The 110,436-nt window shown below is 72.9% G+C and carries 105 protein-coding genes and 3 pseudogenes (2 of these 108 only partly in view); 44 read left to right on the forward strand and 64 right to left on the reverse strand.

Annotation, left to right across the window (positions count from 1 at the left end; translation table 11 throughout):
* A protein-coding gene (locus ACGF3H_RS06640) for a class I SAM-dependent methyltransferase (RefSeq protein WP_362496181.1) crosses the window boundary here: on the reverse strand, positions 1-292 show its 5' portion. 314 nt of this gene lie to the left of the window's left edge; only the first 292 of its 606 coding nucleotides appear in the window; it begins with the start codon at positions 290-292; its stop codon lies beyond the left edge, outside the window.
* 169 nt (positions 293-461) lie between these two features.
* Between ACGF3H_RS06640 and ACGF3H_RS06645 the strand changes: the two genes are divergently transcribed.
* A protein-coding gene (locus tag ACGF3H_RS06645; protein WP_393816471.1) for an IS5 family transposase occupies positions 462-1,261 on the forward strand; the annotation gives its coding sequence in 2 pieces (ribosomal slippage) (positions 462-810 and positions 810-1,261; 801 coding nt in all).
* A gap of 16 nt (positions 1,262-1,277) precedes the next feature.
* On the opposite strand, the gene ACGF3H_RS06650 is transcribed toward ACGF3H_RS06645, so the two are convergent.
* The 7 genes from ACGF3H_RS06650 to ACGF3H_RS06680 all read right to left on the reverse strand — a co-directional run bounded on the left by ACGF3H_RS06650 (position 1,278) and on the right by ACGF3H_RS06680 (position 7,005).
* On the reverse strand, positions 1,278-1,814 hold the full coding sequence (locus ACGF3H_RS06650; RefSeq protein ID WP_362496183.1) for an SMI1/KNR4 family protein: 537 nt from the start codon (positions 1,812-1,814) through the stop codon (positions 1,278-1,280).
* Between the two features lie 157 nt (positions 1,815-1,971).
* The gene (locus ACGF3H_RS06655) at positions 1,972-2,301 is read right to left on the reverse strand and encodes a hypothetical protein (RefSeq protein ID WP_362496186.1); all 330 of its coding nucleotides are present in this window, start codon (positions 2,299-2,301) and stop codon (positions 1,972-1,974) included.
* Positions 2,302-2,516: 215 nt separating this feature from the next.
* Positions 2,517-2,894, reverse strand: coding sequence for a hypothetical protein (locus tag ACGF3H_RS06660; protein ID WP_362496188.1), 378 nt, complete (start codon positions 2,892-2,894; stop codon positions 2,517-2,519).
* 563 nt (positions 2,895-3,457) lie between these two features.
* Positions 3,458-3,772, reverse strand: coding sequence for an SMR family transporter (locus ACGF3H_RS06665; RefSeq protein ID WP_362496190.1), 315 nt, complete (start codon positions 3,770-3,772; stop codon positions 3,458-3,460).
* A gap of 69 nt (positions 3,773-3,841) precedes the next feature.
* Positions 3,842-5,056: a Xaa-Pro peptidase family protein gene (locus tag ACGF3H_RS06670; RefSeq protein ID WP_362496193.1), complete on the reverse strand. Its 1,215-nt coding sequence runs from the start codon at positions 5,054-5,056 to the stop codon at positions 3,842-3,844.
* Entirely contained in the window at positions 5,053-6,591 is a 1,539-nt protein-coding gene (locus ACGF3H_RS06675; RefSeq protein ID WP_362496196.1) for an aminotransferase class V-fold PLP-dependent enzyme, read from the reverse strand. The genes ACGF3H_RS06670 and ACGF3H_RS06675 overlap by 4 nt, the downstream gene beginning before the upstream one ends.
* A gap of 96 nt (positions 6,592-6,687) precedes the next feature.
* A complete protein-coding gene (locus ACGF3H_RS06680) occupies positions 6,688-7,005 on the reverse strand; it encodes a hypothetical protein (RefSeq protein WP_362496199.1) in 318 nt (105 codons plus the stop codon).
* 553 nt (positions 7,006-7,558) lie between these two features.
* Between ACGF3H_RS06680 and ACGF3H_RS06685 the strand changes: the two genes are divergently transcribed.
* Positions 7,559-7,927, forward strand: coding sequence for a hypothetical protein (locus tag ACGF3H_RS06685; RefSeq protein ID WP_362496201.1), 369 nt, complete (start codon positions 7,559-7,561; stop codon positions 7,925-7,927).
* A gap of 323 nt (positions 7,928-8,250) precedes the next feature.
* Here ACGF3H_RS06685 and ACGF3H_RS06690 read toward each other — a convergent pair whose 3' ends face one another.
* The 3 genes from ACGF3H_RS06690 to ACGF3H_RS06700 all read right to left on the reverse strand — a co-directional run bounded on the left by ACGF3H_RS06690 (position 8,251) and on the right by ACGF3H_RS06700 (position 10,670).
* Complete coding sequence (locus tag ACGF3H_RS06690) at positions 8,251-9,006, reverse strand: triose-phosphate isomerase family protein (RefSeq protein ID WP_362496204.1); 756 nt, start codon at positions 9,004-9,006, stop codon at positions 8,251-8,253.
* Between the two features lie 7 nt (positions 9,007-9,013).
* Complete coding sequence (gene hxlB, locus ACGF3H_RS06695; protein WP_362496206.1) at positions 9,014-9,631, reverse strand: 6-phospho-3-hexuloisomerase; 618 nt, start codon at positions 9,629-9,631, stop codon at positions 9,014-9,016.
* 67 nt (positions 9,632-9,698) lie between these two features.
* Positions 9,699-10,670 carry a nitroreductase family protein gene (locus ACGF3H_RS06700; RefSeq protein WP_362496208.1) on the reverse strand — a complete coding sequence of 324 codons (972 nt, stop codon included), beginning with the start codon at positions 10,668-10,670 and terminating at the stop codon, positions 9,699-9,701.
* A 128-nt stretch (positions 10,671-10,798) separates the two neighbouring features.
* Between ACGF3H_RS06700 and ACGF3H_RS06705 the strand changes: the two genes are divergently transcribed.
* Positions 10,799-12,082 carry a hypothetical protein gene (locus ACGF3H_RS06705; RefSeq protein ID WP_362496211.1) on the forward strand — a complete coding sequence of 428 codons (1,284 nt, stop codon included), beginning with the start codon at positions 10,799-10,801 and terminating at the stop codon, positions 12,080-12,082.
* A 449-nt stretch (positions 12,083-12,531) separates the two neighbouring features.
* Here the strand turns inward: ACGF3H_RS06705 and ACGF3H_RS06710 are convergent, their stop codons facing one another.
* The gene (locus ACGF3H_RS06710) at positions 12,532-12,846 is read right to left on the reverse strand and encodes a hypothetical protein (RefSeq protein WP_362496213.1); all 315 of its coding nucleotides are present in this window, start codon (positions 12,844-12,846) and stop codon (positions 12,532-12,534) included.
* A 639-nt stretch (positions 12,847-13,485) separates the two neighbouring features.
* On the opposite strand from ACGF3H_RS06710, the gene ACGF3H_RS06715 reads away from it, so the two are divergent.
* Entirely contained in the window at positions 13,486-14,052 is a 567-nt protein-coding gene (locus tag ACGF3H_RS06715) for a hypothetical protein (protein WP_362496216.1), read from the forward strand.
* A gap of 42 nt (positions 14,053-14,094) precedes the next feature.
* On the opposite strand, the gene ACGF3H_RS06720 is transcribed toward ACGF3H_RS06715, so the two are convergent.
* From ACGF3H_RS06720 to ACGF3H_RS06740, 5 genes are all read right to left on the reverse strand, one after another.
* Positions 14,095-15,651 (reverse strand): ricin-type beta-trefoil lectin domain protein, encoded by a 1,557-nt coding sequence (locus tag ACGF3H_RS06720; protein ID WP_362496219.1) that lies wholly within the window; start codon positions 15,649-15,651, stop codon positions 14,095-14,097.
* A 492-nt stretch (positions 15,652-16,143) separates the two neighbouring features.
* Positions 16,144-16,521, reverse strand: a complete 378-nt coding sequence (locus ACGF3H_RS06725; protein WP_362496222.1) for a toxin Doc — start codon at positions 16,519-16,521, stop codon at positions 16,144-16,146.
* Positions 16,522-16,524: 3 nt separating this feature from the next.
* Entirely contained in the window at positions 16,525-16,773 is a 249-nt protein-coding gene (locus ACGF3H_RS06730) for a hypothetical protein (protein WP_362496224.1), read from the reverse strand.
* A 97-nt stretch (positions 16,774-16,870) separates the two neighbouring features.
* On the reverse strand, positions 16,871-19,114 hold the full coding sequence (locus ACGF3H_RS06735; protein WP_362496226.1) for a cellulase: 2,244 nt from the start codon (positions 19,112-19,114) through the stop codon (positions 16,871-16,873).
* Positions 19,115-19,269: 155 nt separating this feature from the next.
* Positions 19,270-22,365, reverse strand: coding sequence for a glycoside hydrolase family 2 TIM barrel-domain containing protein (locus ACGF3H_RS06740; RefSeq protein ID WP_362496229.1), 3,096 nt, complete (start codon positions 22,363-22,365; stop codon positions 19,270-19,272).
* Between the two features lie 255 nt (positions 22,366-22,620).
* On the opposite strand from ACGF3H_RS06740, the gene ACGF3H_RS06745 reads away from it, so the two are divergent.
* Positions 22,621-24,999, forward strand: a complete 2,379-nt coding sequence (locus tag ACGF3H_RS06745; protein ID WP_362496231.1) for a SpoIIE family protein phosphatase — start codon at positions 22,621-22,623, stop codon at positions 24,997-24,999.
* Positions 25,000-25,104: 105 nt separating this feature from the next.
* Positions 25,105-25,788 (forward strand): DUF4232 domain-containing protein, encoded by a 684-nt coding sequence (locus ACGF3H_RS06750; RefSeq protein ID WP_362496233.1) that lies wholly within the window; start codon positions 25,105-25,107, stop codon positions 25,786-25,788.
* 19 nt (positions 25,789-25,807) lie between these two features.
* Here ACGF3H_RS06750 and ACGF3H_RS06755 read toward each other — a convergent pair whose 3' ends face one another.
* Together ACGF3H_RS06755 and ACGF3H_RS06760 are read right to left on the reverse strand one after the other, a co-directional pair.
* The gene (locus ACGF3H_RS06755) at positions 25,808-26,776 is read right to left on the reverse strand and encodes an aldo/keto reductase (protein ID WP_362496235.1); all 969 of its coding nucleotides are present in this window, start codon (positions 26,774-26,776) and stop codon (positions 25,808-25,810) included.
* 72 nt (positions 26,777-26,848) lie between these two features.
* Positions 26,849-27,394: a flavoprotein gene (locus ACGF3H_RS06760; RefSeq protein WP_362496237.1), complete on the reverse strand. Its 546-nt coding sequence runs from the start codon at positions 27,392-27,394 to the stop codon at positions 26,849-26,851.
* 265 nt (positions 27,395-27,659) lie between these two features.
* Here ACGF3H_RS06760 and ACGF3H_RS06765 point away from each other — a divergent pair, with 265 nt between their 5' ends.
* Positions 27,660-28,109: a nitroreductase family deazaflavin-dependent oxidoreductase gene (locus ACGF3H_RS06765; protein ID WP_362496240.1), complete on the forward strand. Its 450-nt coding sequence runs from the start codon at positions 27,660-27,662 to the stop codon at positions 28,107-28,109.
* A 67-nt stretch (positions 28,110-28,176) separates the two neighbouring features.
* On the opposite strand, the gene ACGF3H_RS06770 is transcribed toward ACGF3H_RS06765, so the two are convergent.
* On the reverse strand, positions 28,177-29,094 hold the full coding sequence (locus ACGF3H_RS06770) for a cation diffusion facilitator family transporter (RefSeq protein WP_393816472.1): 918 nt from the start codon (positions 29,092-29,094) through the stop codon (positions 28,177-28,179).
* Positions 29,095-29,333: 239 nt separating this feature from the next.
* On the opposite strand from ACGF3H_RS06770, the gene ACGF3H_RS06775 reads away from it, so the two are divergent.
* Together ACGF3H_RS06775 and ACGF3H_RS06780 are read left to right on the forward strand one after the other, a co-directional pair.
* On the forward strand, positions 29,334-30,359 hold the full coding sequence (locus tag ACGF3H_RS06775; protein WP_362496242.1) for a glutathione S-transferase C-terminal domain-containing protein: 1,026 nt from the start codon (positions 29,334-29,336) through the stop codon (positions 30,357-30,359).
* 60 nt (positions 30,360-30,419) lie between these two features.
* Positions 30,420-30,722, forward strand: a complete 303-nt coding sequence (locus ACGF3H_RS06780; RefSeq protein WP_318215726.1) for a DUF4235 domain-containing protein — start codon at positions 30,420-30,422, stop codon at positions 30,720-30,722.
* Between the two features lie 60 nt (positions 30,723-30,782).
* On the opposite strand, the gene ACGF3H_RS06785 is transcribed toward ACGF3H_RS06780, so the two are convergent.
* Together ACGF3H_RS06785 and ACGF3H_RS06790 are read right to left on the reverse strand one after the other, a co-directional pair.
* A complete protein-coding gene (locus ACGF3H_RS06785) occupies positions 30,783-31,178 on the reverse strand; it encodes a VOC family protein (protein WP_362496245.1) in 396 nt (131 codons plus the stop codon).
* A gap of 167 nt (positions 31,179-31,345) precedes the next feature.
* Entirely contained in the window at positions 31,346-32,314 is a 969-nt protein-coding gene (locus ACGF3H_RS06790; RefSeq protein ID WP_362496248.1) for a helix-turn-helix domain-containing protein, read from the reverse strand.
* A 71-nt stretch (positions 32,315-32,385) separates the two neighbouring features.
* Here ACGF3H_RS06790 and ACGF3H_RS06795 point away from each other — a divergent pair, with 71 nt between their 5' ends.
* On the forward strand, positions 32,386-33,336 hold the full coding sequence (locus ACGF3H_RS06795; RefSeq protein ID WP_362496251.1) for an NADP-dependent oxidoreductase: 951 nt from the start codon (positions 32,386-32,388) through the stop codon (positions 33,334-33,336).
* 124 nt (positions 33,337-33,460) lie between these two features.
* Positions 33,461-33,847 (forward strand): anti-sigma factor antagonist, encoded by a 387-nt coding sequence (locus tag ACGF3H_RS06800; RefSeq protein ID WP_362496253.1) that lies wholly within the window; start codon positions 33,461-33,463, stop codon positions 33,845-33,847.
* On the opposite strand, the gene ACGF3H_RS06805 is transcribed toward ACGF3H_RS06800, so the two are convergent.
* Positions 33,813-34,766, reverse strand: coding sequence for a ribose-phosphate pyrophosphokinase (locus tag ACGF3H_RS06805; protein ID WP_362496256.1), 954 nt, complete (start codon positions 34,764-34,766; stop codon positions 33,813-33,815). The two genes, ACGF3H_RS06800 and ACGF3H_RS06805, sit on opposite strands and share 35 nt — an antisense overlap.
* 190 nt (positions 34,767-34,956) lie before the next feature.
* Here ACGF3H_RS06805 and otr(A) point away from each other — a divergent pair, with 190 nt between their 5' ends.
* The 4 genes from otr(A) (at position 34,957) to ACGF3H_RS06825 (ending at position 39,634) form a co-directional block, all read left to right on the forward strand.
* On the forward strand, positions 34,957-36,840 hold the full coding sequence (otr(A), locus tag ACGF3H_RS06810; RefSeq protein ID WP_362496258.1) for a tetracycline resistance ribosomal protection protein Otr(A): 1,884 nt from the start codon (positions 34,957-34,959) through the stop codon (positions 36,838-36,840).
* Between the two features lie 94 nt (positions 36,841-36,934).
* Complete coding sequence (locus ACGF3H_RS06815; protein WP_362496260.1) at positions 36,935-37,600, forward strand: DUF4230 domain-containing protein; 666 nt, start codon at positions 36,935-36,937, stop codon at positions 37,598-37,600.
* Positions 37,601-37,695: 95 nt separating this feature from the next.
* Positions 37,696-38,235, forward strand: coding sequence for a VanZ family protein (locus ACGF3H_RS06820; protein WP_362496263.1), 540 nt, complete (start codon positions 37,696-37,698; stop codon positions 38,233-38,235).
* A gap of 151 nt (positions 38,236-38,386) precedes the next feature.
* A complete protein-coding gene (locus ACGF3H_RS06825; protein WP_362496265.1) occupies positions 38,387-39,634 on the forward strand; it encodes a ricin-type beta-trefoil lectin domain protein in 1,248 nt (415 codons plus the stop codon).
* A gap of 46 nt (positions 39,635-39,680) precedes the next feature.
* On the opposite strand, the gene ACGF3H_RS06830 is transcribed toward ACGF3H_RS06825, so the two are convergent.
* From ACGF3H_RS06830 to ACGF3H_RS06840, 3 genes are all read right to left on the reverse strand, one after another.
* Positions 39,681-40,784, reverse strand: a complete 1,104-nt coding sequence (locus ACGF3H_RS06830; RefSeq protein WP_362496268.1) for an ABC transporter substrate-binding protein — start codon at positions 40,782-40,784, stop codon at positions 39,681-39,683.
* Between the two features lie 97 nt (positions 40,785-40,881).
* Positions 40,882-41,118, reverse strand: coding sequence for a hypothetical protein (locus ACGF3H_RS06835; protein WP_239769172.1), 237 nt, complete (start codon positions 41,116-41,118; stop codon positions 40,882-40,884).
* 61 nt (positions 41,119-41,179) lie between these two features.
* A complete protein-coding gene (locus ACGF3H_RS06840; protein ID WP_362496271.1) occupies positions 41,180-41,989 on the reverse strand; it encodes an SDR family oxidoreductase in 810 nt (269 codons plus the stop codon).
* Positions 41,990-42,125: 136 nt separating this feature from the next.
* Here ACGF3H_RS06840 and ACGF3H_RS06845 point away from each other — a divergent pair, with 136 nt between their 5' ends.
* The 4 genes from ACGF3H_RS06845 (at position 42,126) to ACGF3H_RS06860 (ending at position 46,524) form a co-directional block, all read left to right on the forward strand.
* A complete protein-coding gene (locus ACGF3H_RS06845) occupies positions 42,126-43,163 on the forward strand; it encodes a PHP domain-containing protein (RefSeq protein WP_362496325.1) in 1,038 nt (345 codons plus the stop codon).
* A 45-nt stretch (positions 43,164-43,208) separates the two neighbouring features.
* Positions 43,209-43,865, forward strand: a complete 657-nt coding sequence (locus ACGF3H_RS06850) for an HAD family hydrolase (protein ID WP_362496274.1) — start codon at positions 43,209-43,211, stop codon at positions 43,863-43,865.
* A 40-nt stretch (positions 43,866-43,905) separates the two neighbouring features.
* On the forward strand, positions 43,906-45,201 hold the full coding sequence (locus ACGF3H_RS06855; RefSeq protein ID WP_362496277.1) for an FUSC family protein: 1,296 nt from the start codon (positions 43,906-43,908) through the stop codon (positions 45,199-45,201).
* A gap of 291 nt (positions 45,202-45,492) precedes the next feature.
* The gene (locus ACGF3H_RS06860; protein ID WP_362496280.1) at positions 45,493-46,524 is read left to right on the forward strand and encodes an SDR family oxidoreductase; all 1,032 of its coding nucleotides are present in this window, start codon (positions 45,493-45,495) and stop codon (positions 46,522-46,524) included.
* A 92-nt stretch (positions 46,525-46,616) separates the two neighbouring features.
* Here the strand turns inward: ACGF3H_RS06860 and ACGF3H_RS06865 are convergent, their stop codons facing one another.
* Together ACGF3H_RS06865 and ACGF3H_RS06870 are read right to left on the reverse strand one after the other, a co-directional pair.
* Positions 46,617-46,901, reverse strand: a complete 285-nt coding sequence (locus ACGF3H_RS06865) for a hypothetical protein (protein WP_362496282.1) — start codon at positions 46,899-46,901, stop codon at positions 46,617-46,619.
* Between the two features lie 73 nt (positions 46,902-46,974).
* Entirely contained in the window at positions 46,975-48,264 is a 1,290-nt protein-coding gene (locus ACGF3H_RS06870) for an ROK family transcriptional regulator (RefSeq protein WP_362496285.1), read from the reverse strand.
* A gap of 223 nt (positions 48,265-48,487) precedes the next feature.
* Here ACGF3H_RS06870 and ACGF3H_RS06875 point away from each other — a divergent pair, with 223 nt between their 5' ends.
* The 3 genes from ACGF3H_RS06875 (at position 48,488) to ACGF3H_RS06885 (ending at position 51,483) form a co-directional block, all read left to right on the forward strand.
* A complete protein-coding gene (locus tag ACGF3H_RS06875; RefSeq protein WP_362496288.1) occupies positions 48,488-48,982 on the forward strand; it encodes an FBP domain-containing protein in 495 nt (164 codons plus the stop codon).
* Positions 48,983-49,104: 122 nt separating this feature from the next.
* A complete protein-coding gene (locus ACGF3H_RS06880; RefSeq protein WP_362496290.1) occupies positions 49,105-50,376 on the forward strand; it encodes an FUSC family protein in 1,272 nt (423 codons plus the stop codon).
* Positions 50,377-50,427: 51 nt separating this feature from the next.
* The gene (locus ACGF3H_RS06885) at positions 50,428-51,483 is read left to right on the forward strand and encodes a hypothetical protein (RefSeq protein ID WP_362496293.1); all 1,056 of its coding nucleotides are present in this window, start codon (positions 50,428-50,430) and stop codon (positions 51,481-51,483) included.
* A gap of 88 nt (positions 51,484-51,571) precedes the next feature.
* Here the strand turns inward: ACGF3H_RS06885 and ACGF3H_RS06890 are convergent, their stop codons facing one another.
* Positions 51,572-52,297 carry a DUF2470 domain-containing protein gene (locus ACGF3H_RS06890; protein ID WP_362496296.1) on the reverse strand — a complete coding sequence of 242 codons (726 nt, stop codon included), beginning with the start codon at positions 52,295-52,297 and terminating at the stop codon, positions 51,572-51,574.
* Between the two features lie 158 nt (positions 52,298-52,455).
* Positions 52,456-53,064 (reverse strand): TetR/AcrR family transcriptional regulator, encoded by a 609-nt coding sequence (locus ACGF3H_RS06895; protein WP_362496299.1) that lies wholly within the window; start codon positions 53,062-53,064, stop codon positions 52,456-52,458.
* Between the two features lie 108 nt (positions 53,065-53,172).
* On the opposite strand from ACGF3H_RS06895, the gene ACGF3H_RS06900 reads away from it, so the two are divergent.
* Positions 53,173-54,717, forward strand: a complete 1,545-nt coding sequence (locus ACGF3H_RS06900; RefSeq protein ID WP_362496301.1) for a cytochrome P450 — start codon at positions 53,173-53,175, stop codon at positions 54,715-54,717.
* Here the strand turns inward: ACGF3H_RS06900 and ACGF3H_RS06905 are convergent.
* The 5 genes from ACGF3H_RS06905 to ACGF3H_RS06925 form a co-directional block, all read right to left on the reverse strand.
* Complete coding sequence (locus ACGF3H_RS06905; protein WP_362496304.1) at positions 54,679-55,509, reverse strand: pentapeptide repeat-containing protein; 831 nt, start codon at positions 55,507-55,509, stop codon at positions 54,679-54,681. The genes ACGF3H_RS06900 and ACGF3H_RS06905 overlap by 39 nt on opposite strands.
* Positions 55,510-55,578: 69 nt before the next feature.
* Positions 55,579-56,472: a sigma-70 family RNA polymerase sigma factor gene (locus ACGF3H_RS06910; protein ID WP_362496307.1), complete on the reverse strand. Its 894-nt coding sequence runs from the start codon at positions 56,470-56,472 to the stop codon at positions 55,579-55,581.
* A gap of 5 nt (positions 56,473-56,477) precedes the next feature.
* On the reverse strand, positions 56,478-57,221 hold the full coding sequence (locus ACGF3H_RS06915) for a PIG-L deacetylase family protein (RefSeq protein ID WP_362496308.1): 744 nt from the start codon (positions 57,219-57,221) through the stop codon (positions 56,478-56,480).
* An 80-nt stretch (positions 57,222-57,301) separates the two neighbouring features.
* Complete coding sequence (locus tag ACGF3H_RS06920; RefSeq protein ID WP_362496311.1) at positions 57,302-58,606, reverse strand: alpha/beta fold hydrolase; 1,305 nt, start codon at positions 58,604-58,606, stop codon at positions 57,302-57,304.
* 115 nt (positions 58,607-58,721) lie between these two features.
* Positions 58,722-59,747 (reverse strand): LacI family DNA-binding transcriptional regulator, encoded by a 1,026-nt coding sequence (locus ACGF3H_RS06925; protein WP_362496314.1) that lies wholly within the window; start codon positions 59,745-59,747, stop codon positions 58,722-58,724.
* Between the two features lie 216 nt (positions 59,748-59,963).
* Between ACGF3H_RS06925 and ACGF3H_RS06930 the strand changes: the two genes are divergently transcribed.
* From ACGF3H_RS06930 to ACGF3H_RS06960, 7 genes are all read left to right on the forward strand, one after another.
* Positions 59,964-60,719, forward strand: coding sequence for a (Fe-S)-binding protein (locus tag ACGF3H_RS06930; protein WP_362496316.1), 756 nt, complete (start codon positions 59,964-59,966; stop codon positions 60,717-60,719).
* Positions 60,716-62,194, forward strand: a complete 1,479-nt coding sequence (locus tag ACGF3H_RS06935; RefSeq protein ID WP_393816462.1) for a lactate utilization protein B — start codon at positions 60,716-60,718, stop codon at positions 62,192-62,194. The genes ACGF3H_RS06930 and ACGF3H_RS06935 overlap by 4 nt, the downstream gene beginning before the upstream one ends.
* On the forward strand, positions 62,191-62,850 hold the full coding sequence (locus ACGF3H_RS06940) for an LUD domain-containing protein (protein WP_362492890.1): 660 nt from the start codon (positions 62,191-62,193) through the stop codon (positions 62,848-62,850). Before ACGF3H_RS06935 ends, ACGF3H_RS06940 begins: the two co-directional genes overlap by 4 nt.
* A 100-nt stretch (positions 62,851-62,950) precedes the next feature.
* Positions 62,951-63,742, forward strand: coding sequence for an ABC transporter ATP-binding protein (locus tag ACGF3H_RS06945; protein WP_362492887.1), 792 nt, complete (start codon positions 62,951-62,953; stop codon positions 63,740-63,742).
* A 3-nt stretch (positions 63,743-63,745) separates the two neighbouring features.
* On the forward strand, positions 63,746-65,056 hold the full coding sequence (locus ACGF3H_RS06950; protein ID WP_362492885.1) for an ABC transporter permease: 1,311 nt from the start codon (positions 63,746-63,748) through the stop codon (positions 65,054-65,056).
* A 124-nt stretch (positions 65,057-65,180) separates the two neighbouring features.
* Complete coding sequence (locus ACGF3H_RS06955; protein ID WP_362492882.1) at positions 65,181-66,038, forward strand: MoxR family ATPase; 858 nt, start codon at positions 65,181-65,183, stop codon at positions 66,036-66,038.
* On the forward strand, positions 66,035-67,390 hold the full coding sequence (locus ACGF3H_RS06960) for a VWA domain-containing protein (RefSeq protein ID WP_362492879.1): 1,356 nt from the start codon (positions 66,035-66,037) through the stop codon (positions 67,388-67,390). Before ACGF3H_RS06955 ends, ACGF3H_RS06960 begins: the two co-directional genes overlap by 4 nt.
* A gap of 22 nt (positions 67,391-67,412) precedes the next feature.
* On the opposite strand, the gene ACGF3H_RS06965 is transcribed toward ACGF3H_RS06960, so the two are convergent.
* The 3 genes from ACGF3H_RS06965 to ACGF3H_RS06975 form a co-directional block, all read right to left on the reverse strand.
* Positions 67,413-67,775 (reverse strand): cupin domain-containing protein, encoded by a 363-nt coding sequence (locus ACGF3H_RS06965; protein ID WP_362492876.1) that lies wholly within the window; start codon positions 67,773-67,775, stop codon positions 67,413-67,415.
* 78 nt (positions 67,776-67,853) lie between these two features.
* Positions 67,854-68,831, reverse strand: coding sequence for a pyridoxal-phosphate dependent enzyme (locus ACGF3H_RS06970; RefSeq protein ID WP_362492873.1), 978 nt, complete (start codon positions 68,829-68,831; stop codon positions 67,854-67,856).
* 245 nt (positions 68,832-69,076) lie between these two features.
* A complete protein-coding gene (locus tag ACGF3H_RS06975) occupies positions 69,077-69,382 on the reverse strand; it encodes a hypothetical protein (RefSeq protein WP_362492870.1) in 306 nt (101 codons plus the stop codon).
* A 329-nt stretch (positions 69,383-69,711) separates the two neighbouring features.
* On the opposite strand from ACGF3H_RS06975, the gene ACGF3H_RS06980 reads away from it, so the two are divergent.
* Positions 69,712-71,373 (forward strand): alkaline phosphatase D family protein, encoded by a 1,662-nt coding sequence (locus ACGF3H_RS06980; RefSeq protein WP_362492867.1) that lies wholly within the window; start codon positions 69,712-69,714, stop codon positions 71,371-71,373.
* A 202-nt stretch (positions 71,374-71,575) separates the two neighbouring features.
* The gene (locus ACGF3H_RS06985) at positions 71,576-72,940 is read left to right on the forward strand and encodes an alpha-lytic protease prodomain-containing protein (protein WP_362492864.1); all 1,365 of its coding nucleotides are present in this window, start codon (positions 71,576-71,578) and stop codon (positions 72,938-72,940) included.
* A gap of 70 nt (positions 72,941-73,010) precedes the next feature.
* Here the strand turns inward: ACGF3H_RS06985 and ACGF3H_RS06990 are convergent, their stop codons facing one another.
* The 6 genes from ACGF3H_RS06990 to ACGF3H_RS07015 all read right to left on the reverse strand — a co-directional run bounded on the left by ACGF3H_RS06990 (position 73,011) and on the right by ACGF3H_RS07015 (position 78,498).
* A complete protein-coding gene (locus ACGF3H_RS06990) occupies positions 73,011-74,087 on the reverse strand; it encodes a serine hydrolase domain-containing protein (protein ID WP_362492862.1) in 1,077 nt (358 codons plus the stop codon).
* Positions 74,084-75,001: a DUF6895 family protein gene (locus tag ACGF3H_RS06995; protein ID WP_362492859.1), complete on the reverse strand. Its 918-nt coding sequence runs from the start codon at positions 74,999-75,001 to the stop codon at positions 74,084-74,086. The genes ACGF3H_RS06990 and ACGF3H_RS06995 overlap by 4 nt, the downstream gene beginning before the upstream one ends.
* Complete coding sequence (locus ACGF3H_RS07000; protein ID WP_362492933.1) at positions 74,998-75,939, reverse strand: DUF6895 family protein; 942 nt, start codon at positions 75,937-75,939, stop codon at positions 74,998-75,000. The genes ACGF3H_RS06995 and ACGF3H_RS07000 overlap by 4 nt, the downstream gene beginning before the upstream one ends.
* A 71-nt stretch (positions 75,940-76,010) precedes the next feature.
* Positions 76,011-76,712: a hypothetical protein gene (locus tag ACGF3H_RS07005; RefSeq protein ID WP_362492857.1), complete on the reverse strand. Its 702-nt coding sequence runs from the start codon at positions 76,710-76,712 to the stop codon at positions 76,011-76,013.
* 21 nt (positions 76,713-76,733) lie between these two features.
* On the reverse strand, positions 76,734-76,916 hold the full coding sequence (locus tag ACGF3H_RS07010; RefSeq protein WP_362492855.1) for a hypothetical protein: 183 nt from the start codon (positions 76,914-76,916) through the stop codon (positions 76,734-76,736).
* A 115-nt stretch (positions 76,917-77,031) separates the two neighbouring features.
* Positions 77,032-78,498, reverse strand: coding sequence for an ornithine decarboxylase (locus tag ACGF3H_RS07015; RefSeq protein ID WP_362492853.1), 1,467 nt, complete (start codon positions 78,496-78,498; stop codon positions 77,032-77,034).
* A gap of 170 nt (positions 78,499-78,668) precedes the next feature.
* On the opposite strand from ACGF3H_RS07015, the gene ACGF3H_RS07020 reads away from it, so the two are divergent.
* Complete coding sequence (locus ACGF3H_RS07020; protein WP_362492850.1) at positions 78,669-79,859, forward strand: amidohydrolase; 1,191 nt, start codon at positions 78,669-78,671, stop codon at positions 79,857-79,859.
* Between the two features lie 51 nt (positions 79,860-79,910).
* On the opposite strand, the gene ACGF3H_RS07025 is transcribed toward ACGF3H_RS07020, so the two are convergent.
* The 3 genes from ACGF3H_RS07025 to ACGF3H_RS07035 all read right to left on the reverse strand — a co-directional run bounded on the left by ACGF3H_RS07025 (position 79,911) and on the right by ACGF3H_RS07035 (position 83,545).
* A complete protein-coding gene (locus tag ACGF3H_RS07025) occupies positions 79,911-81,647 on the reverse strand; it encodes a RecQ family ATP-dependent DNA helicase (protein WP_362492849.1) in 1,737 nt (578 codons plus the stop codon).
* Positions 81,648-81,758: 111 nt separating this feature from the next.
* Complete coding sequence (locus tag ACGF3H_RS07030; RefSeq protein WP_362492846.1) at positions 81,759-82,394, reverse strand: class I SAM-dependent methyltransferase; 636 nt, start codon at positions 82,392-82,394, stop codon at positions 81,759-81,761.
* Positions 82,395-82,546: 152 nt separating this feature from the next.
* The gene (locus ACGF3H_RS07035) at positions 82,547-83,545 is read right to left on the reverse strand and encodes a mechanosensitive ion channel family protein (protein ID WP_362492844.1); all 999 of its coding nucleotides are present in this window, start codon (positions 83,543-83,545) and stop codon (positions 82,547-82,549) included.
* Positions 83,546-83,767: 222 nt separating this feature from the next.
* Here ACGF3H_RS07035 and ACGF3H_RS07040 point away from each other — a divergent pair, with 222 nt between their 5' ends.
* The gene (locus ACGF3H_RS07040; protein ID WP_362492842.1) at positions 83,768-83,989 is read left to right on the forward strand and encodes a hypothetical protein; all 222 of its coding nucleotides are present in this window, start codon (positions 83,768-83,770) and stop codon (positions 83,987-83,989) included.
* Here the strand turns inward: ACGF3H_RS07040 and ACGF3H_RS07045 are convergent.
* The gene (locus ACGF3H_RS07045) at positions 83,966-84,772 is read right to left on the reverse strand and encodes a cytochrome c oxidase assembly protein (protein WP_393816473.1); all 807 of its coding nucleotides are present in this window, start codon (positions 84,770-84,772) and stop codon (positions 83,966-83,968) included. The two genes, ACGF3H_RS07040 and ACGF3H_RS07045, sit on opposite strands and share 24 nt — an antisense overlap.
* Before the next feature lie 56 nt (positions 84,773-84,828).
* Complete coding sequence (locus ACGF3H_RS07050; RefSeq protein WP_362492839.1) at positions 84,829-85,407, reverse strand: DUF2243 domain-containing protein; 579 nt, start codon at positions 85,405-85,407, stop codon at positions 84,829-84,831.
* Between the two features lie 209 nt (positions 85,408-85,616).
* Between ACGF3H_RS07050 and ACGF3H_RS07055 the strand changes: the two genes are divergently transcribed.
* On the forward strand, positions 85,617-86,060 hold the full coding sequence (locus tag ACGF3H_RS07055; protein WP_362492837.1) for a PPOX class F420-dependent oxidoreductase: 444 nt from the start codon (positions 85,617-85,619) through the stop codon (positions 86,058-86,060).
* Positions 86,061-86,217: 157 nt separating this feature from the next.
* Here ACGF3H_RS07055 and ACGF3H_RS07060 read toward each other — a convergent pair whose 3' ends face one another.
* A complete protein-coding gene (locus ACGF3H_RS07060; RefSeq protein WP_362492835.1) occupies positions 86,218-87,369 on the reverse strand; it encodes an SMI1/KNR4 family protein in 1,152 nt (383 codons plus the stop codon).
* 126 nt (positions 87,370-87,495) lie between these two features.
* On the opposite strand from ACGF3H_RS07060, the pseudogene ACGF3H_RS07065 reads away from it, so the two are divergent.
* Positions 87,496-87,714 (forward strand): annotated as a pseudogene (locus ACGF3H_RS07065) (alpha/beta hydrolase); the annotation flags it as partial.
* Between the two features lie 11 nt (positions 87,715-87,725).
* Here the strand turns inward: ACGF3H_RS07065 and ACGF3H_RS07070 are convergent.
* The 3 genes from ACGF3H_RS07070 to ACGF3H_RS07080 form a co-directional block, all read right to left on the reverse strand.
* Positions 87,726-88,283, reverse strand: coding sequence for a hypothetical protein (locus ACGF3H_RS07070; protein ID WP_362492832.1), 558 nt, complete (start codon positions 88,281-88,283; stop codon positions 87,726-87,728).
* A gap of 165 nt (positions 88,284-88,448) precedes the next feature.
* Positions 88,449-90,542, reverse strand: coding sequence for an MMPL family transporter (locus tag ACGF3H_RS07075; RefSeq protein WP_362492927.1), 2,094 nt, complete (start codon positions 90,540-90,542; stop codon positions 88,449-88,451).
* A 191-nt stretch (positions 90,543-90,733) separates the two neighbouring features.
* Positions 90,734-91,243 (reverse strand): MarR family transcriptional regulator, encoded by a 510-nt coding sequence (locus ACGF3H_RS07080; protein ID WP_362492831.1) that lies wholly within the window; start codon positions 91,241-91,243, stop codon positions 90,734-90,736.
* Between the two features lie 103 nt (positions 91,244-91,346).
* Here ACGF3H_RS07080 and ACGF3H_RS07085 point away from each other — a divergent pair, with 103 nt between their 5' ends.
* Together ACGF3H_RS07085 and ACGF3H_RS07090 are read left to right on the forward strand one after the other, a co-directional pair.
* Positions 91,347-92,903 (forward strand): SDR family oxidoreductase, encoded by a 1,557-nt coding sequence (locus tag ACGF3H_RS07085; protein WP_362492828.1) that lies wholly within the window; start codon positions 91,347-91,349, stop codon positions 92,901-92,903.
* Between the two features lie 61 nt (positions 92,904-92,964).
* Entirely contained in the window at positions 92,965-94,341 is a 1,377-nt protein-coding gene (locus ACGF3H_RS07090; protein ID WP_362492825.1) for a deoxyribodipyrimidine photo-lyase, read from the forward strand.
* A 15-nt stretch (positions 94,342-94,356) separates the two neighbouring features.
* On the opposite strand, the gene ACGF3H_RS07095 is transcribed toward ACGF3H_RS07090, so the two are convergent.
* The 6 genes and pseudogenes from ACGF3H_RS07095 to ACGF3H_RS07120 all read right to left on the reverse strand — a co-directional run bounded on the left by ACGF3H_RS07095 (position 94,357) and on the right by ACGF3H_RS07120 (position 99,725).
* On the reverse strand, positions 94,357-94,812 hold the full coding sequence (locus tag ACGF3H_RS07095) for a hypothetical protein (RefSeq protein WP_362492822.1): 456 nt from the start codon (positions 94,810-94,812) through the stop codon (positions 94,357-94,359).
* A gap of 32 nt (positions 94,813-94,844) precedes the next feature.
* Positions 94,845-95,177: a DUF3140 domain-containing protein gene (locus tag ACGF3H_RS07100; protein ID WP_362492820.1), complete on the reverse strand. Its 333-nt coding sequence runs from the start codon at positions 95,175-95,177 to the stop codon at positions 94,845-94,847.
* Between the two features lie 6 nt (positions 95,178-95,183).
* Positions 95,184-95,411: a DUF2945 domain-containing protein gene (locus tag ACGF3H_RS07105; RefSeq protein WP_362492818.1), complete on the reverse strand. Its 228-nt coding sequence runs from the start codon at positions 95,409-95,411 to the stop codon at positions 95,184-95,186.
* Positions 95,412-95,444: 33 nt separating this feature from the next.
* Positions 95,445-96,722 carry an NAD(P)/FAD-dependent oxidoreductase gene (locus ACGF3H_RS07110; protein WP_362492815.1) on the reverse strand — a complete coding sequence of 426 codons (1,278 nt, stop codon included), beginning with the start codon at positions 96,720-96,722 and terminating at the stop codon, positions 95,445-95,447.
* A 92-nt stretch (positions 96,723-96,814) separates the two neighbouring features.
* The gene (locus ACGF3H_RS07115) at positions 96,815-99,205 is read right to left on the reverse strand and encodes an excinuclease ABC subunit UvrA (protein ID WP_362492813.1); all 2,391 of its coding nucleotides are present in this window, start codon (positions 99,203-99,205) and stop codon (positions 96,815-96,817) included.
* A gap of 109 nt (positions 99,206-99,314) precedes the next feature.
* A pseudogene (locus ACGF3H_RS07120) lies at positions 99,315-99,725 on the reverse strand (VOC family protein).
* A 149-nt stretch (positions 99,726-99,874) separates the two neighbouring features.
* On the opposite strand from ACGF3H_RS07120, the gene ACGF3H_RS07125 reads away from it, so the two are divergent.
* The 3 genes from ACGF3H_RS07125 to ACGF3H_RS07135 all read left to right on the forward strand — a co-directional run bounded on the left by ACGF3H_RS07125 (position 99,875) and on the right by ACGF3H_RS07135 (position 101,147).
* Positions 99,875-100,303 (forward strand): helix-turn-helix transcriptional regulator, encoded by a 429-nt coding sequence (locus ACGF3H_RS07125; protein ID WP_362492812.1) that lies wholly within the window; start codon positions 99,875-99,877, stop codon positions 100,301-100,303.
* 10 nt (positions 100,304-100,313) lie between these two features.
* Positions 100,314-100,730, forward strand: a complete 417-nt coding sequence (locus ACGF3H_RS07130) for a VOC family protein (protein ID WP_362492810.1) — start codon at positions 100,314-100,316, stop codon at positions 100,728-100,730.
* Between the two features lie 186 nt (positions 100,731-100,916).
* Complete coding sequence (locus tag ACGF3H_RS07135) at positions 100,917-101,147, forward strand: DUF5133 domain-containing protein (RefSeq protein ID WP_362492807.1); 231 nt, start codon at positions 100,917-100,919, stop codon at positions 101,145-101,147.
* 112 nt (positions 101,148-101,259) lie between these two features.
* Here ACGF3H_RS07135 and ACGF3H_RS07140 read toward each other — a convergent pair whose 3' ends face one another.
* Positions 101,260-102,252 (reverse strand): zinc-binding dehydrogenase, encoded by a 993-nt coding sequence (locus tag ACGF3H_RS07140; protein ID WP_362492924.1) that lies wholly within the window; start codon positions 102,250-102,252, stop codon positions 101,260-101,262.
* A 326-nt stretch (positions 102,253-102,578) separates the two neighbouring features.
* Here ACGF3H_RS07140 and ACGF3H_RS07145 point away from each other — a divergent pair, with 326 nt between their 5' ends.
* Both ACGF3H_RS07145 and ACGF3H_RS07150 read left to right on the forward strand, forming a co-directional pair.
* Complete coding sequence (locus tag ACGF3H_RS07145; RefSeq protein ID WP_362492804.1) at positions 102,579-104,645, forward strand: SpoIIE family protein phosphatase; 2,067 nt, start codon at positions 102,579-102,581, stop codon at positions 104,643-104,645.
* A gap of 198 nt (positions 104,646-104,843) precedes the next feature.
* On the forward strand, positions 104,844-106,130 hold the full coding sequence (locus ACGF3H_RS07150) for a phosphatase PAP2 family protein (protein ID WP_362492921.1): 1,287 nt from the start codon (positions 104,844-104,846) through the stop codon (positions 106,128-106,130).
* A 12-nt stretch (positions 106,131-106,142) separates the two neighbouring features.
* Here ACGF3H_RS07150 and ACGF3H_RS07155 read toward each other — a convergent pair.
* A pseudogene (locus ACGF3H_RS07155) lies at positions 106,143-106,427 on the reverse strand (SDR family oxidoreductase); the annotation flags it as partial.
* 56 nt (positions 106,428-106,483) lie between these two features.
* Here ACGF3H_RS07155 and ACGF3H_RS07160 point away from each other — a divergent pair.
* Positions 106,484-107,035 (forward strand): DUF488 domain-containing protein, encoded by a 552-nt coding sequence (locus ACGF3H_RS07160; protein WP_362492801.1) that lies wholly within the window; start codon positions 106,484-106,486, stop codon positions 107,033-107,035.
* Here ACGF3H_RS07160 and ACGF3H_RS07165 read toward each other — a convergent pair.
* The 3 genes from ACGF3H_RS07165 to ACGF3H_RS07175 form a co-directional block, all read right to left on the reverse strand.
* Positions 107,030-107,410 carry a DUF488 domain-containing protein gene (locus tag ACGF3H_RS07165; RefSeq protein WP_362492798.1) on the reverse strand — a complete coding sequence of 127 codons (381 nt, stop codon included), beginning with the start codon at positions 107,408-107,410 and terminating at the stop codon, positions 107,030-107,032. The genes ACGF3H_RS07160 and ACGF3H_RS07165 overlap by 6 nt on opposite strands.
* 271 nt (positions 107,411-107,681) lie before the next feature.
* Positions 107,682-109,163: a DHA2 family efflux MFS transporter permease subunit gene (locus ACGF3H_RS07170; RefSeq protein ID WP_362492795.1), complete on the reverse strand. Its 1,482-nt coding sequence runs from the start codon at positions 109,161-109,163 to the stop codon at positions 107,682-107,684.
* A gap of 370 nt (positions 109,164-109,533) precedes the next feature.
* A protein-coding gene (locus ACGF3H_RS07175; protein ID WP_362492792.1) for a protein kinase crosses the window boundary here: on the reverse strand, positions 109,534-110,436 show its 3' portion. Its footprint extends 627 nt past the window's final position; the window shows 903 of its 1,530 coding nt (coding positions 628-1,530); its start codon lies beyond the right edge, outside the window; the stop codon is at positions 109,534-109,536.

The raw sequence follows: 110,436 nt of genomic DNA on the forward strand, positions 1-110,436 counted from the left end.
ACTCCGAGAGGTCGGCCTGCAGCCAGGTCAGCCGTGGCGCGTCCCGGCGTGCCACGGCCAGCATGGAGGCGTCGAGGTCCACCCCCACGCCGTCGTATCCGAGGCCGGCGAGCTGGATCAGGACCCGCCCGGTGCCGCAGCCGGCATCCAGCACGCGTGACCCGGGAGGCACGAGCGTGGCGCAGAAGCGCGCCTCGCCGTGCACGTCCTGTCCCTGCTCGGCCAGTTCCGCGAAACGAGCGGCGTACCGCTCGCCCGAGCTGCCACCGGTCAGCTTCTCCCATCGGTTCATGACAGCCAGCCTAGGTTCTCCCGCACCGCCAGGACGGGACCGGCCCTTCAGCCGTCCGGCCGGCCCCGGCCCTGCCTTCGGCCTGCCGGTCCTCCAGGACCGGCAGGCCGAAGAGCACTAAGACATCATCTCATTTGGCCGGGTCGGTAGTCTGTTGGTTGTGGTGGGGATCGTTGAGCGGCTGGTGCCGGATGAGTTGTGGGAGCTGTTTCAGCGGGTGGCGCCGGAGCCGCCGACGCGGCCGCAAGGGGGCGGCCGTCGTCGGCACGGCGACCGGGAGGTCCTGGCAGCGATCGTGTTCGTGGCCACGTCTGGCTGTACCTGGCAGCAGTTGCCGTCCGCGTCCTTCGGGCCGTCTGGAGCGACGGCCCACCGGCGGTTCTCCGAGTGGAGCAAGGCCAGAGTGTGGGCGAAGCTTCACCGCCTGGTCCTCGACGAGCTCGGTTCCCGCGGAGAGTTGGACTGGTCGCGTTGCGCGATCGACTCGGTGAATATGCGGGCTCTCAAAAGGGGGACATGACAGGTCCGAATCCGGTAGACCGGGGCAAGTACGGCTCGAAGATCCACTTGATCACGGAGCGGACCGGTCTGCCCCTGTCCATCGGGATCTCAGGGGCGAACCTGCACGACAGCCAGGCCCTGATCCCCCTGGTCAAGGGCATACCCCCAATCCGCTCCCGTCGCGGCCCTCGGCGACGCAGACCGGGCAAGCTCCACGCCGACAAGGGCTACGACTATGACCACCTGCGCCGATGGCTCCGAGGGCGCGGTATCCGCCACCGCATCGCCCGCAAGGGCATCGAGTCCTCCACCCGGCTGGGGCGCCATCGTTGGACGATCGAGCGGACCATGTCCTGGCTGGCCGGCTGCCGTCGCCTGCACCGACGCTACGAGCGCAAGGCCGAGCACTTCCTCGCCTTCACCAGCATCGCCTGCACCCTCATCTGCTACCGCCGACTCACCAGATGAGGCAGACCAAGCGACTTCAGAGCCTGCGCAAGCCCGCGCCCCACAGAGCGGAATCCTGCATGGCCTCGGCCCGGCTGTCTGCACTCAACACCCTGCACAGGAACTCCGTCATGCCACAGTCGAAACGAGTCCAGGTGTCGTCGCCGTGACTGAAGAGCACCACCGGCCAGTCATCGGGTTCGCCATGGGTGAGCCAGCAGTACAGGTCAGCACTGCCATCCGCTCCCCAGGTCACCAGATCCTCGGCTGCTGCGTCCATGCCGGTGGGTTCGGTGTCCATCCACGTAGCCCGCGTGTCCGCGGTGATGAACCCCATGCCGCCTTTCCGGGCACCCGGCTCGTCACAGTTCTCAGGAGTCACGGTGGAAGGAACCAGCACACCGAGATCCAGACCCGACAGGCCATCACCGTAGTGCGCTAGGAACCCCTTGAAGTCCGAGGGGAACACGAACCCCCAGGCCCTTTGCACAGTCTTCCAGTCGACCAGCACCCCCACTCCGACCGGCGGCGGCATCAAGCGGATCAGACCGGCGAGGCCATCTCGGTCAATCATGTCCCTGCTCCGTCCCACCTCGACAGGTGCGTACTGAACAGAGGCCCGCACCTCTCTGACCCACCGCTTGGTCTGTCCATCCGCTGGGGCGACCTGCATCGATGCCCTTGTGCGTCAACCGTGACCGACACCTTATCCCGACCAAATGAGATGATGTCTAAGGCAGGGTGAAACGGACGGAGCTGAAGGGGAAGGCTGCGGTGTTGCCGGGGTTGACCACGGTACCCAGCAGGGTGCCGTTGAGATCGGTGTAGGTGGTGGCGCGAGCGTTGGTGTTGTTGAACCCGCTCAGGGCGACGCTCGTCACGTAGTAACAGGTGCCTTCGCTGGGGTTGATGATGCGGTTGTTGCCGCCGAGCAGGTCGCTGTATTCGAACTGCCCGGTGATCGGGGTGGTGGCCGAGGCGGGGACGGTGGTCGCCGCGACTAGGGTGACGCCGGCTGCAACCGCGGCGGCGCCGAGAGTGATACCACGCAGGGAACGCATGGGGCTCCTTCGGTGAGGTGGAGGGTACTGGTGAACGCTCGTGCGGGTCGTGCAGCAACACGCACGCACGGCGGACGTCGTGTGGCTGACGTAGCGGCCGGGGATCAGGTACACGTCTGGCTTGTGGTGTCACCGCCTGTCGTCCATCCGCCCGGCGCGCGGTGAGGGCGGATGGACGGCGGACCGTGCCACGGTTTCCTGCTCGGCGGGAGGGCTCAGACCGGGGCGACGACGAGGGTGGCGGCCCCGGATATCTCGGACACTCCGTCACCGAGGAGGCAACCGGTCACGTCCAGCGTCGGGTAGACAACGGTGACGTTGATCGTCCTGCCTGCGAACAGGCCCGAGGTGATGGTTCCGGTGTCGGTCGCGATGGTGGTGCCGGTGGTCCGGCTGACCACCGCCAGCGCCTGAGCGGTGCTGGTACGGCCCCCGTTCCAGTGGATGGTCAATTCCACTTCGAGTGCCGGCGGGGAGAGCAGGCAGCTGAGGGGCGCGGTGAAGGTGACGAAGCTGGAAGCCGAGGTGACGGGAGGACCGTCGGGGTCGATCTGGACGTCCAGGCATGTGCCGTAGTCCTGAGTGGAGGTCACCGTGGTATTGCGAGTGGCCGCGACGAGTCCCGGGGAGTAATGCTGTGTGGCGCTGCCCGTGCAGGTCACCAGCGGCAGAGAGTCCGACTCCGTGGCCTTTGCGGACGTAGCCGTGGAGAGGGGGAGCAACAGTGCTGTCAGCAGGGACAGGGACGCTGCCACACTGGTGGGAAGGGTACGAGGGCCTTGCTTGCGGAGACCGCCGGTACGTTTCATGCGGATCGATACCTTTCGGTGAGTACGTGGACGGCCGATAGGCCGAGGAACGGTGCGGTGCCGGCAGGCCCGTCTCGTGAGCCGAGCTCGGGAACCCGGCGCGAGCTGATTCCGTGCCGTCCGGCTGCCACCAGGCGCTCGCCACGACAGCATCCGTTCGAAGACGGATCCTCCTCCTCGCGTGCGCCCTGCAGTGCATGTCCGACAGACCGGTGCGTGGACACCGCCGTACGACCGTGTACGCGACCGGCCGCCCTCATGGCCGGCAACCCACAGCGGCGGCGCCCGCACATGCGAGAGTGATCCTCGCCGGCCGCTGCGGCAGAGCCGGCCCCTTCGCGGTGGCGTCAGTGCAGGAACCTCAGGCCGACGACACCTGTGACGATCAGACCAAGGCACAGAAGGCGGGCCAAGGTAGCGGGGTCGTGGTCGTGGACCATGCCGTACGCGGCAGTACCGACGGCCCCGATGCCGACCCACACGGCGTAGGAGGTACCGATCGGCACAGTCCGCATCGCATAGGACAGACCGGCCATGCTCAGGATGAGGGCGACGAGGAACAGAACTGCCGGCCACAACCGGGAAAGGTTGCGTGAGGCGTCCAGTGCCGTCGCCCAGACGGTCTCCATGATCCCGGACAACACCAGAATCATCCATGCCATGACGACCTCCTGCACGACACGCTTCGGGTGGACCATGCCCTGACCGCGGAAGGCTCGCGAGGGGCCACATCAGTCGGGCCAGGTCGTGGAAGGCGTGGTGAGCAGCCGCAGCCCCTGCTCTTCGACAGCGAAGTTGTCCTCGATCTTCAGGACGAAGACGCGACCTTCCGACTCGACCGCTGTCTCCGGTTCCAGCGCGATGACGTGGCCGATACGCAGAACGTCGTCGTGATCGGTGAGACTCGCGCTGTGGATCGTGGGCAGTTCGCAACAACGCAGGCCGATACCGTGACCGGTGCCGTACGGGGTGGGCGGCAGCCCCTGCCGGACGAGGCAGTCGTTCATCGCTTCGTGGATCCGGGAGACGCGTACCCCGCAGCGAGCGGCTTCCTGGCCGGCTTCGTAAGCCGTCAGCAGGGACCGCCACGCGCGCCGGACCGCGGGGGCGGGCTCTCCCACCCACCCGGTGCGGGCGGCGTCGGAGGCGTAGCCCCCATGGCCGTGGCATCCCGTGTCGAGGAAGAACGGTTCTCCCTCCTGAAGCACCGCTCCGTCGGCGAACCAGCCCCCCGTCCCCTTGCGGACGTTGCACACCGAGTGAGTGACGAACTCGGCGCCCGAGTCGTGCTGGTGAGCGGCGGCCACCGCCAACAGATGGTGATCGGACATGCCCGGTCGCGCACCGTCCAGCGCTGCCTGCAGGGCCGCGGCGTTGACGCGGCAGGCCGCCTCGACGAGGCCGATCTCCAGCGGGTCCTTGACCGCACGAATGGCGAACAGGTCCGAGGCACATGGGGTGAGCCGCACATGCGGCAGTTCTGCCGCCAGATCGTGCAGGATCCCGGCGTCCAAGGAGTCGTAGGCCACGTGGCGGGCGTGCCTGGCGCGCAGGACCGCTGCCACGGCCCGCACCCACTGCCGCGGGTGGCAGGCGGCGGGAGCCCACGAGGGCAGGGGGAAGATACCGCGCATCTTGTGCGGCAACGCTGGCCCGGGCGCCGCGGCGTCGACATAGGGGACGAAGATGTCCCCTTCACCGAACGCATCCACCACGGTGGCGTACCAGTCGGTGCTCTCGCTGACCAACTGCGCCCGGAAGTCGGTGGCATAGCGGATCTGGTCCGGCCCGGTGAGCAGCAGATGATCCACGTCGCGCTGCGCCATCCAGTGCGCCAGGCGGGCTGTCCGGCCGGCTTGCAACGCATGCCGGTCGACGCGTGGCCATGGTTGCCGCGAAGCACCCGGGACCGGCGCGGAAGCCGTCTCGTGTCCGGGCCCGCTCACCGGGGTGCACCTGGCTCTGCCGCACGAGGTGCCCGCTGCGCGCCTTCGGCCAGCTCTTCCTCCGCCTCGCCCGCGCTCACCACCTTGGCCAGCAGGTCCTCGACATCCTGACGGGTCGCCGAAGGATTGATCAACGTCAGCTTCAGGTGGATGCGCTTGGCGCCGCCCACTGCGCGCTCGGTGCGGCCGATGACGACGCTTCCCTCGGTCAGCAGCCGTCGGCGGAGGGCAGCATTGACCTGGTCGGCCAGTTCCGGGCGGTGCGGGCGGTACCGGAAGACCACCCGGGTGAGGACGGCCGGGTAGTGGGTCTCCAGTTTCGGGTGCGCCTCGACGACCTGCTGGGCCTGCACGGCGAGAGCGTGGCAGTGGTCGACCAACGCGGCCATGCCGTCCTTGCCCAGGGCCCGGAAGGCCGCGGCAGCCTTGAGGGCGTCGGCACGGCGCGTGGTCTCCAGGGTGCGGCCCAACCGATTGGGGAAACCGGCCTCTTCGTCGTCACCGGGATTGAGGTACGCGACTTCGCGCTGCAGTGGTGCGAAGTGATCGGGGTTCCGGAGTAAAAGCACACTGGAGGAAGCCGGCTGCCAGGCCATCTTGTGCAGGTCCATGGTGACCGAGTCCGCGCGGTCGATACCGGCGAAGAGCGGCCTCAGAGTGGGGGAAAAGAGCATCCCGGCCCCATATGCCGCGTCCACGTGAAACCACATGCCACGCTCTTGCGCCAAGTCGGCGAGTTCCGGCAGCGGATCGATGGCGCCGAGGTCGGTCGTCCCTGCGGTGGCCATCAGCAGGAACGGGGCATCCCCCGGCGGCAGGTCCGCAAGCGCGTCCGACACCGCGGACGCTGTCATCCGTCCGTCGGCGCATGCGGGCACCACGACCGCTGCTGCGTCTCCCAGACCCGCGGCGGCGAGAGCGCGAGTGACGCTGATGTGCGCCTCGCTCGAGCAGACCACGCGCAGGCGGCGGGTGCCGGACTGCAGGCCGAGGCGGGTCACATCGGCACCGGTCATTGCCGATCCCGTGGTGTCGCGGGCCACGATGACCGCCAGCAGGTTGGAGAGGGAACCGCCGGGCGTCGTCACCCCCGATGCCCCTTCCGGCAGGCCGGCCAGCCGGCGCAGCTCCTCCAGGACCGCCTTCTCCAGCTCGATGGCGAACGGTCCGCTGTCCCACACGTCGACGGACTGGTTCATCGCGCTGGCCACCAAGTCGGCGGCCGCGGCCACTGTCAACGCCGGACATTGCAGGAAGGCCGCTGTCGCGGGATGCCCCAGGGACACGCTTCCCCAGCTGAACAGGCGTGCCAGCGGCACAAGGGCCTCGGCGTCCCCCGTCCCGTGTTCCGGCAGTACCTCGGGCAGCAGGTGCCGCGTTCGCCGCGCCAGCGCTGCGGGACCGCCGGCGGGCAGCGGCCCCGCTTTGTGCCGTGCGCCCGCTTGCGCAGCCACCAGCGCTTGATCGGCCAGGCCTCTGAGTGCCTGAAGGCCCTCCGGCGTGGCGGCCAGCCTTTCGGGCTCGAGAATCGACACGGATGTTCCCCGTTCGTCGTCTGTACCGGACAGGTTCAGGGCACTACGACGGCCTCACGCGTCGTTGGGGACCGACGCGTGTGGTCGTCATGCGCTTCAGAGGACCCGGTAGGACTTGAAGAGGAAGGTGATGGTGCTGCCCGGGGAGACGGGGTTGGCCAGCAGCGCGCAGCTGGTGTCGGTGTAGAGGACGACGGTGGCGTCGGTCTGGTTGTCGACGCTGGTGCCGACGGTGGAGACGAGCTTGCAGGTGCCTCGTTCGGGGTTGGCGACCTGCTGGCTGCCACCGAGGAGGTCGGTGTAGTAGAAGGTGCCGCTGGCGTTGCCGGAGGTGGCCAGGGCCTGTCCGGTGGTCAGGAGTGCGGCAGCGGTGCCGGCGGCCAGGGCCAGTGCGGTGCGACGTAAGGCAGGCATGATGTTCCTCGTGTGGAAGGGATGATGACGTCCACAACTGTGGTGGACATGGACGGTCGCGGACAGGGAGTGTGTGGCTCTGGAAGGGGCACGGGCAGCACACGGGGTGTGAGCGGGCGCATGGTGGTGACGTCGTATTTGTGACGGCCCGGCGGTGGTCACCTCCGAGCGCTGTTCGGGGTGACGCGGCATCAGGCCGTGGACGCCGGCTCGGCCAACCGTCCCGAAGGCGGCCGGACCGCGTTCCGGCGGACGTCGGTTGGCGACTTCTCACCTTGCCCTGTGTGCGTGGTGCGCCGACGCTGACAGACAACGCGTCTTCCCTTCTCGTCGGGAGAGAACCATGACCGCCTCACCATGCGCCCGGACCACTGGCCTCGGCTCCCGACGAACCCGTCTTCGCCGCCGGCTGGGAACGTGGTCGACACTGTTCTGCCTCGTCGGTGCGGGTGTGGTCATCGGCACGTCTCCCGCGTCCGCGGCCACTCTCGTGACGTGCACGGGTACGCAGAACATCTCGTACAGTCCCGGGCTGACACTGGCACCCCGCACCGTGACCATCACCGGCACGAACAATCTCGGCCCGTGCGTCGCGCCCAACACCTCGATCACGTCGGGGACCATCGAGTTCTCCGCGACGGCAAGCAGCTCTTGCCTTGATCTGCTGGACAGCGGCAGCGCCGTCAACGTCGTCACGTGGTCGGACGGCTCGACGAGCACCCTGCAAGTGACCCGAACCGTCTCCCAGGTGGCCGGACAGCAGGTAGACGCCTTCACGGGGTCGGTGACCTCCGGAACGTTCCAGGGAGCGACGGTCACGTGGACCATAACCAACGTCTCCCTGGACCTCCTGGACTGTGCCACGCCCGCGGGACTGACCTCACAGGTCGGACTGGACGTGTTCACTCTGGCCTCGGTCTGAGCTCGGTGACCAGACGCAGGACCGCTGCCACGGCACCGAGGTGGGCACCGTAGGATGCCCGTCCGGTCGTTGCCGTCACGGTCGGCCCGCAGGACCTGCCGGGTGCATGTCTCGGCGGCGGGGTCCCCGAGATCGCTGCGTACATGCGCGTGGACCGCAAGGTGGTGGAGCCATGCGGTCGAGTCTCCGCAGGTCGCAACAGTGACGGCCGCTCGGACGCCGAACACCCCCTTGCTGAGGGCACACGAGGTCTCCCGCCCGCCCTCCTCATCGGCTCGGTAGCCCCGGTACTCCCCGGCCCATTCAGCGTCCGCACCCAAGTGTCACCCGCCACTTCCCCCTCCTCGGTCCGTTGACAGAAGGAGTTCACCGAGCATCTCGTCGAGCATCGTGGTGTCCTGAGCGGCCCTGCCGATGGCCACTCCGTCCCAGGGCGCCAGGCGGCGCAGGGAGGTGTAGACCCCCGGGACGACGGCACCGCCGTAGATCATGCCGACGGCATCGTGTCCGCTCGCCGCCTGATGCAGGGCGTCCAGCACCGCCGCGGCCTGGTGGGGATCGGCGCCCTGTGTCGAGCCGATGGCCCAGGCCGGCTCGTAGAGGAAGACCGCAGTCGCGTTGTGCGCAAGGGTGTCCAGGACCGCCGACGCCTGCCGCCGCACGTGAGCGACTGTTTCGGCAGGGCCGAGGTGTTCGTCCTCGCCGACGCATATCACCGGGACAAGGCCGGCATGTACCGCGGCCCGTGCCTTACGGCCGACGAGCCGGTCGTCCTCCGCGAACAGGTGACGTCGCTCCGCATGCCCGACCATGACGTGCGTGCACCCGACCTCGGCCAGCAGGCCGGCGGAGACTTCTCCGGTGAACGAACCCTCCTCGCACCAGACGTTCTGCGCACCGACGCTCATGCCGGTGCCTTCGAGGAGCTCGGCTCCCAGAGGCAGGAGCGGGTAGGGCAGACAGGCGCAGAAGAGCAGCCGGGCGAGTGCCTCTGCCCGGGGAAGAAGGGCTTCGTTGATCCATTCCTCGGTCTGCCGCAGCCCGAGGTTCATCTTCGTGCTGGTCAGTGAGACCGGCATGATCCCCCTATTCGAGGTTGGTGTGCCGGGCGAGCATTGCCTGTGGTTCGGTCTCCCACAGTTGCTCGCATGCGAGGATCAGGGAGTCGAAGAACAGCAGGGCTCCCTGTTCGAAGAGGGTGCCGACGAACTGACCGGACCGGCCGGGCTCGTGGTCCTGACTGTATTCGCCGAGGTGCACCAGCAGGTCGGCCCGTTGAGCCAGGCGCGAGTCGGCGTCCGCCGTCACTGCGGCGATCCGGGCGCCCGAGCGGGCGGCGCTTTCGGCCATGACCAGGACGGTGGGGGTCTCACCCGACCCACTGCACGCCAGCAGCACGTCACCCGGGCCGATGGCGGGAGTCGTGGAGTCACCCGCCACATGCACGGACAGTCCCATGTGCATCAATCGCATGGCGAAACCCTCGGCGGCGAGTTTGGAACGGCCGGCTCCCGCCACGAAAATGCTGCTGGCGTCCCGGAGCGCGGCCATCAGGTCGGCGCAGACGTTCTCCTCGACATGGCGGAGCAACGCGTCCAGTTCCCGCAGGACGACGCGTCGGGCGGAGGCGTAGGGGCCGTCGACACCCACAGGTGTGTCGGGCGAAACAACCTGATGCTCCAGGGGCTTGTTCTGGTCGACCACCGTCGTGACTCTCCTGTTCAGCGGACGATGCAGTGCGTGAGGTCTTTGGAAGAGTGCGGTGGCTGCGTCACCAAGCGTCTCGGTGCAGGACCTCACCGATGCCTTTGCGGGGTGCCGGCCTGAAAGAGCTGCCCTTGGGGTGTCCTACTGCCAAAAGGCCGGCCTGGGTGACGCCGTCCGGGAGCCGGAGGACTTCCGCGGCTTCCCTGGCGTGTGCCAGGTGGAGAGCGGTCACCGCGGCGGCCAGACCACGCAGACGCAGTGCGAGCATCAGGCTCCACATGGCGGGCCAGACCGAGCCGTAGTAGACGGAGTGCGCGACATGTCCTACCGGAGGGGGAAGGCCCAGTTCGGCGAACCGCGCCTCGAATTCGTCGGGCGAGGCGCTCAGACAGGGCACGACCAGGACGGGAACACGGTGCAGGTGCTCCGCCAGATGCGCGGACGCCTGCCATACACCCCGCCGCTCCGGCTCCTCGGCCGCCTGCGCCGCCATGGCCTCCAGATAGGGATCAGCCGCCTTTCGGTAGCACTCGGCCAACCTGAGCCTCTGAGCCGGATCCGTCACCACGATCCACTGCCAAGGCTGGTCGTTGGAGCCGTTCGGTGCCTGCAACGCCATGGTCAACGCCTCATGCACCAGACGAACGTCCACAGGCCGCTCCAGATCCAGACGCCTGCGGACGGACCGTGTGGTCGTCAGCAGCTCCTCCCCGGTCAGCGGCCCTGTCGCCGGTGCCGCTCCATGTCCTCGGTCCGCAGGTTCCGTCGTGTCCTGCATGCACGTCACCCCTTCTCGGTACAAGCGACCGATCAGACTCAGGAAGACGTATTCAGTGCGTCCGCTCACTGAGTGTTCCGGTGCCCGGCACCCGCCGGGCACCGCTACTCGGCTTGCCGCACAGGTGTACCCGACACCTCGGCGCCAACGGTGGTGCGTGAACGCGTTGAACGGCGCACATGGTGATTCACCGGGAATGGCGAGAAGGAGCCCTTTCAGCAATATGAAAGTGGGGTAAACAAGGTGACCCATGCTCATGGGCAGTCTCTCGGCGCGGGCCCTCACTCACCCAGGCGTCGCGCCGGAGGTCGACGTCGTCGGAGGAGCCCGTGTCACGCCGTCATGGTCGCAACGCCTTGCTTGCCGGATTACTGACCGAGGCGGAGATGAGCGCGGCGGACCTCGCTCGAGACGTCAACCGCCTGGCAGCAGCCGAAGGCGTTTCCCTGCGGTACGACCGCACCACGGTGGCCCACTGGCTCACGGGTTCCCGGCCCAGAGGCCTGGTTCCGCAACTTGTTGCCGAGGCCCTCACTCGCCGAATCGGCCGTCCCATCGATGCGACGGAGACGGGGCTGATCCAGGACGCCGACGACACCTGCGGCGGCGAAGCAGGTGTGAGCCGAAACCTCATCGTCCTGGCCAGAAAGGACGCTCACCCGGCGGGCCGTGTGCAGTTGCTGCAGTCCGTGTTTCGCCAGAGTGGAGTTCCGGCCGCCGAGGCCGGGCACCCACCTCAGCCCGTCAGGCCGACCCGGCGCCACGGCGGGCTCACCGGCGCCGACGTGGAAAGAGTGCGGTTCATGGTGTCCCAGTTCGCCGCAGGCTGGTTCCGATACGGAGGCGGGCACGCTCGGGCTGCGCTCGCCTCCTATCTCGGAGATGACGTCGGACGGCTGCTGGTGCTAGTGGCACGGCCCGAGGTGCGAGCGGATCTTCTGTCAGCGACAGCACAACTCGCGCACCTGCTGGGCGACATGTCGTCGGACGCCGGCCACCAGGGCCTCTCGCAGCGGTATTACTTCCTTGCCCTTGGCGCTGCTGCTGAAGCGGGAGACCTCCGAACACGGACCATCACGTTGCGGGCGACGAGTGTTCAGGCGGTGCGGATGCACGCCTTCCGGTATGCGGCCGACCTCGCTGACGCCGCGGTCAGGTCTGCGGGTGAGTCAGGCGATGGGGCTCTGCGGGCATTCGTCCTTGCGCAGCGGGCCAACGTCCTGGCCCTTGTGGGCGAACACCGCCGCGCCTACCAGGATCTCGAGGCTGCCGAGAGGTCGCTGGATGAGCCCGCTCTCCGTCAGGACGTGTTTTCCCGTTACCCGAGAGCCGGCTTCGCCTATCGCAAGGGACAGACGCTCCACCGGCTCGGGGACGCACGATCGGCCCTGGAGGCCCTCCGGTACGCGGCGGCCGAACGCCCGGCGCACGAACACCGTCTGAGGGCCCTGAGTCAGGCGCGAGTGGCACTGGTATTACTGGAACAGGGCAAGGTGGAGGAAGCGTGCACGTACGGTCAGCTCTTCGCCGAGGTGTATCCCCTCCTGCGTTCTCACCGGTCCGTGCTCGTAGTGCGCGAGTTGCGAGCACGTCTCTCACAGTTCCGGCGGGTTCCTGAGGCAGCCGCGCTGTTGAGCCGGATCTCGGCGATCACTCTCCCGAAGAGGTGATCACGTTCCGGCACCCCGGGCGAGCGACGGGTGAGAGCGGCGATGTGATCGAAGAAGGGATCGTTCATGGGCTCATCGTTGAGTCGGGCACGGTCGAAGGCGATATCTGGACTGCCGTCCGGGTGAACGGCCTCTTCCGCGGCTGCGCCGAGGTTTCGCGAAGGCCCCGGTCGGCAGTCGGCTGAGCTCCGTCTGTCTCGCCGCAGCGGAAGGGAACTTCGCCCTCACAGAATAGTGACGAGGAAGGGACCGGCTGTGGAGGTGAGTCCCCCGGACGTCGCGCATGCCAGGAGGTCGAGGCTGGTGATGACCACTGTGTTGACGATCGTGTGTCCGGCCAGGTCGCCCTGAGTGATGGGTCCGGTCGCGACGAGTACCGTTGTGCCGTCGGGCCGTAGCGCCAGAGAACTGGTGAAGGTGAACCGGGACGGATGCGTGGTCGGATCAGCTTACAGGATCTCGCCCGTACCGGCGCTGCTGCCGCCGAGGCAGTTGAGCGTACCGCTGCCGTCGAAGGAATAGGTGCCTGCCGAGTGGCGCAGGTCGGTCGAGACACAGGGTCCCAACGTCCCGCTCGATGCCACCTCGACCTTCGGAGCCGGCATGGACAGGGTCAGGCCGGGAGAGTATGAGGTGCTCTGCACGCCCGGGGGGCAGCTCACGACGCTGATGCCGTTCGCATCCGCCGTCGCGGGCGTCGCGGGGAGAAGAGCCAAGGCACCGAGGGCACAAGCGGTCAGGATTGAAGCGAAAGTTCTGCGCATCGGTCCGTCCTTCAGCTACCGGGCCTCAAGAACCCGAGGTGATGTCGGCCGCCTCACGAGGTGTACGGGACGAGCCGCGGCGCGCCGGACGACCTGAACGAGGTGCGGACCGGCGAGGGCACAGCGTGGGCGGCTCGGCGGATTACGTCGGTGGCGCGGATCGTCGTGCAAGCCGTCAAGGCAGGACCGTGGCTGGCCGATGATCTCATGATGGCCTCCGAGGCAGGTGCACGCGTCGCCTGCTTACGAGGCGGCTTCCGGCCTACCACAGGACATCAGACCAGGGCCGCGCCTCCCTTGACCATAGGCAGGAATGACTATCGACCGAGGTTTCCGGGGATCTCGAGGCGGCCGGAAGCAGCAGGCGACGCCCAGGAGGGACCGGCATGCACGTCGTGGCCCCGTAGTGGCGAAACGCTGCCGCCTCGGGCGTCGCAGTACGTGGTCGTGGGGGTGCGCAAGGTGTTCCTCGACGATGCTCGTCGCCCCCCGAAGTGACTATGGTCACTGGGGTGAGGGAGTGGCACGGTGGGGGTGGGCTACTACACGGCAGGTCGTGCTTCGCCTCGCTGAGCTCTGCGTCACCGCCGTGACATCAGCGGGCTCCTGCCTTCTCAGCTTCTACAGCCAGGAGTACCCATGACCTCTCGCCTTGCGTTGTCAGGCTCGGCGCTGGCGCTGTCGCTGCTCGGTCTCTTCGCGCAGCCGGCGGTCGCAGCGTCTGCGCCGCTGCCGACCGTCCAGGAGGCGGCCCGCCAGACGCAAGCCCTCCTGACGTGCCCAGGTTACGAGACCAGCACGTATCAACCCGGTCTGACCCTCCTTCCACGCCAGACCGCCCTGTCCGCTTCGGGAGCGGTCGGCCCCTGCGTCGGACTCCCGCTCGACCACACCTCCGGCACCGTCAGCTTCACCGGCCAGGGCCTCCTGTCCTGTGTCCTGGAGGACGCACAGGGCAGCGGCCGCATCGATTGGACGAACCCCCAGAACAGTTCCAGCGTCTTCGACTTCACCACCGCGCTCAGTGTCCGCCCCGGTGGAGTGTCCGTCATCGTGATGACCGGTGAGGTCGTTTCCGGTGACTTCTCGGGTTCCACGGTTGCGGTCGAGTTCGTTCTCGCTCCCGGTCCCACTCAGCCCCTGGAGTGCCTCACCGAAAAGGGAATAACGACCTCCTCGGGGGCCCTCACCCTCGAGATCCTGTGACGTTCTGGGCAGCGCATCGGCTGGATCCCGAACGGCGGAATCCTACGTCCCGGCGATCGACAGCGCCCCGTCCGCCGCCGGCGCCTTCTCGATCCGCCAGCGCTGCCCGGTGGAGCCGTCGTGCACCTTGACGACGACGTCCGCGTCCGGCGCGCCGGTGGTGGCGGCGAGGGCCAGCTGGTTCTCCCAGCGCGGCAGCAGCGTGCCCTGCGCGGTGCGGTCGTAGCGCACGTCATCGCCCCGCTCGGTGCCCTCGTCGGCGCAGGTACCGAGGATGACGACTCCGGCGTCCGCCCGCGAGTCCAGGCACAGCCCCGGATCGGCGACGCTGCGCAGCAGGCCGTCGTCCTCCAGGCTCCACTGCTGCGTCCACGCCTCGGAGCACGCCGCCAGCCGGGCGCCCGCCCCTGCCTTCGGCTCGCCCCGGACGTCGAGGCAGAGGCCGGCGGCGACGTTGCGCAGCCGGGTGGGGTCCGCGCCGGTGGGCAGCCCGGCGGCGCCGGGCGGCTTCGGACGGGAGGTCGCGGACGCCGTGGCCCGGCCGTCGACGGCACTGGTGGACGCGGTCGGGTCCGCACCGCCGCCGTCGTACGACCACACGTTCACCACGAGGACGATCGCCAGCACCCCCACCGAGGCGGCGCCGGCTCCTCTGAGCAGCGACCGGGCGGAGCGCGGCCGGCCCGGGAGCCGGCGGACGGGCGCGGGGAGCCGGGCCAGCAGTCCGGGGCGGCCGCCGCGGTGCCGGGCGGCTCCCCTGGCCTGCGCGCCCCGGTCCGCGCGGCCCGGACGCGAATCGAGGTAGCGCCGGGCGCCCCAGCCGAGCACCGCTTCCGCGATCAGCGGCCCCACCTCGCGTTCGAAATGGGCGAGCTGTTCGGCCGCGTGCCGGCAGTGACGGCACTCCGCCAGGTGTTTGCGCACGTCCGGCAGCAGCTCCCCGCCGCGGCGGATCGGGACGTCGAGGAGACGATTGTGGAAGCGGCAGTCCTGGGTGGGCGCGAGTTGCCGGTGCGCGTGCAGACAACCCTCACGGAATTGCTCACGCGCCTGTTCGAACGTGGCCGACGCGGTGTCGGTGTCCATGCCGAGAAGACCCGCCGGCACGCCAATGGGTTCGCCCTCGACCTCCGTGTGCCACAGCAAACACCGGGCCGGTCCGGGAAGGGACGCGAATGCACGCGCGGCCAGTGTGCGGTTTTCCGGTATCAGGGACTTCGCCGCCCGCATACCGCGCCCGCCGGCCGGTTTGAGCAGCTGCGGCAGAGCGCCGTTGACCGCGTCGTCGGCCGACCACTGGCGGACGGTGTCGCGCACGGCCACCAGCAGGCGCGGGCGCAGGGCCGTGGCCGGTTCGCCCTGGGCGAGACGGTCCAGCACCCGGTGCTGGGCGGCGGCGGTGACCATGGCGGTGATCTGCCCCGACGCGGCGAGGCAGATGGCCGCGTAGTCGTGAGCGGGTTGCCAGTGCCGGGCCGTCAGCAGCGCGGCGGCCCTGGCGGCCTCGTTCTCCGGGCCGTCCCGAAGCCTGGAGGCCAGCCACTCGTCGGACTCTCCGGAAGACGGGTGGACAGGACGAGGGGGGTGGGGGGTGGGCACTGAGCTGTTTCCTTCCCACGCGCAGGTGACGCAGAAGTTCCGGTCGCCGAAAGGAAATTGGTGTGTACCTTTCGGGCGCGGCGTGGGGCGTCAATTCGCCATGGCGAATCGGACCCGGTTCTCCACGGTGCGTGCGAGACCCGGCCTTCACCCCCCGCACGAGTGCCTCACTCTCGCACGAACCACTCATGGTCAACAAGGCGTCCGGGGAACGTCGGACCTCTGGAAAAGCCGGCCGTAATCCGCGGCAACTGATGCCTCATACACGGGTTTTCGGATTTCCGGGCGCGCCCCGTGTGAATGGCCCGCACCCGCCGGTGCGCCGCGCACGCTCCCGGCGCGCGCCCCGGCGTAGTGAACTGGCGACGGCCCTTCTCGGAAGGTCCCGCGCGGGACGGCGGCCCTCCCGCGCGCAAGGGCCGCCGGCCCCGTTCCTCCCGCCCTCGGCCGGCGGCCCGGAGGGCGGCACCCGGCGGACGGCGCCCGGCGGGCTCAGATCTGCCAGGAGCGCAGACGGTCGGCCGCCCCGTAGACGTCGGCGTCACCGGTGAGCAGGTCGCGGGCGAGGTCGACGAGGGCGCCGTAGGGCGGATCGATGCCGACGCCGCTGGCGAACATGTACGCCACGGCCGTCGCGCAGGCGAAGCGGGCGTTGGCCGACGGCAGGGGCCTCAGCACGGCGAGGCTGTGCAGCAGGGCGGCGGCGCGCCAGGCGGGGTCGGAGTCCACGCCGAGGCGCGGCGGATCGACGCGGTGCCGGGCGACGGCGGCGACCAGGGCGGAGAAGTCGTTGACCGCGGGCTGCTCCGGCAGCACCTCCTCGTGCCGCTGGAGCAGCCAGGGCACGTCGATGTGCAGAACGGGTGCCATGGGTCAGGCGGCCCGCCCCTCGCCCCGGGCGGGCGGTGGTTCGTCGTCGGGAAAGGCGGCCGCGAACTCGTCGGCGTGGGCGGCGAAGAACCGGCGGAACGCCTCCGCGCCCTCCTGCAGCGCCCGGTGCCGGGCTATGTCGGCGGCGGCGGCCTCCCGCACGAGCGCCTTCATCGACGTACCGCGTTCCTTGGCGATCTGCCGCAGGTCCTCGAGCTCGCGGTCGCTGAACTCCACGTTCAGGGCTGGCATGCCTCCCACGGTACCGCGCGGGTACTGGACCGTAAATACCCCCAGGTCAGAGCAGGAGTGCGACGGTACCGCGGGAAGCGAACAGGTGAGCGGGGGGTCAGCCCTGGTCGGCCACGAAGGACGCCATGCGGGCCAGCGCCGCGTTCCAGTTGATGGTGTGCTCGTTGGTGGACCAGGACTGGATGTCGTCGATGTAGCAGAACTGTCCGACGCAGCCCTGGAGTTTGCTCTGTGCGTAGGGGTCCTGGATGTTCGAGTTCGGGCCGCCGGACAGGGTGCCGTCGGGCGGCGCGGGCAGCTTCGGGTCGAGCTGGTGGGCGTACCAGCGGCTGTGCTGGTTGTGCGCGTTGACCTCGCCGTATCCGGTGACGTACGACATGTTCAGCGCGTTGCGGCCGAGGATGTAGTCCATGCTCTGGACGGCGCCGTCACGGTACTTGGAACCGCCGGTGATGTCGTAGGCGGTGGCGAGGACGACGGCGTTGTTCAGGACCTGGTGGCTGGAGCCCCAGTCGTAGACGTTGCCGGCGGGGGCGTAGGGCATGCCGTACGGATGTGCCTTCAGCGTGGCCAGGTAGCCGTCGGCGCCCTCCGCGACGGAGCGTCGGACCTTGTCCCGGCCGGGGAGCCGGCTGGGGACGGTCGCCAGGTCGAGGCGGGCGGGGACCGCGGTGCTCGCCCAGTCGAAGCTGACCGGCCCGAAGATGTCGGCCGTGTGCACCGGGGACTTCAGCACGTACTGCTCGAAGTCACGCTCCCCCGTCGTCAGGTACAGCTCGGCCGCCGCCCAGTAGAAGTCGTCGGCGACCTTGGCGTCGGGGTAGGCGCCGCCGCCGATGCCGTCGTTCTCGTCGGCGAGCAGGTCCGGGTGGGCGAGCGCCGCCTTCCAGGCGGTGCGGGCCGCGTCGAGCGCCTTGGCGGCGAACGCACGGTCGTAGGGGCGGTAGAGGCGGGCGGCCTGGGCGGCCGTCGCCGCCAGGTTGAGGGTCGCCGCGGTGGTCGGCGGGTGCAGCTCCCGCTTCTGCGGGTCGTCGCTCGGCAGCAGCGGCAGCCCGGTCCACTGCTCGTCGTGCACCTTGTGGTGGGCCATCCCGGCCAGCGGCTGCCCGTCCGGCACCTGCATCTTCAGCAGGAAGTCCAGCTCCCAGCGGGCCTCGTCGAGGATGTCCGGCACCCTGTTGCCGCTCTCGGGGATGCGCAGCGATCCGTCGCCGAGCTTCGAGGGCTCCCCGGTGCGGGCGTGCAGCGAGCGCTCGTAGGTGCTCAGCAGCTCCCAGGTGGAGATGCCGCCGTTGACGACGTACTTGCCGTGGTCGCCGGCGTCGTACCAGCCGCCGGAGACGTCCAGGGTGTAGTCGCACACGCCGGGTTGGCAGGGCACCTCGGTGTCGCCCTGGTTCGGCGCCGTGCCGACGTGTCCGGCGGGGCGGCCGTAGCCGGGGCGGAGTTCGTCGCTGATGGCGATGCCGCTGCGCTGCGTGTAGTAGTACTTCGCGGAGTCCAGGCGCAGTCGCTCGTAGGCGGCGGTGCCGATGTCGAAGGGACGGCTGGTCTCGCCGTCGGCGACCAGGGTGTAGCCCTCGCCGCGCTTCTTGTAGCGGCCGAAGTCGATCGAGTGGACGTTCTGCCCGGAGGAGGCGTCGACGCCGCGCGGCACGCTCCAGCCGTCGGCGACGACCCGTCCGGCGTCGCTCTTCAGCTGCCAGCGCAGGCGGGAGGTCGCGTCGGTGACGAGCGTGGCGTTCTTCGGTCCGGACGGCAGGTAGGCGACCTGGTTGACCCGTACCCGCGGGCCGGTGTCCGGCACGTACGGCTCGGGCGCCACGCCGCCCAGCAGCGACACGTCGTCCACGCAGAACCGCCAGGCGTCGGGCGTGCCGCCGAGCTGGAAGCCGACCTGGCCCTGGGTGGTGTCGACGGGCGAGGTGAAGGTGTACGAGTAGGTGTTGCCGGAGACGCTCAGCTGCGGGCTGATCTCGTAGTAGGTGTCGTACGGGGACACCGACAGGCCGACGATCGCCCGGACCACGTGGTCGGCGGGGGTACCGGTGGCGGTGAAGGAGAACTTGTACGACTCCCCCGCCACCAGGGTGACGTCGTTCTGGCCGAGCGCCGCGTCCCAGCGGTTGGCGGTGCCGCCGGGGGCGTCGGCGCACAGCCGCCCGTCGGTCACGGCCGCGGTGACGTTGCTGCTCGTCCACCAGGAGTCGGTGCCGTTGTCGAAGGTGCCGTTCCTGACCTGCTCGGTCTCCTCGGCGCCGGCCGGGGCAGCGGGCAGCGCGGTGACGGCCGCGGCCAGCAGCACCGTCAGGGAGACGAGCGCGGTTCTGCGTCTTTTCACGTCCGGGCTCCTCGGGGGAGGTGGCGCTCGCCAGGCATGGGAGCGCTCCCAAATGCGGTCGCAGGCCATGCTTGTGGCAGACATGACATGCCGTCAACGGTCCGGACGGGACCGGTTTCTCGACCGGTTCCCGTCCGGAGTCGCGGTACGACGGCTCAGGCGGCGGGCGCCTCCAGGCGGCTGACGCGGATCGCTCCTCGCGTTTCACCGGGGTGGCGGCTGGTCAGCGTGAGGCGGACCCGGGAGCCCCGCAGCCGGTCGAAGGTGACGACGGTGGGCGTGTCGGAGGCGGTGGCCCAGTCGGTCCGCGTCCCCCGCGCCGTACGCCAGACGCGGCCGTCCCAGACGGCGACCTCGACGGTTTCAGGCAGGCTGTGGGCGTCGTCCACGGTGAAGGAGACCTCGATCCGGTCGTAGGCGCGGGTCCGCCCGTGGTCGACCGAGATCCAGTCCTCGGCACGGGCCCCGTCGAAGGCGGGCAGCAGGGCCGTGGCCGCCTTGAGGAACCCGTTGGACCAGCCCGTGGCCGGGTCGCCGTCGAGCATGGCGGCGGGCAGGGTGTCGGGCCGCCCGGAGTAGCTCGCGTCCGCGTGCGGGTGGACCACGGGCTCCGGGTGCTCGGGCGCGAACCGGGGAGCCGGTGTGGTGGCGGGGGACGCGGCCCGCCGGGCGCGCAAGGTCGCCGTGTCCGCCCGCAGCCCCTCGGCGCGGGCGGTCACCCGCACCGTCCCCGGCCGGGTGCCGGACCGCACGATGGCGAGGGCCTTGCCGTGGAAGGCGGTGCGGGTGCTCGCCTGGTACCGCTCCGCGCTCTCCTGGCGGCCGTTGTCCACGCCGGCCAGGGAGCCGCCCGCGACCTCGAAGGAGATCAGGTGCTCGGCGCCGGGCACCACGACCCCGCGCCGGTCGACCACCTCGGCGGTCACGAAGACCAGCGAGCGGCCGTCGGCGGCGACGGTCTCCCGGTCCGGGGTCAGGCGCACGGCGTGCGGCGCCCCGGCGGTGCGCAGGACGTCGGTGGCCACGGCCCTGCCGCCGCGCCGCGCGACCGCCTTCAGCTCGCCCGGCGCGAAGGGCACCCGCCAGGTCAGGTGGAGCTTGCCCGCGCTGCCGTTCGGACTGGTGTAACTGCCGGGGTGGGGACCGCCGGTGAACGTCTTGTCGTCGCCGGTGGCCTCGGTGGTCTCCAGATAGGTGCGGCCGTCCACCGTCTTCTTGGTGTCGAAGGAGCGGGCCCCGAGGGACTTCCCGTTCAGGAACAGCTCGACGGTGTCGACGTTCGCGTACGCCCAGACCTCGACGGTGTCGCCCTCGCGGTGGTTCCAGGTGGCCGGCAGGAGGTGGACCATCGGTTCGCCGGTCCACTGGCTGCGGAACAGGTGGTACATGTCCTTCGGGAATCCGGCGGTGTCGACCGCGCCGAAGAAGGACGCCTTCACCGGGAAGACGTCGTAGGGCGTGGGCTCCCCGATGTAGTCGATGCCGGACCACAGGAACTGCCCGGCGAACCACTTGCGGTCCCGGTCCTTCTTGTGGCCGTACTCGCCGCTCATGGTCCAGGAGGCCAGGTTGTTGTCGTACGACGAGGTCGCCCGCCCGCCGGGAGTGTGGTTCTCGCCGGTGTTGAGGTGCTCCGGCTCCTGGTAGGTGCCGCGCGTGGAGGTCTCCGACGACGACTCGGACTCGAAGAGGAACAGGTGCGGGTAGGCCGCGTGCAGGTCGTCCACCGACTTGGCCGTGTTGTAGTTGAGGCCGAGTCCGTCCAGCTTGGCCAGCATCAGGTCGGCCGCCGAGCCCTTGGCGGGCAGCCGGCGGTACTTGTCGGAGCCGATGACGAGCGGCCGGGTGGCGTCGGCGGCCCGGATCGCGGCGATGATCCGGTCGGCCATCGCGAGGCCCGCGGTGGAGGTGGAGTCGGGGATCTCGTTGCCGATGGACCACATGACGACGGCGGGCGAGTTGCGGGCCGCGAGCACCATCTCGGTGGCGTCGCGCTCGCACCACTCGTCGAAGAACCGGCCGTAGTCGTACCGGTTCTTGCCGGTGCGCCAGCAGTCGAAGGCCTCGACCAGCATCACGATGCCCAGCTCCTCGCAGACCTCGATCATCTCGGGCGAGGGCGGGTTGTGGGAGGTGCGGAAGGCGTTGGCGCCCATGGACTTCATGAGGGTCATCTGGCGGCGGACCGCGTCGGCGCTGACGGCCGCGCCGAGCGCGCCGAGGTCGTGGTGCAGGTCGACGCCCTTGATCTTGGCGTGGACCCCGTTGAGGTGGAAGCCCTCCTCGGGGTCGATGCGGAACGTGCGGACACCGAAGGGGGTGCGGTAGGTATCGACGGTGCGTCCGCCGACGCGCAGTTCGGTGCGCAGGGTGTAGCGGTGCGGGTCGGCGAAGTCCCACAACCGGGGGCGGCGGACGGTGAGTTCGTGGATCTCGCTCGTGTCGTCCGCGACGGTGACCGTGGAGGCGGCGCGGGCCACGGTACGCCCCTCGGCGTCCTCGACCGCCGACCTGATCTCGACCTCGCGGACGGTGCCCGAGGCGTTGACGACGGACGTCTCCACCCGGACGAGGGCGCGCTCGCCGCTCACCTCGGGTGTGGTGACGTACGTGCCCCAGCGGCGCACGTGCACCGGTTCGGTGACGACGAGCCGGGCCTCCCGGTAGATGCCGCTGCCCGAGTACCAGCGGCTGCTGGGCAGCTGGTTCTGCACCTTGACCGCGAGGACGTTCGCGGTGCGGCCGTCGGTGTGCACCAGGCCGGTGAGGTCGAGGGCGAATCCGGTGTACCCGTAGGGGTGGCGGCCGGCCTCCTGACCGTTGCAGTAGACGTGGGAGTCCATGTAGACGCCGTCGAACTCGACCGAGATCCGCTTCCCGGCCGTCTCGGGCGGCAGCGTGAAGGCGAGGCGGTACCAGCCGAGGCCGCCCGGCAGGAAGCCGGTGCCGCTGGTGGTGCCGTGCTCGGTCGTGGGCGTCTGCTCGATGCTCCAGTCGTGCGGGACGGCCACCTCCCGCCACGCGGAGTCGTCGTAGTCCGGTTCGGCGGCACGCGCGTACGCCCCGGCCGGGTCGGTGATGCCGCCCAGGTCGGCCAGGGCGAAGCGCCAGCCGTCCCGCAGGGCGACCGTGCGACGGCCCGTGCCCTCTTGCGCCCCTTCCGCGGCCCACGCCGACGGGGCGCCCAGCAGCGCGCCCGCCGCGGGCGCCGCCGCGGAGGCGATCAGGACCGATCTGCGCGTGACCGTCATGCCGGATCTCCCTCACCAGGAATCATAAGTACTCACAACTGATCGTGAACAAACAGATTCTGACGTCGTTCCACATGCGGACGTCAAGGGCACGGAAAGCTCTTTCTGTCCCGGGCGCCCCAGTCGTTCGGTGATCCGCGCGCCGAGGGGCCCTCGCGAGCGCACCGGTTCGGGTCCGCACGGCGCCCCGACGCACTAGGCTGGGGCTCAGGTGACGCGCTGTTCACAGTGGGTGTGCGCAATGGAGTGGCGACGATGAGTCCGGTCAACCCGCACGACGATGCCGCCGCGGCCCGCGTCGTGGTCGACGACTCCGGCACACTGCGGGAGTGGAGCGAGGGCGCGCGCCTGCTGCTGGGCCACCCGGCCGCGGACGTCGTGGGGCGCCCCGCCGCCGATCTGCTGGCCGGCGAGGCCGACGGCCCGGCGTTCCGGCCCGGCGACGAGCGCTGGAACGGGACACTGACGCTGCGGCACCGCGACGGGCACACGGTGTCCGTGTGGGTGCTCGCCCGTCACAGACCGTCCGAGGACGGCGGACCGGGCACGTGGCTCGTCGTGACCCCCCTGGACCGTGGCCCCGAACAGCTGGACGACCCGCTGGTCAGAGCCGCCCTGACCCAGTCGCCCTGCGCCACGATGATCTTCGACGACCAACTCCGCATCCGCGGGGTCAACAACGCCATGGCCCAGCTCTTCGAGCTCCCCCCGGACCGCATCCGCGGCCTGCGGGCCACCGACCTGGGAGGCCGGACGCAGGCGGCGGAGCTGGAGGAGCACATGCGACGCGTGCTCGCCACCGGTCGGGGCCACGACATGCACACGTACCTCAAGGCCCCGGGCGAGAGCCGCGCCCACGCCTGGCTCGCCCGCGTCGCCCCGCTCACCGGCTCCGACGGCGAGGTGCGCGGCGTCTGCGTGAGCGCCCACGACTTCACCGAGCAGCACCTCGCCCGGGAACGGCTTCAGCTGGTCAACGAGGCCAGCGTGCGCATCGGCACCACCCTCGACGTCACCCGCACCGCGCAGGAGCTGGCCGACGTGTGCGTCCCGGCGCTCGCCGACTTCGTCAGCGTCGATCTGCTGGACCCGCAGGAGCACGGTGACGACCCCGTCGCGACGCCGGCGCCGCCGGTCGCCCTGCGCCGGACCGCCCACCAGTCGGTCAACCCGGGATGCCCCGAGGCGGTGGCCGAGCCGGGCCGCCTCGAGGTCTACCCTGCGGCCTCACCACAGGCCCAGAGCCTGGTGGCGGGGCACGCGATCGTCGCCACGGTGTCCTCCGACGACCTCGAACGGTGGCGGCAGTCCGACCCCGTCCGGGTCGAGCGGATGGAGGAGTACGGCATCCACTCCACCATGTCCGTCCCGCTGCAGGCCCGCGGGGCCACCCTGGGCATCGCGGTGTTCACCCGCTTCCGCCGCCCCTACGCGTTCACGCACGACGACGTGCTGCTGGCCGAGGAGGTCAGCGCCCGCGCCGCCGTCTGCATCGACAACGCCCGCCGTTACAGCCGCGAGCGCGAGACGACCCTGATGCTGCAGCGCAGCCTGCTCCCCCGGTGGCTGCCGCCCACCGCCGCGCTGGAGGCGGCCTCCCGCTACCTCCCGGCGGCCCGCTCCGGAGTGGGCGGCGACTGGTTCGACATCATTCCCCTGTCCGGGATGCGGGTCGCGCTGGTCGTCGGGGACGTCGTCGGCCACGGCATCCAGGCCTCGGCGACGATGGGCCGGCTGCGCACCGCCGTGCGCACGCTCGCCGACATCGACCTGACCCCCGAGGAGCTGCTCACCCATCTGGACGACCTGGTCGTCCGGCTCTCGGAGGAGTCCGGCGGCGACGGCACGGGCGAGGTCGGCGCCACCTGTCTGTACGCGGTGTACGACCCGGTGTCCCGGCAGTGCTCCCTGGCCCGGGCCGGTCATCCGCAGCCCGTGCTGATCCCCCCGGACGGCCCGCCCCGGCACCTCGACCTGCCCTCCGGGCCGCCGCTCGGCGTGGGCGGCCTGCCCTTCGAGTCCGCCGAGCTGGAACTGCGCGAGGGCAGCGTGCTCGCGTTCTACACCGACGGACTGGTCGAGAACCGCGACCGCAGCGCCGACGACGGCCAGGTGCTGCTGCGGGACGCCCTGGACGCCTCCGCCGGCTCGCTGGACGCGGCCTGCGACCGCGTGCTGCACGCCCTGCTGCCCACCGGCGGCGCCGCCGACGACGTGGCGCTGCTGCTGGCCCGCACCCGGGGACTGCCCGCCGGCCAGGTCGCCACCTGGGACATCCCCGCCGACCCGTCGCTGGTCGCGCCGATCCGCAAGCAGGTCGTCGAGCAGTTGTCCGCCTGGGCGCTGCTGGAGGCCTCCTTCACCGCCGAGCTGGTGGTGAGCGAGCTGGTCACCAACGCCATCCGGTACGGATCGCCGCCCATCCGGCTGCGGCTGATCCACGACGCGTCCACGCTGATCTGCGAGGTCTCCGACACCAGCCACACCGCGCCGCACCTGCGCCGGGCCAAGACGTGGGACGAGGGCGGCCGCGGTCTGCTGCTGGTGGCCCAGCTCACCCAGCGCTGGGGCAGCCGGCACACCACCGAGGGAAAGACGATCTGGGCGGAGCTGGCCCTGCTCGAGGAGGAGTGACCGCGGTTCCCGCACCCGTGCCGGGGGACACTCGAAGGCAGGGCGTGCCGTCCGGCACCCGTGCCGGGCCGTGCGCGACGAACCTCACGGGAGTGTGGAGAAGCGATGGCCAAGACGTCCCAGCCCGTAGGCCGGACGGCCCTGCTGGCGAGCGCGGTCGCGGTGCTCGGCATGCTGACCGCCTGCGGCACCGACAGTGGAACGGCGGGCACGGCCCGGTCCAGCCACGACGAGCCCTCGGCCGGTGCGAGCAGCGCGCTTCCGGACCGGAGCACGGGTGGCGAACCGACGGCCGGCACCGTGCCCGGCGACACCGCCGGCACCCTGCCCAGCGACACCGCCGGTTCCGCGTCCGCCTCCGCCCGCACCGACGGCCGCTGCCACACCTCCGGCCTGCGCGCCTCGGTCGGCCGCGTCGACCCCGGCGCGGGGCAGCGCAACTTCCCGCTCGTGCTGACCAACACCTCGGAGCGCACCTGCACCCTGTACGGCTATCCGGGCGCCGCCTTCGAGGACGCGTCCGGCAGGCAGCTGGGCCCGGACCCGGAGCGCGCCCCCGCGTCGCCGCGGACGGTCACGCTGGCACCGGGCGGCAGCGCGTGGGCCGGACTGTCGTTCTCCAGCCCGCAGATCAGCGGCGCCCGCACCGCGACCCCGGCGGAGCTGGTCGTCACCCCGCCGGACGAGCGGGACCCGATCGAGGTGACGTGGAAGGACGGTGAGGTCCCGGTGGGCGGCAACGAGTCGTCGGTGTCCGTCACCGCCCTGGCACCCGGCACGGGCCCCTGAGCGCCGGGATGCGCCGCGGTCAGTGACCGGCGATCGGGTGCGGCGCGTACGGCCCCTCCAGCTCGTCGATCTCCTTGTCGGACAGGGTGAGTCCGACCGCCGCCACGGCGTCCTCGAGGTGGCTCGGCCTGGCGGCGCCGATGATCGGCGCGGTCACCGTGTCCTGGTGCAGCAGCCAGGCGAGAGCCACCTGGGCGCGCGGTACGCCGCGGTCCTCCGCGATGCGGGTGACGGCCTCGACGACGGCTCGGTCGCCCTCCTGGTAGAGCGTGCTGCCGAAGGTGTCGGTGGCGCTGCGCCCGGTCTCCGCCCCCCAGTCCCGGGTGAGGCGGCCGCGGGCCAGCGGGCTCCAGGGCAGCACGCCGACGCCCTGGTCGGCGCAGAGCGGCAGCATCTCGCGCTCCTCCTCGCGGTAGAGGAGGTTGTAGTGGTTCTGCATGGAGACGAACTTCGTCCAGCCGTGCCGCTCGGCGGTGTACTGCATCTTGGAGAACTGCCAGGCGTACATCGAACTGGCCCCGATGTAGCGCACCTTGCCGGCCTTCACCAGGTCGTGCAGTGCCTCCATCGTCTCCTCGACGGGGGTGTGCGGGTCGAAGCGGTGGATCTGGTACAGGTCGACGTAGTCGGTGCCGAGGCGGCGCAGGCTGTGGTCGATCTCGGTCATGATCGCCTTGCGGGACAGTCCGGCGCCGTTGGGCCCGGGCCGCATCCGGCCGTGCACCTTGGTCGCGAGCACGATCTCGTCACGGCGGGCGTAGTCCGCGAGCGCCTTGCCGACGATCTCCTCGCTGGTGCCGTCGGAGTAGACGTTGGCGGTGTCGAAGAAGGTGACGCCGGCCTCCAGCGCCTGCCGGATCAGCGGACGCGAGGCATCCTCGCCGAGGGTCCACTCGTGCGTGCCGCGGTCGGGAACGCCGTAGGTCATGCACCCCAGACAGATCCGCGACACGTCCAGGCCCGTCGAACCGAGCTTCACGTACTGCATCGTTGCTGCTCCTGCCTTCCGGATCGGTACCAGGCGAGCGTACGTCCTCGTGCGGGCGGGGGCCGAGCGCGGTCAGCGCTCGTCGAGCAGGTCGAGGGCCCGTTCCCAGCCGAACTCCGGGCGGCCGCCGTCCGTTTCGTCCTGTCCCGCGTACGGGTCGCCGAAGCGCACCCCCATCCCGCGCAGCCGCTCCAGGCTCTCCCGGTAGGCGGGGTGCGAGGCCAGGGCGTCGGCCACGCACGGCAGGACGGCGACGGGTACGCCGAGACCGCTCGCCTCGCACAGGGTGGCCACGGCGAGGGTGTCGGCCAGGCCGGCGGCCCACTTGTTGACCGTGTTGAAGGTGGCGGGCGCCACCACGACGGCGTCGGGCGCCGGGAAGGGCCGCGGGTCGGCCGGTGAACGCCAGGCCGAGCGGATCGGACGGCCGGTCCGTGCCTCGACGTCGGCGGCGTCGAAGAAGCCGCCGCCCATGGCGACGGGCGTCGCGATGACGCCGGTCTCCCAGCCGCGTGCCCGCGCGGCGGTGATCAGCCGGCCGACACCGTCGGCCACTCCGGCGGCGCAGACGACGACGTAGAGGAAGGGCTTCTCGGTGCTGCGGGCCGGTCGGGTCACGCCGGAACCCTACTCAACCGGCCGGCAGGGCCTGCCACGGGGGGAAAATACGGAGACTCCCGGGAGGCGGCCCGGGTGGTTCCGGCGGCCGCCGGGACGGGCGCGCCGCGGCGTCACCGCTCGGCTTCCCGCTCCCCGCCGTGCGCCGCGTGTCGCGCGGCCGTCGGCGGTGCACGGCCTGCATGCGGTATGGATGGAGCGTGCACCGGCCGGTGTCGGACCGCGGTGCCAGTCAGCCGTACGACGCGACGATGGGACGGAAGCCATGCCACTTGAGGGCGAGTACGAACCCAGCCCGACGCGGTGGGTGCGCGAACAGGTGGAGCTGTACGAGAGCTCCGGCGGCACGCAGGGGACGACCCTCCTGGACACGGGCCTGCCCGTGATCGTGCTGACAACGCGGGGCGCCCGCAGCGGCAAGATCCGCAAGACGCCGCTGATGCGCGTCGAGCACGAGGGCCGTTACGCGGCGGTCGCCTCCCTGGGCGGGGCGCCGCAGCACCCGGTCTGGTACCACAACGTCAGGGCCGACCCCCACGTGGAGCTGCAGGACGGCCCGGTGAAACAGGACATGACGGCCCGTGAGGTCACCGGCGCGGAGAAGGCCGAGTGGTGGGACCGTGCCGTCGCGGCGTTCCCGGCGTACGCCGACTACCAGAAGAAGACGGACCGGGAGATCCCGGTCTTCGTGCTGGAACCGGCCGGCGTCGGCTGATACCGGACCGGACGGGGAAAGCCCCGGATCCGCGTGCATGGCCCGGCCGGAGCCGGGCACACGAGGGTCAGGCCCCGCCGCGCTCCCCCGTCGCGGCGGGGCTTTCCGCTGCCTCGCGCGCGGTTCGGTCGGTGACGTCCAGGAAGATCTGCCGGGCCTCGGGCACGGTGTTGGCGATGGACCTCTTGATGCGCACGGACACCTCCTCCACCCGCTCGCTGTCCAGGCCGGGCACCAGGTCGATGCGGGCGGCCACCAGCGTGGAGTCGAGGCCCGTCTTCATGGTGAACAGCGCCTCGACGCTGTCGATCTCCGGCTGGGCCCGCAGCAGCGCCCGGATGCGGCCGCTCGCCTCCGGGTCCGCGGCCTCGCCGATCAGCTGGTCGCGGGCCTCGCGACCGAGCCGGTACGCCACGTACACGAGCAGCGCGCCGATGGCGAGCGAGGCGCAGGCCTCCCACACGACCTGCCCGGTGACCATGTGCAGGACCATGCCGATCATGGCGAGGGTGACGCCGAGCACCGCGGTGCCGTCCTCGGCGACGACCGTGCGCAGGGCCGGGTCGCGCATCCCGGCGGCGACCCCGCCCTGCCCGCGCACCTGGTGCAGCGCCCGCAGCAGCGAGGCGCCCTCGGCGATCAGGGCGACGCCGAGCACGATCAGCCCGGCCACGTAGCCGCTGAGTTCCTCCTCCGCGCCCGTCCGGAGCGCTTCGACGCCCTGGAAGACGGAGAAGCAGCCACCCATGACGAAGATTCCCACGGCCGCCAGCAAGGACCAGAAGAAGCGTTCCTTGCCGTAGCCGAAGGGGTGGCGGCGGTCGGCGGGGCGGCGGCTGCGGCGCAGCGCGGCGAGGAGGAAGACCTCGTTCATGCTGTCGGCCACCGAGTGCGCCGCCTCCGACAGCAGCGCGGGCGATCCAGCGAGGAAGCCGCCGACCGCCTTGGCGACCGCGATCACCAGATTGGCCCCGAGAGCCACCAGTACCGTGATCCGCGTCCGGCTGTCCGCCTTGGGCCCGCCCGTGCTCTCTCCCCCGGTCCCGTCGTCCTCTCCGTGGGTCTGTCCGTCGGCTGTCCTGTGCGAAGTTGTCCGGCTCACGATTCGCCGACTGCCCCTTGCCGGCCGGGCTCACACCCGCCTTGTGGGTGGCCCACCAGTGCCGACGGCCGAAAACGGGGAACGCGTTACCAGGGCCCACCGACGACAGGGAGGTACGTCCCATGACCGGCGACGACGGGACGCCCGGCAACAGCGGCTACGGCAGGAAGGCGTTCAAGCGGTCCAAGAGCCACTTCGCGGACCGGATCACCGCGGACGGCCGTGACGGCTGGCCGGTGGCGGCCGGACGCTACCGGCTGGTGGCCAGCCGCGCCTGTCCGTGGGCGAGCCGGGCCCTGGTGTCCCGGCGGCTGCTCGGCCTGGAGGACGCCCTGTCCCTGGCGATCACCGACCCGGTCCAGGACGACCGCAGCTGGCGGTTCACCCTGGACGCGGACGACCGCGACCCGGTCCTCGGCATCCGCTTCCTCAGCGAGGCCTACGACAAGCGGGAGACGGGCTATCCGGGCGGGGTGAGCGTGCCGGCGGTCGTGGACGTGCCCAGCGGGAAGCTGGTGACCAACGACTACCAGCAGATCACCCTGGACCTGGCGACGGAGTGGTCGTCCCTGCACCGGCCGGGTGCGCCCGACCTGTATCCGCACGCCCTGCGCGACGAGATCGACGAGGTGATGGCCGGCGTCTACCACGACGTCAACAACGGTGTGTACCGGGCGGGCTTCGCCACCGGACAGGAGGAGTACGAGGCCGCCTGCGCGGGCGTGTTCCGCCGGCTGGAGCAGCTGACGCCCCGGCTGGAACGGCAGCGCTACCTGGTCGGGGACACGATCACGGAGGCGGACATCCGGCTGTTCACCACGCTGGTGCGCTTCGACGCCGTCTACCACGGTCACTTCAAGTGCAACCGCTGGAAGCTGGCGGAGAATCCGGTCCTGTGGGCCTACGTCCGCGACCTGTTCCAGACGCCCGGTTTCGGCGACACCGTCGACTTCGACCACATCAAGCGCCACTACTACGAGGTCCACACCGGCATCAATCCGACCGGCATCGTGCCGCTGGGCCCGGACCTGTCCGGCTGGCTCACGCCGCACCACCGGGAGGACCTGGGCGGCCGCCCGTTCGGCGACGGCACGCCCCCCGGGCCGGTACCCGCCGGCGAGGAGGTACCGGCGGCCGGCCGGCCCTGACCCCCACGGGCCGTGCGCGTCACGTCCCGGCATCACAGAGCGAACCCGAAGGAGACCCACGTGGGCAAGAAGAAGAAGCAGAAGCTCCCCCTCGCGTACAAGCCCGTCGGCTTCGTCCTGGGCTGGGCGGGCGGTGCGCTGGCCGGGATGGCCTTCCAGAAGACGTGGAAGCTGATCCGGCACGAGGACGACGCCCCCGACGCCCTGGACCCGGACCGCGGCTGGGGCGAGATCCTCCTCGCGGCGGCGGTCCAGGGCGCCATCTTCGCCGCGGTGCGCAGTGCCGTGGACCGGACGGGCGCGAAGGCGATCGAGCGCTCGACGGGTGTCTGGCCGGTGGCCGACAAGGGCGGACGGGACTGACCGTCCTCACGTCGCCCTCCGGCCGCGCTGACCGCGCCGGCGGCACCCCGGGCCCGGGCCTCAGCCCTGCTTGGGTGCCGTCGGCGGCGTGCTGAGGCGCAGGGTGAAGGAGTGCCCCGCCGGGTCGGAGAAGCCGCGCTCCTCGTGCGGGCCCGCAGCGTCCCTCGCCTCCAGCGGGCGCCCGCCGAGCCCCACGACCCCGCGCTCGGCCTCGTCCAGGTCCTCCACCACGAAGTCCAGGTGGGCCTGGAGGGAGTTCTCGGGACGGGGCCAGCTCGGCGGGGTCGCGTTGACGTCCCGCCGGAACGCCATGCGGAAGCCTCCGGGGCCCTCGATCTCGATGCGGTTGGCGGAGACGTCGGTCTCCTCCGCGCCCAGCAGTGCCTTGTAGAACTCGGCGAGCTTCTCGGGTTCCGCGCAGTCGAGCACCACGACGCCCGCGTTGACCAGTGCCATGTCTCCTCCGAAGGGTCCCGGGCACGGGGCGTCGGACCCCGTGGCCCTCTGCCTTGCGCATATCCCGGCCCGGCGGATTCAGTCGGTCACCGGCCGACGACGTTGCGCGGCGGGCCTCCTGACCGCCCCTCACCGGCCACGGCGGGACCGGTCCGCCGGGCGCCCGCTCAGCGCGCCGTCTGGAACGTCCGGCGGTACACCTGGGGCGAGACGCCGATCCACGCGTGCAGGTGCTGACGCAGCGAGGCGCCGGTGGCGAAGCCGACCTGGCCGGCGATCCGGTCGACCGGAAGGTCGCTGGTCTCCAGCAGATGCCGGGCCCGGGCGATCCGTTGCTGGGTCAGCCAGCGGCCCGGGCTCATGCCCACCTCGTCGTGGAAGCGCCGGGCGAAGGTGCGCAGGCTCATCCGCGCGTGCGCGGCGAGGCGGGCCAGCGTCAGGGACTCGCCCAGGTGGTCCAGGGCCCAGGCCCGGGTCGCCGCCGTGCTCGCGGCGCCCTGCTCGGGCACCGGCTGCTCGATGTACTGCGCCTGCCCACCGTCCCGGAAGGGCGGGACCACACAGCGGCGGGCGACCGTGTTGGCCAGTTCGCTCCCGTGGTCCTCGCGGACGAGATGGAGGCAGACGTCGACGCCGGAGGCCGCTCCCGCCGAGGTGATGATGCGGCCGTCGGCCACGAAGAGGACGTCCGGGTCGAGGGGGATGTGCGGGAACATGCGCCGGAACGCGTCGGCCAGCTGCCAGTGCGTGGTCGCCCGGCGGCCGTCCAGGAGCCCGGCCGCGGCGAGCACGAAGGCACCGGTGCAGATGGAGACGATGCGCGCGTCGGGACGGACGCGCGCGAGGGCGGCGGTGACCTCGGGGGCCGGAACCTCGGTGACCAGGGTGGGCGAGACGGCGGGGACCACCACCGTGTCGGCCGACTCCAGGATCCCGGGTCCGTGGTCGGCGGTGACGGTGAACCCCGCGTTGGTGCGCACCGGCCGGCCGTCGACCGAACAGACCAGCACCTCGTAGCGGCCGTCGGCGGCGCCGAGGATGCGGCTGGGGATGCCCAGCTCGAAGGGATAGGCGCCGTCGAGGGCCAGTACCACGACCCGTTCCGTCCGCCCGGCCGGGCGCTTCACGCGTTCCATGGCACGATTCTATCGGAGCGTGGCAATCATGCCATTTCCCTGGGGGGCGGCGGACGGCAGGCTGGTTCACCATGAGCGATGTGAACACGATGCGAGCCATCAGCCAGGACACCCTCGGCGGTCCCGGGGTACTGCGCGAGGTACGGCTGGACCGTCCCGAACCGCGCCCGAACGAGGTGCTGGTCAGGGTGCGTGCCGCCGGAGTGAACCCGACCGACTGGAAGCACCGGGCGAACGGGGGCTTCCTCGGCGAGCCTCCCTTCGTCCTGGGCTGGGACGTCTCGGGCGTGGTGGAGGCGGTGGGCATCGGCGTCGCCGCGTTCCGCCCGGGCGACGAGGTCTTCGGGATGCTGTCGTACCCCTTCGGCCACGGCTCCCACGCCGAGTACGTCACGGCCCCGGCCCGCACCTTCACCCACAAGCCCGCCGGGATCGACCACGTACAGGCCGGCGCCCTCCCGCTGGTGTCGCTGACGGCGTACCAGGCCCTGGTGGAACGGGCCGGCCTGCGCGAGGGGCAGCGGGTGCTGATCCACGCGGCCGCCGGCGGTGTGGGGCATGTGGCGGTGCAGATCGCCAAGGCCCGGGGCGCCCACGTGATCGGCACGGCGAGCGCGGGCAAGCACGAGTTCCTGCGTTCCCTCGGCGCGGACGAGACGGTGGACTACCGCGAGACGGACATCACCGAAACCGTGAAGGACGTCGACGTCGTGCTGGACACGATCGGCGGCGAGACCTCGCTGCGCTCCCTGCGCGTGCTGCGGCCGGGCGGGATCGTGGTGTCGATCCTGCCGGTCGGTTCGGACGACTTCTTCGAGGAGGCCGAGCGGCTCGGCGTGCGGGCGGTGCGGATGCTGGTGGACGCGGACCGGGCCGACATGCGGGAGATCGCCGGCCTGGTCGAGCCGGGCAGGCTGCGGGCCACGGTCGAGAAGACGTTCCCGCTGGCCGACGCGGCCGAGGCGCACGCGCTCGGTGAGACGGGCCGCACGACGGGGAAGCTGGTCCTCGTGATCGACTGAGGGACCCCCCTGTGAGAGTTCGATGACATATGTCAATCGAACATGCTCAAACTCGCTCGTTCGGGGTAACTTTCGAGTGAGCTTGGGCAGTTGGCCCCCGGAACAGGCTGGAGGCGTAGTCGCCGTGCGACAGGAATCCGCGTCGCTCACCACGCACCTGCGCGTCCGCCGCGACCGGGGGCACACGGTGCTGGAGTTCCTCGGCGAGATCGACATCGCGTCGGCCGCCGGGATCGTCCCGCACCTGGACCGGGAGACGAGCCGGCCCGGCGCCCGGGTCGTGCTCGATCTCGGCGGGGTCGAGTTCTTCGACTGCTCGGGGCTGCGGCTGCTGTACCGGGCACGGCGCCACGTGCTCGACGGGGGCGGCCAGGTGCACCTGGTGTGCACCCACCCGCTGACGCTGCGCATGCTGCGGATCACCGGGCTGGCGCGGTTGCTGCCCCCGCGGCCGTCCCTGGCGGAGGTGCTCGGCGTCAGTCCGCCGCGGGAGCGTCGAACAGAGCGCTGACCGACTCGCCGTTGTGGATGCGGCGCACGGCCTCGGCCAGCGCGGGCGCGATGGACAGGATCCGCAGCTTCTCCGTGCGGTCGCCGGCCGGCACCGGCACGGTGTTGGTGCACACGATCTCCAGCACGTCGGACTGCTCGCTGAGCCGGCCGAGCGCACCGGCCGCGAACAGCCCGTGCGTGCAGGCGAGCCGGATCGTGCGCGGGCCCTGCTCCCGCAGCCGGCCGAGGAGTTCCAGCACGGTGCTGCCGCCCGCGATCTCGTCGTCGAGCACGATGACGTCGCGCCCGGCGACGTCCCCGATCACGGCGCTGATGCTGACCCGGTCGTCGGCGTACCGCTGCTTGGCGCCCGCCGCCACCCGGGCGCCGAGCAGCCGGGCGAACGCGGCGGCCTCCTTGGCGTTGCCGAGGTCCGGCGAGACCACCGTCGTGCGGGACAGGTCGTACCGGCGGAAGTGCGCCGCCAGTTCGCGCAGCGCGTGCAGGTGGTCGACCGGGACCGGAAAGAAGCCGTGCACCTGGGGCGAGTGCAGGGCCATGGCGAGGACCCGGCCGGCGCCCGCCGCCACCAGCAGGTCGGCGACCAGGCGACCGCCGAGCGAGATGCGCGGAGCGTCCTTCTTGTCCGAACGGGCGTAGGAGTAGTGCGGCAGGACGACGGTGATGCGCCCGGCGGACGCCCCGCGGGCCGCGTCGCACATCAGCAGCAGCTCGACCAGGTGCTCCTGCACCGGCTTGACCAGCGGCTGGACCAGGAAGACGTCCCTCTCCCGGCAGTTGGCCCGAAGCTGCACCTCGAGGCAGTCGTTGGCGAACCGGCTGACCCGTACGGGGCTGAGGGGGACGCCCAGCTGGGCACAGACCTCCTCGGCCAGTTCGGGGTGGGCACTACCGCTGAACACGGCGATGTCTCGCACGGACCGCTCCTCGCGTGGGTGTGTCCGGCCGGATCATCAGCTTACGGAAATCCGGTTGCGGCAGGCCCGGGGGAAGGCGTCATGATGACGCCGTCCGTGTTCCCTCAGGTCAGGATGCCTCGCATGCGCCGATTCCTCGACACCACCCAGTGCCCCTTCCGGCCCACGGTTCTCGAGGACTCATCCCCGCATGCACACCCTGAACATCGGAATTCTGGCCCACGTCGACGCCGGTAAGACCAGCCTCACCGAACGGCTCCTGTTCGACCACGGCGCCGTCGACCGGCTCGGCAGCGTCGACGCCGGGGACACCCGTACGGACGACGGCGAGATCGAGCGCCGGCGCGGCATCACCATCCGTTCCGCGGTCGCCGCGTTCACCGTCGGCGACACCCAGGTCAACCTGATCGACACCCCGGGGCACTCCGACTTCACCGCCGAGGTCGAGCGCGCCCTGGAGGTCCTCGACGGCGCGGTGCTGCTGCTGTCCGCCGTGGAGGGCGTCCAGGCGCGGACGCGGGTGCTGATGCGCACCCTGCGGCGGCTGCGGCTGCCCACGCTCGTCTTCGTCAACAAGATCGACCGGGCCGGTGCCCGCGCCGAGGACCTGCTCGCCGACATCCGGCACCGGCTGACGCCGCACGTCGTGCCGCTGACGGAGGTCGCCGCCGGGCTCGGCGGCGCCGGTGCCCGCGTGCGGCCCTGCCGCCTGACGGACCCGCCGGTCCGCGAGCGGACCGCCGAGGCGCTCGCGGAGGTGGACGCGGGCATGCTGGCGGCGGTCGTGGACGGCCCGGAGCCGACCGCCGACGAGGTGCGTGCCGCGCTCGCCGCCCGAACCGCCGACGGCTCGTTCCACCCGCTGTACTTCGGTTCGGCGCTGGGCGGCCAGGGGGTCGGGGAGCTGGTGGAGGGCCTGGTCCGGCTGGTCCCCGCCCGCTCGCCGGCGGCCGGTCCCGTGCCACCGCGCGGCACGGTGTTCGCCGTACGTCCGGGGCCCGGTGGTGAGCGGACGGCGTATCTGCGGCTGTACGACGGTGAGGTTCGCCCGCGTCAGCGGCTGACCTTCCTGCGGCGCGAGTCCGACGGGCGGACCGGTGAGGTCCGGGGCCGGGTCACGCGCCTGGAGGTGATCGGCGGGTCCGGGACGCTGACCGCGGGCAACATCGCCGCCCTGTCGGGACCGGCCGCCCTGCGCGTCGGCGACCGGCTCGGCGGCGTCACCGACCGGGCGCCGCAGTTCGCGCCGCCGACCCTGGAGACCGTCGTGCGGGCCCGGCGTCCCGAGCAGGCGGCGCCGTTGCGGTCGGCGCTGCTCGCCCTCGCCGACCAGGACCCGCTGCTGCACGCCCGTCCGGCCGACTCCGGCGCCACCGCCCTGCTGCTGTACGGGGAGGTGCAGATGGAGGTGCTCGCGGCGACCCTGGCCGGGGACTTCGGCATCGACGCGGAGTTCTCGCCGGGGCGCGTCCGGTTCCTGGAGCGGCCGGCCGGCGCCGGTGAGGCCGTCGACGAGATGCCGTGGCACGACCACACCCGCTACTGGGCCACGATCGGGCTGCGGGTGGAGCCGGGGCCGCGCGGCTCGGGCGGGGTGTTCGCCCACGAGACCGAGCTCGGCGCGCTCCCCCGCGCCTTCCACCAGGCCGTGGAGGAGACGGTCCACGCCACGCTGCTGACCGGCCTGTCCGGCGCGGCGGTGACCGACTACCGGGTGACGCTGATCCGGTCCGGTTTCAGCTCCCCCGTGAGCACGGCCGCCGACTTCCGCGGGCTGACCCCGATCGTGCTGCGCCGTGCCCTGCGGCGGGCGGGGACCCGCCTGTACGAGCCCTGCCACGCGTTCGAGGCGGAGGTGCCGCCGGACGCGCTCGCGTCCGTGACCGCTCATCTCGCGGCACTGGGTGCGGACTTCGGCGGGACCACGGGGGGCGATGCCGCCTGGCTGGTCACCGGGGAACTGCCGGCCCGGCGGGTGCGGGAGGCCGAACTGCGCCTGCCGGGGCTCACCCACGGGGAGGGGGTGTGGTCCTCCCGCCCCTCGCGGGACCGGCCGGTGCGGCCATCGCACTGACCGCCGCCGGCCGCATCCCCGTTCGGTTCACCAACTGCCGTGTCTGGTCCGGGAGATGGCGGGCAAGCGGACACCAGGAAGGAGGGCCGTCACCATGACGACTCCCATCAGGCGCCTCCCGGGGCGGCGGATGCCCGGCTGGGCCAAGGCGCTGAGCGCGGTCGTGCTGGTGCTCGTCGTGCTGTTCGCGGGGCTGCGGCTGAGCGTGCTGCCGGGCCTGAAGGACGTGTTCGGCACCGAGACCCACGACCGGTCGGGGCCCGCGCTGCTGAAGTCCATCCAGGACATCAGCCGCTACGAGGCCGCCTCGGGCTCCTTCCAGGTCGTCGTGGACCTGGAGAAGGACACCAAGTACCTGCCCGACGCGATCCGCGGCAGCCGCACCCTGTACGTCGGGGCCGGCACCGTCGACGCCTACGTCGACCTCGGCAAGGTGGGCGAGGACGACGTGACGGTGAACGAGGACCGCACCTCGGCCACGCTGCGGCTGCCGCACGCCGCGCTGGGCGAACCGGCCCTCGACCCCGACCACTCGTACGCCGTCTCCAAGCAGCGGGGCCTGCTCGACCGGCTCGGCGACCTGTTCTCGGACAACCCGAACGGCGAGCAGGCCGTGCAGAAGCTCGCGGCCCGGCACATCGGCGACGCCGCGAAGGACAGCGAACTGACCGCGCGCGCCGAGGGCAACACCACGGCGATGCTCCAGGGCCTGCTGCACTCCCTCGGCTTCGAACAGGTGCGGGTGACGTACGAACCCTGAGCGACCCCGGCGCCACCGGGGAACGGACCGGCATCCTCGGCGGCTTCGCGGGTAACCGCCCCAGCACGCGGGGACGTTGACGACTGGAGGACCACATGGCTCGTGCCGTCTCACGACCGACTTCCCTGTTGCGCCCCCGTGCCGCCGATGCGCGGGCGGCCGACCGGCGCGAACGGCGCCCGCTCCCGCTCCCGCTGCGCCTGCTGGCGATGGCCGTAGCGTTCGTGTTCATGGTGGCGTTCGCGGTCGTGCTGGCCCGGCTGACCCTGAACCCGTCCCCCGCCTCCGAGGCGCTGACGCACACCAACATGCACCCCGGGCGCTCCCTGCGCGCCTATCTCGACCAGCCCGCGCTGCGCGACGCCGTGAAGCAGATCGGCGGCAATGTGCTGCTGGGCGTCCCCTTCGGCGTCCTGGTCCCGGTGCTCGCCCCGCGCACGCGCGGCGTGCTGCGGGTGCTGCTGCTGACCGCCCTGGTGATGCTGCTGGTGGAGTTCGCGCAGGGCGCCCTGATCACCGGACGGGCCTTCGACATCGACGACGTGATCCTCAACAGCGCGGGCGCGCTGGTCGGTTACCTGCTCCTGGGCCGGCGGACGAGCCGCGCGGTGCACGCGCGCCGGCCTCGCGACTGAGCGGGGCCGGCCTCGGCCGGGAACGAGATCAGATGGTCCGTACCAAAGTATTGACGGGTCCTTATCTCACTCCTTAAATCAAGAGGCGACACCCTTACCCCCCACCTCTGTCGGCGCTCCCGCGACGGGACGCCGCCCGGAAGGGAGAGCCGTGGCCCGCCCACTGACGCTCCGCAGATGCCTCCTCGCCGCCGCCCTGTCCGCCGGACTGGCCGCCTCGCTCGTGACCGGACCCGCCGCGGCCGGACCCGAGCCCGCCGCGGCCGCCGGCACCGCGGCCGCCGCCGTGACGTTCTCCGACACCTTCGACGGCCCGGCCGGTGCGGCCGTCGACTCCTCCAAGTGGCAGATCGAGACCGGCGACAACGTCAACAACCACGAACGCCAGTACTACACGTCCGGCAACAAGAACGCGGCTCTGGACGGCCAGGGCCACCTGGTCATCACGGCCCGCCGCGAGAACCCCGCCAACTACCAGTGCTGGTACGGCACCTGCCAGTACACCTCCGCGCGGCTCAACACCTCCGGGAAGTTCACCGCGCAGTACGGGCACGTCGAGGCACGGATGAAGGTGCCGCGCGGGCAGGGGATGTGGCCGGCGTTCTGGATGCTCGGCACCCCGGTCAACTGGCCGGACTCGGGCGAGATCGACATCATGGAGAACGTCGGCTTCGAGCCCTCCACCGTCCACGGCACCATCCACGGCCCCGGCTACTCCGGCTCGGGCGGCATCGGCGCCGGCTACACCCTGCCGGGCGGCCAGGCCTTCGCGGACGGCTTCCACACCTTCGCCGTCGACTGGGCGCCCGACTCGATCACCTGGTCCGTGGACGGCAACGTCTACCAGAGGCGCACGCCGGCCGATCTCGGTGGCCGGCAGTGGGTGTTCAACAAGCCGTTCTTCCTGATCCTCAACCTGGCGGTCGGCGGCTACTGGCCCGGCGACCCGGACGGCTCCACGGCCTTCCCGCAGACGCTCGTGGTGGACCACGTGTCGGTGACGACCAGCGACTCGGCGAACGGCGGCGCGATCCGCGGCCTGGCCGGCAAGTGCGTGGACGTCGCCGCCGCGAACACCGCCAACGGCACCCCGGTGCAGCTCTACGACTGCAACGGCACGGCCGCCCAGCGGTGGACGGTGGGCTCCGACGGCACGGTCCGGGCGCTCGGCAAGTGCCTGGACGTCAACGGCGGCGGCACCGCGGACGGCACGGTCGTCCAGCTGTGGGACTGCAACGGCAGCGCCGCCCAGCGCTGGGTCGTCACCGCCGCGCACGACATCGTCAATCCGCAGGCCGACAAGTGCCTCGACGCCACCGGCAACAGCTCGGCCAACGGCACCCGGCTGCAGATCTGGACCTGCACGGGCGGCGCCAACCAGAAGTGGACGGTCGGCTGACGCGGCACCGGTGCACCGGGGGTCCGTCCGCGGATCCCCGGTGCTCTCAGCCGGCGTGCAGCACCCGGAAGCGTCCGGGCTCCGCCGGATCGCGGTCGACGACCTGGACGGGCGGCCACGTCCACTGCCAGACACCGGTGCCCGGCGTGCGGGAGAACCGGATCCGCCCGCGGGTGCCCTCGACCGCGACCCTCGGCCAGGCCTCGGCGATCCGCGCCCGGTCCGTGCCGTGGGCACGCAGCACCTCGGCGAGGACCAGGACGGCGTCGTACCCCTCGAGGGCGACGAAGGAGGGCGCCTCGCCCAGCCGCTCGCGCAGGGCCGACTCGACGCGGGCACCGAGCGGGCCGAGCCGCTCGGGCAGGTAGCGCAGGAACGGCACGGCGGCGCCGTCCTCGCCCAGCGACGCCGCCCACCCGGGCAGCTCCGGCTGGCCGGCGGGCGCACCGATCAGGACCCGGGCGAGACGCCGGTCGCGGCGGACGGCCCTGACGATCGGCACCGCCGGCTCCGGGTGGCCGACCAGCAGCAGGAGGACCGTCGCCCCGTGCGCGACGAGTTCGTCGCCCACGGCCGTGGGGTCCGGCGTGTCCGTGTCGAGCTCGACGACCGTGCCGCCGTGCGGGGCGAGGTGGTCCCGCAGGATGCGGGTCCCGGACGCCCAGTAGACGCTCGGCTGGGCCGCGACGGCGATCCGGGTGTGCCCCGTCCTCAGGAGGTGGTCCGCATAGAGCCGCCAGCCGTGGGACTGCGCCGGGGGAAGGCGCGCGACCCAGTCGGTCGGCCGGTCGGTGAGCGCGTCGAGCACCGCCGACGAGCACAGGAACGGCAGGCCGAGGGCGTCCGCCCGGCCGGCCGCGGCGCGGGCGACGACGCTGTGGTACTCACCCGTCAGCGCGGCCACCCCCAGGCCGGCCAGTTCCTCGACGGCCGCCACCGCCCTGTCCGGGTCGGCCGCGGTGTCCCGGACGACCAGTTCGAGCGGCCGTCCGAGGATTCCGCCGCCGTCGTTGACCTCGTGGGCGGCCAGCTCCAGTCCGGCGAGCAGGTGCCGGCCGGCCTCGGTCCAGCCGGGCGGAGTGAGCGGAACGAGGGCCCCGATCCGGACGTTCGTCCCGACCGGCTGTGGCGGGCGCAGCTGGGTGATCATGCCGGACATTGGATCCGCCACCGTCGCGGTCGGGCAACCGATTATCCGTTCGCCGGGCCGTGGAGCCGCGCGGCCCGGCGAGTCCGCGGGGAGGGGACTAGTGCGGCGTCCAGGTGAACTTGTCCCCGCCCACCCAGCGGACGACGTCGGGGTCGTCGAGGTCGTGGACCTTGATCCCGAAGGCGGCGGCGGCCTCCAGGACGTCGATGAGGGTCGTCGCCTCTCCGACCACCTGTCCGTCGATCTCCACGATCCGGAACGGCGGCGTGCCCGGCTGTACCCCGAGCACGAGGATCCGCGGACTGCCGATGTGCGGGCTCGCGATTTCGGTCATGACTCGAGGGTAGGCCGCAAACCCGGGAAGCGGCCTCGCGACCGCCGCCGCGCGGGCCCGTTCAGGGGCGCCGCCAGTCGTCGCCCGTCAGATGCGAGCCGGCCATCGGGCCCATCCGGAGCATGCCGCCGTCCACGCTCCAGGACGCGCCGGTGACGTACGACGCCTCGGGGCCGGCGAGGAAGGCGATGACGGCGGCGACCTCGCGGGCGTCGCCGGGACGGCCGAGCGGGACGCCGGGGCGGCGCTCGGTGTGCGGGTCGGTGTCCTCCTGGCCGGTCATCGGGGTGGCGATCTCACCGGGGGCCACCGCGTTCACGGTGATGCCGTGCTCGGCCAGCTCGATCGCCATGACCTGGGTGAGCAGACCGAGCCCGCCCTTGGCCGCGCAGTACGGCGCGGCGCCCACCCGCGGCTGGTGCTCGTGCACGGACGTCACGTTGACGATCCGGCCGCCGTCGCCCTGGCGGATCATGCGCCGGGCCGCGTTCTGCCCGCACAGGAAGGGCCCGGCCAGGTCGACGTCCAGGACGTGGCGCAGGTCGTCGAGGCCGAGGTCGAGGAAGGGCGTGGCGGTGCCGGTGCCGGCGTTGTTCACCAGGACGTCGATCCGGCCGAGCCGTTCGCACAGCGCGTCCACCGTGTCGGCGGCCCCCGGCAGCCGGGTCAGGTCCACGTGGGCGACCTCGGCCCGGCGGCCGAGGGCCCGGACCTCCTCGGCGGTCCGCTCGGCACCCTTCTCGTCGGCGTGCCAGGTGATGCCGATGTCCATGCCCGCCTCGGCCAGGCGTACGGCGGTGGCGCGGCCGATCCCCGAGTCGGAACCGGTGACGACGGCCACCTTGGTGTCGGTCGGCGTGGGACTGGGCACGACAGGGCCTCCTCGTCGGCGCGTGCGGTGTGTCGGGGCATCGCAGTACCCGGGGGCCGTACGGACAAACCGCGTGGCCGTCGTGCGGTCCCCGGCCCGCTGGGGAACCCTGGAGGTGCCGGAGGAGGAGGTGGCGATGGATCCCGTTCAGGCGCTGGACCGGATCGCCTTCCTGCTGGAGCGGTCGCAGGCGCCGACGTACCGGGTCCGTGCCTTCCGCACCGCGGCCCGGGTGCTGGGCGAGCTGCCCGGCGCCGAGCTGCGCGAGCGGGCGGAGGCCGGTTCGCTGGAGTCCCTCAAGGGGGTCGGCCCGAAGACGGCTCAGGTCGCGCGGGAGGCGCTGGCCGGGCAGGTGCCCGGTTACCTGGAGAAGCTGGAGGGCGAGGCCGGCGTCCCGCTCGCCCACGGGGGCGAGGAGCTGCGGGCCCGGCTGCGCGGTGACTGCCATCTGCACTCCGACTGGTCGGACGGCGGCAGCCCGATCGAGGAGATGGGCCGGGCCGCGGCGGCGCTCGGGCACGAGTGGGCGGTGCTCACCGACCACTCGCCCCGGCTGACGGTGGCCCGCGGCCTGTCCCCGGAGCGGCTGCGCGAACAGCTGGACGTGGTGGCGGAGCTGAACGAGACGTGGGCGCCGTTCCGGCTGCTGACCGGCATCGAGTGCGACATCCTCGAGGACGGCTCGCTGGACCAGGAGCCGGAGCTGCTGGAGCGGCTCGACGTCGTGGTGGTCTCCGTGCACTCCAAGTTGCGGATGGACGCCCGCTCGATGACCCGCCGCATGGTGGCCGCCGTCCGTGACCGCCACGCGGACGTCCTCGGGCACTGCACCGGACGGCTGCTGACCGGGCGGGGCCGGCCGGAGTCGGAGTTCGACGCGGACGCCGTGTTCGCCGCCTGCGCGGAGTCCGGCACCGCCGTGGAGATCAACAGCCGGCCCGAGCGGCTCGATCCGCCGCGGCGGCTGCTGCGCCGGGCGGTGGAGGCGGGCGTGCTGTTCTCGGTCGACACCGACGCGCACGCGCCCGGGCAGCTGGACTGGCAGATCCACGGCTGCGCGCGGGCCGAGGAGTGCGGGGTGCCCGCCGAGCGGGTGGTGACCACCTGGTCGCTCGACGAACTGCTGGCCTGGACCCGGGAGGGGCGGGTACCGGCCGGAGTGGCGGGCGGCTGACGTGGTACCCGCCGGGCGCACACAGCGAGAAGGAAGGAACGGTGCATGGAACGGGCGGCCGTGTTCGACGTCGACGGAACCCTCGTCGACACCAATCATCTGCACGTGGTCACCTGGTGGGAGGCGTTCCGGCAGGCGGGCCACCGGGTGTCGATGCACGCCGTCCACCGGGCCGTGGGTCTGGCCTCCACCGACCTCATCGGCCATCTGCTGGGCGAGGACCGCGACAAGGACCAGGACGCGCAGCTGAGCGCCGCCCACAAGGCTCTGTACGGGCAGTACTTCGACCGGCTGCCGGCGCTGCCGGGGGCGGGGGAACTGCTGCGGCGCCTGGCCGGTGACGGGTGGACGGTCGTCCTCGCCACCTCGGCGGGCGGCGCGGAGCTGGGGGCGCTGCGGCGGGCGATCGACGCGGACGACGCGATCACCGCGACCGCGAGCGCCGACGACGTCGACGCGGGCAAGCCCGCGCCTGAGCCGGTCGAGCACGCCCTGGAGCTCGCCGGGGTGCCGGCCGAGCGGGCGGTGTTCGTCGGCGACACGGTGTGGGACATGCGCGCGGGCAGCGCGGCCGGGGTGCGGTGCGTGGGGGTGCTGTGCGGTGGCCTGCCGCGGGCCGATCTGGAGGAGGCGGGTGCGGGCGCGGTGTACGCGGACCCCGCCGACCTGCTGTCCTCGCTCGCGAACAGCCCGCTGGCATGAGCCGCCCGGTCACGGTGGCGTACGGCATCGCACGGCACGTATGACGGACGTGGGACGCGACACCCGGCGAACGGCCGGGGGCAAGGGTGTGAGCGGCGGGACGGGACGCCGGGGGCGGTGGCGTACCGCCCTCGCGCAGGCGGTCCGCGCGGCGCGGCCGGTGGACCGGGTACGGCGGGAGGCCGCTGCCGTCGGGCAGGCCGTCGTGGCCGCCTGGCGGGGCCCCGGCCGGGAACGGGACCTGGTCGTCCAGTCGCTGAAGGCCGCGGGGGCGGGGCTGCTCGCCTGGGCCGTGGCGGGTGTCTGGCTCGACGATCCGATGGCGCTGATGGCCCCCTGGGTGGCGGTGGTGCTCGTCCAGGCCACCGTCTACAGCTCGGTTCGCCAGGCCGGGCAGCAGTTCGGGGCGATCTGTCTCGGATCGCTGGTGGCCTCCGCGGCCCAGGCGATCACCGACGACAACACGGGTGCGCTGGCGCTCTCCCTGCCCCTGCTGATGCTGCTCGGCAACTGGGCCCGCTTCGGCCGGCAGGGCGTCTACGCGGCCACCACGGCGCTGTTCGTCCTGGCCTCGGGGACACCGGTCTCCGCGTCGGCGGTGGGGCACCGGGTGGGGCAGGCGGCGCTCGGCGCCCTGATCGGCATCGCGGTGAACGCCTTCGTGCTGCCGCCGATCCATCTGCGGGACGTCCGGGAGAACCTCGCGGCGCTGGCCCGGGAGGCGGGCGAGGTCCTGCACAGCATCGCGGGCGATCTGCGGGAGAACGAGTGGGACGCGCAGACGGCGGCCGGCTGGGCCGGCGAGGCCGCGCGGCTGCAGCGGCGTGTGGACGCACTGACGTCGGCCCGGTCCTGGAGTCAGGAGAGCCTGCGGCTGACCTACGGTCCGCTGCGCGCGCTGCACCGGACACCGCCGCCCGCGCCGCCCGAGGACGAGGACCAGCGGTGGACGCGGGTCACCGGCAACATCGTCGCGCTCACCCGGACGCTGTCGGTGGCGGCCGACGAGAACCGCACCCCGGCCACGCCCGAGGGCCCGGTCCTGGGCCTGTACGCGCGCCTGCTGAAGCAGATCGGCGACTTCTGCCACGTCGAGGCCGACCGGCTGCTGGGCGCGGCCGCGGAGCCTCACCCGCGGCAGGCGAAGGACGCCGGTGAGGCCGGGGACGCCACCGAGGAGACGGAGGAGACGATGGACGAGCTGCACCGGCAGTTGCAGCAGGGGCTGCGCGAGCACGCCGGGCAGGGCGCCGCGCACGCCTCGGTGCTGGGGGCGCTGCTGCTCCAGGCGGAGAACCTGTGGGCCGAGATCGTTCCCGAGCCCCGAGAGCAGTGACGCGGATCACCCCAAAACGCGACAGACGGTGGAACACCGGCAGAGTGTCCGCCGTTGAAGAGAGCGTGGGTACGGATGGGACAGTGTCCCCGGGCCTCACCTATCGCCCACAGGGAAGATCGTTCGGCTGAAGCCCTGTGGAGCCCCTCGCCGAGAGGCGACCGCCATCCGTATCCACGACAGACCGCCCCGACCGTGATCCCCCCCGTCCGGTCGGGGCTCTTCTTTGCCCGCGGCGGGTCGGGGTACCCGTGGCCTCCGACCCTGACAGGCGGACGGGAGGAGCGCAAGGTGAGCAGCACAACGGGCAGCAGGATCGTGGTCACGGGCGCCACCGGCAACGTGGGCACCAGCGTGGTGAGACTCCTCTCGGAGGACCCGGAGGTCGGTTCGGTCCTGGGACTGGCCCGGCGGATCCCCGCGTGGTCGCCCCCGAAGACGGAGTGGGCCGCCGTCGACCTGGCCTCCGAGCAGGCCGACGCGGCCGGTCTCTTCGCGGGTGCCGACGCGGTGATCCATCTGGCGTGGGCCTTCCAGCCGACGCACGATCCCGCGACGACGTGGCGCACGAACGTCCTCGGCTCCTTGCGCGTCTTCGAGGCGGTGGCCGCGGCCGGAGTGCCGACGCTGGTGCACGCGTCGTCGGTCGGCGCGTACTCGCCGGGGCCGAAGGAGCGTGCCGTGGACGAGACGTGGCCGACGCACGGCTGGCCGGACGCGGCGTACTGCCGGGAGAAGGCCTACCTCGAGCGGGCCCTGGACATCTTCGAACGTGACCACCCGGGCGTCCGGGTGGTGCGGATGCGGCCCGCCTTCCTGTTCAAGCGGGAGTCGGCGAGCGAGCAGCGCAGGATCTTCGGCGGCAGGTTCCTGCCGGGGCCGCTGGCCCGGCCGGAGCTGCTGCCGTTCCTGCCCGACGTCCCCGGGCTGCGGATGCAGGCGCTGCACACCGACGACGCGGCCGGCGCCTACCGGCTGGCGGTGCGTACGGCGGACGCCCGGGGCCCGTACAACCTGGCGGCCGACCCGCCGGTCGACGCGGCGCTGCTGGGCGAGATGACCGGCGCGCGTCCGGTGCGGCTGCCCCGCACGGCGGCCCGGTCGGCGATCGCGGCCGCGTGGGGGCTGCATCTGCTTCCGGCGTCCCCGCACCTGTTCGACGCGGTGCTGCGGCTGCCGCTCATGGACTGCACGCGGGCGCGCGCGGAGCTCGGCTGGCGCCCGGTGCACACGGCGACGGAGGTGCTGGAGGAGTTCCTGCTGGGCCTGAAGCAGGGCGCGGGCGCGGCGACGGAACCGCTGCGGGGGCGCAAGGTCGGCTGACGGCCGGACGCGGAACGGCCGGCCGGGTCGGTCTCCCTCCCGGCCGGCCGGCCCGCCCCGGGTCCGCGGCGCCCGCGGCCGACGGCGTGGCGTCAGCCGGACGACTCGTCGGGTACGGGGTGCTCGGGGTGCACGTTGCCGGACCGCGGTGCGCCCTGGCGGCCCGTCCCGGCCTCGTCCGTGTCCGGGACGTCGCTGTCCCCGGCGTCCGCCGGCTCGTCGCGCTCGGTGTCCCCGTCGTCCTCGGCGGAACGCCGCTCCGCACGGGAGGGCGCTGCCTCCCAGGGGTCCTCTCCGGGGCCGGCCTGCTGGTCCGGCAGGTCCCGCGGCACGGGGACACCGTTCTCGCCCGGTCCTTCGAGGCGGTGGTCGGTCACGGCACTCTCCCTTCCGCTGGTGTGCCGGGTGGTACGAGCGACGTCGGGTACCTCCGCGGCGGCCGGCGAAACCTCAGTGCGGCGCCCGTTCCTCCAGTGCCGTGCGCCAGGCGGGGAGGGGGTTCTCGGGCGCCGGCTCGGGGCGCCGGCCGCCGCGGGCGAAGAAGTCGGCCAGCGGCAGGATCGCGGCGCCCACGGTGACCGCGTCCGGGCCGAGCCGCCCCAGGTCGACGGTCACCTTCTGGGCGGGGTGTCGCAGCGCGTACGACACCGCGTGACGGCGTACGGCGGGCAGGAAGCGGGTGCCGAGCTGGAGGCCGGCCCAGCCGCCGATGAGGATCCGCTCGGGCTGGAAGAGGTTGATCAGGTCGGACAGGCCGGCGCCCAGGTACTCGGCGGTCTCCTCCAGGACGGCGAGTGCGACCGGGTCGGCGGTGCCGCCGCCGGGCGGGTAGGCGGCGGCCAGCATGGAGGTCAGCGCCGTCTCCTCGTCGGTGCCCTCGGGCACCCGGCCGCCCTCCTCGCGCCAGCGGGCCAGCAGCGACTCGGCCCCCGCGTACGCCTCCAGGCAGCCCAGCGCGCCGCAGCGGCAGCGCCGGCCCCTGACCCGGACGGTCAGGTGTCCCCATTCGACCGCGCGGCCGTGCTCCACCTCGGGGGTGACGAGGCAGGCGCCGACGCCGGAGCCGAAGAGCACGACGATCGCGTTGCGCGCGCCGCGTCCGGCACCGAACCACATCTCGGCCTGGCCGAGGGTCTTGGCGCCGTTGTCGATGAAGTACGGGACGGTGCCGGGCAGCGGGGAGCCGGCGCGGAGCAGGGCCTCCAGCGGCACGGCGTCCCAGCCGATGGTCTGGCCGTGCACGACGGCGCCGCGCTCCGGGGTGTGCTCGACGATGCCGGGGACGCCGATCCCCACGCCGAGCAGCCGCTCGGGCGCGAGGCGGGCGGCGGCCAGCACCTCGGCGATGCCCTCGCGGATGTGGTCGACGATGACCTCGACCTCGTAGCGCTGCTGGGTCAGCGGGCGTTCGGCGCGGGCGAGCTCGGTGAGGGTCAGGTCGAACAGCTCGACGCGCACCCTGGTCTCGCCGACGTCCACGCCGATCATGTGTCCGCTGCCGGGCGCCACGCGCAGCAGGGTGCGGGGCCTGCCGCCGTCGGAGTCGACGCTGCCGGCCTCCTCCACCAGACCGTCGCCGACCAGGTCGGCGACGACGTTGCTGACCGAGCCGGAGCTCAGTCCGGTCGCGGGGCCCAGCTCGAAGCGGCTGAGCGGTCCGTCGAAGTAGAGCCGCTGCAGCACGGCCGTACGGTTGGCCCGCCTGAGGTCGCGCACCGTGCGCCCGTTCCGCCCCGCCATGTGGCTCCTCCCACCGTGCCCGACCAGCAACATACCCCCGTCGGCCCGCCGCCCGCGACTTTCCTCTCCCCTTAATTCAGGCTGTGAACTCTTGCGGGCGGCCCGCACTGCCGCCGCCGTATGCGAAATCCGTTGGCCTGTCCGCCGCCCGGCTATTTACCCTAGGGAAAAACCTAGGCCCCCTAGGTTTCTTCGAACCGACGATCACACCCCGGGGCTTCCCATGAAAACACTCACCGAGCGGGACATACGCGACTCCTTCGTCAACTGCTCGAAGGGCGAGGCGAAGCGTCTGGCCGTCCCCCGCGACCTCGACGAGCGCCCCTGGGAGGATCTCGACTTCCTGGGCTGGCGGGACCCCGGTGCGCCGGACCGCAGCTATCTGGTCACCGAGCACGGAGGGCGCCTCGTCGGTGTCGCGCTGCGCTTCCAGCAGGCCCGGCGCGGCTTCTTCCAGCGCAGCATGTGCGCGCTGTGCCTGACCACCCATCCGCGCGGAGGCGTGTCCCTGATGACCGCGCGCAAGGCCGGCCCGGCCGGCCGCGAGGGCAACTCGGTCGGCCTGTACATGTGCACCGACCTGGCCTGTTCCCTGTATCTGCGCGGCAGGAAGCTGCCGGAGACCGGCGCCCGCTTCGAGGAGAGCCTCACCCTGGACGAACAGATCGCCCGGACCACGGCCAATCTGTCGGCCTTCCTCGACAAGATCACCGACTGATCGGGTACGCCCTCGGCACATCGGGCGGCGCCCGGCGCGTGAGAGGCGTTTTGACCGCCTGCGTCCGGTTACCGTCTGTCCGGATACGTTCGATGCGCCTGGGGAAGGGGAACAGCCCGAGGATGCTGGATGTACGTGAGACGGCGGCGTCCGCCGCGCGCGAGGCGAAGCGCCTGGCGAAGTGGCACCGGGATCCGGTGGTCGTGCAGGCGGTGCGCTCGGCAGCGGCGGCGTCGATCGCCTACGTGATCGCGGTACGGCTGTCCCCCGACAAGTCGGCGGCACCGCTCACCGCGCCCCTGACCGCGCTGCTGGTCGTCCAGGTCACCCTGTACGCCACGCTGAAGATGAGCGTCCGACGGGTGAACGCGGTGGTGGCCGGCGTCCTGGTCGCCATCGTCTTCAGCGCGGTGGTGGGGCTGAGCTGGTGGAGTCTCGCGCTGGTGATCGTGGCGGCGCTGGGCGTCGGTCACCTGGTACGGGCGCACGAGTTCGTGGCCGAGGTGGCGATCAGCGCGATGCTGGTCCTCGGGGTGACCTCGCACGGGAGCCTGGCCTGGGCCCGGGTGGTGGAGACGCTGATCGGGGCGGTCGTCGGACTGGTCTTCAACCTGCTCTTCGCTCCCCCGGTGTGGGTGGAACAGGCCGGGGAGTCGATCGAGGGCCTGGCCCGGCGGGTGCGGCAGCTGATGCTGCGCATGGGCGAGGAGGCGGCGGGCAGCACGCCGTTCCACGAGGCGGCGGCCCGCCTGCACGAGGCCCGCCGCCTCGACCACGACATCGCCGAGGTGGACGAGGACCTCCGGCAGGCCGAGGACAGCCTGCGGCTCAATCCGCGCGTCCGGGAGGGGCTGCTGCACCGGGTGGTGCTGCGCACCGGTCTGGACACCCTGGAGATCTGCACGGTGGTGCTGCGGGTCCTGGCGCGCACCTTCACCGACCTCGCGAAGGAGCGGGAGCCGGATCCCCTCTTCCCGCCGGAGACGGGCGCGACCATCCAGCAGTTGCTGTCCGAGATCGCCGACGCCGTGGTCAGCTTCTCGGTTCTGGTCACCACCAGTGCCAGTGAGAACGCCGAGTCGGCGGAGGAACGGCTGAGCGCCGAGCTCCACCAGGCGGCGGTCACCCGGGACAAGCTCGCCCAGCTGCTGCTGGGCGAGATCCAGCGCGACGCCCGGCAGTGGCAGTTGCAGGGGGCGGTGCTGACCGAGGTCAACCGCATCATCGACGAGATGGACACCGAGCACCGCTCCCGCAGGCTCCTGGAGGAACTGGACCGCCACACCCGCGAACAGCGCGAGCGGCGCCCCCGGCTGACGAGGCTGTGGGACCGCCTGCGCAAGATGACGCGACTGCGCCGGAACCGGGGCGCCGCCGGGCATCGTTCTCAGTGATGGACACGGGCGGCGGTGAACCGCCCGGCGACGGGAAGAGGGGGCGTACGGATGACCGGAACCAGCGTGCGGATCGACGGGAACACGCTGCGGCTGCCGGGCGGTGCGGCGGTGCGCTTCGTCCGCACCCTGCGGCTGCCCGAGACGGGCACGCATCCGCTGCCGCCGGGGCTCGGCGAGTTCCCGGTCCGCCGGGTCGCCGACTACGCCGACTCCGTCCCCGAGGCCTGGCGGGCGCGTGGCGGCGTGATGCTGCCGGTGTACCTGCGCGAGGCCATGTGGCTGAGTTTCGCCGGCACCAGGGAGCCCGCCGCCCTCCAGGTCGGGGTGGGCAAGGTGTGCGCGGTGTCGGGCAGGCCGTGGAGCGACCGGCTGTCCCGCGACCCGCAGAACTACGTGGTGCTGCCCCGGCAGCCCTGGCTGGACGGCATCAACTCCGGGACGGGGACGGTCCGCCAGTTCGTGGCGGTCCCGCTCGGCATGGGCGCGACCGTCGAGGGCCAGGTGACCGGCGAGGAGGTGTGGGGCGGCGTGCAGTTGCAGGCCTTCTCCCTCGGCGACCGGGAGCTGGCCCGCTGGCGCGAGGAGGAGCGCCGCCGTGCCGAGGCTCTGCGCGCCCGGGGGCCCCGGCCGCCCGGCGCCTTCGGGACCGCGATGCCGATGGCGGCGCCGCCCGCCCCCGGCGCGGCCCCGCAGCCCGCGGGCGCGGCCCGCCGGCGGTCGGCCCCCGCCATGGGGCTGGGCGTGGGCGGGTCCATGCGGCAGGAGGTCTACCAGGACGAACGGCCCCTCGCGGACTGGGCCGAGCAGCCGGCTGGCCGGGTGTTCGTGCACCTGGTCACGCCGCCGGAGTGGCGGCGCATCACCGGCGAGGCACCGCCGCCGTCCCCCGTGGACCGGGCGGCCTACACCCGGGCGGGCCTGCCCTGGTACGACTACTACGACGAGGACGCCGACGACCTGGCGCCGACCGAGGCGCTTTCGGACGTCAAGCCGGTCGGGGACTGGATCGGCGACGACCACGAGCCCTGGCAGCCGCCCGCCCCGCAGCAGATCAAGCCCCTCGGGGACGCCCCCGGGGCACCCGTGGAGGACGGCGACTGGTAGACACCGCGGGGCCCGGGCGGGGCTCCGCCCGGCAGAGCGCGTCCTCCCCGTCCCCGGCGAACCGCGGCTCACCGGGGAGCCGTTCGCCTCACCCCTCGCCGTTCGTGCGCTGCCGTTGCAGCGCGCGGGGGCAGGCGGCCGCGTTCGCCTGCGCGAGCAGCACGTGCATGCGTTCCGTGAGCTGCGCGACGTCGTCGGCGGGCGCGTGGAACGCCAGGCGTACGTCGCCGTGGGTGCGGGTGCGCTCGACGCGCAGCGTCAGTCCGTGCCGGTCGACGGCGAGGGGGCGGACCCGGACCGCGCCGTGCAGGCTGCCGGCGTCGACGAGCCGGGTGAGCCGTTCCACCGCGTCGGCGTGGCAGTCGGCGAGGTGGGTCAGCAGCCGGGCCTCGGCGCGGGCCAGCGGGTCGGGCGCGGCGGCGGCGAACTCGTCTAGGCCGACCACGACGGCGCCGGACGGCTGCCGCAGCACGACACGGGTGGGCCGGAACGCCAGGTGGCCGTCGTCCGCGGCGAACCAGCCGGCGAGCCAGAGCCGGGCGCGGATCCGGCCGCGCACCGGGACGGGTGCCACGTCGGCGAACTCCAGCACGGCGGACGGCTCGCCGCGGGGCGCGCAGACCGCCGCCGCGAGCAGGGCGCTGTCCTCGGGCACGCGCAGCAGGACCCGGCCGTCCTCGGCCACGGTGTGCGCGCCGACGAACTCCTCGCGGCCGCCCTCCGCGGTCACCGCGCACGACCATGCGGCGGCGAGCACGGAGCGGGCCTGCTCCGCCGCGGCGGGCGCGGCCGTCCAGGTCTGGTGGTCACCCATCCCAACCTCCGTCATCTTCATTAGGTAAGGCTTGCCTAACCTATCGGAGATCGGGGTGTGCGCCAACCGGGCCGCGTGGTCTTCGCGTGACGTCTCCGCGCACCGGAGGGCGCGCACGGGCATGCCGAGCGCACAGCACGCGACGGAACGCGCGGTCCCTACGGTGCGATCGCGCCGAGCAGGGCCCGCGCGCACAGGTCGCGCACCTGTTCCCGGGCCGGCCGCGGGTCCCGCAGCCATTCGAGGCAGACCGCGGTCGTGAAGGCCAGCCAGCCGCGCACCGCCAGCCGCACGTCGGCGCCCTGCTCGAAGGCCGGGCCGAACTCCGGATCGGCGGCCAGGGCGGCGAGGATCTGCCGCTCCTGCGCGGCCAGCGCCTTGCGGTACACCCGGCGCACGGCCTGGTCCCCCGTCGCGTCGGCCCGGTGGAAGGCGCGGTAGCCGTGCGCGTGCTCCCGGACGTACTCGAGATACGCGTCGAGGCCCGCGGTGAGCTGTTCGCGCACGGGCACGCCGGGCACGGCCGCCGTCATGCGCAGCATGCGCTCGCTCTCCCGCTCGACGACCGCCGCGAAGAAGTCCCTCTTGGCCGGGAAGTAGTGGTACAGCAGTCCGCGCGAGACCCCGGCGATCTCGGCGACCCGCTCGATCCACACGTCGTCGTACGGGCTTTCGGAGAACAGCCGCGCCCCGACCGACAGCAGCTGCTCCCGGCGCTCCTCGGTGCTGAGCCGGCGGCGCGTGCGCTCGCCCTGGTTCGCGGCCATGCCCGCACTTTACTTGACGCCGGTTCAACAACGGGACGACACTGGGGCCGCTATTGAATCGACGTACAACACGCTCGAACACGGCGCCGCGTCAAGGGAGATCGCGTCATGGATCGGACGAGGACGGCAGCGGCCCCGGACGGGCTGCCGAAGGGATTCCGCAGTGCCGAGCTGGGCTGGCCCGAACTGGACCGCATCCCGCACCCGCCGTACCGGCTCCCGCTGCTCGGGGACGTGGTGGGGGCCAGTAGGAGCACGCCGATGCAGGACTCGCTGCGCTACGCACGGCGGCTGGGGCCGATCTTCCGGCGGCGGGCCTTCGGCAAGGAGTTCGTGTTCGTGTGGGGTGCCCGGCTCGCCGCCGACCTGGCGGACGAGTCGCGCTTCGGCAAGCACGTGGGCCTCGGCGTGGCCAACCTGCGTCCGGTCGCCGGGGACGGGCTGTTCACGGCGTACAGCCACGAGCCCAACTGGCAGCTCGCGCACGACGTCCTGGCCCCCGGGTTCAGCCGGGAGGCGATGGCCGGCTACCACGTCATGATGCTGGACGTGGCCGGACGGCTGACGGCCCACTGGGACCGTGCCGAGGCCGCCGGACGCACGGTGGACGTGCCCGGCGACATGACGAAGCTGACGCTGGAGACGATCGCGCGCACCGGGTTCGGGCACGACTTCGGGTCCTTCGAACGCCCCCGGCTCCACCCCTTCGTGACGGCGATGGTGGGCACCCTCGGCTACGCGCAGCGCCTCAACACGGTGCCCGCGCCGCTCGCACCCTGGCTGCTGCGCGGCGCGAGCCGCCGCAACGCCGCCGACATCGCCTACCTGAACCGCACGGTCGACGACCTCGTCCGGGCCCGCCGTGCCGCGGGCGGCGGCGACGGCGACCTGCTCGACCGGATGCTGGAGACGGCCCACCCGGACACCGGTGAGCGCCTGTCGGCGGAGAACGTCCGCCGGCAGGTCATCACGTTCCTGGTGGCCGGCCACGAGACCACCTCGGGCGCGCTCTCCTTCGCCCTGCACCACCTCGCCCGGCACCCCGACGTGGCGGAGCGGGCCCGTGCCGAGGTGGACCGCGTCTGGGGCGGCACCGAGGCGCCCGGCTACGAGCAGGTGGCCAGGCTGCGGTACGTGCGCCGCGTGCTGGACGAGTCGTTGCGGCTGTGGCCGACCGCGCCCGCCTTCGCGCGGGAGGCGCTCCGGGACACGGTGCTGGACGGCACGTATCCCATGCGGCGGGGCGCCTGGGCGCTGGTCCTCACCGGGATGCTCCACCGCGACCCGGACGTGTGGGGGCCGGACGCCGAGCGGTTCGACCCGGACCGCTTCGACGCGAAGGCCGTGCGGTCCCGCGCCCCGCACACGTTCAAGCCCTTCGGGACGGGCGCGCGGGCCTGCATCGGGCGGCAGTTCGCGCTGCACGAGGCCACGCTGGTGCTCGGGTTGCTGCTGCGCCGGTACGAGCTGCGGCCCGAGCCGGACTACCGGCTGCGGGTGACCGAGCGGCTGACACTCATGCCGGAAGGGCTGCGGCTGCGGCTGGACCGGCGGGTGGCGGGGCCGGAGCCCGTCGCCGAGGGGGCGGAGGAGGCCGGTGCGCCGGACGGCGCGTCAGCGGCCCGTTGTCCAGTGCACCGGACGGCTCAGTGACCCCGGCAGCTTCGTGCCCGCGCTGCCGCGGGCCGCGGTGAGCTGCGGCTGGGTGAGGAAGAAGGCGCCGGTGAGGTCCGCGTCCGTCAGGTCGGCGTCGCGCAGGTCGGCACCGATCAGGTCCGCGCCCCGCAGGTCGGCGCCGGTGAGGTCGGCGGCGATGAGGTAGGCGCCGCGCAGATCCGCCCCGCGCAGATCGGCGCCCTTGAGCCGGGCGCCCATCAGGTCGGCGCCCCGGCGGTTCTTCTTCTTGCCGCGCGTCCCGGCGCGCACCAGTTCGCTGGTGCGCAGCAGGAGCACGTTGACCCGCTGCCGGTGCGCCGCCACGTCGAGCGCGGCCAGCTCCCCGGGGGCCGCGGCGGTGAGCCGCTCCGTCTCGGCCAGCAGCCGGCGGACGTCGGCGTGGACGGGCCGGGCGGCCGGCAGGGTCAGCGCCTCGGTCAGGTACCAGAGCAGTTCGTGCAGGTGGCGGACGACCGGGAACACCTCGAACATGCGGCGGGCGCGTTCGGGCGGGCCGGTGCGCCAGTCCTGTCCGCCGAAGGTGACCTGCGAGACCTGCTGCCCGGCGCCGAAGCAGTCGTAGACCGTGCAGCCGGTGAAGCCCTCCGGCCGCAGCCGCGCGTGGATGCCGCACCGGCTGTCCTCGCCCAGGTTGCCGCAAGGGGTGCCGGCGGCCTTGTTCACCGCGAAGTCGGCCGACCGCGTGAACGGCAGCGCCACGCAGCACAGCCCGAAGCACCGTTCGCAGTCGCCGCGCAGTTCCGCCCGGCCGGTCTCTCGTTGTCGCATGGCGTTCAGCTTACGGAACGGGGGCCGGCGCCCCGGCGGGGGCGGGGCGGGCCCGGCCCCCGCCGGGGGTCATCCCTGCTCGTCCGGCACCTCCAGGCGGGCCAGCCGGTCCGGGTCGGCCAGGATGTACAGGCCGGTGATGCGGCCGTCGGCGACGGTGACGGTCAGGACCGACCGGAGGCGGCCGCCGGCCACGCTCGCCAGGCCGAGCGAGTCGTTGACCCGGACCGTCCGGGCCTCCGCGTTGAACTGGGCGAACATGAGGGCCGACTCGGCCACGGCCTCGGCACCCCGGAGCGACTTCGACCCGGCGGTGCCGCGCACCAGGGCGCCCGCGTCGGCCCGCAGGGTGACCTGCGGATGCAGGACGGCGACCAGCGCCTCGAAGTCGCCGCCGCGCGCCGCGGCCCGGAAGGCGTCCAGTGCCTCCCGCTGCCGCCCGAGGTCGGGCTCGGCGGGCGGTCCGGCGTCCCGGACGCGGCGGCGGGCACGGGAGGCCAGCTGCCGGGTGGCGGCCGGGGTGCGTTCCACGACCGGGGCGAGGTCGTCGAAGGGCACGGCGAACATGTCGTGCAGGACGAACGCGAGCCGCTCGTCGGGCTCGAGTCTCTCCAGCACCACGAGCAGGGCCACGCCCACCGAGTCGCTGTGCAGCGCCTCCTGCTCCGGGTCGTCCGTCGTCAGGGAGCCGATCTCCAGGTCGGGGACGAAGGTCTCGTCCATCGGCTGCTCGCGGCGCGCGGTGCGCGAGCGCAGCAGGTCCAGGCATATCCGGCCGGTCACGGTGGTCAGCCAGCCGCCGAGGTTGTCGATGGCGCCCGCGTCGGTGCGGACCAGCCGCAGCCAGGCCTCCTGGACGGCGTCCTCGGCCTCGGCCAGTGAACCGAGCATGCGGTACGCGACCGCCTTGAGCTGTCCCCGGTGCTCCTCGAAGCGCTCCGCCAGCTCGGTGTCGCCGGTCATCCGCGTCACCGTGCGAACAGCTCGAACGCGACCGCGGGCCGGTCCCCGAACCGCCGGCCCGTCTGCTCCGCGGTGCGGGTGAGGAACCCGCGGACGTACGCCTCCGGCTCCTCGTCCGTCAGCACCTCGATGTAGGTGCGGTGTTCGAGCAGCGAGCGGACCGCGCGCTCCAGCCCGGCCGACGCGTCCACGGCGTGCGTCGGCGTGGCGGAACCCGCGACGGCGACCCAACGGACCCCGTCCCACGGGTCGAGCCCCTGCTCGGTCAGCTCCGGGAAGATCCACCGGTTCCCGGCGTCGCCCGCCGCGTCGAGCGTGGCCCGGCCGACGGCGACGTGGTCCGGGGTGTTCCAGGCGACACCGCCCCAGGTGTCCCGGTGGTTGAGGGTGATCACCAGCTCCGGCCGGTGCCGGCGGATCGCGGCGGCGATGTCCCGGCGCAGGGCGAGTCCGTACTCGATGACACCGTCCCGGTGGTCGAGGAACTCCACCTCGCTCACCCCGACCACGGCCGCGCTCGCCCGCTGCTCCCGCTCGCGCAGCGAGGCGCACTCGGCGGGCGCCAGGGTGTCGATGCCCGCCTCGCCCCTGGTCGCCAGCACGTAGGCGACCTCGCGGCCCTCGTCCGTCCAGGCGGCGATCGCCGCCGAGCAGCCGTACTCGAGGTCGTCCGGGTGGGCGACGACGGCGAGGGCGCGCCGCCAGTCGCCGGGCATGGGCTCCAGTTGCGTGATCGTCGGCTCCGTCATGCCCGCACCCTAGCCCGTGGCACCGACGACACACCCGGTGTGCGACGCGCCGCCGCGGACACGCGGTGCGGGCCCGTGGCTCAGGCCTCGTCGCGGGCCAGTGCCAGCAGCCGGTCCAGGACCCGGGGGCCGCCGGCCCGCACGCCGTCGTGCTCGAACTCGTCGGTGACCCAGGTGCGCAGGCCGCGGATGCCCCGGGCGGTGCCGAGCGCGTGGGCGGTGTCCACGTACATGTCGTCGTGGTAGACGGCCGCGGCGGCCGGCACCTCGTTGGCGGCGAGGCGCGCGGGGTCGTACAGGGGCGTCCAGTCGGTGCGGGCGGCGAGCAGTTCGGCGGTCTCGCGCAGCGGGCGCAGCGCCGGGTCGCAGTCGAACATCCACGGGTGGACGGACTCGCCGGTGAACATCAGCGGTTCGTCCCCCGCGAGGGTCTTGGCGGCGTCGAAGCGCGGGAACTCGGCGCGCACCCGCTCGGCGGACCAGTTCGTCGGGCGCGCGTCCTGACCGTAGATCGCCTCGTGGACGAGGGCGTACAGAGGGTGGCCGGCGTACGACAGCAGGCCCTGGACCTCTTCCTGGAAGGCGTCGGACAGCTCCGTGCCGTGCGGGGTGCGCACGAAGGCGTCCTCCAGCAGGAAGTGCAGGCGGTGGCTGCCCTCACTGCCGCCGAGCATGATGCCGAGGGACTGGAAGGCCTCGACGGTGAGGCGGTAGCCGTTCGGCAGGACCACGTCGTGGGTGAGCAGGTGGTCCGCGATGCGGCGGGCCCGCTCGACGTCCTGGGGGTAGCGGTCGTAGTGCGCGGCGACCTTGCGCTCGATGCGGGGGTAGGCGGCGCGGTAGACGTCGTCGGCGTGGGCGTCGAGGGAGGGCAGCCCGCCGGTGATCAGGGCGGTGTGCAGGCCCTCGGGGGCCAGGGAGAGGTAGGCGACGGTGCAGAAGCCGCCGAAGCTCTGGCCGAGGACGGTCCACGGGGCGCCGCCGGTGACCTGGGGGCGGATGGCCTCGCAGTCGCGGACGATGGCGTCGGCGCGGAACCGGGTGAGGTAGTCGGCCTGCTCGGCGGGGTTGCCGCGCAGCGGGAGCGTCTGGCGGTTGGCTGGCGTGGAGGCACCGGTGCCGCGCTGGTCGAGGAGGAGGACGCGGTACTCCTTGAGGGCGCGGCCCAGCCAGGCGGGCCGGCCGATGAAACGGTTCGCTCCGAAGCCGGGGCCGCCCTGGAGGTACACCAGCCACGGCAGGTCGTCGCGGTGCGCCTGGTCGCTCGCGACGGCCTCGCGGGCGTACAGCTCGATCGTCTCCCCCGCGGGGTCGGCGTGGTCGAGGGGCACGGTGAATCGGCGGTCGGTGAGGACGACGCCGGGCTGGCGGTAACTGGCGCTCAACGGGGCTCCCGGGACGGATGGGTCGTACGGCCGGATCTTTCGGCCGTGTCCCAGTTCAGCACATGGTCCTCCGGCCGTCGGCCCCCGGGACCGGGACATCGTGCTGAACGGCCGGTCAGCGGGCGGCCAGGCTCGAGCGGCGCACCACCAGCTCGGGCTGGAGCACGACCCGCCGGTGGGCGTGGGTCCGGTCGGTGCCGTCCAGTTCCGTCTCCTCCAGCAGCAGCTCGGCGGCCATGGCGCCCATGGTGACGGCGGGCTGGCGCACCGAGGTGAGCGGGACCGCCGCGGCGGCGGCGAACTCGATGTCGTCGTAGCCGACGATGGCGAGGTCGTCGGGGACGCCGACCCCGGCGGCGTACATGGCCTGCAGGACGCCGAGGGCGAGCAGGTCGTTGGCGCAGAAGACGGCGGTGGGCCGGTCGGCGAGGCCGAGCAGGCGGGCGCCGGCGTCGCGGCCCGCGGCGACGTCGAGGCGTTCGGTGGGCAGTTCGCGCAGGGTGTCGGGGGCGAGTCCGGCCTCGGTGAGCGCGTTCAGGGCGCCGGTGCGGCGATCGCGGACCTGGTTGAGGCCGGGCGGGCCGCTGACGTAGGCGATGGAACGGTGTCCGGCGTCGACGAGGTGGCGCACCGCCAGCGCGCCGCCCGCGATGTCGTCGACGGAGACCGAGCACTCGGTGGTGCCCTCGGCGACCCGGTCGACCAGCACGAAGGGGATGTTGTGGCGCCGGAAGCCCTCGATGTTGCGGCCGGTGGCGTCCGCCGGGGTCAGGAGCACGCCCCGCACCCGCTGTTCGGCGAAGAGCGAGAGGTACTCCGCCTCCTCGCCGGGACTCTGTGCGCTGTTGCAGACCATCACGCCGAGGCCCGCCTCGCGCGCGGCCCGTTCGGCGCCGCGCGCGACGTCCACGAAGAAGGGGTTGCCCATGTCGAGGACGAGCAGCCCCATGATCCGGCTGCGGCCGGCGCGCAGCTGGCGCGCGGACTCGCTGCGGACGTAGCCGAGCCGGTCGATCGCGGACAGCACCCGGGCGCGGGTCTCGGCCGCGACGCTGTCCGGGCGGTTGATGACGTTGGAGACCGTGCCCACGGATACTCCGGCGGCGCGGGCGACGTCCTTGATACCCACCGAATGGGCCATCGGGCAGGGACCTCCAGGGTCGGTCTGGGAGGGGCGGCGGGAAAGACCTTCACATTACCCGCGCCGCGGCGGAACGGTCTCCGCCCGGCGGGCGGTGGCCGGCGCCGCGCCCACGGCGGTGCGGGCACGGGGTGCGCGCACCCTGCCGCCGGCCCGTGTCCGCCGACTACGCTGCCTTGCGTCCGATGATCACCACGATCGCCCCGAGGAGCCGCGATGCGTGTCGCCCTGTTCCTGACCTGCGTCAACGACACGCTGTATCCGGAGACCGGCCGTGCCGTGGTGGAGCTGCTGACCCGGCTCGGCGTCGAGGTCGACTTCCCGGCGGGTCAGACCTGTTGCGGACAGGCCCACTACAACACGGGGTACCGGCACGAGGCGGAACCCCTGGCCCGGCGCTTCGCCGAGGTCTTCGCGGACCACGAGGCGATCGTGACGCCGTCGGGGTCGTGCGGCGCGATGGTGCGGGAGCTGTATCCCCGCATGGGCGAGCGGGCCCGCGGCGAGGGGCGCGGGGACACGCTCGCCGCCACCCTGGCGCCGGTGGTGCCGAAGACGTACGAGCTGACCGAGTTCCTGGTGGACGTACTGGGGGTGACGGACGTGGGGGCGTACTACCCGCACACGGTGACGTACCACCCGACCTGCCACGGGTTGCGCGGCCTCGGTCTCGGGGACCGGCCGCTGCGGCTGTTGCGGGCCGTGAAGGGGCTGGAGCTGGTGGAGCTGCCGGGCGCCGACGAGTGCTGCGGCTTCGGGGGCACCTTCGCGGTGAAGAACGCCGACGTGTCGACGGCGATGGGCACGGACAAGGTGCGCAACGCCGAGTCGACGGGCGCCCAGGTGCTGTGCGCGGCGGACAACTCCTGTCTGATGCACATCGGCGGGACCATGGCGCGGCTGCGGGTGGGCATGCGCCCGGTGCACATCGCGGAGATCCTGGCGAGCACGGAGGAGGCGACGGCCGTATGAGCGGGACGTTCGTGGGGATGCCGGCCTTTCCCGAGGCGGCGCGTACCGCGGTGCGCGATGCGACGTTGCGTGGCAATCTGCGGCATGCGACGCGCACCATCCGGGACAAGCGGGCGCGGGCGGTGGCGGAGCTGGAGGACTGGGCCGCGCTGCGCGAGGCGGGGAAGCGGATCAAGGACCACACGCTGCGTCATCTCGACCGTTACCTGGTGCGGGTGGAGGAGGCGGTCACGGCGGCGGGCGGCACGGTGCACTGGGCCGCCGACGCGGCCGAGGCCAACGAGATCGTGGCCCGGCTGGTCGAGGAGACCGGTGAGTCGGAGGTCGTCAAGGTCAAGTCCATGGCGACGCAGGAGACCGGCCTCAACGAGGCGCTGGAGGCCCGGGGCATCCGGGCGTACGAGACCGATCTCGCCGAGCTGATCGTGCAGCTGGGCAGGGACCGGCCCTCGCACATCCTGGTGCCGGCGATCCACCGCAACCGCGGCGAGATCCGTGACATCTTCCGCTCGGAGATGGGCGCGTGGGGCCGTCCGGCGCCCGAGGGCCTGACGGACACGCCCGCCGAGCTCGCGGAGGCGGCCCGGCTGCACCTGCGGGAGAAGTTCCTGCGCGCCAGGGTCGGCATCTCCGGCGCCAACTTCATGGTCGCCGAGACCGGCACCCTGGTCGTCGTGGAGTCCGAGGGCAACGGCCGGATGTGCCTGACCCTGCCCGAGACGCTGATCTCCGTGGTCGGCATCGAGAAGATCGTGCCGACCTGGCGGGACCTGGAGGTCTTCCTCCAGCTGCTGCCCCGCTCCTCCACGGCCGAGCGCATGAACCCGTACACGTCGATGTGGACGGGCACCACCGACGGCGACGGGCCCCGCACGTTCCACCTGGTCCTGCTGGACAACGGCCGCACCGACACCCTCGCCGACGAGGTCGGCCGCCAGGCCCTGCGCTGCATCCGCTGCTCGGCCTGCCTGAACGTCTGCCCCGTCTACGAGCGCGCCGGCGGACACGCCTACGGCTCCCCCTACCCCGGCCCCATCGGCGCCATCCTCACCCCCCAGCTGCGGGGCCTCACCACGGAACTCGACGCCTCCCTGCCCTACGCCTCCTCCCTGTGCGGCGCCTGCTACGAGGTGTGCCCCGTCGCCATCGACATCCCCGAAGTCCTGGTCCACCTGCGGGAGCGGGTGGTGCAGGGCGGGCCGGCCGTCCGGCACGGCAACCGGGTGGTGCTCAAGCCCGCGAAGGGGCATGCCGCCGAGCGGGCGGCGATGCGCGCGGCGCAGTGGGCGTTCACGCACCCGGGCGCGCTCCGGGCCGGGCAGCGGCTCGCGTCGCGCACCCGCCGGCTGCATCCGCGCACGCTGCCGGGCCCGGGGCGGGCGTGGAGCGCCGGCCGGGATCTTCCCGCGGTGCCCGCGGAGCCGTTCCGGGACTGGTGGCAGCGCACGCGTGGTGGAAAGGACGGGGCGAAGTGAGCAGCAGGGACCGGGTGCTGGGCCGGGTGCGGCGCGCGCTGGCGGACGTCCCCGGCGACGGAGGGCCGTACGAGGAGACCGTCGCGCGGGACTATCTGCGGGCGCACGGGCGGCGGAGTGTCGCGGAGACGGTGGAGCTGCTCGCGGAGAACCTGGCGGACTACCGGGCGGTCGTGCACCGTTGCGCGGCCGGTGACGTGGCGGCGACGGTGACCGGGCTGCTCGCCGCCCGCGGGGCGAGGACGGTGGTCGTGCCGCCGGGCCTGGACCCGGACTGGCTCGCGGGGTCCGGCGCCGAACAGATCCCGGATCTGCCGGACGGCACGCCTCACGAACTGGACCGCGTCGACAGCGTGGTCACCGGATGCGCCATCGCCGTCGCCGAGACCGGCACCATCGTCCTGGACGGCTCCCCCGACCAGGGACGGCGCCGCATCACCCTCGTCCCCGACCACCACATCTGCGTCGTACGCGTTCCCGACCAGGTGGTGTCCTCCGTGCCCGAGGCGCTCGAACGCCTCGATCCGACCAGGCCGTTGACCTGGATCTCCGGCCCGTCGGCGACCAGCGACATCGAACTCGACCGCGTCGAGGGCGTGCACGGCCCGCGCACCCTGGAGGTCGTCCTGGCAGGCGCATTCCAGGGGTGTCGCTGAGTACACCCTGCGATACGGGTTCTGCGCCCAGTGTGGCCCCGCCCCGCGCTCCGTAGCGTCATGGACGAGGCACCGCACAGGGCGTGCCGCACGGAGGGTGATGAGAATGTTCGGTACCCGCGCACGGGGTGAGCACGACCCCGGACCGTCCCCCGAGGCGCTGCGGCTGGTCAAGGTGACCAAGACCTACGGCACCGCCGGGAACGCCGTCACCGCGCTGGACGGGGTGACGCTGAGCCTGGGGCGCGGCACGTTCACCGCGGTGATGGGTCCCTCGGGCTCGGGCAAGTCCACGCTGCTCCAGTGCGCGGCGGGCCTGGACAGGCCGGACGGCGGCATCGTGTGCGTCGACGGTAGGGAGCTGACGGGCGGCGGTGAGACGGAGCTGACGAAGTTCCGGCGCGGCCGGGTCGGGTTCGTGTTCCAGCAGTACAACCTGCTGGACACGCTGACGGTGGCGCAGAACACCGTGCTGCCGCTGAAGCTGGCCGGGCGGCGCGTCGACCGGCGGCGGGCGCGGGAGATCCTGACCGCGGTCGGTCTCGGAGACCGGCTGGGGCACCGCCCCGACCAGCTCTCCGGCGGTCAGCGGCAGCGGGTGGCGATCGCCCGGGCGCTGGTCACCGAGCCCCGGGTGATCTTCGCGGACGAGCCGACGGGCGCGCTGGACACGCGCAGCGCGCGACAGGTGCTGCTGCTGTTGCAGGAGGCGGTGCGGCTGCACGGGCGGACCGTGGTGATGGTGACGCACGACCCGGTCGCCGCGTCGTACGCGGACTCGGTCGTGTTCCTCGCCGACGGCCGGCTCGCGGGCCGGATGGACGCGCCGACCCCGGACGCGGTGGCGGAGCGGCTGGCGCACCTGGGCGACGACGTGCCGGCGGGGGTGTGAGCGATGTTCACACTGGCTCTGCGGTCGATCCGGCGCCGTCCCGGGCGGTTCCTCGCGACGCTGCTGTCCGCGTTCCTGGGCGCGGCGATCATCATGACGTTCAACTCGATGCACGACACCGCCGGGCAGCCGGGAGTCGACTCCGTCAGCTCGGAGACGCTGGGCACCGCCGCGGGTGTCGTCGGCGGGTACGGGACGCTGCTGGTGTTCTTCGCGGTGGCCTCGACGCTGACGGTCAACGTGCGTCAGCGCACCGCCGAACTGGAGCTGCTGCGCTGCTCGGGGGCGACCCCGGCGCAGCTCACGCGGATGGTCGTCGGTGAGGCGGTGGCCGTGGCGCTGGTGGGCGCGCTGCTGGCGGTCGGCCCGGCGATGCCGGGCGGGCGGGCGCTGCTGGCGATGTTCCAGGACAGCGGCCAGGTGGCGCGGTCGGTCGACCACTCCTTCGGCCCCGTCGCGCTGCTGAGCGGCGTGGCCATCACCCTCCTCGCCTCGGCCGGCGCCGCGTTCCTGGCGGTGCGGCGGGTGACGCGGGGCGGTCGGGAGCGGCCCGGGGTGAAACGGTTCCTGGCCGCCGCCGCGCTGGTCACCGGCGCCCTCGGGGCCTGTGCGACCTTCCTGTTCTCCGCGACCGACGAGGCGCTGATGGCGGCGCCGGCGTACGGGGCGATCCTGCTGTCGGTGGGCTTTGCGCTGCTGTCGCCGCGGCTGCTGAAGGGCGTCCTGGACCGGCTGCCGCTGAGCGGCGCGAGCGGCTGGCTGGCCGTGCGCAACCTGCGGGCGCGTGCCCCGCACCTCGCCGGCATCCTCGTCTCGCTGATCATGTTCACGGCCGTGTCGACGGCGACGGTCACCATGCAGGCCGTGGAGAGCGACGCGGTGAAGGCGTCCGGACTGGTCAAGTCGGTCGACGCCAAGAACCTGGAGACGCTCAACCTCACGGTGGTCGGCATCATCGCGGTCTTCGTCTGCGTGATGCTGGTCAACTCCCTGTACGCGGCCACGACGTACCGCTCCCGCGAGTTCGGGCAGCAGCGGCTGGCGGGGGCGACGCCCGGGCAGGTGCTGGCGACGGTGGGCGCCGAGGGCGTGATCCTCACCGTGACGGGCGTGTTCCTCGGCACGGTGGCCGCGCTGGCCGGGGTGGTCCCCTTCACGGTCGTCCGCACCGACGCGGTGCTGCCGGACCAGTTCCTCGGGGTGTGGCTCACGATGACGGCGGTCTCGGCGGCGGTGACCCTCGGCACCAGCCTGGTGACGGCACGGCGGGTGCTGCGGACACCGGCGACAGGGGCGGTGGCACTGGCCGCGTGAACAGCCGATGGTGCCGGGGACGCCCGTGGAGGGAGCGTCCCCGGCACCGCCTTTCGCGTGACACAGGCGCTGAACAAGCGCTTAGATAGGGGCCGCAGGCACCGTCCCGAGCTGGAGGCCCCCGGTGTTCACTTCCGTCGACGACGTCACCGCCCGTCTCGCCGCGCAGGGCTATCTGGCGTCGCCCGCGGTCGCCACGACCGTGTTCCTCGCCGACCGCCTGGGCAAGCCGCTGCTGGTGGAGGGCCCCGCCGGGGTGGGCAAGACCGAGCTGGCCAAGGCCGTCGCCGCCGTCGCGGACGCCCGGCTGGTGCGGCTGCAGTGCTACGAGGGTGTGGACGAGTCCCGGGCCCTGTACGAGTGGAACCACGCCAAGCAGTTGCTGCGCATCAGCGCCGGCCGCGACGAGACCTGGGACGAGGCCCGGACCGACATCTTCAGCGAGGAGTTCCTGCTCACCCGGCCGCTGCTGACCGCCATCCGCGGCGACGAGCCCAAGGTGCTGCTGATCGACGAGACCGACAAGGCGGACGTCGAGGTGGAGGGCCTGCTCCTGGAGGTGCTCAGCGACTTCCAGGTCACCGTCCCGGAGCTGGGCACCATCACCGCCACCCGCCGGCCCTTCGTCGTGCTCACCTCGAACGCCAGCCGTGAACTGTCCGAGGCACTGCGCCGGCGCTGCCTGTTCCTGCACATCGGTTTCCCCGAGGAGGAACTGGAGCGGCGCATCGTCCGGCTGAAGGTGCCGGGACTCGACGAGGCGCTGGCCGCGTCGCTGGTGCGGGTGGTGGGCGCGCTGCGCGCCATGGACCTGCGGAAGCTGCCCTCCGTCGCCGAGACCATCGACTGGGCCCGCACCCTGCTGGCGCTCGGCACCGGCACCCTCGACGACAGGCTCGTACGGGACACCCTGGGCGTCGTCCTCAAGCACCACGACGACGTGCAGAAGGCGGCGGCCAAGCTCGACCTGGACGCGCTGTGACCACCGGCGCGGGCGTGACCGGGCGGCTTGCCTCCCTGGTCTCCGCGCTGCGCGCGCACGGCATCCGGATCGGCACGGGCGAGAGCGTGGACGCGGCGCGGGCCGTCGAGGCGCTCGGTCTGGCGGACCGGGAGCTGCTGCGGGAGGGCCTGGCGGCGACGCTGCTGCACACCCCGGACCAGCGCCGGGTGTTCGACCCGGTCTTCGACCTGTACTTCCCGCGCCGGGCCGGCGGCCCGGAGTCCGCCCCCGCCGGGCGGGACGGGCTGCGCGACCGGATCGCCGCCGCGCTCGCGTCCGGCGACCGGGCGTTGCTGGAAGGGCTGGCCGCGGAGGCGGTCGAGGGGTTCGGCGGGTACGGCTCCCCCGGCTCGGACGGCTGGTCGTCGCATCAGACGCTCGACCGGCTGCGCCCGCAGACCCTGCTCGCCCGGGTCCGCGACGACGTCCGGGCGGGCGCCGGCGCCACGGGCTTCGCCGACCGGCTGCTGGAGGACGAGATCCGGCGCCGTATCGAGGACTTCCGGCGGATGGTGGCGTCGGAGGCGCGGCGCCGGGTCGCCGAGCGGCGGGGCCGGGACGAGATCGCCCGGCGGGCGGTGGCCACGACTCCCGACCGCGTCGACTTCCTGCTCCTCGGCAAGGACCGGCTGGCCGAGCTGCGCCGGACCGTGCAGCCGCTGGCGCGCAAGCTGGCGACCCGGCTCGCGGCCCGCCGGCGGCGAGCCTCGCGCGGCAGCATCGACCTGCGGCGCACCCTGCGGGGTTCGCTGTCCACCGGCGGGGTGCCGATGCGGCCGGTGCTGCGCAGGCGCCGTCCGGTGCGGCCCGAACTGGTGCTGCTGTGCGACGTGTCGGGCTCGGTGGCGGGGTTCTCGGACTTCACGATGCTGCTGGTGCAGGCGCTCCACGACCAGTTCGGCAAGGTGCGCGTCTTCGCGTTCGTCAACCGGGTCGACGAGGTGACCGGGCTGCTCGTGCACGGCGCCGCCGACCCGGAGGGGCTCGGCGCCCGCATCGGTGAGCGGGCGACGCTCACCGCCTGGCACGGCAGCAGCGACTACGGGGTCGCCCTCGGCGAGTTCGCGGAACGCTACGGCGACGCGGTGGGCCCGCGCACGACCGTGTTCGTGCTGGGCGACGCCCGGACGAACATGGGGGACCCGAATCTCGCCGCCGTGCGGGACATCGCCGGGCGGGCCCGCCGCGTGTACTGGCTCAACCCCGAGCAGCGCTCCCGCTGGGGCACCGGGGACTCCGCGGCCCCGGAGTACGCCGGGCTGGTGGACATGTACGAGTGCCGCAACGCCCGCCAGCTCGGCGCCCTGGTGACCCGGCTGCTGCCGGTGTGACGCGCCGGGTTTCCGTCACGCCCTAGTCGGCCTTGGCGTACTCCTTCGCCATGGCTCCGGCGAAGTCGTACACCACGCACTGCTCGTCGCCCACGACCCAGGCCTCGTGCCCGGGCGTGCAGACGAAGACGTCACCCGGACCCACCTCGGTCTCGGTGCCGTCGTCGTCCATGCGGACGCACAGGCGTCCCTGCACCACGTAGCAGTTGTGGTGGATCATGCAGCTCTCGGTGCCCGCGATCGGCCCCACGGACTCCGACCAGCGCCAGCCCGGTTCGAAGGTGCCCACGGCGAAGTCGAGCCCTTCCATGTGCACGGCTTCGAGGTGACCCCGGGGGAAGTCGCGCCGCTCGTCCGGTTTGTCGAGCGTCTTGGCCTCGAACATGACGCTCCTCCTTTCCCTCGCCCACCACTCCATCGTCCGCCTGTCAAGTCGAGGCCGCCATCCGGGGGACACGCGGTGTCAGCGGGCGGCGCCGCACAGGCGGGCGAAGCGGCCGGCGTCGACGTTGCCGCCCGAGAGGATCGCGCCGACCCGGCGGGGCAGGGGCCCGGCGCGGCCGGTGAGCAGGGCGGCCAGCGGGGTGGCGCCGCTCGGCTCCAGGACGATCTTCAGCCGTTCGAACGCGAACCGCATGGCGTCCCGGATCTCGTCGTCGGAGACCAGCGCGATGCCGTCGACCAGCCGCCGGTTGAGGGAGAACGTCAGCTCGCCCGGGGTCGGCAGGGCCTGGCCGTCGGCGATGGTGTGCGGCACGGGGACGCTGACGCGCCGGCCCGCTGCCAGTGAGCGCCTGGTGTCGTCGCCGGCCTCCGGTTCGACGCCGAGGACCCGGGTGCCGGCGTGCAGGCCCTTGACCGCGGTCGCGCTGCCGGCGATCAGCCCGCCGCCGCCGACCGGGACGATCAGCGCGTCCAGGTCGCCGGTCTCCTCGACCAGTTCGAGGGCGGCGGTGCCCTGTCCGGCGATGACGTGCGGGTGCTCGTAGGGCGGGATCAGGGTGAGGCCGCGCTCGGCGGCGAGGGCCTCGGCGATCGCGGCCCGGTCGCCGGTGTAGCGGTCGTAGGTGACGATCTCGGCGCCGTACCCCCGAGCAGCCTCCCGCTTGGACGGCGGGGCGTCCTCGGGCATGACGATCACGGCGGTCGTGCCGAGTTCCCGGGCCGCGAGCGCGACGGCCTGGGCGTGGTTCCCGGACGAGTAGGCGGCGATGCCCCGGGCCGACTCCGCCGGGGTGAGGCGGGACGCCGCGTTGTAGGCGCCGCGGAACTTGAAGGCGCCCACGCGCTGGAAGTTCTCGCACTTGAGGAAGACCTCGGCGCCGACGAGGGCGTCCAGGGTGCGCGAGCGCAGCACGGGCGTGCGGTGCGCGACGCCGGCCAGGCGGGCGGCGGCGGAGCGGACGTCGTCGAGGGTGACCGGTGGGGTGGTGGTCGTCACGCGTGTCCTCCAACGGGGTCGGTGGCCGGACCGGCCTCGGTGCGGTGATCGGCGGAGCGGCATCCCGGCCTACGTGCAGATCATGCGGCAGACCGGACACGCACTCCAGATGGGTGTGCTGCGCGTCGGGGGCAGGCTCCCGACGGCCGGGGACAGCAAGCAACAGGACGACGCATGACCGGGCCCGACGAGCCGGCCGCGCCGAGCCGTTCCGCGGCCGCGGGGCCGGGTCCGTCGTCCGGTCCCTACGGCCGCGGGTTCGTGCGCCGCCACGCGGGCCGGGCGTCGGCACCGCGCCGGCCGGCCGCGGAGGCGCAGCGGGGGCAGACCCGGCGCACCGCGTCGGCCGCGCCGCCGGACTCGGGCAGCACGTCGGCCCAGCCGACGGCCGGGAAGCGGGACAGTTGCGACCGGTGGAGGGACAGCCCGCACACCGTCTGGTTCATGCCCTGTTCCCACGCGTGCACCTCGCCCGCCGGCAACCAGCGGTTGTCCTCCGCGTCCCACCAGCGCCCCGAGGCCGCCACCTCGTAGCGCCGCCTCCTGGCCATCACCCCGGCCCGCCGCCTTTCGTCCGCCGTGTACGCGCTTTCCCGCGGGGCCCCGGGTGCCCCGGCGCCGGGCCCGCCACACACCCGTACCGCCTCCTGTGTGATCACTCCGCACGCCCTGACCGTTTTGGTCATTTTGTCTGCATAGCATGCGGGGTCCGCGCGTCGCGGGCCGGCGTCAGCGGGCGCCGGGGCCCGGGCGCGGACCGCTCACACCCGGCCTTCCCGGCGAGTACCCGGGCCGGTGTGCGCGGGGCGACCGCCCGGGGTCCACCCGGTTCCCGTGCCGCTCGCCCACGGACCGCCCGCCCCGTACGAGAGGACACCAGATGGCGCCCACGGGCCGTCACAGCGCACTGGCCGAGCACGCCTTCTCCCCGCACGACGCCGTGCTGGGCGCCGCCGTCCGGCACCTCGGCCGCCGGCGCTTCCTCACCGTCACCGCGGCCGCCGCCGCGCTGGCCTTCTCCACCAATCTGCCGGCCCGGGGAGCGGTCGCGGCCCGCGAGCGGACCGCCCGCATCACCAAGGACCCCTTCACCCTCGGTGTCGCCTCCGGTGACCCGCTGCCCGACTCGGTGCTGCTGTGGACGCGGCTGGCGCCCGAGCCGTTCCTCGAGGACGGCGGGATGGGCACGGAGCGGGTCGCGGTCGAGTGGGAGGTGGCCCTCGACGACCACTTCGCGAGCGTCCTGCTGCGGGGCACCGCCGACGCCCACGCGGAGTACGCCCACAGCGTCCACGTCGACGTCACGGGCCTGACACCGGGCACCGAGTACTACTACCGCTTCCGCACCGGAACCTGGATCAGCCCGACGGGCCGCACCCGCACCGCGCCCGCTCCGGGCACCGACGCGGGCGTCCTCCGACTGGCCGCCGTCGCCTGCCAGGCCTACCAGGACGGGTACTACACCGTGCTCCGGCACGTCGCCGAGGACGACGTCGACGTGGTCTTCCACCTCGGCGACTACCTCTACGAGTACGCGGTGAACTCGGCGGGCGGCGAGCGCCGCTACACCGGCATCACGCTGCCCGACGTGTTCAACCGCGAGACCATGACGCTCGCCGACTACCGGCTGCGCTACTCGCTCTACAAGACCGACCAGGACCTGCAGGCCGCGCACCACGCCCATCCCTTCGTCGTCTCCTGGGACGACCACGAGACGGAGAACAACTACGCCGGCAGCATCCCCGAGAACGCCGTGCCGCCGGCCGAGTTCCTGCTGCGCAGGGCCGCCGCCTACCGCGCGTACTGGGAGAACCAGCCGCTGCGCGCCGCACAGCTCCCCCAGGGCCCCGACGCGCTGCTGTACCGCAGGCTGCACTGGGGCACGCTCGCCCAGTTCGACATCCTGGACACCCGTCAGTACCGCTCCGACCAGGCCTACGACGACCGTCCGCACGCACCCGGGCCGGAGTCCGACGACCCGGCGCGCACGATGACCGGTGCCGCGCAGGAGAAGTGGCTGATCGACGGCTGGCGGGATTCGACCGCGCTGTGGAACGTCATGCCGCAGCAGGTCTGCTTCTCCCAGCGCAAGTTCGACGTGACCGCGGACGCCGCGCTCTCCATGGACGCCTGGGACGGATACCGGGCCTCCCGCGACCGGATCGTCGCCGGGGCCAGGTCCGCCGGGGTCGACAACTGGCTGATCCTCACCGGTGACGTGCACGTGGCCTACGCCTTCGACGTCAAGGACGACTTCGACGACCCCGCCTCCGCGACCGTCGGCACGGAGGTCACCTGCACCTCCGTGTCCAGCGGCCGGGACGGCGAGGAACAGCCCGCCAACCGGGACACGTACCTGCGGGCGAACCCGCACATGAAGTTCTACAACGGCAAGCGCGGCTACGTCCGGGTCGAACTCGGCCGTCAGGCCGCGCACCTGGACTTCCGGACGGTCTCCGCCGTCAGCACGCCCGGCGCGCCCGTCACCACGGCCGCGTCCTTCGTCACCGAGACGGGTGCCCCCGGTCTGGAGCCGGCCTGAGCCGGGAGCGGTGTGCCCGTGCGTGTACTGCACTTGCACCCACCGCGTCCCCCATCGCGCGAAAGAGGCCCGCGCGCGGCATCGCCGCGGCGCTTTCCGGCAAGGCCTGTGACCTCTCCCGGTCGCACCACGGCCCACGGTCACCCACAGGGTCGTTCCCGTTCTCCGCTGTCACGTACAGCCCTCGAAGGAGGCACATCGCATGGTCGGCAGACATGCCGCGCGCACCCGCCGCGCCGCCCTGACCGCGCTCGGCGCGCTCGCCCTGACCGCGCTCCCCCCGGCCGCGTCGGCCGCGCCGGGGCCGCTGCCCACCGCCGCCCGGACGCTCGGCGCCGACAAGCCGTCGGCGCAGGTACTGCGCGCGATGGAGCGGGACCTGGGACTGACCCCGGACCAGGCCACGGCCCGGCTGGTCAACGAGGCGGAGGCCGGCACCCGCGCGGGCCGGCTGCGCAACGCGCTGGGCGACCGCTTCGCCGGGGCCTGGGTGAGCGGCGCGACCTCCACCGAGCTGACCGTCGCCACCACGGACGCCGCGGACACCGGCACGATCCAGGCGCAGGGCGCGAGGGCAGCCGTCGTCGAGAAGCCGCTGGCACAGCTCGACGCCGTCAAGGAGAAGCTGGACGCCGCCGCCGCGCGGACCGGGACAGCCCAGACACCGGTCTGGTACGTCGACGTCAGGACGAACCGGGTCGTGGTCCAGGCGACCGGCGAGGCGGCCGCGGCGGCCTTCGTCAGGTCCGCCGGCGTCGAGGCCGCGAACGTGGGCGTCCGGATGTCCGCGAACCGGCCGCGGGTGCTGAAGGACCTCGTCGGCGGCGACGCCTACTACATCGACGCCCAGGCCCGTTGCTCCATCGGATTCTCCGTCACCAAGGGCCAGCAGCAGGGCTTCGCCACGGCCGGTCACTGCGGCAGGCCGGGCGCGAAGACCACCGGGTACGACCAGAGCGCCCAGGGCACCTTCCAGAGCTCCACCTTCCCCGGCAAGGACATGGCCTGGGTGGCGGTCAACGCCGACTGGACCGCCACGCCCGACGTCAAGGCGCAGAACGGGCAGAAGGTGCAGGTCGCCGGTTCGGTGGAGGCGCTCGTCGGGGCGTCGGTGTGCCGTTCCGGGTCCACCACCGGCTGGCACTGCGGCACGGTCCGCCAGCACGACACGAGCGTCAGCTACGCCGAGGGCACCGTCCACGGGCTGACCGAGACCACGGTGTGTGCCGAGCCCGGCGACTCCGGCGGCCCCTACGTGGCGGGTGCGCAGGCGCAGGGCACCACGTCGGGCGGCTCCGGTGACTGCACCAACGGCGGCACCACGTTCTACCAGCCGGTCAACCCGCTGCTCAGCGACTTCGGTCTCACCCTGAAGACCACGGCCGCCCAGGCCCAGACGTCCCCGCCGCAGGACAACGCGGCGGAGGACGCGTGGGCCGCCGGCCGGGTCTACCAGGCCGGTGCCACGGTGTCCTACGGCGGTGTGCGGTACCGGTGTTTGCAGAACCACCAGGCGCAGGGCTCCGGATCGCCGGAGAACACGCCGGCCCTGTGGCAGCGCGTGTGACACCCGGTGGCACGCCCTGACGGACACGCCGTCGGTGCGGGGTGAGCACCCCGCGCCGGCGGCGTGTCCGCTATGTCTCGGCGAGGAACGCGTAGGCGGTGGCGACGAACGGGTCGCGGGCGCGGAAGCGGCGGGTGCACACCGCGGCCAGGGCCGTGCCGGTGTCGGGCCGGAACCCGAGGAACGCCTGCTGACCGGGGGTGGCTCCGCTGTGGAAGTACATCGGCCCGCCGTCGGTGGGGTGGCGGAACCAGGCCATCGTGTGCACGTGCCGGTGGTCCGGTCCCCGCCGGAGCACCGGCACCCGCACCGCGCGCAGGGCGCCGGCCGCCGGTGAGCCGGCCGGGTCGAGGTGGGCCTCGAGGAAGGTGAGCAGGTCGTGCGGCGTCGCGCGGACGGCCCCGGCGGCCTGGAAGCCGCCCGCGTCGAACGGCGGCACCGGGGTGCGTCCGTCCTTGCGGTGCCCGGTGGCGTCGGTCTTGGGGTCCTCCGCTTCGGGCGCCGTGCCGCTCAGGCCGAGCGGGCGCAGGACGTGCTCGGTGAGCAGGTCCTGCCAGGGCGTGCCGGTGGCGGCCGCGACCGCGTGACCGAGGACGGCGACGCCGAAGTTGGAGTAGTGCCAGCGTGTTCCGGGCCGGTGCCTGGGACGGTGGCGCAGGAAGGCATCGGTCACCCGGTCGGCCGGATAGCGGGCGTAGGGGTTGGTGCGCCAGGCCGGCAGGGCGCGCGGGACGAAGTCGCGCGGCAGCCCGGGCAGTCCCGCCGTGTGGGTCATGAGGTGGGCGAGGGTCACGGGGGCGGACCCGAGGGGCCGGCCGGGGCCCAGGCAGGCGATGGCCGCTTCGCCGCCGGTCAGTGCGCCGCGCCGGACGAGCCGGGCCAGCAGGAGACCGGTGAACGTCTTGGTGGCCGAGCCGATCTCGTAGCGCAGGTCCTCGCGGGGGACGTCGGGGGGCGTGCCGGTACCGCCGCTGTGGAGGGTGCGCCGGCCGTGGCGGGACACGGCGAGGACGACGTCGGGTGCGTCGGAGGCGTCGGCGGCGGCGGCCAGGCGCGCGCGCAGGTCGCCCTCCGCGGGCGTGGCGGCCGCCGGCGGCACGTGTTCGTCGTCGGCGGGGTCGCCCGGCCAGGGGCGGGGGGCCGTCATGAGGCGTGCGCCAGTTCGGCGAGGGCCCGGGACGTCGCCAGCAGGGACGCGAAGGCGGCGACGAGCGTGGAGTGGTAGACGATGTCGAACACCTCGTCGGCGTCGCCCTCGGGCATCGTCCGTATCGCGGGCATGGCGCCGTCCGGCTGCTGCGCGGCGGCGAAGCCCTCCCAGGCCGCCCGGTCGAGCGTCGGGCGGGGCAGGCAGGCGTCGACGACGAGGAGTTCGCCGAGCAGGTCCCAGCGCTTCAGGTCCAGCCAGTCGTCGAGCCAGACGGGCAGCCAGGTGTCGAGGTAGCCGGCGATGGCGGGCGGCAGGCCGCCGGGGTTCTCGCCCCAGTCGGTGAGGTGGAAGACGGTGTGGGTGATGTCGTAGGCGGTGTGGCACTCGACCGTCCAGGGTTCGGGGGTGGCGGCCAGCCAGGTGGTGCCGGCGAGTGCGGACTCCGCCGGCCGGGGCGACAGGCCGAAGCGGCGCTGGAAGGCGGACAGGCCCAGCCTGCGAGTGGGGTTCACGGACAGCCTCGCCCAGCTGTCGAGGCGGTGGTTGAGGGCGGTGGCGACTTCTGTCTCCGGCTGGCTGTAGCCCAGCTCCTTGAAGGGGAGGTACACCTCGAACGGGATGGGCGAGAGCGGCTCCATGCGCTGGCCGCGCACCAGCGCGCGACCGCCGTCCAGGATCTCCCGCCAGGCGTGGTCGAGGAGTTGGCGGGCCAGTTGCGTCTGCCGGGTGCCGGCCGCGCCCTCGCGGAACAGCACGGCGCAGATCATGGCGAGTTCCCCGACCGGCTTGAAGCGGTCCAGGAAGCCCACTTCGGGGTCGGCGTCCGGTTCCAGCCGGAATCCGTCGCGATGGGCCCACAGCCACTCCAGGGCGCCGACGCCGACGTTGTGGATCAACCGGGTGTCCGTCATGCCGGCGCTCCTTGTCCGCTGGGTCCGGGTACGGCGCTCTCCTGCCTCGACCTGGTCAAGGTCGCGGCGAACAGCGCCGCCAGGGTCGAGTGGTAACAGTGGGCGAAGTCGTAGGGCTCCTCGGGATCGGGCCCGGCGGCGTCCTGCAGGGCGCCCTCCTCCGGGATCGCGCCGCAGGGGTGCTGGGCCGCCTCCAGGCGCTGCCAGGCGTCCCGCAGCACCTGCGGTGCGGGCGGGTCCGGCACGCATGCCGCCACCGCCAGCAGCTCGCAGCTCAGGTCCCACATCCGGGCTTCCAGGCAGGTGTCGAGCCAGGGCGGCAGCCAGTGCCGCAGATACGCCGTCAGGTCCGGCGGCACCTCTCCGGGGGTGCGTCCCCAGTCGGTGAGGTGGAAGACGACGTGCGTGAGGGTGTAGCCGGCCGCCCGCTCGAAGGTCCAGGGCTCGGGCAGGCCGCCCAGCCAGGTGCGGTCGAGCATCTGCTGCGCGTGGCCGTGCGGAGGGATGCCGCTGTACCGCTCGGCCTCGACGACACCGAGCCGCCGGGTGGGGAGCTGCTCGGTCCACCGCCAGCCGCGCGACCGGGCGACGAGGGCGGCGGACGCCTCGTAACCGGGGTGCCGGTGGCCGGCGGAGGCGAAGGCCGCGTACACCTCCAGGGGGTAGGTGGCGAAGGGTTCCAGCGACTGCATCAGCAGGAACAGCTCGCCGCCCCGGGTGTGCTGCCAGGCGAAGTCCAGCAGGCCGGACGCGCGCGCGTGCAACGGGTCCGACGGCGGGGTGCCCCGGGACACGGCGGAGCAGACCCGGGCCAGTTCGCCGAGCGGTTTCCAGGTGCGGTCCACCTGGCCCTCGGCGGCCAGGGCGTCCTCGCCGAGCGTGAAGCCTTCGCGGTGGGCGTGCACCCAGGCCAGTGTTGCCTCTTCGATCCGGCGCACCCGCCGGACGTCGGGTGCGTCCCATCCGCCGTCGCGCGCCGGGTGCGGGGCGTCGACGGCGTGCGCGGCGCTCACCGCAGGGCTCCGGCCGGTATCAGCCGCGCCGCCTCCAGCTGGAGGGTCACGCGCGGGTCGGCGCCGCCCATGAGCGCCACGAAATCGAGGCCCGTGTCCAGACCGAGGGTGTCGGGTACGCCGTCCAGCAGGGTGAGCCAGCGGCCGGCTCCCGCGGCCTGCTGCCAGTCCCGGCGGCGGACCGCCCGGACGAATCCCCGGGCGACGTCCACGGGGCGGCCCCGGGCCGCGCGGGTGACCGCGCAGTCCACGCCGGGCAGTGCCAGCGGGGCGAGTACGGCGAGCTGATGGGTCAGCCGCTGCCAGTCGGCGTCCTCCAGCCAGCCGGCGTCGGGTTCGGTGCTGCCGTCCGCGACCGGCGCTCCGGTCCGGGGGTCCTCGACGTGCCGCAGGGTCCGGGCCATCGCCCAGTGACTCCACGCGACGGTCGGGGCGGCACCGGGGCGCGGCGGATGGGCCGCCACCGCCTCCCTGAACGCGGCCAGGAGGCCCGGGTCGGGCGGGACACCCAGCAGCACGGTGGGCAACAGGGCGTCGGCGCCCAGGACGCGTATCGCGGCACGCGCGATGCCCGCGTCGTGCGACGTGGCGGTGCCGCCCGCTCGCGCGTGGTCTCCGCTCCGAAGAGCGGAGACCACGTCCGAAGCGAGGTCCAGCACCGTGCCCTGGAGAAGGGCCGATGTGCTCGACTGCTCCATTTCACTGCTCCCGTCGGTCCGTCAGCCCTTCTTCGGGCGCGGGGTCGGAGGTGACAGGAGCGAGAACCCGTGACCGGACGTCACGAGGGCGGCCGCGCACTCGCGGCTGTCCCGGAAGACGCCGTCGGCCTCGGCGGGGTCGAGCACTGCTTCGATGTCGATGTCCTCGGTGACGTCCTGGAGCACCTTGTCGTTGGAAGGCATTTCACCATCTCCTCTGGTAGCCAAAGGCCTTCACACCACAGGTGTCCATGGCGTCACAAAGCATTCCTTCCTTCTCAAAAATCCCAGGAGATACTTTTTTCAACATTTCGGACAGTCAGGACATCGTGCGGACCACGCGCAGCGTCCGCAGCGACGAGTCGGCGGCGTCCGGGACGAGGACGCCGTGCTCGGCACCGCTGCGCAGGTAGTCGAGGACCTCGTCGGTGATGACCTCGCCGGGTGCGATCACGGGCACGCCCGGCGGATAGGGACTGATGGTCTCCGCGCAGATGCGTCCGGCGGCCCGTTCGACCGGCACATGTTCCGCCTCGGCGAAGAACGCGGCACGCGGCAGCATGGCCTGTTCGAGCTCCAGGACCGAGGGTTCGGGCAGGTGGACGGGGGGACGGCGCTCGATCGAGCCCGCCCCCTCGGTGAGCGCGCGCAGGGCGCCCAGCAGGACCTCCTCGGTGTGGTCGTCGTCGGCGTGGGTGACCGAGGCGGTGATCCGGCAGGTGTCGGAGCCGCCGAGGTCCACGTGGCAGTGGTCCCGCACCCATTCGGTCGCCTGCATACCGCTGACGCCCAGCTCCCGCACGTCGATCACGATCTTGAGGGGGTCGTAGGCGGCGGCGAGCCCCGCGTCGACGACCTCCTGCCCCATGGGCCGCAGACCGGGCATGCCGGCGGCCGCGGTCCGGATCCGTTCCGCGCGGCGCAGGGCGGCGTCCAGCAGGTCGTGGCCCTGCTCGACCATCTGGCGGCGCCAGCCGTCGAGCGTGGCGTACACCAGTGACGAGGCGCTCGTCGTGCCCAGCAGGTCCTCACGCTGCGCCAGCACCTCGGGCGAGACCCGGTCGTACTGGAGATGGAAGACGGAACTCTGCTCGATCGCGCCGCCCATCTTGTGGACGCTGGTGACCACCAGGTCGGCCTCGGCGTCCATGCCCCAGGCGGGCAGGGCGGGGTGGAAGGGCAGATGGGCGCCCCAGGCCTCGTCCACGATGAGCGGGACGTCGTACTCGTGGCACACCCGGGCCACGCCGGCGATGTCCGCGCAGGTGCCCCAGTCGGTGGGCGTGATCAGCAACATGCCCTTGGCGTCCGGGTGTTCCTCGAGTTTGCGGCGCACGTCGTCCGGCTCGGGCGGGTGGGCGATATGCCGTTCGGCGTCGAACTTCGGGTGCACCCAGACCGGTTCGACGCCGTTGACGACGACCGCGGCGACCACCGCCTTGTGCGCGTTGCGCGACAGCAGCAGCTTCTCGCCGGGCCCCGCCACGGACAGCATGGCGGTCTTGACCGACAGCGAGCTGCCGCAGGTGGAGAAGAAGGCCCGGTCGGCGCCGACGGCGTCCGCCATCAGCTCCTGCGCCTGGGTGAGCACCCCCTGGGACTGGCGGCGGTCGTCCAGCCCGTTGAGGGAGAGCACGTCCGAGCGGAACACGTCGATGCCGACGATCTCCGCGACCCGCGGATCGACCCCGCGCCCCTGCTTGTGTCCCGGCGGACCGTAGGCGATGTCACCCCGCCGCCGGAAGTCCTCCAGCGCCTCCAGTACGGGCACCCGCGAGTGATCCATCGTTCCTCCACGTCGGTTCCGGGACGCCGTCAGTCCGTGCTCCACGGCCCCGCGGCGCATGGGAACGTATTGCAACCGCCGGGCCGCCGAAACCCGCCGCGTGTCATGGCACCCGGACGGTGGCACCCGCACCTCACGGACAGTCCGCGCACCCGACCGGAGGAGACGGCATGGCCCGCACGCTCGACGACGTCCACCAGGACATCCGCCAGGAGGTGGCCGGCCGGGCCGGGGCGCTGTGGGACGTCGCGCTGCGGCTGCACGCCGACCCCGAGTACGCGTTCGCCGAGCACCGGGCGGCTGCCCTGCTCACCGGAGAACTGGAGGGTGCCGGGTTCTCGGTCGAGCGAGGCGTCGCCGGGATGCCGACCGCGTTCGCCGCCCACTCGGGCGAGGGCCGCCCCGCCGTCGCGCTGCTGCTGGAGTACGACGCGCTGCCAGGCCTCGGCCACGCCTGTGGCCACAACCTCATCGCGGCGGCGGGTCTGGGCGCGGCTCTCGCGCTGCACGCCGTCCTGGGCGGCTCGGCGGGCCGTGTGACGGCCGTGGGCACGCCCGCCGAGGAGGGCGGCGGCGGCAAGGCCGTCGAGGTGGACGCCGGGGTGTTCGACGGGGTGGACGCGGCGCTGATGTTCCATCCGGGGGTGTACGACTGGCGGCGGGCGCCGCTGACCGCGCAGGTGCAGTACCGGGTGGCCTTCCACGGGCGCGCCGCCCATCCGACGGGCAACCCGACCGAGGGCGTCGACGCGCTCGCGGCCCTCGTGGAGCTGTTCAACGTCCTCGGCGTGGTCGGCCGGCGGCTGCCGGAGGCCTCGCACGTGCAGGGCATAGTGACGCACGGAGGCACCGCCACGAACATCGTCCCCGAGTTCGCCGAGGGACTGTTCGGGCTCCGGGCGGCCACCTCACGCGCGCTGGACGAGCTGATCGGGCAGGTGCGCGAGTGCGCGGAGGGTGTCGCCCGGGCGACCGGTACGCGGGCCGAGGTGGAGCGGGCCACGGTCCGCTACGACCACTTCCGGGACAACGGGGTGCTGTCCGACCGGTTCGCCGAGCACGTGTCGGCGGCGGGGATCACGCTGACGCCTCCGGTGCCGGGCGTGTACCTGGGCTCGTCGGACATCGGCAACGTGAGCACCCGGGTGCCCGCCGTCCATCCCTTCGTCGCGATCATGGGCGAGGACGGCTCCGACCACACCCCCGAGTTCGCCGCTGCCGCCGCCTCCGGCCGGGCCCGCGAGGTGCTGGTCGCCGCGACCGGGGCACTGGCGTGCACGGCGGCAGAGGTACTGCTGCGTCCGGACCTGCGGGAGGCGGCCTGGGCGCGGCACCGCGCGGCGGATGCGGCGGAGGGCTGAGCCGCCCGGCTCCCACTCCCCCGTTCCCCCGACCGGCCGCACCGCGGCGTGTCACACCTCGTCGTCCTCCCCCGGGAGCACGGTGAGCAGGTCGTCGCGGTCGGCCAGGGCGTCCAGGGACAGCGTGCGGTAGCCGGCCCGGTCGAACAGGACGGTGATGCGGTCGCCGTCCTCGCTCAGCACCGTGCCCTCGCCCCACTCGCCGTGCCGCACCTGCGCACCGACCGGATAGGCGGACGCCTCGGGGTGGGCGGGTGCCGGCTGCGCCTCGGTCTCCGGCGCCCCGTCCCGCTGCGCGTCGCAGACGTCGCAGGCGCCGCACGGGGGCTCGTACTCCTCGCCGAAGTAGCCGAGCAGGAACCGCCGCCGGCAGCTCGTGCTCTCGGCGTAGGCGCGGGCCATGTCGACACGGGTGCGGTCGGTCCGCCGGTGCGCCTCGGCCGCTTCCCCGGCCAGGCCGGCCGCCTCGCCGGGCGGGGTCCCGGGGTCGGGGCGCACCTCGCCGTCCTCGCCCGTGTCGACGGCGCCGGCCTCCTCCAGCAGGTTGACCGCCGCGGTGACGCGATTGCGGGACAGCCCGGTGTCCCGCCGCAGCCGCTCCAGTCCGGCCGGGTCGTCCCGGTGGTCGTGGACGGCGTCGGCGACGTCGGACAGCGCGCCGCGGCCGGGAGCCCGGGCGGCGAACCACGTCTGCATGCCCATGTCCTCGGGCCGGTAGTGCAGTACGGCGAGGGCGGGTTCGCCGTCCCGGCCGCAGCGGCCGATCTCCTGGTAGTAGGCGTCCGGCGAGCCGGGCAGCGACGCGTGCAGGACGAACCGTACGTCCTCCTTGTCGATGCCCATGCCGAAGGCGGAGGTCGCCACCACGATGTCGGCGTCGCCGGAGAGGAAGGCGTCGTGGATCCGGGCGCGTTCGGTCTTGCGCAGTCCGGCGTGGTAGGCCTCGGCGGCCAGTCCGAGCCGGGCCAGTTCGCCGGCGAAGTACTCGGTGTCCTTGCGGGTCGCCGCGTAGACGATGCCCGGCTTCGGCTCGGCGGCGGCCCGTTCGACGATCGCCAGGCGCCGCTCGTCCTCGTCGAGGAACCGGCGGACCTCCAGCCGGATGTTCGGCCGGTCGAAGCTCGTCACCGTCACCCGCGGCCGGTCCATGCCGAGCCGTTCGACGATCTCCCGGCGCACCGGCGGGGCCGCCGTCGCGGTGAGGGCGAGCACCGGTGGCCGGCCCACCCTGCGCACCGCCTGCTCCAGGCGCAGGTAGTCGGGCCGGAAGTCGTGGCCCCACGACGCGACGCACTGGGCCTCGTCGACCACGAAGAGCGCGGGGCCCGTCCCGGCCAGCCGCTCCACGACCTCGTCCTTGGCCAGCTGTTCCGGCGACAGGTACAGGAACCGGGCCTCGCCCCGCCGCACCGCGTCCCAGGCGGCCTCGGCGCGGGAGGCGGTGAGGTCGGAGTTGACCGCCACCGCGCCCGGGGCGCGGGCGCCGTCGGGCAGGCCGGCGATCTGGTCCCGCTGCAGGGCGAGCAGCGGCGAGACGATGACGACCGGGCCGGACAGGAGCACGCCGGGGACCTGGTAGACGGCGGACTTGCCCGAGCCGGTGGGCATGACGACGAGCGTGTCCCGGCCGGCCAGGACCGCCTCCATGGCGCGGAGCTGCTCGGGCAGGAGGCTGTCCCAGCCGAACACCTCGGCGGCACAGCGGCGCAGCCGCTCGACGGCATCGCGGCGCGGGCGCTCGGTGCCCGCCCCGCCCTCTTCCGTTCCCGACGGCCGTTTCCCGCCCATGACCGCTCCCCTCGCTGCTCGGTGCCCACCGCGCCCGGCCGGTCGCGCCCGGCGCCGCCGAACGGGTACCCGGACGGGCCGCCGGCAGTGCTCAGCGGCCGCTTCCGTCCCTCACCCGCGCCGCAGATGCCACACGTTGTCGTCGCGGTGTCCCTCGGTGCCCTCGGGCGAGACGCTCGGCCGGCGGACGGTCTCCTTGGTCCGGACGGTCCACTCCCCGGCCGGCAGGGCGAGCTCGTCGAGGACTCCGTCCAGGGTGGGGAAGACGGCGTCGAAGGGCGGTTCGGTCTGCCACGAGGGCCAGCCGGCGTGCATGACGACCAGCAGGGTGCCGCCCTTCGCGACGGCGCGCGCCGCTCCGCCGAGGACCGCCCGCTGGTCGAGGGGCACCGGCGACTGCAGGTAGTGGGCGCTCACCAGGTCGAACGAGCCCTCGGGGAACGAGCGCCCCAGCTCGTGGCGCTCCCAGGAGACGCGGTCGCCGACGCCCGCGTCGGCGGCGTGCACGGCGGCGCGTTCGAGTGCCGTGGCGGAGATGTCCACGCCGGTGACGCGCCAGCCGCGGCCGGCCAGCCACACGGCGTCCGCTCCCTCGCCGCATCCCAGGTCGAGTGCGGTACCGGGGGCGAGGTCGCCCGCCTCCCGGACCAGGAGTTCGTTGGGGCGGCCGCTCCAGACGCGGTCGGTGTCGCGGTAGCGGGCCTCCCAGAAGTCGGCGGCCGGGGCGGGTGCGGGCGTGTCGGTCATGCGTGCCTCCTGAGGAACGGACACGGTCGTCTGTCCGGACGGGCCCGCGGGGTGAGCGGCCCGTCCTGCGCCAGGCTGCACCCGCCCCCCGCGCGACGGCGAACGACTTTGCCGGAACGGCAAGTGTGCCGCCGCTCCCCCGGTCCCGCGGATCAGCGCAGGGCCGAGGAGCCGGACTCCGAGGAGTCGCCTCCCCGCACCCACACGTTGCGCGCGAAGGGGATGTCGATGCCCGCCCCGTCGAGCGCGTCCTTGACCCGGCGGCGCAGTTCGCGCGTGACGCCCCACTGCTGGAGCGGCACGGTCCTGACCGCGACCCGCACCACCACCCCGTCCGGGTCGAGGGACTGCACACCCCACACCGACACGTCCTCCAGCAGGAGGTCCGCGAAGTCCGGGTCCTCGCGGAGCGTGCGGCCGGCGTCCTCGAGGACGCGGTAGACCGTGTCGAGGTTCGCGTCGTAGGTCACGGCGACGTCCAGGACGGCACGGGCCCATTCCTGGCTGTCGTTGCGGACCCGCAGGATCTCGCCGTTGCGGATGTGCCACAGACCGCCGTTGAGGTCGCGCACGTGCGTCAGGCGCAGGCCGACCTGCTCCACCTCGCCGACGGCCTCCCCGAGGTCGACCGAGTCGCCGACGCCGTACTGGTCCTCGATCATGATCAGCAGCCCGGACAGGTAGTCGGCGACCAGGCTCTGCGCGCCGAAGCCGATCGCAAGGCCCACCACCCCGGCGCTGGCCAGCAGCGGACCGAGGGCGATGCCCACCTGGTCGAGGACCATGGCGACGCCGACCATGAACAGCACGATGGTCACGGCGCTGCTGAGGACCGAGCCGATGGTGCGGGCCCGCTGCTCGCGCCGTTGCCTCGCCCGTGACCGGTCGCGGTGCAGCACCGCCGGGCCCCGGCCCGACCAGCGCGAACGGCTCCGTTCGTGCTCGCCCGCCGACGGTTCCAGTACGCGCTGCACGACCCGTGTGATGGCCCGCTTCGCCACCGCGCGCACCACCAGCAGGACCACGACGATGAGCGCGATCCGCAGCGGGACTCCGACCAGTGCGGTGGTGTGGTCGCCCACCCAGTCCGACCAGGCGGCCGCCGACTGCGGTCCCGCGGCCGTGCGGGTGGGCATGGTTGCGTGCGTCATCGCCTCAAGTGCTCCGTTCCTCGGCGCTGCGTCCCTGCCGTCGGCCCCGCCTACCCACGGGCGGATCGAACATGACAGGGGGCACCTTCCGGCCCGCTCGCACAGTGCACCCTTTTACGTCATATGTCCGACGGTTGCGTCACCTTCACGGGTGCCGGCCCATCACCGGCACCGCTCCGGGCACCCGGAAGGGAGTCGCTCACAGCGGAGGGGGACGTCGGCGTGGTCATCGTTGCCGTAGTGCTGCTGCCCGGACTCGGGCTGCTGCTGTTCACCATGACGTGGCTGGAGGACCGGATCTTCCGTGACGCGGAACCGGCCCGGCACGCCCGGCGCCGGCGGCACCTGCGGCTCGTTCCCGGCGGCAGGAGCGGAGCGGGGCCGGACCGGGGCCGGGCGCCGGCCGGGCTGCCCTCGGCCTCAGCGGGCCGGGACGCCGCCTGATCCCGGCACCGTCGGCAGGGCTCGCGGGCGCGTCCCGCGCCGCTCGGGCCGCCAGGTGGACACCAGGGCGGCGGCGAGCAGCAGTTCGGCGATGTCACCGCCGTAGTACATGAGTTCCGCCCCCTGCCGGACCTGGTCGGCGGGCGCGTGGAGGTGGACGAAGAACCCGCCGTACATGGCCTGCGCGATCAGGGCGTGGGCGGCGATCGCGACCCCGAGGCACACGAGCCGGGCCGGTACGCCCGGACGCGCGGGTGCCGGGTCGGGGCCCGCGACGGCGTGGGCGAAGAGGCATCCGGACGCCAGGAAGTGGGCGTTCATGAGCCAGTGGCCGGCGGGATGCGGCATGGCCGCGTCGTAGAGCGGGGTGAAGTACAGCACGCCCAGGGTGCCGGTGCTCAGGACGAGCGCCACGGCGGGGTGGGCGACGACGCGGGCGGGCCGGCCGTGCAGCAGCGAGGTCACCCGCCGGGCGTGTGCCGGCGGCAGCGTGCGCAGCGTCAGGGTGACCGGCGCGGCGAGGACGAGGAGCAGGGGCGCGTACATGCCGATGAGCATGTGCTGGGCCATGTGTCCCCGGAAGTCGGTGTGCGCGGCGGGTCCCAGTGGCGGCAGCAGGGCCACCGCGAGCAGCGCGGCCCCGCCGAGGAACGACGCCGACCGGGCCCGGCTCCAGCCCTGCGCGGGGTTGCGGCGCCGGGCCCGGCGCACGGCGAGCAGGTAGGCGGCGGTGACGGCGAGCAGGGCCAGCAGGACGAGCAGGGGCGTCGCGGCGCCCGGCAGGGTGTCACCGCCCGGAGCGTGGTGATGCGGGGCGTGCGGGGCGCCCGTCGGGCCCGTCACACCCGGCCCCCGGTCCGTCCGTCGTTCCGTCCGTCGTTCCGGGGGGCCTCGGGGTCGAAGGGCCGTCCGCTGCGCCGGAGGAGGTCGCCGGCGAGCACCAACAGGGCCCCCAGGACCAGGAACCCGGCGTCCCACCATGCCTGATAGGGGCCGCCGTGGACATGATGAATGCCCAGAATCTGGTGGTCCAGGAGCCCTTCGACCAGGTTGAACAGGCCCCAGCCCACCAGGATCCAGCCCCACAGCACGCGCGAGGCCCACACCGCCCGCCGGTTGTGCGTGACCCGGGAGTACAACAGGGCCAGGCCCAGCAGCACGGAGATCCAGCACACGGTGTGGAAGACGCCGTCCCACACGGTGTTCATCTGCAGGCCGGAGACGGTGTCCGGGTCGTAGTACCGCACGCCGATGCGGTCGTGGTCGGTGCTGGTGAGCATGTGGTGCCACTGCAGGAGCTGGTGGAGCAGGATGCCGTCGACGAAGCCGCCGAGCCCGACCCCGAGGAGGATGCCGGGCAGCCGGATGCTGTTCGGCTCCCTCGTGGCCGCCCGGGGCTCGCCTGTCGTGGTGGCCATCGCCTGTTCTCCGTCCTGTCGGCGGGTACGCGCGGACCTTCCGGACACCGATTCCCGCGCGGCGGTGCCGCGTCACCGACTGGCGGGATCCCGCCGCCGTTTTGCGTCACTCGGGTGACGGGCGCTCACGGCTCCGCCCCCGTCGTAGGGTGAGGGGACGAACGGGTGATCACCGACGGCGGAGCCGGCCGGCCGGATCGAGGAGACGTATGGACACCGGGCAGCAGGACGACGTGGACGCGGAGTTCGTCACCTTCTGGCAGGAGCGCCGGGTGTGCTTCCTGTCGACGCCACGCGCCGACGGCAGTCCGCACCTGGTCCCGGTCGGTGTGACGTACGACCATGCGACGCGCACCGCACGCGTCATCACGAGCCGGGACACCGCCAAGGTGCGCAACGTCCTGCGGGCCGGCGAGGCCGCCGTCGCCGTGAGCCAGGTGGACGGCCGGCGCTGGTCCACGCTGGAGGGCGTGGCGACCGTACGGGACGACGCCGGCGCGGTCCGGGACGCGGAGGCCCGGTACGCGGCCCGGTACCGGCAGCCGAGGGCGAACCCGGCGCGGGTCGTCATCGAGATCGACGTACGGCGCTTCCTCGGCACCGTGCGGCCCCACCGGGACACCCCGGGACCGGACGGCCGTCCGGCCGGGTGAGCCGCACCGGGACCGCGTCGCCGTGGCTCCGGTCCGGCCGCTGCGTGCAGCACGACGGTGAGAAGGGCGCCGCAGGCCTCTTCCAGCCCACCTCGCCCCAGCCGTGTCCGCCGGCTCCGGGGGCACGAGCGCCCGCGCGGAAGGGAGCCCGTTGGGGTCAGCTCTGGTCTCGGGCGTACTGAGCCGCGTACCAACTGGAGTCGATGGCGGGGTTGCGCAGGGTCCCCCAGAAGCGGTCGTCGGGTATCGGCGGCAGGGGCGGGTGGCCGAGATCCGCGTGCAGATCTGCACGCCAGTCGACGGCGAGGCGGCTGCGGAGCCCTGCGATCTCGTACACGGACCGGTAGGGCGAGCCCCAGACCGCGACGGCCATCTTCTCCGCGGCCCACTTGCGGTAGCTGTCCCGGTGCGTGTCCGCCTGCACCATGACCTTGCGCAGGCGCAGGGCCAGCGGGTCGGTCTGTCGTGGCCGTGGTGGGACTTCGCCACGCTCCGACGCGTCCAGGGCCGACTTGGTCTCCGGGTACTTGTCCAGGCCCGTTTCGACGGCCAGTCTGCGCAGCTGCTTGCGCGCGGCCTCGGCCACCTGATCACGCGGCAGGATCGCGACCAGTGCACCGAGTTCCTCGAATCCGTGCAGGTGGCTCGCGTGGAGCAGGTCGGTGGGGCGGCAGGAGAGGTCCAGCTCCGGCAGCTGCTCATCCGGTGCGGGAAGGGGATCGTCGGCACTGCCCCATTCCGGGTGGGCGGAGCCGCCCCACTCCCAGAACAGCCGGCCGTTGAACGTGACAGCGCCCCCGTCCTGCCCGCGCTCGAGCTGGTCGGCCACCTGTGCCAGGTACCGGCCCAGTGAGTCGGCCCGCCCGAAAGCGGTGCCGGTCTCGTCGAAGAACCGTCCGATCGCGCCGAAGGAGTCCTGCTCGGCGCGGCAGTCGATCACGAGCCCGTCGGACGTCACCCCGTAGGAGCCGAACTTCACGTAGCCGTGGTGCCAGTAGTCCTCGGCCTCCTCCTCGTCGAGGTCTTCGGCGACGGCGCGCATGAACCTGGTGTCCCTGAGGATTCCCGTCACGTCGAGCAGCCGGTCGTGCGTGCTGAAGCGAAAAGACTCCGCCCCCTCCGCTGCCCCGTTGTGCCGGAGCAGTGACGCGACCAGGTCGGGAGGAAAGGTGAGGCCCAGTTCCTCCTGCGCTGCGACTATCTCCTGATGCTCCGCGGGCGGCCCGAGCGTGGCAAAGGTGCGTGGGGCGTGCTCGCGCAGCCACTCGTCGATGCGGTTCCACGAGTCCTGGACCAGGTCTTCTGTCATGGGACTGACCCTAAGGACAGGCACTGACAACCTGATCACCGCCCACCGGCCGCGCCCGTCAGACCTCCCACACGGCCTCACCGCCTCGAGCACGCAGGGTGGTTCCGGGTCCACCCCGGTGGGGGTGCTGGACCGCTGGTGGGCCCAACCGGCGGACGCGTTCCCCGCACCTGGCTGCGTTTCGGCAGGGACCGTACGATCGCCACCGCGCTCCAGGACAGAATGATCGCGGAAGCCGACGCGTCCACACCCGGCAACACCTTCCGCGTGCACGATTTCCCCGGGGCGTCACACGTCGGCCCTCTGGACCCCACTCCGGTCGCGGACGTCCTGGACACGCTCGCACGGCAGGAGGGCTAGGTTCCGGGAGCGGTCGCCGGTCCCCTCCCTGTGGGTGCCGCACCCGGGGAGGTTCCGTTGAGCGTACGGAGGCGTCGGCCGGGCAGGGCGAAGCTCAGTCCGTTCTCGTCCAAGGCGTTGAAGACGGTCACCCGGCTGGTGTGGAACACGAAGCTGACGTCGACGGTTGCCTGGGCGGAGTTGTCGCCTGTCCCCTCGAGCAGTTCGACCCCTTGGAGGGGCAGGCCCTGCAGAGCTGCAAGTTCGGGGAAGGGCTCGGCGCGCCACCGCAGGTCGAAGCCGGGCCACCGGGCAGGGAGCCGGGGGTCGATGGTGTTCCAGGTGAGGGACACCTCGTCGAACCTGCGGTGGTTGATCTCGGCCTGCTCGCCGTCGAAGTCGAACACGACGGGGCCGTCACGGAACCATGCGTCGTCCTGACGGTCCCAGAGCATCCAGGCCCTCGTCAGCGTCCGGCCGGCGAGAGCCCGCAGGCGGTGCGCGTGCTCCCGCACGACGTCCGTGCGGTTGTTCCACCACACCGGCCGGTAGCCGGGGATACCGAAATCGAACACTGCGTCATTCTTTCAGAGCCGCCGGACTCGGTCCCGGGCGCTGGGCCGTGGCGAGCGGGGGTGCCCGGCGTGCGCGCATCCGTCGCCTTCAGCCTCCGGGCAGCCGGCTTCCCACACGGACGGGTCCGGGCCGACGCGGCCCGGACCCGTGCGAGCGTCCTCGGGTCACCCCTCCGCGTCGGCGGAGGCACCGCGGGCGGGGCGGCCCGGCCACCACGCGGCGGCGCCGAGGTCGCGGGCGAGGGCCGGGACGAGCAGGGAACGCACCACCAGCGTGTCCAGCAGGACGCCGAAGGCGACGATGAAGGCGATCTGCACCAGGAAGGCCAGCGGGATCACGCCGAGCGCTGCGAAGGTGGCGGCGAGCACGACACCGGCCGAGGTGATCACGCCGCCCGTGGCGGTCAGGCCGCGCAGGATGCCCTGACGCACCCCGTGGTGCAGCGTCTCCTGCCGCACCCGGGACATGAGGAAGATGTTGTAGTCCACCCCGAGGGCGACCAGGAACACGAACCCGTACAGCGGGACGGAGGCGTCCGTGCCGCTGAAGCCGAACACATGGCGGAAGACCAGGGCGGAGACGCCCAGGGTGGCCAGGAAGTTCAGCGCCACGGTCGCCACCAGCAGCACCGGTAGCAGCAGGGAGCGCAGCAGGCCGATCAGGATGACCAGGATGATGGCGAGCACCACGGGCACGATGAGCGTCCGGTCGTGCTCGGCGGTGCGCTGGGTGTCGTACTGCTGGGCGGTGTAGCCGCCGACGAGGGCGTCCGCGCCGGGCACGGCGTGCACCGCGGTCCGCAGGCGTGCCACCGTCTCCTTGGCCGCGTCGCTGTCCGCCGGTGCCCGCAGGGTCGCGTCGATCCGCACCCGTCCGTCGACCACCTTCGGGGCTCCGCCGCCGGGCCGGCCCGACGCGGTGACCGCGGCGGCGGAGGCGACGCCGCGCGTGTCCCTGGCCGCCGCGAGGACCGGGGCGGCCCGGTCCGCGTCGGCGATGATCACGGCGGGGTTGCCGGAGCCGCCCGGGAAGTGCCGGGCCAGGGTCTCCTGGGCGGCGACCGACGGGGCGTCGTTGACGAAGATCTCGTCCAGCGGCACGCCCTTCGAGTCGAGGGTCGGCCAGAAGGCGGCGCAGGCGAGCAGTCCGGCGAGGCACACCGCCCAGATGCGGCGCGGAGCCCGGTCCACCAGCCCCGCGACGCGGTGCCACAGGCGGTGTCCGGCCTCCGGGTCGTCGGCCCGGACGGGCCGCGCGGGCCAGTAGGCGGCGCGGCCGAGCAGGACCAGGACGGCGGGCAGGAAGGTGAGGGTGCTCAGGACGGCGCAGACGATGCCGATGGCGCCGACGGGCCCGAGCGCGCGGTTGTTCGTCAGGTCGCTGAGCAGCAGGGCCAGCAGGCCCAGCGCGACGGTCGCCGCGCTGGCGACGACGGCGCCCCACGAGGCGCGCAGTGCGGCGCGTGCGGCGGCGAAGCGGTCCGGGTGCCGGGACAGTTCCTCGCGGAAGCGGGCGGTGAGCAGGAGCGCGTAGTCGGTCGCGGCGCCGATGACGAGGATGGAGAGGATGCCCTGGACCTGCCCGTCGACGCGTACGACGTCACGGTCGGCGAGCGCGTAGACGATCGCGCAGGCCAGCCCCAGGGCGAAGACGGCGCCGAGGATGATGACGAGGGGCAGCAGGACGCTGCGGTAGACGAGCAGCAGGATGACGAGCACCGTGATCAGGGCGACGCCGAGGAGAAGCCCGTCGATGCCCGAGAAGGCGTCGGAGAGGTCGGCCTGGGAGGCCGCCGGGCCGGCCAGTTGCGCCCGGGTGCCCGGGACCTGCTCCGCGGCCCCGCGGATGTGCCCGAGGACGTCCGGCAGGCGTTCGCCGAGACCGGGTTCGACCTGGACGACGGCCTGCAGGGCCTCGCCGTCGTCCGAGGGCAGCGCGGGCGTCGCGGGGCCGACGGTCCCGGGCGCGCCGTCGAGGCCCGCGACCGAACGGGTGGCCTCCGCGCGGTGCGCGGTGACGTCACCGCCGCCCTCCGCGGTCCACACGACGATCACGGGCAGCGTCTCGTCCTGCTGGAACGCCTTCCGGGCGTCGATGACCCGGGTGGACTCGGCGGTGCGGGGCAGGAAGGCGGCCTGGTCGTTGGTGGCGACCTCGCCCAGTTTCCCGGCGTACGGGCCGAGCGTCCCGCCGACGCCGAGCCAGACCAGGAGGAGGACGACGGGAACGAGCCACCGGGCTCGTGAGGTGCGGGGCATCGGTCTGCGGGTCTCCAGGTCTTCCGTGGTGCGCGGAATGTCGGCCGTGCGGGACGCCGGCAAGGTGACTCGATCATAAACAATCTCAATGATCGAGTTACATCACCGCTGCCGTACCGGTGCACCGACTGGTGCCCGCGACGCGCCGTTCGATGCAGAAGGCCCGCCGCAGCGCGGACCGGGCGCCCGGGTCAGCGGCCGTCGGCGGTGCGTACGAGCCGCAGCTCGTCGTTCATGGCCGCCACGAACCGCACCACGACCGCGAGTTCCTCCGCGTCGAAACGGTCCCGGGTCGCGGCCGCGGCCTGGGCCAGCGGCCGGAAGTACGTCCGGGCCGACTCACGGGCGCCGGGCACGTAGTGCAGATGGACGACCCGGCGGTCGGCGCTCTCCCTGACCCGGCGCACGTGCCCGGCGCGTTCCAGGCGGTCCACGCACGCGGTGACCGCGCCCGAGGTCAGGCCCAGGTGTTCGCGCAGCCGGCCCGGCGTCATCGGCTCCTCGGCGTCCAGGATCGCCGCGAGCGCCTGGACGTCGGTGGCGTGCAGCCCGTGGGCGGCGGCGAAGCCGTGCACGAGACGGTTGATCTCACCGTTCATCCGCCGCAGTCCGGCGGCGAGGACGTGCAGGTCGCCCGCCTCGGCCCCGGCCGTGCTCTCCCGCTCGTGCGCGCGCCGTCCGCGCTGGTTCGCTGTCGCCACGCGATCAGCGTATAGAAGGGTCACATCCGCCCACGGCGCGCCCATGACGGTCCGTTCGGGGAAGGGGTCAGCACGACGGATGTCCCAGGAGAGACGGAATCCCATGAGCGAGGGAAACGAAGGACAGGGCGGCACGGACGGTGACGGAGCGGCGCGGAGCCGCTGCCTGGTCACGGGCGCCACGGGGTACATCGGCGGCCGGCTCGTGCCGGAACTCCTCGCCGCCGGTCACGCGGTGCGGTGTCTGGCCCGTTCCCCGGGCAGACTGCGCGACCACCCCTGGGCGGGGGACGTGGAGGTGGCGCGGGGCGACGTCCTCGACGCGGACTCGGTGGGCCGGGCGCTGGAGGGCGTCGACGTCGCCTACTACCTGGTGCACGCGCTGGGCACCGGCCGGGACTTCGAGGCGACCGACCGGCGGGCGGCCCGCACCTTCGCCGAGCGGGCGAGGGCGGCGGGGGTGCGCCGCATCGTCTACCTCGGCGGCCTCACCCCGCCGGGTGTGCCGGAGGGGGAGCTGTCGCCGCACCTGCGGTCGCGGGCGGAAGTGGGCCGGATCCTCCTGGCCTCCGGTGTGCCCACCACCGTCCTGCGGGCCGCCGTCATCATCGGCTCGGGCTCGGCCTCCTTCGAGATGCTGCGCTACCTCACGGAGCGGCTGCCGGTGATGGTGACGCCCAGCTGGGTCCACACCCGCATCCAGCCGGTCGCCGTCCGGGACGTGCTGCGTGCCCTCGTCGGCAGCGCGCGCATGCCGGACGACGTCAGCCGCGCCTTCGACCTCGGCGGCCCCGACGTCCTCACCTACCGGGACATGATGCTGCGCTACGCCGAGGTGGCCGAGCTGCCGCGGCGGCTGATCCTGCCCGTGCCGATGCTCACGCCGGGCCTGTCCAGTCACTGGGTCGGCCTGGTCACCCCGGTGCCCGCGTCGATCGCGCGCCCGCTCACCGAGTCACTGCGCCACGAGGTCGTGTGCCGGGACGACGACATCGAGCGGTACGTGCCGGCGCCGCCCGGGTACCCCCTCGGATTCGACGACGCGCTCCGGCTGGCGCTGGCCCGGGTACGGGAGGCCCGCGTCACCACCCGCTGGTCGTCCGCGTCCCTCCCCGGTGCGCCCAGCGACCCGCTGCCCACCGACCCCGACTGGGCCGGCGGCAGCCTCTACACGGACGACCGCGCGCTGGGCGTCGACGCCCAGCGCGACGCGCTGTGGCGGGTGATCGAGGGCATCGGCGGCGACAACGGCTGGTACTCCTTCCCGCTCGCCTGGGCGGTGCGGGGGTGGCTGGACCGGCTGGTCGGCGGGGTCGGCCTGCGCCGCGGGCGGCGGGACGCCGCCCGGTTGCGGACGGGCGACTCGCTGGACTTCTGGCGGGTGGAGGAGATCGTCCCCGGCCGGCTGCTGCGGCTGCGCGCCGAGATGCGGCTGCCGGGCCTCGCCTGGCTGGAGATGTACGCCGAGACCGACGGGGCCGGCCGGACGCGGTACCGCCAGCGGGCCCTGTTCCATCCGCACGGGCTGGCCGGCCACGCCTACTGGTGGAGCGTGTGGCCCTTCCACGCCCTGGTCTTCGGCGGCATGGCCCGCAACATCGCCCGGGCCGCCGCCCGCGCGTCACGGCCCGGACCGTCCCGCCGGACGCCGGCCGTCTGAGCCCCTCTCACCGGGGCTCCCCGGGACACCCTCGGACCCCACCCCCCCGCGAAGGAGCACCATGGCCGTTCGGGTCGTCCTGTTCACCGCCGACCTGCGTCTGCACGACCACCCGCCGCTGCGCGCCGCCCTCGACGGGGGCGGTGACGTGGTGCCGCTGTTCGTGCGGGACAGGGCCGTCGACGCCGCCGGGTTCGCGGTGCCCAACCGGCTGGCCTATCTCGCCGACTGCCTGGCGGACCTGGACCGGCGGTTGCGTGAGCGGGGCGGGCGGCTGGTCGTGCGCCACGGCGACGTGGTCGAGGAGGTGTGCGCGGTGGTCCGGGAGACGGGCGCCGACGAGGTGCACATCGCGGCCGACGTGAGCGCCTACGCCCACCGCCGCGAGGAGCGGCTGCGCGACGCCCTCCCGGCCGAGGGGTGCCGCCTCCACGTCCACGACGGCGTGACCACCGTCCTGGCCCCCGGTTCCGTCACCCCCGCCGCCTCCGACCACTTCGCCGTCTTCACGCCGTACCTGCGGCGCTGGTCCGAACAGCGCCTGCGGGAGCCCCTCGCGGCCCCGCGCCGCATCCGCGTCCCGGACGACGTCGTGTCGCGGCCGCTGCCGTCGCGCCCGGATGCCGCGGCGCTGTCGCCCGGGCTGCCCGCGGGCGGGGAGGGCGAGGCACGCAAGCGGCTGACGGCCTGGCTGCGCGGCCCCGTCGCCGGTTACGCCGACCACCAGGACGACCTGGCCGGCGACGCCACCTCCCGCCTCTCCCCCGACCTGCACTTCGGCACGCTCTCCCCGGTGGAGGTCGTCCACCGCGCGCGCCGCGCCGGCGGCCCCGGTGCCGAGGCGTTCGTACGGCAGCTGGCCTGGCGCGACTTCCACCGGCAGGTCCTGGCCGCCCGCCCGCGGGCCGCCGTCCAGGACTACCGCACCCGTGACGACCACTGGCGCACCGGCCCCGAAGCGCGCCGGGACGTGGAGGCGTGGAAGGCGGGGCGCACCGGATATCCGCTCGTCGACGCGGCCATGCGTCAGCTGCGCCACGAGGGCTGGATGCACAACCGCGGCCGTCTGCTGACCGCTTCCTTCCTGGCCAAGACGCTCTACGTGGACTGGCGCGTGGGCGCCCGGCACTTCCTGGACCTGCTCGTGGACGGCGACGTGGCCAACAACCAGCTCAACTGGCAGTGGATGGCGGGCACCGGTACCGACACCCGCCCCCACCGCGTGCTCAGTCCCGTCGCCCAGGCCAGGCGGTTCGACCCCGAGGGGGCGTACGTGCGCCGCTGGGTGCCCGAGCTGGCCGGGATCGACGGGGCGGCCGTGCACGAGCCCTGGAAGCTGCGCGGTCCCGAGCGCGCCGCCTGCGGCACGTACCCCGACCCCGTCGTGGACCTGGCCGAGGGCCTGGCCCGTTTCCGGCGGGCCCGCGGCCGTGACTGAGCAAGTGCCCCGGCGTCAGGCGAAGGGGGCGTTCGGCGAGCGGGTGCCGGGGCTGTCGGGGCGGGCCGTGTGGTCGGCGTGGTTCCGGGTGCGGCGGGCTTCCTTCATCTCCGCCTCGTACAGATGGTCCCGGCCCTCGGCGAGCTGCCCCACGACCTGGTGCTCCAGGTCCTTGAACGCCCGGTAGTACGTCTGGTCGTACGCCTCCACGATCTGGAAGGTCCAGTGGCCGGGGATGACGTTGCGCCCGAGGATCTCCGTCTCGACGCGCTGCGCCCACTCCGGGTGGCCGGCCTCGCGCAGCAGCTCCACGGCGCGGTCGAGTTCCAGGTCGGCGGTGCCGGTGAGCTGGTGGAAGGAGTACAGGTGCCCGCGGGCGCGCTCGATCGTCTCCAGCGCCTTGGACAGGGAACCGAGGGCCTGCACCGTCTTGTCGCCGACGCCCTCGGGACGCCGGTGCATGTCTGTCATGGCGTGTGCCTCCGGTGTGGTGTCACGGCACGTCAGGCCAGCGGGTCGTGTCCCCAGTTCATCAGCGAGTGCCGCCAGCGGGTGTCGCTCACGTCGCCAGAGGGACGCTGCGCCAGGTGCCGGCGCACGTAACCGGCGACCTTGCGCATGTGTGCGTAGTCGTCGTCCGAGAGGTCGCCCTTCTTGGCACGCAGGATCTCCACGATGCGGCGGCCGGAGGCGTGCCCGGTGGACTCTCCCCCGTCCTTGTGCTGCCCGGCGTCGCGGGAGGCGTCCGTGGCGAGCCACTTCTCCAGCTCGGCCGGGGTCATGTTCACCAGCTCCCGGAAGTCGTCCCAGGTCTCTTTCCGCTCCCCGTCGTCCACGTCCGCTCACTTCTTCCTGAGCGCGGACGGCTTGTGCACCGCGGACTTGCCGGACTTGTCGCTGCGGACCTCGTACTGCGGGTCGTCGGGCGAGGCGGCGACGGTGCGGCCGGCCGCCTCGGTCCGTTCGGTGATCTCCTTCTCGACCGTGCCCTCGGTCTCGCTGCCGTGACTGCTCCAGGCGACCTTGTCGCCCTTCTTCGGCTTCTTGTTCCCGCCACGGTTCTTGGCCATGTCGCTGGTTCCTCTCCTGTCGCTGTCTTCCGTTCACCTGGGTGAGCTGTGCGGGGCGCGCGGGCCGGCCCGCAGGTCCTCGAGGACCTCCCGGGCGGCTCGGCTGCCGGAGGCGAGGGCCCCCTGGACCGACCCGGTGGCCCGGTGGTCCCCGCAGACGTAGCGGCCCGGGGCGACGCGTGTGCGGCGGGACAGCGGCCACGGGGGACGCATCGCCGGAAGCGCGTTCTCGACCGTGTACGTGGCGAGGTGCTGCCAGTCGGCGGTGTCCGCCCCGTACAGGTCCGCCGCCCGCCGGCGGACGGCGGCCTCCCCGCCCGGCGGGCCGCCGTCCAGCACGGACGTGGACACCAGTGAGGTGCCCCGCGGCGCGTAGGTGCCGCTGACCTCGGAGAGCACGCACGTGTTGAGGACCGTGAGACTGCTGTCGACCACGAGGGTCGGTTCGGGCAGCGGTGACGTCCCGGCCGCGTGGTAGTACGTGGTGACGGTCCTGCCGGGCGGTACGGGCGTGCCCGGCAGGAGCCGGCTCGCCGTGACGGCGTCGGTGGCCACCACCACCGCCTGCGCGGGGCGTTCGGTGCCGTCCTGCAGCAGGATCCCGGCGCCGGTGAGGGAGCGGACGGGCGAGTCCGTCCGGACGGTGCCCTCGGGCAGGCGCGCGGCGAGCAGGCGCGGCACGCTGCCGATCCCGCCGGCCGGGAGGCAGAGCGTGCCCCGGGCCATGCTGCGCCACACGAGGTGGAAGAAGCGGGCGGACGTCTCCAGGTCCGGCTCCAGGAACACCCCCGCCAGGAAGGGCCGCAGTACGTGGTCCACCGCCTCCCGGGACAGTCCGCTGCGGGCCAGTGCCGCCTCGGTCGTCCGGTCCCGGCCGCGTCTGAGCAGGGCTGCGGGGGCCAGCGCGTCACGGGCGGTGAGACCGGCCAGCGCCGCAAGGTCCCGGGCCGCCAGGGCTCGGCCCGGCAGGAGGGAGCCGGCCTCGCGGGGGCGCCTCGTGGGGTCGGTGAGCCGGAGGGTGCCGGACGGCGTGTGGGCCAGCACCCCGGGGGTGAACGGCCTCAGTCGCAGTTCGCGCAGCGGCAGCAGCCGGCGGACCTGGGGGTAGGCGGTGTTGAAGACCTGGAAGCCCCGGTCCAGGAGGAAGCCGTCGCGGCGGTCGGTGCGGACGCGGCCGCCGACCGCGTCCGATGCCTCGTGCAGCTCGACGTCCACACCGGCGCGACCGAGGTCGAACGCGCAGGCCAGACCCGCGAGCCCGCCACCGGCGACGATGACGCGCGGTACCCGGCGGTGCCGGCCGTTGCCCATGTGCGCTCCTCACGCTCCCCGACCAGCGTGGACCGTGCACCGCCGCGCCACCACTCGGGGAGCCCGGCCGGAAGGGCGTCCGGGCTCCCCGGTCAGGCCCCGACGTAGGCCGCGAGGTGCTCGCCGGTGAGGGTGGAGCGGGCGGCGACGAGGTCGGCGGGAGTGCCCTCGAACACGATCCGGCCTCCGTCGTGGCCGGCCCCCGGGCCGAGGTCGATGATCCAGTCCGCGTGGGCCATGACCGCCTGGTGGTGCTCGACGACGACGACGGACTTGCCGGAGTCGACGAGCCGGTCCAGCAGGCCGAGCAGCTGCTCGACGTCGGCGAGGTGGAGGCCGGTGGTCGGTTCGTCGAGTACGTAGACGCCGCCCTTGTCGGCCATGTGGGTGGCCAGTTTGAGCCGCTGCCGCTCGCCGCCGGACAGCGTGGTCAGCGGCTGGCCGAGCGTGAGGTAGCCGAGACCGACGTCGGCGAGCCGCTCGAGGATCCGGTGGGCGGCGGGCGTGCGTGCCTCCCCGGCGCCGAAGAACTCCTCCGCGTCGGTGACCTGCATGGCCAGCACCTCGCTGATGTCCCGGCCGCCGAGGCGGTACTCCAGCACCGACGCCTGGAACCGCTTGCCCTCGCAGTCCTCGCAGGGGGTGGCCACGCCGGCCATCATCGCCAGGTCGGTATAGACGACGCCGGCGCCGTTGCAGGTGGGGCAGGCGCCCTCGGAGTTGGCGCTGAACAGGGCGGGCTTGACGCCGTTGGCCTTCGCGAACGCCTTGCGGACGGGGTCCAGCAGTCCGGTGTAGGTCGCCGGGTTGCTCCGCCGCGAGCCCTTGATGGGGCTCTGGTCGACCGAGACGACGTCCGCCCCGGCGGGGACCGATCCGTGGATCAGGGAGCTCTTGCCGGAGCCCGCCACGCCGGTGACCACGCAGAGCACGCCGAGCGGGATGTCGACGTCGACGCCCCGCAGGTTGTGCGTGGTGGCGCCGCGGATCTCCAGCTTGCCGGCCGGCTCGCGCACGCTCTCCTTGAGGCCGGCCCGGTCGTCGAGGTGGCGGCCGGTGATCGTGTCGCTGGCGCGCAGACCCTCGACGGTGCCTTCGAAACAGACGGTGCCGCCCGCCGTGCCCGCGCCGGGGCCGAGGTCGACGACGTGGTCGGCGATGGCGATGGTCTCCGGCTTGTGCTCCACGACGAGGACCGTGTTGCCCTTGTCCCGCAGCCGCAGCAGCAGGTCGTTCATCCGCTGGATGTCGTGGGGGTGCAGGCCGATCGTGGGCTCGTCGAAGACGTAGGTGACGTCGGTGAGCGAGGAACCCAGGTGGCGGATCATCTTGACGCGCTGTGCCTCGCCGCCGGACAGGGTGCCGGCCGGCCGGTCGAGGGAGAGGTAGCCCAGCCCGATCTCCACGAACGAGTCGAGGGTGTGCCGCAGGGCGGTGAGCAGGGGTGCCACCGACGGCTCGTCGAGGGAACGGACCCACTCGGCCAGGTCGCGGATCTCCATCGCGCAGGCGTCGGCGATGCTCACCTTCCCGATCCGCGAGTTCCGGGCGCCCTCGCTGAGCCGGGTGCCGTCGCACTCGGGGCAGGTGGTGAAGGTGACGGCCCGCTCCACGAAGGCCCGGATGTGCGGCTGCATGGCCTCCTTGTCCTTGGACAGGAACGTCTTCTGGATCTTGGGGATCAGGCCCTCGTAGGTGAGGTTGACGCCGTTGACCTTCACCTTGACCGGCTCGCCGTGGAGGAAGGCCCGCAGCTCCTTCTCGGTGTAGTCGCGGATCGGCTTGTCCGGGTCGACGAAGCCGGACTGGGCGTAGACCTGGACGGTCCACTGGCTGTCCGACTTCCAGCCGGGGATGGTGAACGCGCCCTCGCTCAGCGACTTGGAGTCGTCGTAGAGCTGGGTGAGGTCGATGTCGGTGACCGTGCCCCGGCCCTCGCACCGGGTGCACATGCCGCCGGTGCGCTCGTAGGTGGCCCTCACGGCCTTCTTGTTGCCGCGTTCGACGGTGATCGCGCCGCTCGCCCGGACCGAGGCGGTGTTGAAGGAGTACGCGCTGGGCGGGCCGATGTGCGGCTCGCCGAGGCGGCTGAAGAGGATGCGCAGCATCGCGTTGGCGTCCGTGGCGGTGCCGACGGTGGACCGGGGGTCGCCGCCCATGCGCTGCTGGTCGACGCTGATCGCGGTCGTCAGGCCGCCGAGGACGTCGACCTCGGGCCGGGCGAGCGTCGGCATGAAGCCCTGGACGAAGGCGCTGTAGGTCTCGTTGATCAGCCGTTGCGACTCGGCGGCGATCGTGTCGAACACCAGCGAGCTCTTGCCCGATCCGGAGACCCCGGTGAACACCGTGAGACGGCGCTTCGGGATCTCGATGCTGACGTCCTTGAGGTTGTTCTCCCGCGCGCCGTGCACGCGGATCAGGTCGTGGCCGTCGGCGGCGTGCGGCACAGCTGGTCGGGTGTCGGGCCGCGTGGCCTCGCTCATCGTGTCTCCCTCTGTCGGGCGGGGCCGGCTGCGCGGCCTCCGCCGGCATCCCCTGGCTCGGTCTGCGAGCAGTATGTCCGGTCGCCCCGCACCGGCGGTGCCGAACGGCTCAGCGACGTTCGTCGACACGGACCAGGTTCCCGGCGGGGTCGCGGACGGCGCAGTCGCGCAGGCCGTACGGCTGCTCGGCCGGCTCCTGGACGATCTCGGCGCCCCCGGCGCGCAGTCGCGCGAAGGTGGCGTCGAGATCGTCGGTGGCCAGGGTGATGCGGGCGTAGGTGCCCTTCGCCATCATCTCGGTGATGGTGCGGCGCTCGTCGTCGGTGATGCCGGGGGCGGTGGCGGGCGGTTATAGGACGAGGGACGTCCCGGAGCCGCCGGCGGGGCCGACCGTGATCCAGCGCCGGGTGCCCTCGCCGACGTCGTTGCGGACCTCGAGGCCCAGGGTGTCGCGGTAGAAGGCCAGGGAGGCCTCCGGGTCGGTGTGCGGGAGGAAGGTCCAGTGAAGGGTGATGTCCATGTCGGCCACGCTAGGCGGGACACCTGCCCGGGTGCTTCTCCGTTCCTGACCGGTCGTCCGGCGGGGCCGGGGCGCTCCGCCGGCCCGGCCCGTGCGGCGGCCCGCTGCCGCACGGGCCGGGCCCGCCGGGGGTGTGGGAGACTGCCCGCATGGGACGGCCGACACTCGACGACCTGGTCCGGCTGCGGCGGGCCCGCGACCGGATGGACCGCGACTACGCCGAACCGCTGGACGTCCCCGCCCTCGCGCGCGACGCCCTGATGTCGCCGGGGCACTTCTCCCGCCGCTTCCGCGCCGCGTTCGGCGAGACGCCGTACAGCTACCTGATGACCCGTCGCATCGAGCGTGCCAAGGCGCTGCTGCGGCGCGGCGACCTGACGGTGACCGAGGTCTGCTTCGAGGTCGGCTGTACGTCGCTGGGGTCGTTCAGCTCGCGTTTCACGGAGCTGGTGGGCGAGAGCCCGAGCGCCTACCGGGACCGGGACCACGCCCCCGGCGCCGCGGTCCCCGCCTGCATGGCCAAGATCCACACCCGGCCGGTCAGGAAGAGAGAAGCGGGCCCCGCCGCACGGCCGTAGCGTGGGCGGTATGGACATCAAGCTCTCCCAGTGCTTCATCGCCGTCGACGACCACGACCGGGCGATCGCCTTCTACCGTGACGTGCTCGGTCTCGAGGTGCGCAACGACGTCGGCTTCGAGGGGATGCGCTGGGTGACCGTCGGGTCGCCCACGCAGCCGGACGTCAACATCGTCCTGGAACCGCCCGCCGCCGACCCCAGTGTCTCGGCGGCGGACAAGCAGGCCATGGCCGAGCTGATGGCCAAGGGCCTGCTGCGCGGCGTCATCTTCGCGACGGACGACTGCGACGCCACCTTCGAGCGCATCAGCGCCGCGGGCGGCGAGGTACTGCAGGAGCCGATGGACCAGCCCTACGGCGTCCGCGACTGTGCGTTCCGCGACCCCACCGGCAACCTGCTGCGTTTCACCCAGCCCCTCGGGAGATGAGACCGGCGGGGATGCTTCCGGCGTGACGGTTTGAGCGCGGTGGCACGGGGCATTCGGCGTGCCAGGTGCTTGGGATCACAGGCCCGTCGCGGCTGCGGCCGTCGGTTCGCCCTCCGAAGCGCCTTCCGGAGCCCTTCCGCGACTGTTCGACCAGCCCGCCCGACCCTCGCGCAAGGGAGAAGTCCGATGCTCATGGCCCACCCCGCCGTTCTGACCGACCTGCTGAAGCAGTACGCGTCCCTGCAGGCCCTGCACGCCGAGAACGGCACGCCCGAGGCCCGTCAGCGGCTCGAGGACGTCTCCTACACCCTGTGCGTCGCCACCGGGACCCGGGACATCGAGTCCGCCCTCGTGGCCGCCCGCCACCAGTTGCCGGGTGCGCGCCCGACGGACGACTCCGTCGTCGCGTCCGCGTAGCGGGCCGCAGGCCGGGCCGGTTCGACCGGCGTCCGGCGGCGGCCAGGGGCGGGCGGCACCGTGGTGCCGCCCGCCCCGCCTGTGCCTCGGTGCGCTCCGCGCCCGGCGGGGCTCAGGCGCTCTCCCGGCCGTCCGGTACGAGGACCAGACGGCCGTTCACCGTGCCGGCCTCCAGCCTCCGGTGCGCCTGCGCCGTCATCGACAGCGGCAGGCGGTCGGCGATGCGCGGGCGCCACGGGGTGTCGCGCAGGACGCCCACGACACCCTCGGCGGCCTCGGCGAGGTCGGCGGTCGTGGCGTTGCTGATGGCGAAACCGACGATGCTCGCGTCCTTGGTGTACAGGCGGCCCAGCGGCAGCGCCGAGGAACCGCCGCCCAGTCCGACCATGGCGACCAGGCGCCCGCCGTGCGCCAGCAGGTCGACGGAGTCGGCCAGTTCGCCGTGCCCGGAGGTGTCGAGGTGCAGGCCGTACCCGGAGGGCGCGGCCCGGCGCAGTTGTTCGCCGAGGTCGGGTGCCCGGTAGTCGAGTACCTCGGCGGCGCCCAGGGCGCGGACCGCCGCGGCGTCCTCGGCGCGCGCCGTCGCGATCACCCGGGCGCCGGCCCGGGCGGCCAGCGCGACGGCGGCGCCGCCCACGTTGCCGGCCCCGCCGCCGACGTACACGGTCTCCCCCGGCCTGAGGCGTCCGTGCCGGAACAGCGCGAGCCAGGCCGACGCCGCCGGGTGGGCGGCCGCGACGAGATCCTCCGCGGCGATGCCGGGCGGCGCCGCGTAGAGGCGTTCGGCGGCGACCGTCGCGTACTCGGCGCAGGCCCCCTGCCGCCCCGCGTGTCCCAGGCTGTTGCACCACACCCGCTGTCCGGGCGTGAAGCCCACCGCGCCGGTCCCGGCGCGGGCGACCTCGCCGACGAGGTCGCGCCCGACGACGAAGGGGAACGGGGTCGGGGTGGCGTACGCCCCGGACCGTACGAACGTGTCCACGGGGTCGACGGCCACGGCATCGACGCGCACCAGTACGTCCGTGGGTCCGACGGGCGGTACGGGGAGCGTCCCGTACCGGATGGCGTCGGCCGGGCCTACGGCGTCGATGCAGGCGGCCCGCATCATGTCGGGGACGGCGCTGACGGACATGGCTCCTCCTGGGTCGGGGCGTCGGGGACGACGACGCTGTTCCACCCGATCATGGACCCGATGCGGCGAGCGGGCGGACACCGGCCCGCCGCCCACCGGGCACGGTCGCAGTCGCAGTCGCGGGAGCGGAACGGGCCGCGGCGACCGGATGCCGGGGCGGCGGGCAGGGCGTAGTGTCCGCGTATGGGCGATGTTCGGTCCGGCCGACGGGCCGGGGTGAGCGGGCCGGGAACCCGGGGGCGACGGCTGCGGACCGGTGCGGCGGGGCCGGCCCGGGCGTGTGCCGGGGCGGGCGGCTGATGGACGCCGCGATGGCCGCCGTGGTGCGGGAGTGCGGGGCGTTCGGCGGGCTGCTGTACGTGCTTCCGCCCGGCGGTGACGCGTTGTGGCTGGTCCTGGTGGCGGGGGTGCCGCAGGAGATCGCGACTCCGTGGCGACGCGTGGCGCTGACCGATCCCATGCCGGTGGCGGACGCCGTGCGCGAGCGGCGCCTGATCTGGGTCGGCGGCCAGGAGGAGATGGCGCGCCGGTATCCGCGGCCCGCGCTCGTCCTGCCGTACGAGTTCGCACTCGCGGCCGCCCCGGTCGTCTCGGACACCGCGAAGCTGCGGGGCGGGCTGGTGCTGATGTGGGCCGGGGGCCGTCCGGACCGGCTGAGTCAGGACGAGCGCGACGCGCTCGACAGCGGCTGCCGCCGGCTGGGCGGCCTGATGGAACGAGCGGCGGAGCGCGGCGACCCGCTGTTGCCGGCGGAGCGGCCGCGGATGCTGCCGCCGCCGTCGGGCCGCCTCGTTCCCCCCGACGAGGCGAGGGAGGTCTCGGCGTTCGTCGACCGCCTGCCCGGGGGGTCCTGCGCGCTGGACACGAACGGCCGCATCACCTTCATGACCCCGGCCGCAGCGGGCCTCGTCGGCCGTGACGCGGCCGAGCTGCTCGGCACGCTGCCCTGGGAGTCGCTGCCGTGGATGGACGTTCCCCAGGTCGAGGACCGCTACCGGGCCGCCGTGGTGAGCCGGCGGCCCCAGGCGTTCACGGTGCTGCGGCCCCCGGACGTGTGGCTGTCCTTCGAGCTGTACCCGGACTCGTCCGGCGTCAGTGTGCGCATCACGCGCGGCGACCCCGACGGGGACGCGCCCGAGTCCCCGTCCGTGCCGGCCGCCGGTCCCAGCCGCGCCACCGTGCTCTACCACCTGATGCACCTGGCGGCCACCCTCACCGAGGCCGTCGGTGTCCAGGACGTGGTGGAGCAGACGGCGGACCAGCTGCTGCCCGCTCTCGGCGCGCGGGCCATGGCGCTGATGGCGGCCGAGGACGGCCGTCTGAAGATCCTCGGCCACCGGGGCTACTCCGACGAGGTCATCGGCCGATTCGACGCCGTCCCGCTGAGCTCGGACATCCCCGGCAGCGAGGTCCTGACCACCGGCGTACCGGGTTTCTTCCCGACCTTCGCCGATCTCCGGCGCGAGTACCCGTCCACCGTCCACGAGGACGGGATGGCGTCGTGGGCCTTTCTGCCGCTGATCGCGTCCGGCCGCCCCATCGGTTCGATCCTCCTCGCCTACGACCGTCCCCGCGGCTTCCCGCCCGGCGAGCGCGCCGTCCTCACCTCGCTGGCCGGTCTGGTCGGGCAGGCCCTGGACCGTGCCCGTCTCTACGACGCCAAGGACCACCTCGCCCACCGCCTGCAGTCCGCGCTCCTGCCGCACACGCTGCCCCGGATCCCCGGGCTGCAGGTCGCCGCCCGCTATCTCCCGGCGGCCCGGGGCCTGGGCATCGGCGGCGACTTCTACGACCTCATCCGCCTGGACGCGCACACCGCCGGCGCCGCCATCGGCGACGTGCAGGGACACAACGTGGACGCCGCGGCCCTCATGGGGCAGGTCCGCACCGCCGTGCACGCCCACGCCACGGTGGGAGCCTCCCCGGCCGACGTCCTGGCGCGTACCAACCGGCTGCTCACCGACCTCGACCCCGATCTGTTCACGAGCTGCGTCTACGTGCACCTCGACCTCGCCGCCCGTCGCGCGTGCCTGGCCACCGCCGGCCACCCGCGTCCCCTGCTGCGCCATGCCGACGGACGCACCGAACTCCTCCGGGTGACTCCGGGCCTGCTGCTGGGCATCGAACCCGACACGGTCTACCCGGCCCTGGAGGTCCCGCTGCCGCGCGGGTCCGTGCTCGCCCTCTACACCGACGGGCTCGTGGAGGCTCCCGGTGTGGACCTCGACGACGCGACCGCCGCCCTCGCCGGGCTGCTGGAACACGCGGACCCGTCGGACCTCGACGCCATGGCGGACACCCTCATCCGGCACTCGCCCACGCCGGGCGACGACATCGCCCTGCTCCTCATCCGCCTCGGCGACTGAGCTGCTCCCCTCGCGCGCAGCGGCACTCCCCTCTCCCAGGGCGCTCACAGCGTGCCGCTAGCATGTTCGAGCTCACGACGATCTCCCTGGTCGTCGGCTCTTCACCGGAAAAGCATGCCGAACCGAAATACACCCTCCCGAATACCCCGGCGGACAGACCGCGTTCCCGTGTTCGCCGCGTGGCTCCGGCCACGGGCGGTGCTGTGGGCCACAGCGGGTGTGGCGACCCTCGGGTTCCTCGTGGCACTGGAATGCGCCGCGCGCCACTACGGCCTGCCGGGGCCGATCACCCACCAGGCCCGGGAGGTGATCTTCACCCCGGCGTCGGGGCCGCTGCTGTACGGCGGGCTGGCGTTGACGATGGTGGTGCTCACCTGGCGGCAACGGCTTCTCGCGTTCTCCGTCGCGGTCGCCGTCGACGTCGTCTTCGCGCTGGTGCGGTGGACGGCCGGCGCCGACATGGAGTTCGGCAACGGCGCCCTGTGGGTGATCCTGGGTGTCGCGGTCGTCGCGGTCACGCGCCGTACCGGCCCCGAACGCCTGCTGCTCCTGAAGGGCGTCGGACTGGGTCTGCTGCTGGTCGCCGGTCACAAGACGGGCGACACCTGGCTGCTCATCACGTCGAAGACCCGGCCGACGGTGCTCGACCAGTACGTGGCGACCGCGGACCACGCGCTGGGCAACCCGTCGTGGCTGGTCGGCCGGATCGTCGAGGCCGGCCAGCCGTTCAGCGGCCACGCCCTGCACCTGGTCTACGGTCAGCTTCCGCTGGCGGCGGCCCTCGTCGGGCTCCACCAGTTGCGTCACGTGGCGGTCGAGCGCCGCTTCCCGCGCCATCACCTGGTGCGCACGTTCCTCGTGATCGGCCTGCTCGGGCCGGCCGTCTACATGATCTTCCCGGTCGTCGGGCCGGTCTTCGCCTTCGGCCCGGAGGGCGGCTCCTGGGCCGCGGCCGACCTGTGGCCCGGCACGCTGCCGCCGGTCACCGCCCCGCACGCCTTCCCGTTCGACGCGGTCACGCCGCGCAACTGCATGCCCAGTCTGCACACGGCATGGGCCACCACGCTGTTCATCCACTCCCGTCGGGGCTCTCGCGCTCTCAGGTGGGCAGGAACGTTTTGGCTCGTCGCCACCCTCACCGCGACGCTGGGCTTCGGCTACCACTACGGGGCGGACCTCGTCGCCGGCGTGGTGTTCGCGCTGACGGTGGAGGCGGCGATGCGCTCGCTGGCACGCGGCTGGGACCGTCCGGCCACCCTGCTGGTCACCCACGGCACGTCGGTCTTCGTCCTGCTGCTGGTGTCGTACCGCTTCCTGCCCGTGGAGATGGCCGCGCGTCCGTGGCTGTTCGGGCCGCTGCTCCTCTTGGCCATGGCCTCGGTGATCCACGGCTACGTGCGGACGACCCGGCTGTGGGACCCGAAGGCCGCGCCGGTACCGGCCCCGGTCGCCCACCCGGCGGAAGCGCGGCCCGAGCTGGTGTGAGGCGGTGCCCTGCCGGCCCATGACGTACTTCACCGTCGGGCCGGTGGTCCGGCCTCCGTCCACCGCCGGCTCCGCACCGGTGACGTACGAGGCGGCGTCCGAGAGCAGGACGACCACTTCGCCGGCGACCTCGTCGGCCTCACCGGCCCGGCCCATCGGGGTGTTGGGGTATCTGCCCTCGCCGCGCTCGCTCCCCACGGCCGCGGTCATCGGCGTGTACGTCATGCCGGGGTGGACGGAGTCGACGCGGATCCCCGCCGTGCCGAGCTCCACCGCGCCGATCTTCGTGACCCCCGCCGCGCCGCCGGACTGCCTCCCTGCGGGGAGGCCGGGCACGGAGGCACCATCGACCTATGACGAACCGCGTGTGCACCGTGGGGCATTCGACCCGCGACTTCGACGAGGTGCTGACGATGCTGCGGAACAACGAGGTGACCGACCTGGTCGATGTCCGCTCCTTCCCCTCGTCCCGCACGTTCCCGCAGTGGAACCAGTCCGCGATCGAGGAGGCGCTCCCGTCCGACATCGCCTACCGGCGGATTCCGCGGCTGGGCGGTCGACGGCACACCCCGAAGGGCGTGCCGAGCGAGAACGGCGCGTGGCGGGTCAAGGCGTTCCGGGACTACGCCGACTACATGGCGAGCGACGAGTTCACGGAGGGGCTGGACGAGCTGCTCGGCCTCGCCGCGCGCGGACGGCCGGCCATCATGTGCAGTGAGGCGGTGCCCTGGCGCTGCCATCGCAGGCTGATCACCGACGCCCTGATCGTCGCCGGCGTGGAGGTCGCGCACATCATGTCCGCCACGACGACGAAACCCGCCGCCCTGAACCCGCACGCACAGGTCCGGAACGGACACCTGACGTACCCGCCGCCCGGCGAGGGCGAGTCGGACGACGCGTCATGAGTTGTGCCGCGCGGCCTTGCCGTCGTTCAGCCACTGGGCCAGCACGGCGGCCTCACTGCGGTCCGCGTCCTTCGTGGCCGTCAGCAGCGTGACCGTGCCGTGGGCCGCCAGGCCGCGCAGCTCCTGGACGGCCTGCCGGTGCTCCGGGTCGTCCAGCTCCGCGACGTAGCGGCGGCGGAACTCGGCGAAGCGTTCGGGGTCGTGGTGGTACCAGCGGCGCAGACCGGTCGAGGGCGCGACGTCCTTCAGCCAGGTGTCCAGGTGCGCCGCCTCCTTGCTCACCCCGCGCGGCCACAAGCGGTCCACGAGCACTCGCTTGCCGTCCTGCGGCGACGGCTCCTCGTAGACCCTGCGACAGGCGAACCGCCCGGCCATGAGTGTCCTCCCTACCGGTCGCCGGAGATCGGGGCCCGGTGTGGCACCTCGGCAGGCGCAGGGGAAACAACCGGGCCACGGGCCACCTGACATTTTAGCCGGGTACGCACCGAAATGTCCTGGAGTCACGTCCGTGCGGGGCCGCCCGTGCCGTGAGACCGGCCGGGTCGGTGTCCGTCGCGTCGAGTGCCACTCCCCCGGTGGGCTGCCCGGTGCCCACCCGTGGCCGGGACGCAGCCGAGGTCGGCTGCGTCCCGGCCACGGGCTCGGATCAGTGCCCCATCATGGCGGAGGGGTCCGCGGCCTTGACCTTCTTGCGAGGCAGCAGCGCGGCGGGGACGAGACACACGGCGACGAGGACGGTCGCCACCAGGAACACCGAGGCGAACGCGTCACCCATCTGGGAACGCACCTCGGCCGGAGAGGTCGCGCTGACGTCCTTGAGCCCGTTGGTGAGGAGCACCGAGAACAGAGCCGTGCCGATCGAGGCCGCCACCTGCTGGACGATGTTCATCAGGGTCGATCCCCGGGCGACCGTGTGGTCCTTCAGGGTGGCCAGGGCCGACGCCATGATCGGCATCATCGAGGCACCCATTCCGAGACCCATCACGAAGAGCGCGCTGATCACGTACGCATAGGAAGTGTCGGCGGTGAGCTGCGTGAACATGCCCATGCCGACGGTGATCACCGCGATGCCGGTCAGCACGATCTTGCCGGGGCCGATACGGTCGGCGAGCATCCCGGCGATCGGCATGGTGATCATCGCGCCGATGCCCTGCGGGGCGAGGAGCACGCCGGAGTCCAGGGCCGATTCCCCGCGCACCTGCTGGAAGTAGAGCGGGAACAGCAGACTGGCGCCGAAGAACGCCATGGCGAACAGGGACATCGCGATCACGGCGATGCTCAGGTCCCGGTTGAGGAACAGCCGCAGATCGATCAGCGGGTGGATGTTCCGCCGCTGCAGCGCCCACGGGACGAACGCGCCGATGAGAACCAGACCGATGACCGCGGGCACGAGGACCTTGCCGGCCCAGACGGTGCCGGTCTCCGGGATGGACGAGACGCCGTACAGGAAGGTCGCCAGCCCCGGGGACAGCATCAGCATGCCCGGCCAGTCGAAGGTCTCGGAGGGCTCCACACGGTCCTTGGGCAGGACCATGGCGGCGTAGACGAGAGCGATGACACCGATCGGCAGGTTGATCAGGAAGATCCAGTGCCAGGAGGCCACGTCGATCAGCCAACCGCCCAGGATGGGGCCGAAGATCGGGCCGAGCAGCATGGGGATACCGAGTACGGCCATCACCCGGCCGACCCTTTCGGGGCCCGCGGCGCGCGTCAGGATCGTCATGCCGAGCGGCATCAGCATGCCGCCGCCCAGGCCCTGGACGACCCGGAACGCGACCAGCATCTCGAGGGACGTGGCGGCCGCGCACAGCGCGGAACCGGCCGCGAACAGGATGATCGCGAGCAGGTAGAGCCGTTTGGTGCCGAACCTGTCGGAGGCCCAGCCGGTGAGCGGGATGACACTCGCCAACGCCAGCGTGTAGCCGGTCATCGTCCAGGCCACCTGGGCCGAGGTCGCGTCGAACTCCTTCTGGAACGTCTGCAGCCCGACCGAGACCACCGTGATGTCCAGGATCGACATGATCCCGCCGAGCACGATCACGCCGGCCACGAGGAGGACGCTGCCGTCGATCTTGTCGCGAGATCTGCCCTCGGGTGGGCTGGGCTCGGTCCGTTGCGACGTGGTCATTGCTCAACCCTTCGAAAGAATGACGGAACCGCCCCAGTCCCCTGACCTGCGCACCGCTCGCACCTCCGGCACAGCGGCGACCGTGCCGCGCTCCGGCGAAGGTGAAGAAAGGTTCCCCCGATCAACGGAAGGTGCGGGATGCAGGCGATCCGTTGTGGAACACGAATGTACCAGTGCTGGTGCGCCAGTTCGGTGCAATTAAATGACCGGTAAGTGGACAAGCGTGGCCGCATGGCGGTCGCGATCCCCGACGCTGCCACAGCGTCGCCCGCCCGACGGGGGAGAGTGGTCTGCGCCTGCTCGCCCCCCCTCGCCGCCACCGGGGCCGGCGCACCCGCGACACAGCACTTCGCCGGCCGAGCGCGTCCGGTCAGCGTTCTTCGGTAGCGCTTTCGGACACTTCCTCCTGCTCCTTCTCGGGCTTCTCGGGCTTCTCTTCCTTCTCCGCCTTTTCGTCCTTCTCGTCCTTCTCGTCCCTCTCCTCCGCGTTCTCCGTCCCCTTCGCCTTCTCCGTCTTCTTCGCCTTCTTCGCCCGGCCGGGAGGGCGGGGGGTGTCGGGCGCCGTGGTGCCCTTCGTCGCAGGGGCGGGCGGGTCCGTGGCTCGTGGCGCCCCCGGCGCCGTCGTGTCCGCGGCGGCAGCGCGTGAAGCCGCGTCGACGCCGGGTTCGCGGTCCGGTCCGTGTGAGGCGGGGCGGAGGTCGTCGCCGGAAGGCGGGCCGGCGGAGGCGCCGCCGTCGGACGACTGCGCCGGGGCGGAGGATGCGGGCGGGTGGGACCGTGCGGCGCCGCTGGGAGAGCCCGAGCTCTCCGGGGCGGCGCTCGTGACGTCGGGTCGGGTTCGGGACTCGCCCTGGGACGCGGAGTCATCGGTGGCGACGAAGGCGGTGGCCATGACCGCGGCAAGTGCGACGGTCGCGCCGGCCACGAGGGGGCGACCGCGCGTGACGGGGCGCCGGGCGGTCCGCCCCCCGCCGGACGACTCGTCGCGGTGGGTCCGGTCAGCCGTCTGTGAGGCTCCCTGGTCGGCGACCAGACTCGTGACGAGCGCCGAGGGGCCGGTTTCCGGGGTGGTCCCCTCGACCGATCCCGCCAGGATGCGGGCGCAGTCGTGGGCTGTCGGACGGTTCAGCTCGTCCAGATCCGTCATCCTCTTCAGCACGTCCGCCAGTTGATCCGGCACGTGTTCAGGCAGGACGGGCGGGCGGTGCAGTCGTGCGATCGCGGCTTCCAGAGGGCCGCCGTCGTACTCGAGCCTGCCGGTGAGGCATTCGAG

The sequence above is a fragment of the Streptomyces sp. NPDC048185 genome, from assembly GCF_043202495.1.
Taxonomy (GTDB): domain Bacteria; phylum Actinomycetota; class Actinomycetes; order Streptomycetales; family Streptomycetaceae; genus Streptomyces.

What these genes read in the sequence shown, in the direction of transcription:
- ACGF3H_RS06895 (WP_362496299.1), bottom strand. Translation starts at nt 53,064, where the DNA reads ATGGCCGCGAACCAGGGCGAGCGCACGCGCCGCCGGCTCAGCACCGAG.
- ACGF3H_RS07005 (WP_362492857.1), bottom strand. Translation starts at nt 76,712, where the DNA reads ATGGAGCAGTCGAGCACATCGGCCCTTCTCCAGGGCACGGTGCTGGAC.
- ACGF3H_RS06725 (WP_362496222.1), bottom strand. Translation starts at nt 16,521, where the DNA reads ATGGCACCCGTTCTGCACATCGACGTGCCCTGGCTGCTCCAGCGGCAC.
- ACGF3H_RS06730 (WP_362496224.1), bottom strand. Translation starts at nt 16,773, where the DNA reads ATGCCAGCCCTGAACGTGGAGTTCAGCGACCGCGAGCTCGAGGACCTG.
- ACGF3H_RS06905 (WP_362496304.1), bottom strand. Translation starts at nt 55,509, where the DNA reads ATGCGACAACGAGAGACCGGCCGGGCGGAACTGCGCGGCGACTGCGAA.
- ACGF3H_RS06755 (WP_362496235.1), bottom strand. Translation starts at nt 26,776, where the DNA reads ATGCAGTACGTGAAGCTCGGTTCGACGGGCCTGGACGTGTCGCGGATC.
- ACGF3H_RS06850 (WP_362496274.1), top strand. Translation starts at nt 43,209, where the DNA reads ATGGAACGGGCGGCCGTGTTCGACGTCGACGGAACCCTCGTCGACACC.
- ACGF3H_RS07055 (WP_362492837.1), top strand. Translation starts at nt 85,617, where the DNA reads ATGGACACCGGGCAGCAGGACGACGTGGACGCGGAGTTCGTCACCTTC.
- ACGF3H_RS06925 (WP_362496314.1), bottom strand. Translation starts at nt 59,747, where the DNA reads ATGGCCCATTCGGTGGGTATCAAGGACGTCGCCCGCGCCGCCGGAGTA.
- ACGF3H_RS07130 (WP_362492810.1), top strand. Translation starts at nt 100,314, where the DNA reads ATGGACATCAAGCTCTCCCAGTGCTTCATCGCCGTCGACGACCACGAC.
- ACGF3H_RS06845 (WP_362496325.1), top strand. Translation starts at nt 42,126, where the DNA reads ATGGATCCCGTTCAGGCGCTGGACCGGATCGCCTTCCTGCTGGAGCGG.
- ACGF3H_RS07015 (WP_362492853.1), bottom strand. Translation starts at nt 78,498, where the DNA reads ATGGATCACTCGCGGGTGCCCGTACTGGAGGCGCTGGAGGACTTCCGG.
- ACGF3H_RS06835 (WP_239769172.1), bottom strand. Translation starts at nt 41,118, where the DNA reads ATGACCGAAATCGCGAGCCCGCACATCGGCAGTCCGCGGATCCTCGTG.
- ACGF3H_RS06700 (WP_362496208.1), bottom strand. Translation starts at nt 10,670, where the DNA reads ATGAGCATGGGTCACCTTGTTTACCCCACTTTCATATTGCTGAAAGGG.
- ACGF3H_RS07140 (WP_362492924.1), bottom strand. Translation starts at nt 102,252, where the DNA reads ATGCGGGCCGCCTGCATCGACGCCGTAGGCCCGGCCGACGCCATCCGG.
- ACGF3H_RS07135 (WP_362492807.1), top strand. Translation starts at nt 100,917, where the DNA reads ATGCTCATGGCCCACCCCGCCGTTCTGACCGACCTGCTGAAGCAGTAC.
- ACGF3H_RS06985 (WP_362492864.1), top strand. Translation starts at nt 71,576, where the DNA reads ATGGTCGGCAGACATGCCGCGCGCACCCGCCGCGCCGCCCTGACCGCG.
- ACGF3H_RS07160 (WP_362492801.1), top strand. Translation starts at nt 106,484, where the DNA reads ATGACGAACCGCGTGTGCACCGTGGGGCATTCGACCCGCGACTTCGAC.
- ACGF3H_RS06910 (WP_362496307.1), bottom strand. Translation starts at nt 56,472, where the DNA reads ATGACCGGCGACACCGAGCTGGCGGAGCGCTTCGAGGAGCACCGGGGA.
- ACGF3H_RS07075 (WP_362492927.1), bottom strand. Translation starts at nt 90,542, where the DNA reads ATGCCCCGCACCTCACGAGCCCGGTGGCTCGTTCCCGTCGTCCTCCTC.
- ACGF3H_RS06745 (WP_362496231.1), top strand. Translation starts at nt 22,621, where the DNA reads ATGAGTCCGGTCAACCCGCACGACGATGCCGCCGCGGCCCGCGTCGTG.
- ACGF3H_RS06785 (WP_362496245.1), bottom strand. Translation starts at nt 31,178, where the DNA reads ATGGCACTGGTCAACGCGGGCGTCGTGGTGCTCGACTGCGCGGAACCC.
- ACGF3H_RS06995 (WP_362492859.1), bottom strand. Translation starts at nt 75,001, where the DNA reads ATGACGGACACCCGGTTGATCCACAACGTCGGCGTCGGCGCCCTGGAG.
- ACGF3H_RS07060 (WP_362492835.1), bottom strand. Translation starts at nt 87,369, where the DNA reads ATGACAGAAGACCTGGTCCAGGACTCGTGGAACCGCATCGACGAGTGG.
- ACGF3H_RS06690 (WP_362496204.1), bottom strand. Translation starts at nt 9,006, where the DNA reads ATGCCGGTCTCACTGACCAGCACGAAGATGAACCTCGGGCTGCGGCAG.
- ACGF3H_RS06655 (WP_362496186.1), bottom strand. Translation starts at nt 2,301, where the DNA reads ATGCGTTCCCTGCGTGGTATCACTCTCGGCGCCGCCGCGGTTGCAGCC.
- ACGF3H_RS06935 (WP_393816462.1), top strand. Translation starts at nt 60,716, where the DNA reads ATGAGCGGGACGTTCGTGGGGATGCCGGCCTTTCCCGAGGCGGCGCGT.
- ACGF3H_RS06885 (WP_362496293.1), top strand. Translation starts at nt 50,428, where the DNA reads ATGACCGGAACCAGCGTGCGGATCGACGGGAACACGCTGCGGCTGCCG.
- ACGF3H_RS06875 (WP_362496288.1), top strand. Translation starts at nt 48,488, where the DNA reads ATGAAAACACTCACCGAGCGGGACATACGCGACTCCTTCGTCAACTGC.
- ACGF3H_RS07170 (WP_362492795.1), bottom strand. Translation starts at nt 109,163, where the DNA reads ATGACCACGTCGCAACGGACCGAGCCCAGCCCACCCGAGGGCAGATCT.
- ACGF3H_RS06775 (WP_362496242.1), top strand. Translation starts at nt 29,334, where the DNA reads ATGACCGGCGACGACGGGACGCCCGGCAACAGCGGCTACGGCAGGAAG.
- ACGF3H_RS06750 (WP_362496233.1), top strand. Translation starts at nt 25,105, where the DNA reads ATGGCCAAGACGTCCCAGCCCGTAGGCCGGACGGCCCTGCTGGCGAGC.
- ACGF3H_RS06915 (WP_362496308.1), bottom strand. Translation starts at nt 57,221, where the DNA reads ATGACGGAGCCGACGATCACGCAACTGGAGCCCATGCCCGGCGACTGG.
- ACGF3H_RS07090 (WP_362492825.1), top strand. Translation starts at nt 92,965, where the DNA reads ATGGCCGTTCGGGTCGTCCTGTTCACCGCCGACCTGCGTCTGCACGAC.
- ACGF3H_RS06830 (WP_362496268.1), bottom strand. Translation starts at nt 40,784, where the DNA reads ATGATCACCCAGCTGCGCCCGCCACAGCCGGTCGGGACGAACGTCCGG.
- ACGF3H_RS06945 (WP_362492887.1), top strand. Translation starts at nt 62,951, where the DNA reads ATGAGAATGTTCGGTACCCGCGCACGGGGTGAGCACGACCCCGGACCG.
- ACGF3H_RS06740 (WP_362496229.1), bottom strand. Translation starts at nt 22,365, where the DNA reads ATGACGGTCACGCGCAGATCGGTCCTGATCGCCTCCGCGGCGGCGCCC.
- ACGF3H_RS07085 (WP_362492828.1), top strand. Translation starts at nt 91,347, where the DNA reads ATGAGCGAGGGAAACGAAGGACAGGGCGGCACGGACGGTGACGGAGCG.
- ACGF3H_RS07110 (WP_362492815.1), bottom strand. Translation starts at nt 96,722, where the DNA reads ATGGGCAACGGCCGGCACCGCCGGGTACCGCGCGTCATCGTCGCCGGT.
- ACGF3H_RS06765 (WP_362496240.1), top strand. Translation starts at nt 27,660, where the DNA reads ATGCCACTTGAGGGCGAGTACGAACCCAGCCCGACGCGGTGGGTGCGC.
- ACGF3H_RS07030 (WP_362492846.1), bottom strand. Translation starts at nt 82,394, where the DNA reads ATGACCGACACGCCCGCACCCGCCCCGGCCGCCGACTTCTGGGAGGCC.
- ACGF3H_RS06930 (WP_362496316.1), top strand. Translation starts at nt 59,964, where the DNA reads ATGCGTGTCGCCCTGTTCCTGACCTGCGTCAACGACACGCTGTATCCG.
- ACGF3H_RS06965 (WP_362492876.1), bottom strand. Translation starts at nt 67,775, where the DNA reads ATGTTCGAGGCCAAGACGCTCGACAAACCGGACGAGCGGCGCGACTTC.
- ACGF3H_RS07025 (WP_362492849.1), bottom strand. Translation starts at nt 81,647, where the DNA reads ATGGGCGGGAAACGGCCGTCGGGAACGGAAGAGGGCGGGGCGGGCACC.
- ACGF3H_RS06665 (WP_362496190.1), bottom strand. Translation starts at nt 3,772, where the DNA reads ATGGCATGGATGATTCTGGTGTTGTCCGGGATCATGGAGACCGTCTGG.
- ACGF3H_RS07165 (WP_362492798.1), bottom strand. Translation starts at nt 107,410, where the DNA reads ATGGCCGGGCGGTTCGCCTGTCGCAGGGTCTACGAGGAGCCGTCGCCG.
- ACGF3H_RS06680 (WP_362496199.1), bottom strand. Translation starts at nt 7,005, where the DNA reads ATGCCTGCCTTACGTCGCACCGCACTGGCCCTGGCCGCCGGCACCGCT.
- ACGF3H_RS07020 (WP_362492850.1), top strand. Translation starts at nt 78,669, where the DNA reads ATGGCCCGCACGCTCGACGACGTCCACCAGGACATCCGCCAGGAGGTG.
- ACGF3H_RS06815 (WP_362496260.1), top strand. Translation starts at nt 36,935, where the DNA reads ATGACGACTCCCATCAGGCGCCTCCCGGGGCGGCGGATGCCCGGCTGG.
- ACGF3H_RS06790 (WP_362496248.1), bottom strand. Translation starts at nt 32,314, where the DNA reads ATGGAACGCGTGAAGCGCCCGGCCGGGCGGACGGAACGGGTCGTGGTA.
- ACGF3H_RS07010 (WP_362492855.1), bottom strand. Translation starts at nt 76,916, where the DNA reads ATGCCTTCCAACGACAAGGTGCTCCAGGACGTCACCGAGGACATCGAC.
- ACGF3H_RS06990 (WP_362492862.1), bottom strand. Translation starts at nt 74,087, where the DNA reads ATGACGGCCCCCCGCCCCTGGCCGGGCGACCCCGCCGACGACGAACAC.
- ACGF3H_RS06880 (WP_362496290.1), top strand. Translation starts at nt 49,105, where the DNA reads ATGCTGGATGTACGTGAGACGGCGGCGTCCGCCGCGCGCGAGGCGAAG.
- ACGF3H_RS07105 (WP_362492818.1), bottom strand. Translation starts at nt 95,411, where the DNA reads ATGGCCAAGAACCGTGGCGGGAACAAGAAGCCGAAGAAGGGCGACAAG.
- ACGF3H_RS06650 (WP_362496183.1), bottom strand. Translation starts at nt 1,814, where the DNA reads ATGATTGACCGAGATGGCCTCGCCGGTCTGATCCGCTTGATGCCGCCG.
- ACGF3H_RS06715 (WP_362496216.1), top strand. Translation starts at nt 13,486, where the DNA reads ATGACCTCTCGCCTTGCGTTGTCAGGCTCGGCGCTGGCGCTGTCGCTG.
- ACGF3H_RS06890 (WP_362496296.1), bottom strand. Translation starts at nt 52,297, where the DNA reads ATGGGTGACCACCAGACCTGGACGGCCGCGCCCGCCGCGGCGGAGCAG.
- ACGF3H_RS06820 (WP_362496263.1), top strand. Translation starts at nt 37,696, where the DNA reads ATGGCTCGTGCCGTCTCACGACCGACTTCCCTGTTGCGCCCCCGTGCC.
- ACGF3H_RS06855 (WP_362496277.1), top strand. Translation starts at nt 43,906, where the DNA reads ATGACGGACGTGGGACGCGACACCCGGCGAACGGCCGGGGGCAAGGGT.
- ACGF3H_RS06710 (WP_362496213.1), bottom strand. Translation starts at nt 12,846, where the DNA reads ATGCGCAGAACTTTCGCTTCAATCCTGACCGCTTGTGCCCTCGGTGCC.
- ACGF3H_RS07035 (WP_362492844.1), bottom strand. Translation starts at nt 83,545, where the DNA reads ATGACGCACGCAACCATGCCCACCCGCACGGCCGCGGGACCGCAGTCG.
- ACGF3H_RS06795 (WP_362496251.1), top strand. Translation starts at nt 32,386, where the DNA reads ATGAGCGATGTGAACACGATGCGAGCCATCAGCCAGGACACCCTCGGC.
- ACGF3H_RS07095 (WP_362492822.1), bottom strand. Translation starts at nt 94,812, where the DNA reads ATGACAGACATGCACCGGCGTCCCGAGGGCGTCGGCGACAAGACGGTG.
- ACGF3H_RS06705 (WP_362496211.1), top strand. Translation starts at nt 10,799, where the DNA reads ATGAGCGCGGCGGACCTCGCTCGAGACGTCAACCGCCTGGCAGCAGCC.
- ACGF3H_RS06950 (WP_362492885.1), top strand. Translation starts at nt 63,746, where the DNA reads ATGTTCACACTGGCTCTGCGGTCGATCCGGCGCCGTCCCGGGCGGTTC.
- ACGF3H_RS07115 (WP_362492813.1), bottom strand. Translation starts at nt 99,205, where the DNA reads ATGAGCGAGGCCACGCGGCCCGACACCCGACCAGCTGTGCCGCACGCC.
- ACGF3H_RS06975 (WP_362492870.1), bottom strand. Translation starts at nt 69,382, where the DNA reads ATGGCCAGGAGGCGGCGCTACGAGGTGGCGGCCTCGGGGCGCTGGTGG.
- ACGF3H_RS07125 (WP_362492812.1), top strand. Translation starts at nt 99,875, where the DNA reads ATGGGACGGCCGACACTCGACGACCTGGTCCGGCTGCGGCGGGCCCGC.
- ACGF3H_RS07145 (WP_362492804.1), top strand. Translation starts at nt 102,579, where the DNA reads ATGGACGCCGCGATGGCCGCCGTGGTGCGGGAGTGCGGGGCGTTCGGC.
- ACGF3H_RS06900 (WP_362496301.1), top strand. Translation starts at nt 53,173, where the DNA reads ATGGATCGGACGAGGACGGCAGCGGCCCCGGACGGGCTGCCGAAGGGA.
- ACGF3H_RS07050 (WP_362492839.1), bottom strand. Translation starts at nt 85,407, where the DNA reads ATGGCCACCACGACAGGCGAGCCCCGGGCGGCCACGAGGGAGCCGAAC.
- ACGF3H_RS06870 (WP_362496285.1), bottom strand. Translation starts at nt 48,264, where the DNA reads ATGGCGGGGCGGAACGGGCGCACGGTGCGCGACCTCAGGCGGGCCAAC.
- ACGF3H_RS06980 (WP_362492867.1), top strand. Translation starts at nt 69,712, where the DNA reads ATGGCGCCCACGGGCCGTCACAGCGCACTGGCCGAGCACGCCTTCTCC.